Consider the following 115343-nt stretch of genomic DNA (forward strand, 5'->3'; position numbering starts at 1 on the left):
TCGCCAAAGCAATTCATACACCGAATGCGGCTGAATCAAGTACGTAGAGTGCTACAAAGCCCTGAAGATAATCGAACAATTGCAGAAATCGCTTTTGACTTTGGTTTTTTTCATCTAGGGCAGTTCAGTCAAAGCTACAAGCGGCTATTTGGTGAGACGCCAACTGAAACGAGAAAATGGGAGTCCAGCAAATAAAATGACAGGCAGTATATTCTTTCAGATCCTGCGTTGGGGCCATGTTATGCAGTCGCAATGATTTGCTGAAACTTAGCATGAAGCTCTTCAAGTGCCGCTTCAACATCCGGTTCTGCACGGCTCAAATGTGCGATTAGCGTCATGAAGTAGCAGTCAAAAATCAACGGTATTTTGTCTTCAAGAACAGAACTTACGCTCGCAGATTGAAACAAAGCTTGGTTAAACGACTGGTAATAATCCAAATCCCAAATCACCTCTTTCAACAAGGCTCGGCTCAGCTCGACGTTCGCAAAATAGTAGCGATAGTATTTATCCGTCAGCGCCAAACCAATGTCGATAGCTGTCTTACCTTCCACACTGACTAGCGTCTCTTGGCTGATCTGTTGCAGTTGCGTCAGCATCCCTTCGCGCAAAATCGACAGTTTGGTCGGGAAGTGGCTGAATACCGTACCATCGGCGACTCCTGCTTCTCTCGCAATCTGCCTTGTGGTCGTCATGTCATAGCCATTCTGAGCAAAAGATGCCCACGCGGCTTTTAGGATTTTGTCTCTGGTTTGTTGTCGCTTCGTCATTGATGTATCTGCTTAATGAGCCTGAAAGGATCATACATTGAGCGGCTGACATTGACAAATTGAGCGCGCTCAATTATAAAAAATGAGCACGCTCAATTTTATATAAAAACAAAAGGAATCGCTCATGTACGTATTAAACAAACTAGGCCAAGGATTGATTTTCTTGCCGGCCATATTCTGCTTTTCTTATATTTTAAGACCAATATTGATGGTGATTCTCATACCAGGCGGACTCGCACTTTTGGCGTTAATCGGTGGAGCAGAAGTCAGATCAGAACTCAAAGCCATGCTGCTTGAGGAGATTTTTGGGGTCAGTCCATCACACACCACCTCTAAAAAGGCGTGAGTGCGCGAGAAACGTTGGCAAGGTTAAGCAAAAAACAAAACGCGCAGGTATCGAGATCTCAATACCTGCGCGATACAAATGTGGTGAAAAGAGGACTGGCGTTAATCAGTATTCATGTTCTGACCGATTCGCCATAAAACACCACTAGGGTCAAACAAACAACATTCGCGCATGCCCCAAGGTTGCTCGACCAGCTCAGTTAAACGCGAACCAAATTCTTCATGACCCACTTTGGACAAGTGCTGATGCCAGCTTTCTGCGTCTTCTACGAGCAAGTGCATCATGAAGTTGTTGCCGTGTTCTGGCTCATAAAAATTCTGTAAAAGAAACGCGCAGCTGCCTTGAGAGAAGTACGCCACATCACCGAAGTCTGACGCCATATCAAAGCCTATCGCCTCATAAAAACGTTTTGAGAGCGCGTAATCTTTCGCAGGAACAAATGATTTGATTTCAACAATATTGAGGTTTTCCATTTCCAATTTCCTAAGCCTTTTTCCATAAAACTGACTGACGTAATCTCGCTCTACGCCTTCTATTCGCCTTGCGTAATCTGCTGTGATGACAGTGGTACACACTCTACCTTTTGCGTTTGTAACCACGTGATGAATTTATGTTCGAGTTCTGTACGCTTTTTATCTTGGCTCAATAAAACATAATTGCAACCTGATAGCACAAAACCAAATGGCGCGACCAAATTATCGCGCTTAATATCGTCCATGACAAAAGGATACGATCCCATCGCCGCGCCTAAGCCATCCACCGCGGCTTGTATGCAAAAATAAAAATGCGCAAATGATTGCTAAGTGTTGCCGTTGAAGGTTTCACAACGTGTTGATTGCTGCCAATCCGCCCAAGCATGTGGGGCGGGATTGGTCATTTTCGGCGCGATGCTGGGCTTAAAGACTTAATGCGCTTGCGATCAGATTTCGACCATAAAAATGCGGCTACTAGAGCCGCATTACAATCCACAAACCTTCGGTCTGATAAGTGAAACGTTTATTGAGTGATAACGGTTAGCGTATCCCAATCAATCGTGAAGCGAATTTGTGCCTCAGTGTAGTGGCTAGTTGTACCTTGATCGTACCAGTTACACGCATTGCGAGAGAAACCTTCTTCAACTTCTTTCATGCCCGCTCGTGCGATCATCTCCGTTTTTGGCTCTTCTCCGCGCTCAAATTCTGGTGTGAACACGTACTGAAATTTCGGTTTGAAACCGTAGATCAAACGCGGCAAGTTCTCTTCTGGTAATAGGTTCTCGTTTGAACAACCTGTGTAGTGGTAAACGCCCGCCCATTTACCGTAGTACTGGTAATCGTTGGTGTAAATTTGGCTAAGAGAGGTGGTCCACTTAACGCCCATACCGCGTTCCATGGAAGCCTTTGGTTTGGCTGCGGTGACGTAATCCTTACTTGAGTAGCGAGACGTATAAGCCACACCCAGGTCGGTCGTCAACGAGCCAGAAAAACTTGGTGCTGAGCCCGGTGTTGCAGTCGCGGTTAAGCCGATAGACGGAGCAACCGTGGTTGTCGATACGGAAACATCATTGGCTTCGTTTTGCGGTGAGTAATCCTCACTAAATACCGGCGTGCCACCAGCTTGATAGATACTGTAGTCGAACGTGACTGGGTAGTTTTGAGTAAAACGGTCCACAATCGCAGCATCGTAAGTGTGTTTTACACCCGGATTACCTGGTACATAACCATTCCCCAGAGTGATCACGCGAGCCGCTTTTTTGTCGTTCTTTGAATTATGGAATAACTCAACCAGTAACTTCACCTGCACACGGCTACCACGAAACGCGTACGGGAAAAGCTCAGGCTCGCTTTGCATCACGACCTCATAGCTTTTTTTCACGTAACCTTCTAGCGCGATGTCATCAATCAAGACACTTTCTACAACCTTGTTATCAGAAGCAGCGGCAGTAGCGGAAATCCCTAACATTAAGGGAAGCAGTATTTTCTTATTCATTATTTTATTACCTTACTTGGGAACAATCCCAATTTAAGCTAACACATTGAACAAGTAGCAACAATCAAATGAAAACGATTCACATTATCAATAATTTGACCTACACCCAGAAATGAAAAAAAACAGCCAACTTACGTTGGCTGTTTCGATGCAGTTAATGAATGACCCGAGCGTCCCCTTTAAGTAACTGAGACAGATCGATAGTGAATATCGTCACTGTCGGACGTTTAGGCAGAGCATTTTCGATCGAAAACTCTGGCCCAGCTGGAACGAGGGGGAAGTGAATAGCAGTCGGCCACGTTGACGAAGCTTCATTACCGCCCGGCTCAGATATTGAGAAAGAAAACGCAGGTAAACGGGTCATAACACTTACCTCAAATGACTGATTCGCGGGCTCAAGCGAGCCCGCTTAGGTTTTGCAATGTTATTGTTGTTTTAACGCCTACTTAATCACTAACGATTGATAACGTTAGATATCAAGTTCTTTGTCTTCAACGTGGTTGGTGATCATCGCTTCAGTCGTGATCATCAAGCCAGCAACAGACGCCGCGAATTGAAGCGCTGAACGTGTTACTTTCGCAGGGTCCAAGATACCCATTTCGATCATGCTGCCGTATTCACCTGTTGCAGCGTTGTAACCGTAATCGGCATCACCCGCTTTGACAGCATTCGCCACAACTGAAGCTTCGTCACCTGCGTTGGTTGCGATTTGACGAAGAGGCTCTTCCATTGCACGTAGCGCAACTCGGATACCCACGTTTTGGTCATCGTTGTCGCCTTTTAGATCCGCCAATTCTTTCGCGATCTTAGTTAGGGCAACACCACCACCAGCAACAATACCTTCTTCAACCGCTGCGCGAGTAGCGTGTAGCGCATCGTCCACGCGGTCTTTCTTCTCTTTCATCTCAACTTCAGTTGCAGCGCCGATCTTGATCACCGCTACGCCGCCAGAAAGCTTCGCAACACGTTGTTGAAGCTTGTCTTTGTCGTATTGAGAAGTGGTTGTTTCGATTTGTTTTTCAATCGAAGCCACACGATCAGCAATCGCGCTTGCTTCTGCTGCGCCACCCACAATAGTTGTTGTGTCTTTGGTGATGGTCACTTTCTTCGCGCTACCTAGTTGCTCTAGCGTTGCTTTTTCGAGTTCTAGGCCGATTTCTTCAGAGATGACCGTACCTGCGGTTAGTACCGCAATGTCTTCCATCATCGCTTTACGGTTGTCACCAAAACCAGGTGCTTTCACCGCCGTCGCACGCACGATGCCGCGCATGTTGTTCACAACCAATGTCGCTAGCGCTTCACCTTCGATGTCTTCAGCAATAATCAATAGCGAGCGAGAAGATTTCGCCACTTCTTCTAGCACTGGCAATAGCTCGCGGATGCTGCTGACTTTTTTGTCCACCAATAGGATGTAAGGGTTGTCTAGCTCTACGCTGCCATTTTCTTGGTTAGTGATGAAGTATGGCGACAAGTAACCGCGGTCGAATTGCATACCTTCAACCACAGACAATTCGTTGTCTAGACCTTGGCCTTCTTCTACCGTAATCACGCCATTGCGACCCACTTTTTCCATCGCTTCTGCAATGATTTCACCGATCGCGCGATCGCTGTTTGCAGAAATGCTACCCACTTGGGTGATGGATTCTTTGTCGCTGCATGGCTTAGACATTTCACGTAGTTTCTCAACCGCCGCTTCAGTAGCTTTGTCGATACCACGTTTTAGGTCCATTGGGTTCATGCCAGACGCTACCGCTTTAAGACCTTCATTGATGAAAGATTGCGCCAGTACAGTAGCCGTCGTTGTACCGTCACCTGCTTCATCATTCGCTTTGGACGCCACTTGTTTCACCATTTGTGCGCCCATGTTTTCGAACTTGTCTTTCAGTTCGATTTCTTTCGCTACCGACACACCATCTTTGGTAATGGTTGGCGCGCCGTAAGATTTATCAAGCACAACGTTGCGGCCTTTCGGGCCTAGTGTCACTTTTACTGCGTCCGCCAGTAAGTTCACACCTTTCAGCATTTTTTGACGTGCGTCATTAGCAAATAATACGTCTTTTGCAGCCATAATTATCTCCTCAAAAAACTACTACAAAAATAATTACTCAACGATTGCTAACACATCAGATTCGGACAGAATCAAGTATTCTGCGCCGTCAATTTTCTCGGTTTTCACGCCGTAACCGTCATTGAAAATGATTTGGTCACCCACTTTGACTTCCATCGCAGCGCGTTCGCCATTTTCAAGGCGTTTACCTAAACCAACAGCAATGACTTTCCCGCGGTTTGATTTTTTCACCGACTGAGAAGTTAAAACGATTCCCCCTTCAGATTTATTTTCCACCTCTTGTCTTTCAACAATTAGCTTGTCATTTAAAGGACGAATTTTCATTTTTAAGTGCCTCCTACTTGGAACCAAAAATAAAAGACAGAATAAACATCAAGATGGATTTGCGAGTCGACCGCTCGCTTTCGATGAGAATAATAAGGTCGAAAAATTGGAGTTCAAGAGGTGGATTTCATAAAAATTTTTTATTGAATTGAATAAAATCTTCTATCGAAACTTTTGACATTCACGGCCACTTAAAACCTCTTTATGATGGAAAATGTGTTCAATCAAATCTAGAGTGGTTACATACTCTTAAAAAGGATAATCAAACAATGAAAAAGGTCGTATCTCTGTTTCTTGCAACATTGTGCGTTGGCTTGCTTTCTTTCAGCGTTGCGGCTTCTGAGCGTGCTGAGCAAGGGTGGCAACTGATTGAGAAAGGCGCAATGATTGTCGATGTACGCACGCCGCAAGAGTTCTCTGAGGGGCATTTAGACAATGCGGTCAATTTCCCTCTATCTGAGCTTGATAAACATTTCCAAGACGTCGATAAAGATCAAGCGATCGTATTGTACTGCCGCAGTGGTAACCGCTCTGGTAAAGCGTATCAATATTTGCAATCACAAGGGTTCACGAATCTGCACAATGCAGGAGGCTTAGAAGAACTGCAAGACGCCAAATAATCATCTCTGTTCTAATTTCAAAAATAAAAGTGCAGAGGGCGTTGCAGACTTATTGCAACGCCCTCTGTTACTAAATAATTCTCTTCCGCTACTACTCTATTTGGGCCCGGCCTCAAACTGAGTCAGGTTATCCGATATCTCAAGCCACGGCGCTTTGGACGCGACAAAAATATGGAAATCTGGCTTGTGGGATGGAGCATCATCCAAGACACCTAGGCGAATATTGACAATCCCATTGTTCTTTTTCGAATACAGGCTCGATCCACAATGGCGACAAAAACATAACATGGTATTTTCGCTTTTCTGATAAGTTTGAATATCCTCTTTTCCTTGGATAATGAGCAACTTATCTAGAGCAATACCGCCCGCCGATGAATAGTCAGAGCCAGTAAATTTTCGACATTCCGAGCAATGGCAATTTCCCATGTACTTGAATTCATCTGCCACTTCCAATTTCACCTTACCACACAGACATGAGCCTTTGAGTACTTCCATTTGAGTCCCTTTTTGTTATGAATCTAATTGAATTAGACGAATACACCGACACCATGCCACTGCAATGCGAAAAATTAAAGGCAGGTAATACAGGTTTTCAAAAATGAAACGAAAATGTAAAACACTCTACTCAGAGGAAAGATAGGTGTGCTCAGCACGTGAGAGCTCAAGCTATTGTCGATACAAAAACACCAAGCAAGACGCTTGGTGTTTTCTTAATATTTTGTCTAACACAGTCATCGCTCTTAATAAGAGACGCCTTGTTGAGAAAGTGTAGTGCTTAGAAAATGCAGTGCTTAGTAAAGCTGGTGGCTTCGTTTGCACTCCAGTCACCTTTTGGCTTATCTTTCAGGTTCTCACACCATTGCTCGCTGCCCACACCATCTTGAAGAACACAGTGCTTCGCAAAGTCTACTGCGTTGTCTGCTGTCCATTCTGTTTTTGGCTTATCGCGCATGTCGTTACACCAGCCTTCAGTGCCCACTTCATCACTACAAGCGGTTAAAGCAGAAGCCGCCAACATCAGCATGACTAGTTTTTTCATAAATTTAAGGTTCCAGTTGCAAACAATATTAAAATAAAACTCAATCGCTTCAACAAATGCCCATTCAACTGTTGAACTAAGCAGTCACTTGTTGAAGTGACTTTTGTATCAACTATAACGAAATTATCAGTCTACGTGTTAAGACACCGAAAAATTATTGAGCCAAGCTGCGTAAATGACACCATAAACACCTATAAGCAGCGCGCTTGCGTTAATGCACTGATCTTAGAAGAACCCGTGCCAAAACATGCTAAACGTAACTCTAACGCCATTTGCTCAAAGTGCTCGACCACCGCTTGAGTGCTTATGGTAGCCGCTTTCAAGACTGCGCCTGCTTGCCCAACGAGATTGGCGCCCAAATGTATGGCTTTCGCCGCTTCAAGTCCGTTATGCACACCACCTGAGGCGATCAAAGGTAATGTAGGATGCTGTGCTCTTATTTGAGTCAAACATTTTGCCGTTGGGATGCCCCAATCGCGGAAAAGTTCGGCTGCACGCTGCATTTTCGGGTTATCTTGGCAATAGCCTTCAACCGCGCTCCAACTTGTGCCACCCGCGCCCGCTACGTCAATGGCATCCACACCGGCGTCAACCAATCGCTGCGCAACGTGACCACTAATACCAAAACCGACTTCTTTAATAATGATCGGAACATTCACGCGAGATTTAAGCTGCTCGATAGCGTGTAAGACCCCAATCCAATTATGGTCGCCATTTTTCTGAAACGCTTCCTGCATTGGGTTTACGTGTACAAACAACGCATCCGCTTGAATGGATTCAACCGCACGCTGCGCATTATCAAGTTTACCTTTGTCGCGCAATTGAGCGGCTCCAAGGTTGGAATAAAGCGGCACATCTTTGGCTAAATCACGAATGGTTTTGCCTAGACCTGCGTGTTGGCGCTCTTCTAAGCTAATACGCTGCGAACCCACGCCCATCGCAATGCCTAATTCACTGGCAGCTTCAGCCAAACGACAATTGATCACTTCTGCGTCTTTTGCTCCACCTGTCATTGAGCTAATCAAAAACGGCAGCGCCAATCGGTGGCCAAGAAACTCTGTCGACAGGTCGATCGCCTGAAAGTCACATTCTGGCAGCGCGCAGTGTTCAAACTCGACAGACTCAAAGCCCGCCGTTTTATGCTTCATGCTCATGTCATGATGTAAAACAGCGTCTAGATGTAAATCTTTTCGGTTAGTTTGCGGAGCCATAATGTCACCCTAAAGTAAAACAGTCGCGCAGTATTGCGATCCTTATCAGTAACGTCAATGCGAATTTTCTGAATTCACGAGATTACTTTTCCGAAACCAGTAATGAATCACGACTTACTCTGACATTATAGAAAGAGAAACTCGCCTTCTGTTTTAAACAAGCAGGCGAGTGTTTCTCCAAGTTGAAGTAATCAGCGTGCGAGACACCACGATAAAAATGGGCCGCATACTTCTCTAATTTACTTTGCGCTTTCTGACAGAATCAGAGACACAACGGTGCTTGTGGTGGTTGGAGCAAACTGCTCAGGATCATCACAGAATTGAATTTTCCCTTTTTCTTCAACGTGGAACAACGGCACTACCGAGTTCCCTTTGTGATGCGCTAAATAGTCTTGATACGTAAAGTTGTCGCTCAATTTCGTGTGTTTTATCTCTGCACCGCGGCTCAACAAACTGGCCAGCTGGGTATAGCTTACGTTACCGCCCATCAGCAATTTACCGTGGTACTCCTGAGCCACGGAGTGCTTCTCGCTACCATTGCCGTTGGTTTTCACTTTTTGCAAGCAGTGAACTTTATCTTCACCAAACTCGTCGACAAATTGCATGCAAGCCATAATGTTGAAATGCTGGTCAGGTGTTAATGCAACGACTTGTCCCACCCCTATCAGGTTCAAATTGTCATCTGCGTGACTAGAAATCGGATTCCCGTAGTAGTAATCCAGCCCCAACATACGAACTTGACTGATGTACTCCCAGTTAGAATCGGTCATCAATATGCGGCGGTCATAACGTGCCAACGCTTGACCAATTTCTCTGGCTACTCGGTTAGCACCAATCAACAAGAAGCCGCGTGGCGCTGGCTCCGCGACGCCCAACATCAATGCGACAGGACGTGCCGTTGCACTTTGTAAAACAACCGTTCCGATGATCACCATGAAGGTCATAGGAACCAGTAAAATCGCTTCATCAATACCGTATTCGGTCAATTTGATCGCGAAAAGAGACGAAATAGAGGCAGCGACAATACCGCGCGGTGCAACCCAAGACAGAAACAGTTTATCTTTAAGTCTCAAGTTACTGCGGATGGTTGAGAGGAAAATCGACAACGGGCGCGACACCAACTGCATAAATACAAACAGCAATAACGCGCCACTACCCAGCGCAGCAAAATCATCCAAGCTAATGCGTGCAGCAAGGAAAATAAATAGGCCGGTGATCAGCAATATGGTCAAGTGCTCTTTAAAGTGCAGAATTTGTTGAATATTGATGCCCTTTGCGTTGGCAAGCCACATACCCATTACAGTAACCGTGAGTAATCCGGCTTCAGACTCGATATGGTTGGAGACGGAAAATACGCCAAGCACGATCATCAAAACCGCAAATGGCTGCAAGTATTCCGGTAGCCACGCACGGCGCATAATCGTTGCGACTGCTGCGCCAGAGGCTACACCAAGAATGACGCCCACGGCAATGAGCGTCCCGAACACTTCGGCGCTATTTATCGCGCTGTGCGATACGATGAACTCATAAACCATCACAACAAAAAGCGCACCGAGTGGATCAATCAAGATCCCCTCCCAACGCAATATATTAGCAAGCGTACTGTTAGGCCTTACCGTCCGAAGAAGTGGCACGATCACCGTCGGACCTGTTACCACGGTTAAGCTGCCGAACAACATGGCGAGCTCCCAAGTAAAACCGAGGAAATAGTGCGTCGCAATACTGGTTGCTGCCCACGAAATGATGGCCCCGATGGAAACGATACTCCAGACTGAGCCACTCACACCGCGAATTTCTTTAAAGTTTAGGGTCAAGCTGCCTTCGAAAAGAATCACCGCAACCGCCAATGAAACCAAAGGAAAGAGCAAATTCCCTAAAATCTCATCTGGATTTAACCACTGCATAAATGGCCCGACAATCAACCCAGCTAGCAGCAAAAATAAAATCGCTGGTAAGCGCAATCGCCATGCCAACCACTGACAACCTAAACCAATGACCCCAACCGCTGATAGCACCAGCGCTTCATTACCCACTTGCATTAATCATTTACCTGTTTTGTCTTTTTTCGCGTGAATGCGCTATACCCAAATAACCTCGGGCGTGCGGTTCAATAAGCATGACTTGGCATGCAGACTAAACGGCTTACCTTCGACTCTTCGACAGCACGCCTCTGAAATGCACATTTTTGAGGTCACTTGGGTATCGCATCAGAATTATGAATATAGTTGAACCCCAATGACTTAACGACTCATTTCTGTTCATCAGATCTTAAAGTGACACACAAGTATGTCGCTTTGTCGAATTCATCATTACGCATTGAGTTTCATTATGTAGAATGATTCTTAAAGAAAGCGCGGAACCTAGCACTATATGAAGCTAAGGCAAAGCGCTTGGACTAAGCTTTAGCGTACGTGCTCAAAGTTAAGAATCGTGTGTCACGCGACGTACGCAGGGAGAAATGGATTGTACGTAATACTAGCACTGTTCATGGCGTTGCTCGCCATCCTCATCGGAGTGAAAGCCGCCAACCGAGCAGCACTTTTAGAAAAAGAGCTAACCAAACTTCGTGAAGAGGTAACATCACTGCGAGTCAGTCTAAATAAGGACTCGAACCAACCAACGCGCCAACAATCCAGTGTTGAAGAGGTAACAAAAGAGGCAAACTCCTCATCCTATAAGGAGCATGACCCGATTACCGACCGAGCATCTTATCTAAACACAACACATCAAGCTCAATACCAGACAAGCGAAGTGCAACTGGACGTTTTTAGTCAAGAACAAGAGTCTATATTGCCAAGTAGAGTGCAGAGCCTGTTTAGCAACATTCAAGAAAACTGGTTGGTTTGGGTAGGCGCGCTGGCAATGCTAATTGGTGGGGGGTATCTCGTACAGGTTATTGGTAGTCACATTGAGTTTTCGCCACTTATGCGTGTGTCCTTTGCGTTTGTACTCTCGTTACTTATGGTGCTTGTTGGCGAATGGTTCCACCGCAAAGAACAACAAAATCCTCAACGAGCAACACGAGCCCAAGGCTTTACTTATGTGCCTGCCGCCGTTACCGGAACCGGGCTAACTGGCATTTACTGCACGGTTATCTTTGCGTTTGTTGTTTATCAAATGCTGACGCCTAGTGTCTCGCTTATCATCTTAGCCGCTGCTGCATTTTGTAGCTTGGCTCTATCTTTACAGCAAGGACCATTGATGGCGGTGCTTGGTCTGATTGGTGGATATACCGCACCGTTATGGATTGGTGGAAGCGAGCCTAATTACTTCTTATTAGCTGGGTATATCAGCGCGATCTCGGTCGCGGCAACATTGCTAATGCAAAAAGTGCGTAGTGCATGGATTTCTCCAAGCATCGCGCTTCCACATGTTGTTTGGATGCTGTTGCTCATTGAAAGCATGCCGCTTGAGACGCTTTTTTCTTGGCTGGCTATTTATCTCTCAATTACTCTTTATCTTATTTTCGCCGTTCCAAGACTGGGTTGGACACTCAATCCTCGTTCTCATCACTGCCAGAATAAGTGGACAAATCCGCCGACCGCTACCTCTCTCGCGATTGCGTTATTGACCTTTTCGGCTGTCACCAGAATGCCAGAATTGGACACACTGCAAATGGTGTACTGTTATGCGCTGCTCGTTGCGACAGTATGGCTCCCAGCGGTTCGCACAGGTTGGTCATTGCGCGTATTTTTGCCTTCCATATTGGTCTCTGCGACCGCACTTGTTGTCCTCACTGTCGCGTTTGACGCTTTGTATATGCCAGAACATGGTGCCAGTATCTTACTCGCATTGGCCACCAGTATTGCACTGATCTGCTGTCGAACTTATTTCCAGTCACTCAGTGACCGATCGCAACTTAGCGGCGTACTTCTGTTAGTACTGGCTCCAGCAATGAGTTTGATTACGCTGTTTTATGTCGACGAATTTATGCAAGGCTACCTGTGGCACTGGACTGCATTCTGCGCATTGGTGACCGTTTATTACGTTGTACTAGGTCAACGCTTACATTCGCTAGCATTGGAATGTTCTGCCGTCATGCACGCTTTAATCGTAGGCGTCGCCTTTGTTTGGTTAAGCGATACCTGGTTGACGACAACAATCTCGATACAAGTTGCGGTAATGGCGCTACAGACGCAATCAGGGTTATTTCGCCCCGCAAGTTGGGCGATCAAAGTGGCGATGGGGATACTGGTCATCCGCCTCACACTTTTACCCTTCATCCCTGAATGGCAACCCGTAGAAGCAGGACATTGGGCTTGGGTTATTGTGAGTTACCTACCGTCTCTCATCATCCTGCTCTATGCTCGAACAACGCTAAAGCAAGTGGACCTCGAACTGACCAACTGGTTTGAAGGTGCATTTTTGCATGTATTCTTAATGGCACTATTCACCCAAACCAACTACTGGTTAACTGGGCAGTACGGCTATTTAGGACACCTTGATTTCACAAGCGCCATCGTTTTTGCTAACCAAGCGTTGGTTATGGGTTTGGTGTACAGCTACCGTAGCCAATTTACACAACGCTTAAGCCGCATCTATGAAGCCTACAGCTACCTGCTTTGGTGTGCCTTCGCATTGCTGATAATTTTGCTTAATACGGCAGAGTCGCCATTGGTGACTGACAACGTCTCAGCCCAAGCTCTTCCCGTCATTAATATGCTAAGCGTCGGCTGGTTGCTGCCAGCTTGCATTCTACTTATCGCAACCTTTAGAGGCTGGAATACGTTACAGGTTCATCGATTTGCGGTTGCTAGCCTAGGCTTTGCACTTGCTGCTATTTGGTTAGGTATGTCTATCCGTCAATTCTGGCAAACCACATCCATGATGCTGTACCAACCGACCAGCATGGCAGAACTGTTCAGTTATTCAGTAGCAGGTTTGCTCGTGGGTGGATTGCTTACTTGGCGCGGTGTGACACACAGAGGGTTGATGATGCAGCGCGTGGGTCTAGTGGTTTTAGCTTTTGTCGCACTCAAAGTATTCTTATGGGATGTTAGTTCTCTGGATGGGTTCTGGAGAGCAATCAGCTTCTTAGGTTTAGGAGCATCTTTAATCGCGCTTGGGTGGTTATTCCAGAAATTGAATCGCTCGGTGGCAAAAGCACTCGAACCATAAACGAATTAAAGAGAGATTCCCGACAATGCACCGTTCTCGTTATTGGGGGGCGATAGCGATGCAAAGCCGGGAATCATTGGAGTGTTCGTTATTTTAGCAACGCAACAACCGTATGACGACGCACGTTTGCTTGTGCATTCAACGCTTGAAAAGTCGAGGTGAACTCACCAGACTTCTGCACAAAACCATCCAGTTTTGCATTCACATCATCTACAGAAAGCTGCGCGGTTTTATTTTGAATTGAGCGCATTTGAGTATTCAACTCTCCATGAAATGCTTTCGCTTCCTGCAAGCTCGTTTGCACTTGTCTTAGATGCTGGTTCACTTTGGCAATCGTCTGTTTCATGCCATCGCGTGATGCCAAATCAAACCCAAGTTCTGCAATACCATCTGGCTCTGACTTTAGATTTAGAACGTTCGGCTGGCCCGCAGGAAAACGGTGCCCTTCGCCCGTAACCATCACTTTCTGCTGCATTTGCTGATAAGCGTTGTCTCTGGCTTCAAATAAAATGCTGCCATCGTCAGCTAATGAGGCACGCATCCCTAAAGCAATCAAGCTTCGGTCAAGCATTTTGACAGTTCGAGCACCATCGGCTTGTCCATCGAACTGAATCATTACCGCTTGACCCTGAGGGAAATCCAAACGAATTTGCTCAGCTTTGTCACTTAAGCGATGCACGTTCAAGCCAGGAATAGAAAAGCGACGAATGTCTGCTTTATCTAGCTTTAAATGCAGTTCGTTGTTGAGCACTTTCTGGCCGTCGAAACGAGCATGCTCCACAACGTTCTGAATGGTGGCTTTAGAACGAACCAATGTATCCTGCAAGCCAGGTACATTTTGTACGCCTTGATTCACCGCTTGCGTCAAACCACGTTTAATTTGAGTCAGCTCTTTGCCAATCACCTGCAACGATTTCGATGCGATCTGCACTGCCGTCGCTTGCTGTTGACCCTGGGTCAGTTGAATCCCAGAGACAGAGTAGGCTGACGCAGTGTCAGCCTGAACTTGCGCCGGGCGCGGTTTAATTGCAGTACTTGAGTCTGCAGAACGGGTCGGCATGATAGAGGCTTGTTCTTGCCCACCCAAGCGTATGCTATGGGGTCTAACCTCTACTGTACTCATTACCATAAAAGAACTTCCTAACCTTATAGACGGTCAAACAACGATAGATCATTGATCTTTACATAGCTCGCTTGCGTTGCTTGCAAAGCCGCCATGTAATTGCTCAAGCGTACCGATGCTTCACCGTAATCCAGAGCTGAGAGGTCACCTGATACTTTATCGACGAACAGTTTATTCTCACCATGAGCACCGCCAACCAAATCTAGGTTATTGTGTCGGCCACCAATCTCCGTCATCGTGCCAAGTACGCTTGCCAACGTATCATCAATGGCACTCAGGCTTGCGTCCACTTCAGCTTGGAAATTCGGACTCGGGTTCTCAAATTCTGTAATTAGATTATTAATTTGATCCAGTACGTTTTTGCCGCCACCAAGGTCCAAAATGTCCTTTGCCGTCATGTTGGAATCCATCGTTACACCTTTCGCAATCGTCACGACACGTTTATCGCTGTTGCCCTCGATGACATAACTACCGCTTGCACTGTTTATAGCAGGGGTGTCAGTTTTGGTGCCTGAAAATAGGTAGTGCCCTTCTTCATCCTGAGCATTGAAAGACGACTCAATTGAATCACGATAGCTCTTTAGCTCCGTGATCATACCGGTACGGTCTTGATCAGTCAGTGAGCCATTCGCGCCCCATAATGCAATATCACGCATGCTCATTAGGCTCTCTTTCACTGAGTCTAAATGTGTTTCTTGACTCGAAAGCGTGGTTTTGACGTTTGCGATATTGTTTTGATATTGGGCGATGGCGCTGTTTTCACGATCCAAATTAAGCAGCTTAATCGATGCCATTGGATCGTCCGATAGTTTGGTTAGACGCTCACCTGTCGTCATTTGTTGTAGCACGTGCCCCAGACCTGCATTGTTACCTTGCAGGCTTTGCAGCATCATTTGGCTAAATTGATTGTCACTGATTCGCATCTGGGTTTCCTTTAGAATAACTGCAATACAGAATCGAACAGCTGATTCGCTGTGCTGATCACTTTCATGTTGGCATTGTGTGCATTAGCAAACGTCATTAAGTTAGCCGCTTCTTCATCACTGTTAACGGCACTCACATTGTCACGAGCCGCATGTGCTTGCTTGTTCATGGCTAACTTAGCTTGGTAATCGGCGTCTGCTTGGCGTGCTTTAATCGCGGTTTGACCCACCATAGAACTGAATGCGTCATTCAAGCTCACAGAGCCATAGCCAGTCACAGAAACAGGCTTGTTGCTTAAATTAATCAACGACTGCAATACATCCGCATTACCTGGCGTACCATCACTTGAAAACGCAAGCTCACCTGGAGTCAACTCAGTGATATCCAAACTTGCCGCTGGGTTGGCAGGGTCGTAACTGAACAATGGTTTACCTGGGTTACCATTTAAATCTTGTCCAGTAGCGAGCACAGCGTTGTATTCATCCGCTAATGCTTTCGCCATGTCATTCAAAGCCAATTGGTTTGGTTTTAATACATCGGTTTGATAATCGTTAATCGCACCTAATTTGCCACCAAGAGAGTCACCAATCGCAAAACTTTGGCTTGAGAATGTTACGTGTAAGTCTGCTACGTAAGGGTCACTAGGGTCTGGAACGGCTGCGAGTTTGCCATGGTCCGTGCCCATCACAAGTGGCTGACCAGAGGTCAACGTCACCTGAACACTGCCGTCAGGCTGTTCTGTTGTTCTGATTTCGATGGTTTGAGATAACTCGCCGATCAATTTATCTCGTTCATCCATAAGTTGCGATGGGTTGCCACCTGTTCCTTGCATTTCAACCAGTTGCTTGTTTACCTTCGCGATGTTTTCCATGAGGCTATTCGCGTGGTTGAGTGCCGCATTACGCTGATCGCTCATATCTTTATGTTGATTGTGCAAAGACTCGGTCAGCGTATTAAAGCGGCGTGCCAACGCTTCAGATTCGTTGATGATTTGTTGACGGTAAGGGATCGACTCAGGCTTAACCGTGGCATCGTTAAGCGCAGCGTTTAGAGAGTCCAAACCAGCAGAAATACTGAAGCCATCGGCCCCTAGCGTATTTTCCAATTGGCTCATGTTGCTGGTGTAACCAGAAGCGTACGCCGCCATACTGTTAGTTGACCACGTTTGCTTAATCAGAAATTGGTCTGTAACACGGCGAATGCTGGTGACCTCTACCCCTAAACCAGGGCTTAAGCGGTTAGCTTTTCCGTCATCGACTGATGCCATCAACGCTTGTTGACGACTGTAGCCCACAGTATTCACGTTCGCCACGTTTTGTGCCGTTACGTCTAAGGCCACGCGGTTCGCGCCTAAACCTGAAAGGGCAATATTAACTAGGTTCATTTACAGCTCCATTTTCCTGATCAACGGCTGAGAAAACGCGGTAGTCATACCGGCCTCACCGAGCACCTGTTTTACAGAGGCGACGGCTTGAGAGGCGGTATTAAATAAGCTCGAGTTCCCCTCAATCTCGTTAGCATCAAGCTGTGAGATAGATTCAGAATTCGCACCTTTACCATCGTTTGCAGATGAGATGTTACGCGCAGCATCAAAGGCGACTTCGCGCATAGAGGGGCTAAGTTGCTGGATGAGCATATTGGCAATGCCTGAGCTCTGCTTTTTTGCCAGTTCCATTGCCAGTTGCCCATCGTACATATCGCGGAAAACACCTTGCTGCTGGCTTGCAAACGGGCTGTCTTTATCCGCTAGAACATCGCTGCTGCTGCGCATTTGACGCAGCACCATTTGTAAAAACATCGCCTCAAATTGACCCGCTACTACTTCAAGCGCGCCTTCCTGATCTCGACTCTGCTTGATGTTGGCAAGTGCGCTGTTGTCGTGATACAGCATCGAATTCAGTTGAGTTTGTTCATTGGTACTGTCTAGTTTCATCCTTAACTCCTTAAATCACGACCAATTCAGCGTTCAATGCACCCGCTTCGCTCAGTGCTTGCAGGATAGACATTAAGTCAGTAGGTGTGGCACCTAAGCTGTTTATCGCAGTCACAATAGTGTTGAGCTCCGTGCCTGGAGGCCAAATCACCATTTGAGCTAAATCTTCGTTCACATCAAGATCCGTTTGGTTAACGACTTTCGTATCGCCATTTGCAAACGCATTTGGCTGACTGACTTGTTGTGATTCAGAAATTCGCACGGTTAAGTTGCCGTGGCTCACTGCCGCCTCACTCACTTTGACGCTCTTACCGATCACGACCGTTCCCGTACGAGAGTTAAAGACAATTCGAGCAGGCTTGCGGCCTTCCACGACGCTCATTTCTTCAAGCATCGACATCATCACTACGCGCTGTTGGGTATCTTTTGGCGCACGCATATCAATGCGCGCTTTATTGATCGCAACAGCAACGTTAGGCCCAAAAGTGTTGTTGATTTCACGCGCGATATTTTTTGCCGTTGTGAAGCTTGGTTTACGCAGGTTTAAGGTGACTTCATCACGCTGGTTGAAATCAGTTTTGATTTCTCTCTCTAACGTCGCGCCATTCGGGACGCGACCTGCCGTTGGCGTGTTAACTTCGACTTTGGAGCCACTTCGCCCTTCTGCAGATAAACCGCCCACCACGACGTTTCCTTGTGCAATGGCATACACTTCACCATCAATACCGCGTAAAGGCGTCAACAATAGCGTACCGCCACGGAGGCTTTTCGCGTCACCAATTGAAGACACGACCACGTCCAAAGTTTGTCCGGGGCCCGCCATTGGATCAACGGTTGCTGTCACGCTCACAGAAGCCACATTTCGTAGCTTAGGGTTCATACTGTCATCAATTTGAACCCCAAACTGACGAAGCATGTTGGTGATAGATTGAGAAGTAAATTTCACTTGGTTTCGGTCACCCTGGCCAGCTAAGCCAACCACCAAACCATAACCAACCAATTGGTTTTCTCGAATGCCGCGTACATCGACCAAGTCCATGATCGGAATTTCCACTTCAGCATGTGAAGTGGTTGGTAATCCCAAGGTCAACACCAATAGGAAAGACGTAAAGAAAGATTGCATTGTCTTCATTAGAAAGGTACCCATGGGCTGTTGAAGAATTGAGTTAGCCATCCGGCTGCGTTGCTGTCAGCCAGAGCTCCGCGACCTGCGTAGGTAATTCGTGCATCAGCAATTCGTTGAGAAGAAACTTGGTTGCTGCGATTAATATCATCCACACGAACAATGCCAGTGAGACGAATAAACTCATCTCCCTGGTTAAGGCGCAGCCATTTTTCGCCACTGATACGCAATACACCATTAGGTAACACCTCGTGTACCGTTACGGTGATAGCACCTTGTAGCTTGTTACCCTGTGAGCTTGAAGCGCTGCCATCAAAGTTGCGGCTGCCATCGACACTAACCCCTAACTCATCGAACGTTTTCGTTCCTATGGTCGGCGCCGCGAAGTTAACCGCTGAGCTTTTGCCAAACTTAGTACCCGCTTTTTTGCTCGATGAGGTTTCTTCTGATAGTTGAACCGTTAACACATCGCCAACTCGGTAAGCACGACGATCCTGAAACAGGGTCATCGTGTATTGGTGACGATAAAGGCTACCAGACTGGGTTTCCGGCAACGTGTAATCGAGCGTTGGTGGTGCATATTCCTCGGCATTTGGCTCAGGCGGAATAAATTCCTGACGGCCGGCACATCCCACCAGCAACACGGCGGCTACTGCCCAACTCTTAGAAAGCCATTTCATTGCTTTTTCCTTCATCATCACCAATTTCATACTTACATTGATTGCGAAACAAACTTCAGCATGTCATCTGCAGCAGAGACCACTTTCGCATTCATCTCATACGCACGTTGAGTCGTGATCATGTCGACCATCTCTTCCACTACTTGTACGTTTGAACCTTCCAATGCACCTTGCTTGATGAGGCCTGCGCCATCTTCACCAGCAATCAGTTCATCTGCCGGGCCGCTGGCTTCCGTTTCACGGAACAAGTTACCACCCACGGCCTCTAAGCCTGCTGGGTTAATGAATTTTGCGAGAGTGATTTGACCAAGCTGCTGTGGCGTTGGATCGTCCGCCGTCGTTGTTGTTACCGTGCCATCAACACCAACAGAGAATGAAGAGGCATTATCTGGGATCTGAATTTGTGGCTCTAACGGCAAGCCTTGGCTGTTAACCATCAAGCCTTCAGAGTTGACATGGAACTGACCATTACGTGTGTACATGATCTGTCCATCCGAGTTTTCGATTTGAAAGAAACCCTGTCCCATAACGGCAAGGTCCAACTCTTGTGTTGTATTTTGAGTGTTACCTTGCGTAAACACTTTTTGCGTGCCAACTACGCGAACACCGCTACCTAGCTGAATACCACTTGGCAACTCGTTAACTTGGTCTACTTGAGCACCAGGTTGACGCTGAATGCTGTAGAAAAGGTCTTCGAATACAACTCGGTCACGCTTAAAGCCAACTGTATTTACGTTCGCTAGGTTGTTAGAAATGGCAGTCATCTTCGTGTCCTGCGCTGCCATGCCTGTTTTACTTACCCATAATGCTGAATGCATTTTTTATTACTCCTTGCGGGGCGAGATTTATCTCGCCGCCATTAATTTATTACCAGCTTGTGCCAACGTCTCGGCCGTTTTCATCATGCGAACTTGCATCTCGAAGTTACGCGTTAACGACATCACGCTAATCAACTCATCAATGGCAGATACGTTACTGCCCTCAATGTGCTCAGGAGAAAGTTGCACCGTTTCATCGGCAGCGAATGGCACGCCATCTACACTGTGCAGTAGGCTGTCACTCTCTTTTTGAAGTTGGTTCATTTCTGGTTTAACCAACTTCAACGTTCCCGCGACGATTTCTGCGCCACCACCTGGTGGAATCACGGATACTTGACCACGCTCGCTGATTTCAATCTTTTGATAATCAGGCACAACCAAAGGCCCATTTTCACCAAGAACAGGGAAACCATTGATGGTCATGGCACCAAAAGTGTCGACTTGGATATTGCCCGCTCGCGTGTACGCTTCGTTACCCGCAGGGGTTTCAACAGCAAGATAACCCTCACCCATGATGGCGACATCCAACGGGCGTCCCGTTTTCATAATGTCGCCAGAATCAAAACGCGTTGAGGCAGAGTTGGTCACAACCATAGTGCGACCATCAAAACCTGGGCCTTGCATTTCTACACTGCGCACGCGCTCCATATCCGCTCGGAAGCCAGCAGTATCAGCGTTTGATAAGTTGTTTGAACGCACGTGCTGAGCCTTAAGAACTCGACTCGCACCTGACGTTGCAGTAAATAACAAGCTATCCATGCAAAACTCCCATTACACCGCGTTAAACAAAGCTTGAGTTAGCTTGTCGCTGGTAGAGATGGTTTTCGCGTTTGCTTGGTAGTTACGCTGTGCGGTCATTAGCGCCACAAGCTCACTGGTTAAGTCAACGTTAGAACCTTCTAACGCACCTGGGGTTAAATCACCCAACGTACCTGAACCAGGGACACCCATGATTGGCGCACCAGAGCTAAAGCTTTGAGTCCACGCCGTACCACTCACTTTTGCTAAACCTTGTGTGTTGGCGAAGTCTGCAAGTACAACTTGACCTTGCAGCTGTGATTGGCCGTTAGTGTAGGTCGCGTAAACCATGCCATTACCTTCAACGCGTACACCTGCAAGCTCACCGGATGTGTAACCGTTCGGGCTGTTAGTACTTACGCCGAATTTCGCACCAAACTGCGTGCTGCCTTTCAAGTTAATGTCGACACTCATCGCGTTTGCGCCTGCCGCAGGGAATGAAACATTAAACGGAGCCGTTGGTGAAGAAAGCGAACCGTCTTTGTCAAACGTTACTGGTACCGTTGTCACTGGTGTTGCGCCACCATCCACTTGAACATTCACTTCCCAAGAGTTAGAAGCGGTCTTAGTGAAGTACTGGGTTACCGTGTGCGAGTTACCCAGCGAGTCATAGACTTTTGTGGTGTAAGACGAATTGAATGAGTTTGGATCGTCCGGATTAAACGGCGTTACCGTTTTATCAATGGCAGACGCACTTGCATCAAAGTTTGCAACAAAATCAAGACCGTCTGTCGCTTTTGCATTCAGTGATGACGTAGATACTTGGATATTGCCCACAGAGCCTGTCATCAGGTTGTTGTTGCTATCCACACTGTAACCTTGCAGTTTTGCGCCACTGTTAGCGGTAACAAAGTTATCTTTATCTGTCGCGAATACACCTGAACGCGTGTATAGCGTTTGACCCATGTTGTCTTTAGTGACAAAGAAGCCGCCACCGTTGATCGCCAAGTCCATCGCACGGCCAGTTCCTGAGATACTGCCGTCTTTGTCGAAGTTCTGTGAAATTGACGCGACTTCTACACCACCAGGTTGCATGCCGTTGTATACCGCGGAGAATTCTGTGCGGCCACCTTTAAAACCATACGTTGATGCGTTGGCAATGTTGTGACTGATTGTGTTTAGCTCTGTGTTGGTCGCGTCCAGACCACTTAGTGCGATGTTAAAACTCATAAAAAGACCTCTGATTTCCCTATTTGGTTAAGCACCAAACTGAGTGATTTGATAGAAAGGAACGTTGCCAACGCCATGGACATTGACTAATGCTGCGCCGCCAGTATTTGGAATACGCACTTGCTCAACAGTGCCAGCCATGAGCACATTTGGACTTGCTTGCCCTTCTTGCACTTCTACTGCCACTGAGTATTTGCCTGGTTTAAGACCAAGTTCTTCAGGATTAATTGAAAAGTCGACGTCACCTTTGCCGTGAGCACCTAATGGCACTTTAGTAGATTGACCAAACTCATCTTTCACAACTAACGTCACTTGGTTTGAGCTATGAGCGAGTTCGATTTTTCCGTTCTGTACGCCTTCACCAAGCTCAAATTCTTTGGAATTGACGTAAACAGTTTGTCCGACGAGCCCCGCTGTCGATAGCACTTGCATGTTGTCGAGGAGAATCATGCTCTGTTGCATTGTCTTGGACATATTCTCGGTACTTTGAACTTGAGAGAATTGAGCCAACTGACCAACGTATTCCGTGCCATCAAGTGGGTTAAGTGGATCTTGGTTTTGGATCTGAGCCACCATCAAAGAAATGAATTCGTTCTCTAATGAAGAAGCACTGTTCATATCTTTGGGGTTTGGTGCAATGCCATTATTCTCTTTTGCTTTAGTGCTCACAGGAGCATCAGACGATAAAGGTGTATATTGTGCGAGACTCATTAACTGCCCTGCCCTAATCTAAGCAGACCTTGCTGCATACTTTTCACATTTGATAACACTTCAACATTGGTTTCGAAGCTACGTGTCGCTGACATCATGTCTGCCATTTCAGCCACGACATCGATATCTGGGTAATACACATAACCTTCACCATTGGCCAACGGGTTGTTTGGCTCAAAGCGTTTCTCGGCTTCTCCCGCATTTTTCACAACGTCAACAATGCGAACTTCAGCATTGGGATAAACCCCGTTTTCCGTTGTCAGCTGCGCTTTTTGGTACACAGTCGCGAATACGGGCTTCAGCGCTTTATAAGCGTCATCTGGATTTGCAGACACCGCGTCCGCGTTAGCTAAGTTACTGGCGACCGTGTTAAGACGCACAGTTTGTGCTGTCATCGCGGATCCAGTGATCGAGTAAATATCAGTGAATGACATAATTAACGTCCCTCAATCGCTTTCGTTAAGCCATTAAATTTCATGTTGAGAAACGTCAGGCTAGTTTGAAAGTCCATGTTGTTTTGCGTGAATTTCGCTTGTTCAACACCCAGTTCTACAGTGTTGCCATCTTTGCTGTTCTGGTAAGGCACCGAGTATTGGGCCTGAACCTGAAACTTAGGCACTGGTTTGTTCACACCGCCTGCAGCCACCTGGTTCATTACGGTGGTGAAACTTAGGTCTTTCGCCAAATACCCAGGGGTGTCAACATTTGCTAGGTTACTGGCAAGGACTTTGGTACGCTGAACGCGAAAATTAAGTGCCTCTGGATGTACACCTAAAGCATTTTCAAATGTGATCGCCATGCATCTTCCTTACAGTTGGCTCGAATACGCCAACATACAAACAAGATGCGTGCCATAAAAAATAGTTATATATATCAATGATTTACAAACAAGGATGGAAGCCAAACTTCCGGCTCACGGAAAGCATTAAAAGCAAGGGGAAAGTGCTTACTTCCTCAACATTAATGCTAACTCTGCTTGCTCTAATACCAGGACAAACTTTCGCCAACACCTCTGGCAGAACCCTAAGCGTTGAGGAGATAAAATCTGTTGTAGCAGAGCATTTCAAACAAGAAGTGGCCCAAAATGCTCACTCTAACCAGTGGGGAGAATACCAACTGGATTTCGACATGTGGGTACCAGGCTCGGCGAATCACCTACCTGAGTGTGAATCGCCTCTGGTCATCACTGGTCGCGACAATCAAGCGTTGCCAGTTGGAAACCTTAAGCGCTCAGTAAGTTGCGATGACATCGCTTCACCCTGGCGAATTAACGTCACGATAAAATCTTCTCTGACACTGCCTGTCTTGGTTGCCACAACCACGGTCGGTCGAAATGAAGTTGTGACTGCCAAGCACGTTAAACTGGAAACGCGCACCATCTCGCGACAAGACGATTTTTATACTCGCCCAGGACAAGCAATAGGCTTAGAAACCTCTCGCCGTTTACGTGCAGGGCAAGTGGTCAACCCATCCAATTTATCTGCTCCACCTTTAATCGAAAAAGGCAATGAAGTCATAGTGATTGCGAGCAAAAATGGATTTAGCGCCAGCACGAAAGGAGTCGCCTTAGAAGATGGTGCGAAAGGGCAACAAATTGAAGTAGAAAACCTAAGTTCTGGCAAGGTCATTAGAGCTGTCGTAACCGGGTTAAACCAAGTTCATACTCAATTTTGATTTTGGACTCAGAGTAACATTTTTTAATTTTGGCTCTCGTCAGTAACACTGAACTTCGAGTACAAAAAAAATATTTAATGTTTATCACATCCTAACCGCCTACTTAATTTAGAACATGATGATGAGGACCACAGCATGAAAATCGACAAAGTCGCGGGCGGTCATGTCCCACAAACAAAATTACAGCAAGCAAGCAAACAGCCTGTCGACGTCGTCGAACAGAGCAAGGTACACGAGCCTGCATTTCAAGCGAATACCGTAGCGATAGATCGCGCTCAAGCTGAAATGGCATCACTACCTGATGTTGATATGGAAAAAGTAGAACAAGTACGTAACGCATTAGCGCGTGGCGAACTTAGCCTAGATACCAAAGCACTATCAAAGGCGATCATGCAATTCCATACAGGTCACGAGTAATAACACACTAGGAAGAGATCATGGCAAGCGCAGTATCGCAGCGAATTCAACAATTTATTCGCTCAATACCTGAGGATATCAAGCTCTATCAACAACTTATCCCTTTGCTTCAACAGCAAAAAACGTTGTACTTAAAGTTTGATGGTGAGGCACTGAGCAACAATGTTCAGAAACAAATGCCAATACTCAATAAACTTAGTCGCTCAGCCAGTGATAGAAGCCAGTGTATGCGAGAGCTGGGGTTAGCGTGTAATGACGCCAGCGTAAAACGAATTTTCAATGCTTTGCCTGCCCAAATAGGTATGCAAGCTAGAAAACAATGGGCGCTATTGGAAACGTTGGTAAGTCAGTGCCAACAATACAATCAGAGCAATGGCCACAGCTCTGCGGCGTTCCATGAGTTGGTCAGTCAACTCAAACAACCTGTGCAACACACTTATGAAGATAAATCGTTCTAAACGATGTTCGTCTTGCCTACAGATTCAGTCGCCATCTCGGCTGAGTACTGTAGGCCTTTTTATTTTTATCGCCTTACTATCCTGCTTTTCAATCACCAGTCAGGCGAAACCAAGCCCAGCTGATATTCAAACGCAATATCAAGTTTTAGCCCCATACAAGCCACAAATCGCCAAGCGTCTCGATTCATCCAGCCTGGTGATTCATCATATTTTCAAACAACTGCAAAGCCACTCTTTACCAAAGACTCTAGCCTTAGTGCCAATGTTGGAATCCTCTTACAACCCCAAAGCCGTTTCTCATGCCAACGCCGCCGGACTTTGGCAACTGATACCAGCAACAGCTCAACGATTCGGGTTGACTGTAGATACAAAACAAGACGATCGCTTTGATACAGAAGCAAGCACAGCTGCAGCACTCAAGTATCTGACGTTTTTATACAACAAATTCGATCAAAACATGGCGCTGACATTAGCGGCCTACAATACAGGCGAAGGGCGTGTCGCACGCGCTATTCAGCGAGCTGGCAGTAACGACTTTCAGAAGCTCACACTACCTAAAGAGACTCGCCAATACGTTAGTCGATTCTTCGCGCTGGAAAAGTTGATAGATATCGGTCAGTTACAATCCTCATCATTTCAACCTTTACTCTTATTTGCTTCAGATGCTCCGATGGTTTCGCAACCGCTGATCGACTTTAGTCCACTACCTCCGTTGGTCAATTTGTGATAAAAATCACGACAAAATCCAATGTCAGAAAAACGTAAAATTACAAGATCGTGTTCGGCCAATTTGAAAACTCGTGATCTCTATGCAAACGTGTGCAAAAAAGTTGAGGTAAGGTATCTCAAAGATAAGAAAGAGTAGTGGTTTATTAAAAGGTACCCAAATTGCGCTTGCCAATTGGGTAGATATGCGTCACATTGCGTTTGCAAAAAACATGAAAACCAATGGTTGGACCTAATAATTATTTACACACTAAATGTAAAACAGCTATTGTTTTCATAGTTCGAAACAAATTTAAAATATCAAGATGACGCTTCGCTTGCGCGTCTGGAATAAGTCCGGGTTCCGGGGGGGAGTCCGGACTTTTTTTATCGATTTAAAAGCTGACCTATCAACAGAACAATGAGTGGGTAAGTCACTATGAGGCAAGCTAAGTTATTTATAGTAATTCTTTAGAAATCAACTGAAGCAAAAACGTTTCGCGCTCGATGCTCATGCCTTTTTTCGGGCTTTCTGCCATGGTCTTTTCATTGTGCGCTATCGCTTCGTGAATGTTCATCCATACTGGACGCATTCCATTTTTAACTTCATAGTCTTCATAAGCCGTTTCGCCTAACTCACGATCGATTTTACATGTATAGCAATACGACACCATGTGCATTACGTCAGCGTCGTCTTTGTACCAAGGACGAAATTCCTCAAAGATCCCGAAAGGCTTAATACCATGGATATTCTGCGCGCCGGTTTCTTCTTCTAGTTCACGAACTAGTCCAGCAATCACATCTTCACCATCATCAATACCACCACCAGGCAAAGTGTAGTCATGGTAACGCTCTGTATAGAGCAACAACACATCTTCACCATCTAGTACGATGGCGCGTGCCGCATTGCGCTGGAAAATAATTTTGTCGTCCAAGTGCTCAATGTCCGGATGAACGGTCGATTTTAAGTGTCTCATCGAAAATACCACTGTCATGTTTTGCGCGCATATTACCGAACTTCACGCTTTAAATCATCGTTGTCGGTCCAAATGCGTTCAAGACATTGGTTTGAACGCAACGGTTCTAACCTTCGTAACAATCCGCAACAAATAGAAGTGTGACGTGATAACCAGTAAAAGATGAGAATATCTAAATTCTTATACGTCCCTCTTACTTTTAACATCGATAAGACAATAATCTCTGAAAGTTGCCTATAATCAATACAATACTCGCCCACCCCATGCGGAGATAAAGAATGAAAAAGACAAATTTAATGATGGCTATGGCTGCAACGTTGGTACTGGCTGGTTGTTCAACTTACGAAGGTGCCACTCGCTCGACTGAGTATACCTCCGTCGCAAATCCTGCAGCCGTTTACTGTGTTCAGCAAGGTGGTGAGTTGGATACCGTTTCGGAAAATGGCGAACGTGTGACTTACTGCGTGCTGTCTGACGATAATCGTGTCGAGCAATGGGAATACTATCGCGACAATCATAAAGAAAGTGAGAGTGGCGACTACTAAAATTTTTTGTCGACACGCCAGATTCCCTCTATCACTTAGGAGCCTTTAGGCTCCTTTTTTATTTGATTTATCAAAACTTTCTCACTTCATTTTTACATACCTCTGACTTTACCGCATATCGACACTATATCGAACAGTGTTCTATTCTTGACATTCCTCTGACATAACTTTCCACTTGGACAATAAAATCCCAAACACAGATCACACTAATTCACATTTCTTCCACATTTTCTGGAACAGGTGAGCAAGATGAAAACACAAATAGTAAAAGAAGCCGAGTCAGCCCCAAGCAACGTTGTTACTGAAGAGTCAAAGCGCATCATTTATAAATCGAGTTTAAGCGCATTGATGATTGTCGCTATCAGTATTCTCGTTAACCTCAGTCTTCGCCTTGATTATGTCGTGTTGGGTTCAAGCCTTGGTGAGCTTTCCATAACAGAAACACTCCAGCTTGTGATGCTCGCGATTGCATCGTGGTCATTTTTTAGCCTATCTAAACAACAGCCTCAGCTAAAGCATGCGGCCATTTTGATTGCCGGCTTTTTCACGGTGCTCATTATTCGTGAAACAGACTATTGGACAGACATGATTCGTCATGGTTCTTGGGTTTTCCCTGCGCTCGCTGTCACCGCACTGGCTTGCGCCAAAGCTTACCAAGGTGGTAAAGGTACCATGAACGAAATGGCGACCATCTTAACGGTTCCCCACATGAAACTGTTAATTGGTGCCGTGATGCTATTGTTGGTCTTCTCTCGCTTGTATGGCATGGGCAGTTTTTGGCAACAAGTGATGGACGAGAACTACATCCGTGATGTTAAAAATATTTCAGAAGAAGGCATGGAACTCCTTTGCTACTGTTTGATCGCATTGAGCGCAGTCCGCACAAAACGCGAACTTAATGAATAGACTCAGGATCCAAGCGGCGGTTCAATGCAGTTAATATCGGATGAACGATCCTTAACGCTTGTTCCGCAGCTCCTACAGATTCATCCAAGGCCGTCATTTCGATGGCCTTTTTCATGTCTTCAATCTGTTGCAAACTATCTTTATCGAGTGGTAAAGCGAGCAATTGCTGAATGGCATGTCTCGCGATCATAAGCGACTTCTTTCGGACAACCGATAAGTCTCGTAAAAGTGCTCCCTGCTTGACCCCTTCTAAATAAACTCGGTAAGTCGTGAGTTCATCCAGTAATAAAAATGCCGCTGCCATAGGCCCTTTATGTGGGTATGGTACGCTGATATGTTTGTTGATATCCAATGGTAAGTTGAGAGTAACGCCCATGGATGCGCACTCAGATTTTAGTACTCGTAATAATCCCTGCTCATCCATCAAGGTTTGGATTTCTATGATTCGCTCAAGGTGGTAGTCATTCGACAACAAGGTGACCTCAACCGAACGCGCTGACCATAACTGGAACAAACCACTATCACACAAAACGCGAGAAGCGTAACGCATGTTCTGAAACGTATTCAAAGAGCGATTTTCTAAAAGTATTTGATGTTCAGGGAACGGATGCACAGCGGCCGCATTGAGAGATTTAAAATAGCTGTACATTGCATCTGCTTCAGAAATGCGTTGACCTTGCGTTAATCCACCACAAAAAATAATCGCCGTTCGCTCTGTCGGCAATGACGCAATCACATTAGATAACGCTTCGACTCTTGTTACCCCCTCAACGGTCAATCTGCTATTGACGAGGCGTTTACCTAAAACGATGACCACATTGTCTAACTTCATTTCAAAATCTCGCGCTTAGTTGGCAGTGTTACAAAAATCTTCTTTCACTCCCGGCCTACAGGCTTTAACATCTAGTTAACAACACTGTTCTAGAGACCTTTATAAAGGTTCACTGCTAAAGGAAGTCAATTATGCTGTCGATTTTCGATATATTTAAGATTGGTGTCGGGCCTTCTAGCTCCCACACTAATGGTCCTATGCTTGCCGGATTCCATTTCACTCAACTAGTTAGCGACTCTATGGCGAAAGTGCATCGGGTGCAAGTGGACCTTTATGGCTCATTATCGCTCACTGGTAGAGGGCACCACACAGACCGAGCCACTGTCCTTGGTTTGATGGGAAATAAACCCGATACCATCAAAATGAGTAGCGCTAAAAGTGCGCTACAAAATACTATAGACAACAACACGCTGCTACTCGCTGGTACGCACCAGATTGAGTTTAGCTACGACCATGACATCGTCTTTCATAGTGACAACCTTCCCCTGCATGAAAACGGAATGACGATTACCGCACTAGACGCTGCGGGAGACCAAGTGGCGTTTGAAATTTATTATTCCATCGGAGGCGGATTCATCGCCACCGCTGACGAACTAGAAAACGGCACGCAACAAGATGAAGTCGCGGTACCATTTCCTTTCACATCAGCGGATGAGATGCTGGAAAAAGCCGAGACTAACGGTTTTAGTTTGGGAGGCATGATTCTACAAAACGAACTGGCATTCCGCTCAGATGAAGAAATTAGCCAAAGAGCAGAACAAATTTGGAAAGTGATGTCGCTCTGCATGCAACGTGGTTTCGATACGGAAGGGATTTTAGAAGGTGGTCTCAATGTCACTCGTCGTGCACCAAATCTTTTGAAGAAGCTCGAAGCTAACGCTGCAGTTGAGAATGATCCAATGGAGATCATGGATTGGATTAACCTCTTTGCCTTTGCGGTTAGCGAAGAAAATGCAGCTGGAGGACAAGTCGTTACTTCTCCAACTAATGGCGCCGCAGGGGTTATTCCGGCGGTATTGATGTACTACCATCGCTTCATCAAAGAGCTTGATATTAAACAGCTGAAAGACTTTCTTGCAGTCGCTGGCGCTATCGGCATCTTATACAAAACTAACGCGTCAATTTCCGGCGCCGAAGTGGGTTGTCAGGGAGAGGTCGGGGTTTCTTCATCCATGGCAGCCGCTGGTTTAACGGCACTCAGAGGCGGCAGTAACGAGCAAATTTGTATTGCTGCGGAAATTGCGATGGAGCATTCATTAGGAATGACTTGTGACCCGATCGGCGGCTTGGTTCAAGTGCCTTGCATTGAAAGAAATGCCATGGGCGCAATGAAAGCCATTAATGCCTCACGTATGGCATTAAAGCGCACGAGCAAATGCCTTATTTCATTAGATAAAGTTATCGAAACCATGTATCAAACTGGTAAAGATATGAACAAAAAATACCGTGAAACTTCCTTAGGTGGCTTGGCCGTCATTCATATGGCACCGCCATGCGAATAATCAAATAAGCCCGCTATATCATTGCTGGCGATGCACTTCGTCAGCAATTTCCTTTCTCGCAAGACCTCTTTTTATTTGCCAGTAATCCTATACCCCCCTTCAGCCCCAATCAGTAATAAATATAACAAAATTAAACAAAAGCAGAATTAAGCACTGCTTTATTCAAATTGATCTAGAACAACACATTAGCATTTAGCCACCTAAGCATTAGAAAATATAGTGCAGCATTTCCACGTTATGCGACAATTATTTCAATACTCAATCTTTCGTTTCATTACTATTTAATAGAAATAACAATACCTACCTTTCTCCGCTAATGTGAGTACAAAATTATGTGGAATAAACTAAATAAATCCATGATGTTCTGCCAAATGATGTTTGGCTTATCATTTTACGGTGTATTAGTAAGTCTAACTCGATTTTTTCTAGAGGATCTAAATTACAACGAAGCCGATACGATGATGATCGTTGGTGCTTTTTCGGCGATCGGGCCACTTTTCGCGATTGCGGGCGGCTTTATTGCAGATAAGTTTTTAGGCGCTTATCGCTCACTTTCTATCGCATATTTCGCTTTTGCATCCGGTTACGTATTACTCGTGCTGGGGGCTTCTGCTTCTAACGTTCCACTTTCAATGTGTGGTATTGCGCTCGCCAGTTATGGCCGCGGCCTGATGTCACCCTCTTACCCTAGCCTCTATAAACGAACGTTCAAATCACAAGAAGATTTTGAAAAAGGATACCCAATCAATTATTCAGTGAATAATGTTGGCGCCTTTTTAGGTCAATATTTGTTCCCAATGATTGTCCTTGTGATCGGCTTTAATGGCGGTTTTACCATCTCTGCTGTTATGGCAGCAGCGGCATTGATCATGCTATTGGTATTCCGCAAAGATCTTGTTGGCGTAGCCTCTGAGCTTGATCAAAAAACCGTAAGTTTAAAAAACTGGGTACTCTTTGCATTGATTTCATTGGCAATGATCGCGTTGGTATTTTTCATGTTTTCAAACATGGATATTGGCCAAAATATCGTATACGCCATCGGAGGGGCGGCGATCGCATACTTCATATCTCTGATGCTTAAAGCAAGCAAAGCTGAGTCTTTGAAGATGGGGACCATCTTAATTGTGACCTTGCTGACAACCTGTTTCTTTGTTTACTACGGACAAATGATGACCTCGATGAACATGGTTGCTATCAACACATTAAAAGGCTCTCTATTTGGTTTTATTCCGCTCGAACCAGAAGCAGCAATGGCAATGAACCCGCTTTGGTGTATGGTTGGTGGTCCTATCGTAGCTGGCTTTTTTGGGTTGCTGGAAAAGCGTGATATCTACCTCTCTACCGCGACAAAAATCGCCTTGGCATTTGTACTGACCGCAATAGCGTTTGGTATATTGACGTTTGCCGTGACTACCGTGGGTGAAGATGTCGTGATCATGCCAGAAATCTTTCTCGCTATTCACTTCTTCCAGGCGATTGCAGAAGTCATCGTGGGTTCGATGGTCGTAGCGTTTATTCTTTCCGTCGCGCCAAAGCACATCGAAAACTTCTCTGTTAGCCTATTTTCTGTGGCAATCGCATTAAGCGGTATTATTGGTGCTGCATTCTCAACCTCTATCGCGTTAGAGAAAGGACAGACCATCACACAAGACATTGTACAAAACGTATATGGTGATTATTTCCAATTACTCACTGTCCTTGCTGTCGTGATGGTCGCTATCGCAATGGCAGCGTCACTCATTATTCGCAAGATGCTTGATGCGGCGAAAGAAAGCGATACTCAAGCGCAACCAGTCGAGATCGAAGCTGGGGTTGAAGTTCAAAGCTGAGTTTGATGATTTACCTATCTCAAAATATAAAAAATGCCGCGATATTCGCGGCATTTTCTTAACAACAACATGTTCGATTAATCACGTCGACCACGAAGTTCAATTTTTTGTGTAGCAGCATCCGTTTGGATGATTACCCCGCCATAGGCCGTTTCATTTCGACCTTTCAGCGTCAGTTGAGAATCTGCGCGCTCGACGTCGACCTGATTTTTCGTAGCCATCGTCATATCAATCGTGCCCGTGTATGACCCATCGCCAGCTAATGCTATGTTTGTTGAGCAAACCATCAAACCAAGTGCGATTAATTTTTTCATACGTCACCTCTGTTTTTGTTCTTACTTTCTTTCGATGAAAAAACTGTAACAACAGAAACATGTTCATACGAGGAAAGTCATCATTTACCAAATGGAAATCCAAACCACTAAATTGATATGACCAAGCATATTTGCTGTCCACCGTCGCCTTCAATAAACCATAAGATACGACAGCATGCTTAAATTGACCGAACGTTGTCTTTTATTCAGAAATTCAGAGATATGATTTCTCGGCAGAAGATAAATGAGACGATGTATGAGCATTAATCTGGACATTCAAAACGTATTGGTACTAAAACGGATGTATGAGTTACGTAGCGTCCGATTGGTGGCAGATTCACTCGGAAAGACCTCAGGATCAATCAGCAAAAACCTGACAAAAATGAAAGCGCAGCTCGATGATCCTTTGTTCATTCAGACTAAAAATGGCTTTGAACCGACCGCTTTTGTCGAAGCGAACATGCCACATTTTGAACAAATACTCACCAGTATTGATTCCATCAAACCACAGAGTTTTTCACCCGCTCATTTTGACGGCTCGATCACTATTTATGCGAACACATTGTTTTGGGATTACTTTGGTGACAAGTTTTACTTAGAATTACTAAAACACGCCCCAAAAGCAAAGTTCTCTTGTTTACGTTGGGGGAGCGACGCGAAAAAGCGATTAACTGAGGGTGAAAACGCTATTGCGATTCATTATTTTGATGAGGATCTTCCGCAGTCAATTATTCAAAACGAACTAGGTCGAGGAAAAGCCGTATTTTTTGTTCGAGATGAGCATCCCGCTCAACATTTCCAAGAGCTAGAAAACTATCCCTTTTTACTTTTCAAAACGCCGGGATGGAACGACTACCGATACCCGTTGTTGGAAAGGCTCAACCATATGGGGTTCCGAACCACACCTAAGGTAGAAATTGAACACCCTGCGATGATTCAAAAAGTGCTCCTACAAACGGATCATTTTGGTATAACCATGAGTGGACATGTGCCTAAGGGCTGCCGAAGTATCGCGCTTCCTGGCGGGTTAGAGCTTGATGTTCGCTACGTGATGAGCTGTCGTCGATCACAACAGCAAGCCCCGATAAACCAGTGGTTATTCAATGTCATTAAAGATATCACCCAGCCCTAACCTAAAAGTCCTAGGGTGATGACTTGTCTATGTTTTCTTAGGTACTCGATATCGTTGAGGTAAGCGGTATGATGGCAATCTTCTAGGTTCGCTTGAAACCTATCATCACCTTGAGCTGCGACCCCTCTCATAAAATCAACTAACGCGGAGAGTCGATGTGTCATCACCTCCACCAGCTCTTCCCGTTCCAATCTCGAACACCCATAAGCGTCACAGAAGAGTTTTGCACGCTGAATTTGTTGCTCCAAACAGCCCATTTTATCGTGCTCATCGGTTTTAAATGGTGCCCAACCATAGACCGAAAAAGCGACATCCCAAACTCTTGGCGCCGGATGCGCCGTATCAAAATCAAACACACCAACGACAAACTCTCCATGGAGTGCCACGTTATATGGCATGAAATCACCATGACAAATCACCTCTTGTGGTGTTCGTGGTGGCAGCATCCAGTGCAGCGTTTCATTTTGATATTGCTTAAGGAAACCCTCAGATGCATCGTGCATATCGCGTAACATTTTTGCCGCAGATTGGAGCGCGGAAACAGAAGCAATGTTGCCAATCAATGGATAGTTGTAAGTCTCTCCTTCGACATAGCTAACCCACTCTTTTCCTTTCTCAATACCAACCGCTTTAGGGCATGCCGTAAAGCCTCGTGAATGAAGATAGGTAAGTAGCTGATGGATAGTCATCGTCCAATAACTGGCAGGACGAGATATCAAATTCCCTTTTCGATAGATGGCATTTTCTCTACCGCCTTGCATTGTTTCCATAACAGTATCCTGTGTGGATTAAGTGCGCATCAGATAACGTAAAGCTAGATCATCATACACTCAAAGCTTTTAGAGAAGGTTGACTGACCCTATAAGAAACCGCGCATTTTGTTAGGTAAATCGCAAGAATAAGTACCGCTGTAAAAATAGACCGTAAACATCAAAGGCTTTGTATTAACCATTGGGCAAAGGTGTTTACGTGTGACTTTTCTGATGCTCTAACCATCATATAGTGTGCGCCGGAGCTGGGCATACGCCAATCTCCGATTTGTACTAATATCCCTTGTTGCAACTCATCCTCAACAAGAAAGTCTCTCACCAGTAAGACACCAAGTTGATTAGTTGCAGCTTGAATAGCAAGCAATGAATGTTCAAATTCGGCTATCACTTTGCTCACCTTGCCTTGATAACCTTGGTACGCAAACCATACCTGCCAAGATTCATGATAACCCCCGGTGCAAATTTTAGGTGTTTGAGACAACTTCGTGAGGTCATCAATCGGATTTAACTGAATAAAGCCGGGGCTTGCTACAACGATCCAGTTTTCTTTGGTAAGCTGAATAGCTTGTTGTTCTTGCCAATCGCCATCTCCGTTAATAATTTCTATATCTGCTATCGCACTGGCGTTTGGAACCGTATTCGCGGTTGTCGAGATCTTAAAGGAAACATCTGGAAATTGACGCTGAAAATCGGCCAGCCTTGGCATTAGCCATTGCGAGCAAAAACTGTGGGCGACATGTAAGGTAATTTGCTTGTTCTGTGGGCGAGTAAATAAATGATGGGTCGAGGTTGATAAGGTTTGAAGCACATGGTTAACCACAGGCCAGTATTCTTTTGCTGAGCTGGTCAGCGTAAGGTGCGTACCCTTGCACTCGAATAATGTTGTATTTAACTGCAGTTCTAGCGATTTCACCTGCTGACTGACGGCCGCACGGGTCACATTTAGCTCCTCTGCGGCTTTAGTGAAGCTCTGTAATCGCGCCGTGGCTTCAAACGCTCGGAGCAAATTAAGCGGCGGTAAACTTTGCATAACACTCTCCCAAATACTTGGTAGCCATGGTATGAACTGGTGATGACAAATTGATGAAAGTGCTGAGTTTGTTAAGCGGGATCAAAAAAGCCAGCGTGATACACGCTGGCTTTTGGAACTGTCTCTTAAGCAGGAATTATTCTGCTTTCTCAGTGGTTTGGTATTCAAACGCAGGGACAACTACTTCAACACGACGGTTCATTTGACGACCTTGACGTGTTTCGTTGCTTGCTACTGGGTTAGCTTCACCCATGCCTTTCACTGTCATACGCTCAGCCGCAATACCTTTTGCTTGGAACTCGTCAGCAACAGCTTTCGCGCGTTTTTCTGTAAGTTGCTGGTTGTACGCAGCAGAACCCGTCGTATCACTGTAACCCGTGATCTCAACTTGAGCTTGTGGGTAAGTGTTCATCAGATCAACGGTACCAGAAAGGGTCGATGCATCTTTCACTTCTGCACTTTCTAGGTCGAATTGTACTGTCGCTGTTGTTTGAGCAGGGTAAACATGCTCAACAATACGTATTGCAGGGCGTGTTTCTACTACTTCCTCAACCACTTCTTCTTGAACTACTGGCTCAGAGCCGAACTTGTAGTTAAAACCAATACCGAAGAAATCTGAATCCATATCTTCAATCACGTCATCAGACATATCTTGGTAACGTTGGTATTCAGCACGTAGGCTCCAGTTGTAGTTGATTTTGTACTCAGCACCTAGAGAGCCTGTTGGTACGAAATCTTTTTCGTCACCCGCCATCATGTATGCAGCACCAACTTTCGCGAATAGATTCCAAGAATCCGTTAGCGGTAGGTTGAATTTAGGAGCAAGAGTCAACGCCCAAAGATCACCGTCAACGGTGTTTAGGCCCGGCTTTTTGAAGTTTGCAGTGAAGTCACCAAGGTAATCAACACCGTACTCTGCTGCAACGTACTCGTTGAAGCTGTAGCCCAAGTGCATAGATGCAGCAAAACTGTCGTCGTCACAAGGTTCGTTTAGGTAACACGCATCATTTAGAGAGTTGTAACCTACTTTACCGCCCATGTAAGTGTCAGCAAGTGCAACGTTTGAGATCACACCACCAGCAAGTACAGTAGCCACTGCTATAGCGATTTTTTTCATTATTCTTTTCCTTTTTCTTGTACACAAAGCAACACATCGAGGCAGCATACTGCCGTAAAATATGAAGCCGTAACTTTCTCTTTTCTTCGAACAGAAATAGCTAAATAGCGTAGGAAAGAATCAAAAAATGATATTCAAACGCCAATGACGTAAAACGGAGAAAGATAACCTCAAGACCATCTATTCATGAGCTTCATCCGCATACCCAACCGAGAAATAAAGTCTCGTTGCGTTGGTTTAGCCATAGTCAATTCGTTGCGGAGAATATCACAAAATAGCCAGTTTTCTGTGACGCAAATCACCATAAAAACCCATTTTCTCAAATTTAAGAATCGACATTTAAGCCTGTGAATGGCAACAAATTTTTACAGGAGAGAATGGATATCGAAGGCATAAAAAAACAGCTCATTTAAAATGAGCTGTTTTCGAAATAATGAACAGACGTTAAGTTATCGAACTAGATTTTATCCGCCACGGTAAGCGTTGCAGCTAAGACATCTTGCCCAAATAATACACTGCGTTCTGGTGACCAACCATAAAGCGGATCTGGGTGATTGTTGTTGTCTTTAAATGGCATCTCGATCGTGTACGACAGGCATTTGAACTGCTCCGCGACCCAGTTTGAGCCTACCGTCAAATTCGCTTTACCCGGCTCATCTTTATCATAACCAATCTCATCTTGGAACTCAGGTGTAATAGTCAGTAGCGCTTGCTTAAATGATGCCTCTAAAGCGGCAAGATTTTCATCGTAAGAAGGAATACCTTCTGAGCCAGCGACGAAGTTGTAAGGAATTGCTTCATCACCATGGATATCTAAAAACATGTCAACACCCGTTTCCAGCATACGTTGACGAACAAGGTAGACTTCTGGACTTTTCTCCATAGACGGAGTTTGCCATTCACGGTTCAAGTTCACGCCTACCGCGTTCGTACGCAAGTGGCCGCGAATACCACCATCTGGGTTCATGTTTGGTACCACGTAAAGCACTGCTTTTTCCAGTAATGCACGCACAACCGTGTCATTTTCATCCAGTAAACGTTGGATCATGCCTTCCATGAACCATTCAGCCATGGTTTCACCCGGATGTTGGCGTGCAATCATCCAGATTTTCTTTTTGCCTTCTTCCGGTTCACCAAACGTTAGCAAGCTCATGTCATTGCCGTCTAATGTGTGGCCTAATGTTTCTAGTTGGCAGTGGTGCGCGCTTTGTGCCATGTGTAACAAGTCTAAATGACGATCGTATGTGTAAGGCGCAAAGTACGCGAAGTAAATTGAGCTACGCTCAGGGATAACAGTGAAAGTCAGCGTGTCGCCATCGAACTCTGCTGGTACACGGAACCATTCTTCACGGTCGTAAGACGCCACGACATCGTAACCTTGCCAACCTTCTGGATAAGCCGACTTAGCCAAATCAAGCAGTTTGATCGTGTGCGACTGCTCGGCTTCGGTTTCTAGACGGAAATGGAACCACTGGTAGAATTCCGACATATTGTCATTAGGGATTTTAAGTTGGATGTCATTTTTGTCGTCCGCTTTCACTACGTGAATGCTGCCGCTATCGAAGTTGCTGAATACTTTCATTATATTACTCACCTTTTAAATCTGAGCTTGAAAGACAGAGGCTAACACAAGGCTACATCGCCCCCCAATGACTTTCACTGCAAACTGTCTCGTTTGTGGCTAAAGTCTTCAGTTTAGTCGAGCTTATCCGCTTTGCCTGCTGGTCCTGCGAGTTTCGCTAGCCATTTATCCCAAACAAACGGATGTTTCTCATTGTCTTCCGCTTCCTCTTTTCGGCGAACAGCATTTCGTACCATCATTGCTCCCAGCCAACGTATTGGTTCTGGTGGAAAATACCCAAGCGGTCCTTGCGCTAAACCACTTCGCGTCCATTCGTTATCTAGCCCTAACACCAACGACGATAAAATTTTTCCACCCATTCGAGTTTGGGCAACGCCGTTACCTGAATAACCAAATCCGTAAAAGACATTACTTTGCTCATCCAATTGGCCAAAAAAAGGAAACCCAGTTGCGGAGCGATCCGAACCGCCAGTCCAAGAGTACTCAAATTCAGCCCCTTTTAAGCGAGGAAAAAGGTTGTCGAATGATTTTTTTAGTAGCGTTTGATAACGCGTCGGCTTGTTAAACATCGCGTCAACTTGGTTGTTGAAAGAGAACTGATTACCGCCTTTACCTAGCATCAAACGGCTATCTGGCGTATCTCGGTAATAATGTACGAAGATGCGTGAGTCCAACACACTCGAACCTGCTTGCCAACCAGATTGAGACAAAGTATCACCAAGCGGTTTGGTAATAACCATATCCGAAGACACCACAACAATACTGTTTTTGAACTGCTTAAATTGCTCAACCATCCATGCGTTCAATGCCAACACCACCTTATGTGCTTGAATTTTGCCTTCAGGAGTACAAACAGTCGCAGGTTCTCCATAATCTAGACGCGTCATTGGCGTGTTCTCATAAATTTCCACACCCAACTCAATAGCGATACGGCGTAACCCTCGTGCGAGTAAGGCGGGTTGTACGTTAGCAGCAACCGGAGAGTGATAGCCTTCAATATGGCGAGGTGAACCCGCATTGGCACGCAGTTCCTCCACCGAGCAACGACGCCAACTGTTCACATCTAGCCGTTGTAACTCGTCGACAACTGGCTGCATTCCACCTTTCTGAGTCTGATTGGTTGCGGTGTAATAAACCCCTTTTAACGATAATTGCGCATCGATATTGTATTGCTGACAAAAGTCGTCAATCTCCAACACCGCTTGTTCCGACTCTTTTACCAACCAAACAGCATGTTCTTCACCAAATAGTCGTTTCAACGTCGGAAACTTTGTCGACCATGTAAGCATACAGCCGCCATTCGCGCCCGATGCACCACTGCCACACAAGCCCTTTTCGATAACAACCACCTGTTTTTCAGGAGATTGCTGCTTAATCATAATCGCTGTCCAAAGTCCGGTGTAGCCACCACCGACAATAGCAATATCGGTATCAATATTTTGATGTAATGGTTGCGGCGTTTCTGGCTGTTCAGCTTCAATGGCCTGTTTGAACCAGTATGAACTGTGTGTCATCGGATATCCTTGTTAGTGCGTTGCATCGTTTCTGTAAACACTTTACAAACGATGAGCACAATCAACGAGCAAGAATATCTAACGCTGAGCGATAGCAAATGTTGCGCTGAGAGAGTGGAAGTTTCCGCTATCAATGAATACAAAAAAGGGGAGCAGCGCTCCCCAAAACAAACAGCAAGGATATAAATTATCGGAAAATCGAGACCGTCTTACTGGTTAGTATTTACCGGTTTCACGCATGCGGTACTCGTATTGAACATTGAGAATAGGCTGGTATACAACTTGCCCGTCACTTTGCAAGAACTCATTCACCATGACTTTTGAGTCGGTGATAGAAAACGACTGGCGATCAACATACTCTGTAAGGCTTGTAAACTCGTCACGAAGCTGACCTGGTGATTTGCTTTGATAGTTCTGAATCATGTCACGACCCATTTCATAAGCCGCTTGTTTGCTATCCATAACATCACCATGGATCGTTTCGGTATCGTTTGTCCACTGATAGCCACCAGCAAAAACAACAGAAGGTGCAGCAGTCAGAGCAATCATACTTGCTAAAGTCATTAAGCGTTTCATAAACCTCTCCTTACTTACCTTTATATCGGGCCTAAATTGGCTCGATATTTATAAGGTACGTATAAAGACCAGAAACACGTCAAAATAATTTCAAATAACGTTCAATTCTTGTTCAACTCATTTCACTTTAACTTAGCAACACGGCATCATACTCTGCCAACACGAGCATTTTTCTACCTCGTAATCACAACGTTCAAAGTGGCTTCCAAACTGACATTTCCTTACCAACCCATACAATACCTAAGGTCAATTTTCTCTTAGAATCCCAACAAAAGAACAGTGTTCAAAACCTTATATAAACGTCGGGCACAGCAAAACCTCCCCTTTTAGTAGTGCTTTGCATTTCCCCCTTTTTCGGGTTCTTCGCTGCTCGTCCGTCGGTTCTTAATTGTGGCTGTTGAGCACACGTTAATCTGGAGTGAAAATGACCGCGAACAAATCCATTTTTTACCATAGCAAATCAATTTACTCAGATGATTATGCTGATGTCTATAAGCCAATTTGGACCTACAGAGCGAAGTTCATCTTGCGTGCACTTTACTACAAACGAGCGTTTAAGCACCTGTCAGATAATATTGAATCGTCATTGCTAGAGATGCTTTGTGCACGTACGCACCGATTTTTAGAAAAACCGTTTCGTCCCTACATCATCAAAAATAACTCAGCGTTCGATCGTTCAAACCTAGTGGTTGATCACTACAAAACCATTTCAGAGCTGTTTTCTAAACAGACCATTGAAGAGATCTATACCGATTCGACAGGCTTAACATTAACATCATTTGAAATCGACGAGACATTGTACTCTGTGCGATTGGTGTACGAAGCGCGTTACCAAAAAGAAGGCGACATGAGCCTAGTGCTACACAGCGCGGAGGATGGCAACTTCTATACACTCTCATTTACTCTCGGCCACATAGAGTCTGGACGCAGCATTATGATTGGCGGCTTGCAAGGGCCACGCAGCAGTGAAGAGAACAACGCGAAAATTAAAAAATTAACTCGTAAGCTTTACGGGCAAAGACCAAAAAGCTTGATGGTGAGTTTGCTCACTTTACTCGCGCAAATTTGGGAAGTGAATACGATTCTAGCGGTAAAAACACAATCCCATACTTATGCTGCACGACGCTACAGTAAAGGACGAATCAAAACGGATTACGATGCACTCTGGCAAGAGTTGGGCGGCACCGAATACAACCGTCATTTCTACTCACTCGATGTGAATGCCCCGCGTCGTGATATCGAAGGCATGTCGCGTTCTAAGCGTTCGATGTATCGACGTCGTTACGAATGGTTAGACAATACCAAAGCGGAGTTCATGACAAGGCTACGTTAACCCAACGCACCACATGACGTTTTGTTTTTTCATTTTATGATTCGGAGTTTTTATGTCTTACAAGTACGCCGTTGCATGCTTACTGTCCGCACTTTCCTTAACGGCTCATGCACAACCAACCCAACATGTTGTTGGAGCAAATTTAGGCTACGGTAATGTTAGTTACGATGTGAACAATAGCCATGATGAAGGTGACATGTTCCTTGGTGATGTATATTACCGTTACATGTTCGATCACAACTTTGGTATTGAAGCCGGCTATAAGGGCGCATTTAACGGCATTGGCTCCGTACTTATCAGTCCCTTAACAGAAATCACCGATGTCAGTTATGGCGGGCCTCGACTCAGCGGTTACGCAAGTTACCCTCTGGGAGCTGGCTTTGAGCTTTACGGGAAAGGCGGTATCACTTACTACACGTTAAGTTACACGCTTAAAAACAATGGTCAGAATAAAGAATATGACGAGTCTAGTCTTGGCGGAGAAGCCGCTGCTGGTGTCGCTTGGGCCTATAAACACTTTGGTTTGAACTTAGAGTACAACTACGCCAAGAATAGCGATTTTGATTCTGGCGGTGTGATGTTTGGTGCACAATTGCGATTTTAAAAGTTTAGCTGTGCCAAGGCACCGAATCGACATCGGTGCTTTATACCTCAAGCAGGGCTCAATGACAGAATGATTCCGCTCAGGATCAACAGCACCCCGACGCCTCGCATGAAATACCATTTTTCAGCCAACAACCACACGCCCATTAATAAACCAAATACAATGCTGATTTGTCGCAAAGCCACAACAAGGCTGACGTTATCAGTCATGGTCATCGCAAACAGCACCAAGCCGTAGGTTGATGCCATCATGATGCCAGCCATGCTCGCACTTTTGCGTATCATCCAAGCGGTTTGTAGCTCTTGCTGACTCCCCGAAACAATACACCACAATAAAACCGGTACTCCCATAACCCAAAACTGCACGCCTAGATAAAAGATCGCGCTATAGTTGTCGTTAAGAATGGTCGATGTTTGTTGAGTTAGCAGATTCAATGCTTGCTTGTCCACAACGGAATAACCCGTCGTGCCAAACGCTGCAATCAAGGCCCAAAACACACCAACATTCAGGTACTCCCCAAGAGTAATTTGACGAAAGCTGGTCACTGGAACTAGGACACAACCTAAAGTAATAAGCAGGAAACCCAACCACTGCTGAGCATTCAACTCATAACCTAAGGCGACGGTGAGTGCACCCACCATCATTACAGGAAGTGCTCTCGCAATCGGATAAATAACTCCCACATCAGCGTGCTTGTAGGCCACGATCAAACCAATCAAATAGACGATTTGAGATAAACCACTGATAAACAGCATTCCCCAAAACACGTTGGGCAACGTCGTCCAGCCAATGTTAAAGAGATACCAAATAAGATAAGGCGTGAGCAGAAGGCAAGCAGATAAACTTGCCGCCATCGTAAACGCTAGCCCTGAACCAGCATTGCTTTTACCAAGAATATTCCAGCCAGCATGCATAACCGCAGACAATACAACGAGTGCGATTGCCAAGAGATCCATTCCGTTTTCCTGTTTATGATATTTAGATACCCTCAAGGTGCTTGGGTACAACAAAGGCCCCAATATGGAGCCTTTGAATTTGAGATATAAATTGCTCGCTGCCAACTAGACAGATGCCCAGCAAACAGAGATTAATTCAGCTCCGCGACAGACTCGATGCTGATGGCATCATGACGCCAGTATTCGATGTCACAGTCAATCAACTCGCCATGTTGGTTGTAGTTGATACGTTCAACCACCATTGCAGGCGTACCAGACGTCGCGCGCAATGCCTGTGCCACCTCACCCAACAAAGTACTAGTCGAAATTCGGTAACGAATTTTTTGATACGTCACACCGTAGTGTTCACGATAAATGTCGGTTAACGAGTTTGATAAATCATAAGACAATAAGTTGGGAAATATGTCTGGTCGAATGTAGTTCGTGACATAAACCACCGGACGCTCTTCTAGGTAACGAACGCGGTCGACACGAAATACGTCTGAAAACGGCTGAAGGTCCAACAAACGAGCGGCCAATTTATTAGCCAAAGTGCCTTTTGCGGCTATCACTTCTGTTTTTGGCACACGATTTTGCGCTTTCGCCATGTTCGGGAAGTTTAGCGTTTGGGTAGGGTCGTAACGCAATGGCTCAGGTGAGATAAACCAACCTCGGCGATCTTCGCGATAGATTCGACCTTCCGCTTCTAGCAGTGATAAAGCTTCACGCAAAGTGACGCGTGTAGTATCGAACGACTCCGCCAACTTACGCTCTGCTGGCAGTTTTTGACGCGGCGATAGCATACCCGCTTCAATCTGTTCAACAATCGAATCTTTAATTTTTACGTATTGCACGAAGTGTCCTTATCTTTTGCGCCAAGCTTGTGTGCGATTCTCTAACAATTTACCCAAAGTCATCTGAACAATCTTCGCAATTGCGGCAGCCATCATAATCATCACAGCCATTGCCGCTGCAGCGCCAGTTTGACCTGCATCGTCCATATTCAGAATCGAGACCGAAGCCGGAATCGTATCGGTTGAGTAAAGGAATACTACCGCAGAAGTGGTGGTCAATGCATTAACAAACAAGTAAGTCGCAATGTCCAAAATCGCAGGTAAACACACAGGTAATGTCACTTTAAAGAACAACTTGTATTGAGGAAGCTTCACCGATGCCGCCGTGGCTTCAATCTCCGATGGCAACTGCTTTAGCGCTGTCAGTGCAGTCATGTGACCCACGGTGTAGTAATGCACTACCGTATTAATCACCAAGAATGCCATGGTGCCATAAAGCACGTTCAAAGGATTGTTTGCATCGTTGAAGTAAAAGATGTAACCCAAGCCAAGTACCATACCCGGAACTGCCATTGGTACCACGCTAAGCATTTGCATCACCTGACGAATTGGACCAAACGCACGCCCTTTCTCAATGCAGTAAGCACCGACAAAGATGATGGCTGTACCAATAACCGCCGTCCAACCTGCCAGCGTTAGTGAGTTGAAGAATGGACCCCAACCGTAAGTGCTCATTTCAGCAAAGTTGTAATTGTTTAACGTTAGCGCTTTGTTCCAAGGCCAGAACGTCACTAACGAGCCATACACTGCCATACCCAAAACCGCCAACACTGCGATAGAAATGATGCTGCAGTAAACCAAACAAATGCTGTCGCGCGCTTTGTTCGGCTCTGGCTGATATGGCACCGAGCGAGTGTCGAATAAGTTCTTTTGTTTTTTCTGTACCCAACGGTCTGCGCCGAACGCCATTACCGCAGGGAATAACAGCATAATGCTGGTCACCGCACCCATAGCAAAGTTTTGCTGTCCCACAACTTGCTTGAAGATGTCAGTCGCCAGAACGTTATAGCTGCCACCAATCACTTTCGGCACACCAAAGTCCGTGATAACCAGTGTAAAGACCACGATAAGCGTACTGATCAAACCGTATTTCGCTGCAGGTAACGTCACCATGAAGAAGGTTTTGATGGGTGAGGTTTTAAGTGCGCGGGCTGCTTCATACAAACGGGCATCTGAAGTACGCAGCGAAGTAGTCAAAATCATCAATGCATGAGGGAAGGTCCAGAAAATCAAACCCATCGAGATACCAATCACGCCGTAAATCGAGTTTCCTAACAGCATCTCTTTGGCAATGCCTTGATTACCGAAAAGGAAAATCAAACTGATCGCTGGTAACAACGAAGGCGCGAGAATCGGCGCAGTACCTAGGATTTGAAACAAACCTTTAAACGGCATACAGGAACGAGTCAGCGCGTAGGCATAACCAAACGCAAGCACACCCACTACAGAGGTCACAATCACGCCCAAAGTGAAGGTGTTTCCCACCGACACCCACAAGCTTGAAGAGGAAAAGTACGTCGCAAAGTTTGCCAGACCGACAAATTCACCATCGGAATTTTGCACACTCTTGGTCAACATTGCCCAAAGCGGCATCAAGATGAACAGCACCATCATGGTCGACAAACCAGCGAGCAAACCAAACAACACAAGGTTGTCGCGGCTGACACGTCCGAGTAGGGATTTTGCTTTGTCTTGTGTGGTCAGGCTATTCATCGTCATTGTCTTCGCATCCATGTTTACACCTACGCTGCTAGCGCTTTTTCAACCGAGGGCACGGCGTAACCATGCAGCCCTTCTTCAGCAAACTGGATGTAACGTACATCGCCCGCCTTGATATTGAGTTTTTGAACCGTTTCCACAGGCACATCCACTACGATGGTTTTCGTTGAGCTGTCGTTTTGCAATACGCAATCAATACGGAAAAACGCCCCTAGAAACTCGGTTGCCGTAACTCGCACAGGTAAAGAGTTGGTGTAGTTTTCAACGAACTTGATGCTTTCAGGACGCACCGCAAGGTCGAAGCGGTCACCACGTTGGATCTTACGATTGGTCAAGCTTGGCGCAGGCATCAGGGTTTCAGCAATGCGTACCTGAGAATCCGTTGCGACTGAGGTTTCTATAAAGTTCATGCTGCCGACAAACTCAGCGACAAAGCGCGTTGCTGGTTGTTGGTAGATCTCTTGGGGTGTGCCGACTTGCTCAATTACACCATGGTTCATTACCACGATACGATCAGCCATCGACAACGCTTCGTCCTGATCGTGCGTAACCATGATCGTGGTGATGCCCAGCTTGCGTTGCAACTTACAAATCTCGTCACGTAAGTGAACACGCACTTTTGCATCCAGCGCTGACAGCGGCTCATCCAGTAGCAGTAGACCCGGAGATAGCGCCAATGCACGAGCCAAAGCAACACGCTGCTGCTGACCACCAGAAAGTTGGTTAGGGAATTTCTCGCCAGAGGTTGGAAGACCAATGGTTTCTAACCAGTAATCCACCTTCTCTAACGCTTCTTTGGTCGACATGCCTTGGTTCTTCAAACCCACCGCAATATTCTCTTGCACAGTTAGGTTCGGAAACAAAGCATAAGATTGGAATACGATGCCGAAATCACGCTTCTCTGGTGGTAGGAATGTGGTCTCTTGACCGTTTTGAAAAATCGCACCAGATGTTGGCAAGTCTAAACCTGCAATGGCACGTAACAGAGTGGTTTTACCGCAGCCAGAAGGGCCAAGAAAACAAACAAACTCGCCCTTCTCAATCGCTAGCGAGATTTTCTTTAATGCAATGAACTGTCCGAATTGCTTCACTACATTTTCGATATTTAGGTAATGTTGGTTAGTTGACATAACACACGCTCCAAATGGTATATACCAACTTTAGTTTTGGAGTGTTACGTTCCAATGACAAATTTATAGCTAGAAGATGACAAATAGATGAAGGGAGATGGGGTTTGTTCAAGTGGTAATTAGAGATTCCCGACTCACTCCTTCGTCGCTCTCGAGAATGACGTTGTGAGTGCGGATAGAAGCTCCCAACTTTCTTAAGTCCGTCATTCCAGCGAACCTAGGTGAGACTAGGAATCTACTTTCAGCAAACTCTGAAATAACAGAGAAAACAAAAAATCCACCTCAACCGAGGTGGATTTCAGTATTCAACTCAAAGCAAATTCAATTAAGATTTTGGCTCTGATTTCGCGTCAAACTTCTCAGACCAAGCCGCTAGAATCTCTGCACGCTTGCTGCCCATTTGCGCAAAGTCCATCTTCGCCATGTTCTCTTGAACATTAGGGAAGTTAGACACAGTAGCTTTCACTTCTTTATGTGCAACCACTGGGTACATTTCTACGTAAAGCTCGTTTGCCGCTTTAGAGATTGACCAGTCGACAACACGTTTCGCTGCATCCGACTCTTTTACTAGACCAACGGCTTCTGATTCCCAACCGATGCCTTTTGGTGTGATCACCGCTAGTGGCGCGCCTTGTGTTTTCAGCTTCGCGCCGCGGCTCGCCATCGAAATACCGATAGCCACTTCACCCATACCCGCTTGAACACATGGCTTAGAGCCCGAGTGCGTGTAGTGTGCAATGTTCTTGTCTAAGTCACGCATGTAGTTCCATGCCTGATCTTCACCCATGTTTTGTAGCCAAGCAGAAACCTGCATGTAGCCAGTGCCTGAAGAAGCTGGGTTTGGCATTGCAATGTGACCTTTGTAAACCGGCTTTGTTAGGTCTTCCCAAGACGTTGGTTTCGGTAGGTTAAGTTGTTGCGCTACCGCTTCGTTAAAACAAACTGCGTTAAAGAACGCATCGTTACCAAACCAAGCTTGGTTTGATTGAGGGTCGTTTAGATTCGCATGCAGCTCTTCCAAACCTTTTGGTGTGTAAGGCTTAAGAAGACCTTCATCTTTAAGCAGTGCCATTGACGAGCCAGCCAGACCCCAAACCACTTCCGCTTGAGGGTTGTTCTTTTCTGCCAGCAATTTCGCCGTCATGATACCGGTTGAATCGCGAACCCACTTAATCTTGATATCTGGGTTATCTTTCTCAAACGCAGACTTGTATTTAGCAAGAATGTCAGTTTCGAAAGCGGTGTAAACCGTGACTTCCTGTGCTGCCATTGCATTCGTAGCTAGCAGAGAGACAAGTGCAGCCAGCGATCCTTTCATCAAACGGTTTTTCATCATTTTCTCCAGTTAATTTGGCTAAGTTTTAATTTGGTCTGCACCAGTTGACGATAACCACCCTACTGAGCCTTTATGACGAAATTATGACCATTAAATGGCAGTTTTACGAAAATTCGCGCTGAATAATCGTTCAATTGATCCGCCATTTTCTGGATATTAAAGTTTTATGAAATTGGAGATTCGCCTATTTACTGCCCTTTTCTTCCTCGTTAGAGTGAACTCGAAATTTGGTGTAGACCAATTAGCCTATTCTGATGGAAATCGAGATGAAAAACGAATACCTACTACTGACTCCAGGTCCTCTATCTACTTCTGAAACGGTACGTGAAGCCATGCTTAAAGACTGGTGTACTTGGGATGATGAATACAACAAAGACATTGTAGAAGTGATCCGCACTAAGCTTGTAAAACTGGCAACTCAACAAGACGGCTACACCAGCGTACTAATGCAAGGTAGCGGCACCGCATCAGTAGAAGCGACGATTGGCAGCGCCATTGGCAAAGATGGAAAATTGTTGGTTGTCGACAACGGTGCTTACGGTGCGCGTATCGCTCAGATCGCTGATTACCTAAATATTCCATGCCATGTAGTTTCCCCAGGCGAAACATCACAGCCACACTTGAACGAGGTGGAAACTGCATTGGCATCGGATCCTACAATCACACACGTGGCGATTGTTCACTGCGAGACAACCACTGGCATGCTTAACCCAATTGAAGAATTTGCTTCTGCAGCAAAAGCGCACGGCAAAGTGGTGATTCTGGATGCCATGTCGAGCTTTGGTGGCATTCCTATCGATATCGCTGAGCTAGGCATCGATTTTATGATCAGCTCTGCAAACAAATGTATTCAAGGCGTTCCGGGCTTTGGCTTTGTGATTGCGAAACAAACTGAGCTAGAAAAGTGCCAAGGTCAGGCACGTTCTTTGAGCCTTGATCTTTACGACCAATGGCACTGCATGGAAGTGAACCACGGCAAATGGCGTTTTACATCTCCAACGCACACGGTTCGCGCTTTCTACCAAGCATTGTTAGAACTCGAACAAGAAGGCGGCATTGAGGCTCGTCATAACCGTTACCAAACTAACCAGAAAACACTGGTTGCAGGTATGCGCTCTTTGGGTTTCGAACCGCTACTGAGTGATGACCTTCACTCGCCAATCATCACTTCTTTCTACTCTCCGACGCACAGTGATTACCAGTTCAAAGCGTTCTACACGCGTTTGAAAGAGCAAGGTTTTGTGATTTATCCGGGTAAGGTATCGAACGCAGATTGCTTCCGTATCGGCAACATTGGCGAAGTTTACCCAGCAGATATCGAGCGCTTAATCGGTGCGATTGAAAAAGCAATGTACTGGCAAGTTGCGTAAAGCAGCCTTCTGATTGAGAGAGCGTTATGACTCAGAATATCAAACCGACTCATTTCCGCAGCGAAGGTGATGTCAACACGACACCGGCACGCCAAGCTTGGAATGCATCGATGGACGACGAACGCACGCAAGCCTTGTTGAAGCGTGATTCGGAGGTCTTTCTTCATCAAGCCATGTCAACGCCTTGCTTAGATACATTGGAAGCAGCAGAAGGCATCTACATCCAAGATGCCACGGGCAAAAAGTACATGGACTTCCATGGCAATAACGTCCACCAGTTGGGCTACGGTCATCCGCATGTGATTAAACGAGTGCAAGAGCAAATTGCCAAACTGCCGTTTTCACCACGTCGTTTTACCAACGAGACCGCGATTAAATGTGCCGAAAAACTCACTCAAATCTGCGGCGGTGAATTGAACCGCGTGTTGTTTGCTCCGGGTGGCACATCTGCGGTTGGCATGGCACTTAAACTAGCGCGCCACATCACGGGCAACTACAAGGTGGTGTCTCTGTGGGATTCCTTCCACGGCGCATCGCTAGATGCCATCTCAGTGGGTGGTGAAGCGTGTTTCCGCCAAGGTATGGGACCATTAATGGCAGGTGTTGAGCGCATTCCACCAGCGGTGTCTTATCGTGGCGCTTTCCCGGTCCCGGACGGCAGCGACGTGCACTACGCCGACTACCTTGAATACGTGATTGAGAAAGAAGGCGGCGTGGGCGCATTTATCGCAGAAGCGGTTCGTAATACCGACGTACAAGTACCGAGTAAAGCCTACTGGAAACGTATCCGTGAAATCTGTGACAAACACAATGTCATGCTGATCATCGACGACATCCCTAACGGTATGGGTCGTAGCGGTGAATGGTTTACCTACCAAGCTTACGACATCGAGCCAGATATGCTCTGCATCGGTAAAGGTTTGGGTGGTGGCTTAGTGCCTATCGCAGCCATGGTAACCAAAGACAAATACAACACCGCCGAGCAAATCTCCATGGGTCACTACACTCATGAGAAAAGCCCTATCGGTTGTGCTGCGGCACTGGCAACCATGGAAGCCATTGAGCAAGACGGCTTGCTAGATAAAGCCAAAGCCGACAGCCAGTTCATGCGTGAAAAGCTGCTAGAGATGAAAGCCAAGTACCCTGTGATTGGTGATGTTCGTGGCATTGGCATGTTGTGGGGTATTGAGTTGGTCACTGACCACGAAAGCAAAGCACGCGCGTATGACGAAGCGGAAGCTGTGTTGTACCAATGCCTCAACAATGGTGTGAGCTTCAAGGTATCGCAAGGTAACGTGACTCAACTCAGCCCACCGCTGATCATCACCCGCGAACAACTAACAAAAGCGTTGGCGATCTTCGAAGAAGCCATCGCCAAAGTGTGTAAAGACTTTAACTACTTTTAGGGTCAATAGACCTCAACAAAACCAATTTATTCAGAGCGCGGTTCCAACGAGTGGGCAAGCGCTCTGGCAAGCAAGAAAAAGGATTGAACATGAGCAACTCACCAATTCAAGCAGTGATCTTTGACTGGGCTGGCACTATCGTCGATTTCGGCTCTTTCGCGCCAACCAGCATCTTTGTGGAAGCGTTCAAGCAAGGCTTTGATTTCGATATCGACCTTGAAGAGGCGCGTGAACCAATGGGGCTTGGTAAGTGGGACCACATCCAAGCTGTGGGTCGCATTCCTGCGGTTGATAAGCGTTGGAACGAGAAGTTTGGGCGCTCAATGACCAGCGAAGACATCGACGCTATCTATGCGGCATTTATGCCTCTGCAAAAAGCAAAAGTGGCTGACCACGCAGAACCAATCCTCAACGCAGTTGAAGTGGTAAACGGTCTGAAAGACAAAGGCATCAAGATCGGTTCTTGTTCGGGTTACCCTCGCGAAGTAATGGATGTACTGATTCCGGTTGCGGCGGATTACGGCTACCAACCAGATTACGTTGTCGCGACAGACGATCTGCCACAAGGTGGTCGCCCTGCGCCGTTTATGGCACTGAAAAACGTGATTGAGCTTGGTGTAACCGACGTTAAAGCATGCGTCAAAGTGGACGACTCAGCACCGGGCATCTTTGAAGGTCACAATGCGGGCATGTGGACGGTGGGTCTTCTACTTTCTGGTAACGAAGCGGGTCTGACATTTGAAGAATACCAAGCTGCGGACGAAGCAACGCTTAATGCTGCTCGTGAAAAAGCGCGTGCAAAATTGCTCAAGAGCTCGCCGCATTACCTCATCGACACCATTGCTGACTTCCCAGAAGTGGTGGCAGATATCGAACGTCGCCTAGCAGCTGGTGAGCGTCCGTAATCTTCATCTTCCACCAATAAGTGAAAACAAAACGCCCCTCACGTGAGGGGCGTTTTTCATATTGAGGCTATCTTATTGAGACAACAACTTTCTCGTTGGTTCTTGCTCGGTGTATTCAACGGATTCGTTACCAGATAGCTTATCGACGTCAGCTTGTTCGCCGCTCACCACCAGTACCTGTTGCTTCACCAACGCATCAACCACTTTAAGGTTATGTTGACGAAGAAGCGCTCTCACTTCGCTCTCTTTCCCTTTGTGATACTTAACAAAGTAACGCGTAGGTTGTTGCCCAGCTTGTTCAGAACGTTCATCCACGAGCGGAAATCCTTGATTGTTCGCCAAGCTGGCCGAGCTTAGTCCGATTGCCAATAGTGCGGTAGCACTCACCGCAGACAAAGAAAGTAAGGTCAACTTCTTCATAGCCACTCCTTATTGAAAAGTCAGAGTCCAACTGTTGATTGTGCCTGTGTCTCTTCTGGCACTGTCTACCGCTTTTAGTTCCCAAGAACCTTGTGATTCAAAACCAGAGAAATCCGCTTGGAAAGTGGCTTTGATATCGTTAGCGCTGCCGCCAGTATTATCGTGAAGCACGACTTCTCCACCAGTAGGTGAAGTTAGCGTCACTCGTAGGTCACCGATGTAAGTGTGGCTAATATCAACGTCAATACTTACTGTACCTGAATCACCAGAGCGATCGACATCTACTGCGCTGATTGCGCCAGAAGATTTGTTGTCAGGAATCGCAACAGGGCTGGTGTTTGAGAAGCTAGAGTCCGAAGAGCTACCGCCACCGTCAGGACCGTTACAGCCCGCATCCAAGAATAGTTTCGCCGCTTCCGCATTCACTAGGCCGTGACCTGTGCGGTTGTCTCGTCCAGCGACATCAATGTCTGTTGCCGTTTGAACTAGGGCATTACGTACTTGCGCTGCTGTACACGTTGGGTGGTAACTCCACACCAAGCCTGCTACGCCAGTTACATGAGGTGTTGCCATCGATGTACCATTGTAGTACTCGTAATCTTCACCAGAGGTGGTTGAAACCGTAATTTCTTGACCTACATACCCCAGCAACTCTTGACCAAATGCACGGTCAACCGTCACCGAAACCATGCGATAAGCGTTGTTTGTGTCAACCAAGAATGGGTTTTGTAAACCAGGTAGTTCAGAGTTGCTGTATACGATTGCAGCTCGCGCACCCGCATTGTAACAAGCCTGAACTGCATCCACTTCTGGGTAGTTACCTGAAGACTGGTTGCCAATACGCTCAGTCAAACAAATTTTGCCTGACATATCACCACAGTTAAAGTTACCGCCAGATACATCACAGCTATCTAGCGTTGCCGTTACTGAACCAGTGATTGGATCTGGCACATACGAAGAGCCGTTATTAATCAAACGATTGTGAGGTACAATACCGCGATCAAACTGGCTTACGCCATTCAAGGTAATATCAGAAAGTTTACCTTCGCCTACCGTAACCGTTGATAAGATCGCCACACCTGGGCCAGAGATCTCAACTTGATCAGTAGATTGCGAGAACGCCGCATGATCATTTTGGTTATCGACAGCAGCAACAGACATAACTGAATCGTAAGAAGCTGGGTAGCTGTGTGCGGTGTTACCGTCATTACCAGCTGCGGCGATTAGCAGAACGCCTTGATCGTAAATGTTTTGCAGTGCATTTTGCTCAGTTCGGCTTGATTGACTACCACCAAGACTCATGTTCACAACGTTGGCACCATTATCTGCACACGTTTGGATCGCTTTAACAAGTCCAGATGAGTAACCCCAACCTGATTCGTTAAATACTTTCACGATGTGCAAATTCACATTCTGGTTTGGCATCACACCCTTCACACCTTCGGTGTTGGCAATCGCTGCGATAGTACCTGCTACGTGAGTACCGTGGGCGTTATTGTTACCCGGATCGCTCCATGATCCTGTACCACTATCGTTGGTACCTGCAACGCGGTTACCGCTTAGGTCGTTGTGCGAGATGTCGTACCCTGAATCGATAATACATACAGTGCGATTACCAGCATTGAAGTCGTCTAACTGTTGAGCATTAACCGCTTCATAACCCCACGGGGTAGTTTCGCTGAGCAAATAGCGAGGCGGATCGACTTCGACATATTCCACATCACTGCGATTACGAAGTGGTTCTAAGTCATCACCATCCAACTCAACGCTGTAAATGGCGCGATTACCCAGTTTTTCCACCTTACGTGCCTTCACCTGTTCTAAAACAGACTCCTGCGCGATTCGTGGTCCCCAAAAAGAGTTACCACCCATTGAAGATCGGCTGACTGCATCTTCTTTGAATTTGACGATGTACTTCGTCGGTAACTTAGATTCATCAAATCCCATTGGTGGAGCCGCAAACGCTGACATAGAAGTGGTCAGTGCTATCGCTACGGCAGACAACGAAAATAAGCCTTGTTTTTTACTTGTTGTGTAGTGCATTTGCCCTATTCCTTATTTGAGCTAATTTTTATTCACTATATTCTCATGAAAAGTCATCACTATGATGTTCGCATGAGAGCTTCAGCTATAGTTTATAGGCCAAAAATGCCAAACAATTTGTTTCATGAATATACAACTTTGTACAAAAGATCATTCAAAAAACATTTTTAGTTAACATCAAAAAGCATAAACAAAACCTTATAAAGCAATCACTTAATTAACAAAAAATGCATGTTAAATTAATGTTAGTGAGTAATTATTCTAAATAACACGCATTTAATCGATTACTATGCTGAATGGATTTTTTGACTGTGGTGCCAAAACTGAAATATTGAATATTTAGTTGTTGACTGTCTTGAGTATTTACTCAGAATTAGAAGGTTTAGTGAGAAAAATTCTCATCTAAATACTGTTATAGCCGAGCGTATTCACGTATTCGGAACCATAACCATTACAAGAAGAGTGAATGATGAAAAAAACAATCACACTATTAACTGCATTACTTCCGCTTGCCTCTGCCGTTGCAGAGGAGCCAACATTATCAACAGAAATGGTTTCTGCGTCTGAAGTGGTCAGCACGCAAGAAAATCAAACCTATACTTACGTTCGCTGCTGGTATCGTACGAGCCACTCTAAGGATGATGCGGCTACCGACTGGAAATGGGCAAAAAACCAAGATGGTAGTGACTTCACTATCGACGGTTATTGGTGGAGCTCTGTTTCATTTAAAAACATGTTCTACACCAACACTTCACAAAACGTGATTCGCCAGCGCTGTGAAGAAACACTAGATCTGGCGAACGAGAACGCAGACATTACGTTTTTTGCTGCTGACAATCGCTATTCTTATAACCACACGATCTGGAGCAATGATGCTGCAATGCAACCAGATCAAATCAACAAAGTAGTGGCTTTGGGCGACAGCTTATCTGATACAGGCAACATCTTTAACGCTTCCCAATGGCGCTTCCCTAACCCAAACAGCTGGTTCTTAGGTCACTTCTCGAACGGTTTTGTTTGGACGGAATACGTTGCTAAAGCCAAAAACTTACCGCTTTATAACTGGGCAGTTGGCGGCGCAGCAGGTGAGAACCAATACATTGCGCTAACAGGTGTCGGCGAACAAGTTTCTTCTTACTTGACCTACACAAAACTGGCGAAAAACTACAACCCAGCAAACACATTGTTTACGTTGGAGTTTGGTTTAAATGATTTCATGAACTACAACCGTAGCGTGCCGGAAGTAAAAGCGGATTACGCTGAAGCTCTGATTCGTCTAACAGACGCGGGCGCGAAGAACTTCATGTTGATGACTCTGCCAGACGCAACCAAAGCACCACAGTTCAAATACTCAACGCAGGAAGAAATTGAAACGATTCGCGCGAAAGTATTGAAAATGAACGAGTTCATCAAAGCACAAGCGATGTACTATAAAGCTCAAGGTTACAACATTTCATTGTTTGATACGCACGCGCTGTTTGAGACGTTAACCTCGGCACCAGAAGAACACGGGTTTGTGAATGCAAGTGATCCTTGTCTGGACATCAACCGCTCATCTTCTGTGGATTACATGTACACCCATTCATTACGCTCTGAGTGTGCGGCATCTGGCGCAGATAAGTTTGTGTTCTGGGATGTGACTCACCCAACCACAGCCACGCATCGTTATGTTGCTGAAAAAATGTTGGAAAGCAGCAATAACTTAGAAGAGTTTCGCTTTTAATAAGACTTTCTTATAGGTTAAATTCTTAATCATCATAAATACTTTGATGATAAAAATGGCCACGAAATATCGTGGTCATTTTGTTTTCATATACATGAGTCTACTTTTATATTTAAATATAGATGAACAACAATTGAAATACAAAATTTCAAGTTATAAGTATTATAAACAAAACTTTTAAATACCAACAAACCAGTAAAATAAAAATTATTCAATATGCCATCCATTTAAATTTCATTATGGTCATTTTGATTATTGAATTTAAAGAAGAGTTAAGTGACAAGTTAAATAAAAAATACCCACATAACACAGGTAAGACCGAGAGGAGTTTGTCATGTGGGTTTAAACGATAGTTCTCTTGCTGATTCGAACTACCAACGTTGGGATGCAATGGAAATACAAATGACTCAGAGTTTCCATCACGAACACTTTATCGCTGGATTTGCCTCTGTTTGTTAGGGAACAGTCAGCACAATAAAAATAGAGAAGTAATACCGCAAAAATAAAAATAGAGGTTCAGGATTTAATTTACACGTAAAATAACTACTATATTCACGCCATGAAGCATTAATAAATTCAACAATAAATATTTATTAAGTTAAATTTACTTATTGTCAGCACACTGTTAGTTTTGCTCCTAAATACACTGGTCAGATTTGTTTATTTTACTGATTTTCGTTGCAATACAACTTCTAATTAATTCATGAGAAAAACATGCAGCGACAATTAACTCTTTCACCGATTTATTTATTAATCGGGTTAGCCTCCTCGACGGCGTATGCCGGTGGTTTTCAAATTAACGAACATTCTGCGACGGGTCTTGGTCGTGCTTTTGCTGGTGATGCCGCTATTGGTGATAATGCGTCTGTAGTCAGCCGCAACGCCGCAGCAATGACGCTGTTTAAACAAAATGCCTTATCGTTCAGTGTCACTTACGTCAAACCTGACGTTACCGTTAAAAATGCGCAATATCATCGAGCTAACATTAATGCGGATGTCAATGTTGGTATGGGCGGTTTTCCTCCGTCCCCTCAAGTTGACATTACCCCGTAATTCTCTCAAACCGTGACCGACATTGATGACGTCGATGGCGTTGGTCAACCAGCCGTTGTACCCAATTTTTACTTTATTCACCCTATCAACGACGACTGGTATCTAGGCTTATCGGCATACTCCAACTTCGGAACCGACATGGAGTTTAAACCAAACTATGGCGCACCTGTTTTTGGCGGTGTCACCAGCGTAGCGAGTGTCAACCTTGGCGCAAGCTTGGCATACAAGGTGAACGACCGTCTTAGTATCGGTGGTGGTATTGATGTGATTTACGGCTCTGGTGAGCTGTACCGCGATATGGGCGTGGGTGTTTGCGTTGGTGGGAACATCCTTGGAAACGAACTAGAACAACGTTGTGGAACCGTAAAAGGCAACGCACTTGATGTGGAAGCGGGCGGCATTGGGCTTGGCGCGAACATTGGCATGATGTACGAGTTTAACGAACGTCATCGCTTAGGTTTAAGCTACAAGCACAGCCCTAACATTGATGCCAAGGGCGACATCCACTTTGCTGGCGAATCGTACGACTCACTTGCTATGCCACTACCGGATATTGCGGAGTTTTCCGGTTATCACCGCGTCTTACCTAAATTTGCCCTGCACTATTCTGTGCAGTGGATTGGTTGGTCAGCATTTGACAACTTGAAAGCTGATGATCAGTTACTAAAAGATTTTCAGTGGCAAGACTCCGCGCACTACTCCATCGGTGCGACTTGGTACGCCAATGAACGTTGGACACTGCGCACGGGTTACATGTTCGACAAAACACCTGTCGATGAGCTGACTTCGCTTTCTATTCCAGATTCGAACCGTCACTGGTTATCTGCGGGTGCCTCTTACCAATGGTCATCAGATACCACGGTTGACATCGGCATGACGTACTTGATTGGTGAAGATGTCAACGTAGAAGAGTACGCGTATGAAGGTGTTCCTGCACCGATGGTGACAGGCGTGACCCATTCAAATGCGTTCCTAATTGGTGCCCAACTCAGCCACCGTTTCTAATTTATCAGGCAGTGATCAAACCTCTAGGTCATTGCCTTGTAACAACGCTTATCAAAGCGACCGAACAGAGACATTATTATGAACAAAACACTACTTGCTTTTTCACTCTCACTTCTCACTCTAAGCGCTGCTCAGGCTTCGGAGTGGGGCTATGGCAATGACAAACACGGGCCAGAGCACTGGGGAGAAATCGCCAAAGACTGCGCAACCACGAAAAACCAAAGCCCAATCAACATCGACAACCCAGCCGATGCAAAACTGGAAGCACTGAACCTTTCGTACACTGGTCAGGTCATTGGTTTAACCAACAATGGTCATACGCTGCAAGCGCAAGTGAACGGACGTAACAGCTTCACCATCGATGGCGAGACGTTCGAACTACAACAGTTCCATTTCCACACACCTTCAGAAAACCAAATCAAAGGCCGCCAATATCCACTTGAAGCGCACTTTGTGCACGCCAACGCAGATGGCGAGTTGGCGGTAATTTCGGTGATGTTTGATGCTGGCGATCAAAACGCAGCGCTGTCTAAACTGATCAGCGCAATCCCACAAGAGAATCAAACCACGTTCTTTAAAGATACGTTTGAGATTAACGACTTACTGCCAAAAACTGCAAGCTACTATCGATTTAACGGATCTTTAACCACACCGCCATGTTCAGAAGGTGTGCGCTGGTTTGTGCTTAAAGACACTCAAACCTTATCCAAAGATCAAGCCGCGAAACTGATGGAAGTCATGGGACAAAACAATCGTCCGCTGCAACCGTTAAATGCGCGCGTTGTACTTTCTAACTAATCGCCACATCCGATAAGGGGCATCGTATTTGCCCCTTATTTTGATTCGCTCTAACCTCACTTCGTTACAGGAACCCCCAATGAAAACTCCATCTTTTCTGTCACTCTTACTCGCACTCGCCCCGACACTCGCCTTCTCTCATAACCTTTCTGTCGGTCAAACTACCCCTTCCGTCAGCATTGATACCTATGGCGAAATGACGCTGCAAGGAGACGATGTGGCTTATCAACCTTGGGCAACTCAGCAGATGTTAGGCAAAGTCCGTGTGATACAAGCCATTGCAGGTCGTAGTAAAGCTAAAGAGATGAACGCGCCGCTGATGTCAGCAATCACTGCCGCTCACTTTCCTGAAGATCAGTATCAGACCACAACCGTGATCAACCAAGAAGACGCCATTTGGGGAACCGGTACATTTGTAAAATCGTCGGCAGAGGACAGCAAAAAGACATTCTCTTGGTCTTCCATGGTGTTAGACAAAAATGGCTTATTAGCAACAACTTGGGATCTGCAGCAAGAAAGTTCTGCGATTATCGTACAAAATAAACAAGGCGAAATTTTATTCGTGAAAGAAGGGGCTTTAACTCAAGACGAAGTCACACACGTCATCGAACTGATTAAACAGAATATCTAAACCTAAGGTAAGGAAAAGCTATGAAACTGTTCAACACCATCGCACTCTGTCTTTTAGCGGCTGTAGCCTCTTTCCAATCGGTTGCTGGAGACAACGATTGGGACAAGATTGCAGATAAAACCGTCAGTTTTAAATCGGAAACCGACACAGTCAATCCACTGTCACCATTTGCTAACGCTCGTTTCAGCCACATCAAAATCAAATGTACGCAAGGTACGGTCGATCTGAAAAGCGTTAAAGTGATCATGAAAGATGGTCAGGAAAAGACGTTCGACAGTTTAGGTGTTCTGACTAAAGGCATGTCATCAAGAAGCTTAAGCCTACCAACGAAAGATAACGCGAAATTAGACAAGATCGAGTTGAACTATGAATCGGTTGGCAGCACAGCGCTGCAAGTCGCAGGAGTGACCAAGAAAGCGAAAGTAGAAATTTTAGGTAAGAAAATCGACGAGTAAGCGATGGCTCAACGAGCTCTCCCAAACTAAAAACAGCGGCACTAGACCGCTGTTTTTATTAAAAATTGTCATTGCTCACTAAATGAATTCCTTCAGCTTCGCCAAACCATAAGCCGCGATAGTGACACAATCTTTGATCGTGCCGTCGATCATCATTTGTTCGAACTCCTCAACAGAAAAAGCGCGAGTGATCAAATCCTCTTCTTCACTGTCGAGTTGATTGCCCACGTCCGTTAAATCACTGGCGAAGTAGACGTGACATGTCTGATTCAAAAAGCCGTATGCGATAAACTGCGCGCCGACATACGCCATAGTGCTCGCCTGCATGCCCGTTTCTTCACGCAGTTCGCCTTTGGCAAGCTCAAGATGATCCGCATCTGGGTTTGATTCCCACGCCCCTTGTGGGATCTCCCAACAACGTTGACCTACGGTGTAACGGTACTGCTGAACCAAGTGAATCATCCCGTTATCGATAGCCAGAATCGCAGCACAATCAGGTTTGTCGACCACACCATAGATGCCCTCTGCGCCACTCGGACGTAAAATTTTGTCCTCACGCACCGTCATCCACTTATTTTGGTAAACGACTTTGCTGTCTAGCTGTTTGATGTCTGACATGGTTATTCCTTGATTTTTCTGAGGGTTACTGTGGAATAATACCCGATTCAGTTACGCCACCAAAATGTTCTTTAGTTCACTCAAAGACTCAACGGTGTAATTTGGTGCGATACGCTCATCGACACTTGCGCCTGTGGTATTTAACCAGCAAGTTTCAATACCAAAGTTATTGCCACCAAGAATATCGGAATGCAGGTTGTCACCCACCATCAGTACACGCGTTTTGCATGGGTTGCCCATTTGCTGCATCGCGTATTCAAAAATGCCTAAGTCCGGTTTTGCGACGCCCACTTGTTCAGAGATCACCACTTTATCGAAGTACTCAGTCATCCCTGTGCGCTCAAGGCGAATTGCTTGCAACTCTGTAAAACCGTTGGTGATGATGCCCATTTTAGCTTTGCCTTGCAGCGCTTCCATCAGCTCTTTTGCACCTGGCAACAAACTGCAAATATCGGCCATTGCTTCTAAAAATGCGCTATTGAGATCTGCTGTTGTGGTATTCAACTTCTCAGCCCACTCGGTAAAGCGGTTATGTTTTAGCTCATCTGCCGTTACTTTGCCGTCTTGGTAATCCACCCAAAGCGGTTTGTTTACGGTTTGGTAATGAGCAAAATCTTGTTCAGTAAAATCTACGCCTTTGCGAGAAAACATAAGCTGCAAACCTTTGAAAGCATCAAAGTGGAATAAGGTTTCGTCAGCGTCAAACAGGATCCAATCGTACTTCATTTTCTTCTTCCCAAAATCAAGGTCGTAATACTGGTGCATAGTCTAGATTGTTTTCTTCTTGAAGATAATCTCTATAATTGGAAATTAATTGTATCCTTGTGCTCAACAATAAATGCTTCACGATGATAGGAGATTGATGTGAACGCGATTGCCTCCCTGCCCGTTTTTGTTGCTGTTGTCGAATGCGGCAGCTTTTCCCTTGCGGCCAAACAGCTGAATCTGACGAAATCGGCGATCAGCAAACGCATCAACCAACTAGAAGACGATTTGGGCATTCGTCTCCTTAATCGAACTACGCGTAAGCTGAGCCTGACCGAAGCAGGAGAACGCTATTTTGAGTACGCCTCTCAAGCGCTCAACCTAGCCCAGCAAGGCGTGGACGCGGTATCGGAACTGCAAGGCTCTCCACAAGGTCGGCTCAAAATTACCGTGCCGATGTCTTTCGGTGTACTGCATATCGCGCCTTTGATCAGCGAGTTTCTCGCTCGTTACCCGAAAATTGAAGTGGATTTAAACCTCGAAGACAAAATGGTCGATTTGGTTAAAGACGGTTTTGATTTGGGGATCCGTATTGGTGAACTCACCTCTTCCAATCTCATCGCAAAGCGTCTCGCCCCTTGTAAAAGTGTGCTTTGTGCCTCACCAGATTACTTAGCGGAGTTTGGAACACCACAAAAACCAAGTGATTTAGTCGGTCACAACTGCCTGCGCTACTCCTATTTCCGTGGCGGCGTCGAATGGATGTTCATCAACAACGGCAGCGAATACAAGGTACTTCCAAAAGGAAACTTTATCGTCAATAACAGCGAAGCCATTCGCCAGTTGCTGTTAAGAGGTTCGGGCATTGCGCAACTGCCGACGTTTATTGCAGGAAGAGACTTTGCTGCAGGAAATCTAAAACCGGTGATGGAAGAGTATTCTCTACCAGAACACGCCATTTATGCGGTTTTTCCTGAACGCAAGCACATGCCGTTGAAAGTAAGAGCCTTTATCGATTTTATCAGCGAAAAACTCGGCACAGATTTACCTTACTGGGATCGTTACAACAGCCCAGAAAAATAACCATATTGATGATAAGTGAGTGAGATTTCACTACTGACATGTTCTGACATTCCATCCGCGTAACCTTATTTGGAACTCAACAGGCAATCCGCCAAAACCAATAAGGAATCACAATATGGAAACCGTTATCGAAACTGTGCAATTTCGTCTAACCGCAGGCACAACAGAGCAAGACGTGATCGCCGCTGCCAAACAGTCACAAACGTTTGTGAAGAATCTGCCGGGCTTTTTGTACCGATCGCTCAGTCACGAAGCGACGGACGATGTGTGGACAGACATCATTTACTGGCGTTCAATGGACGATGCCAAACAGGCGGGAAAACAGATTAAGCAAGCCGCTGAATTTCAGCCTCTGTTATCGATGATTGACTGCGAAAGTTTCGAGCTTAAACATCACAACTTAAAAATGTGCAGTGAGCTAGAGAAGTAATCAGCCACACTACCACTAACAACCAGTAGGTCTAGATAAGGAACATCATGAGCAAATCAGAACGACTGTTTGAGCTACTGACGCTTTTGCGCGCAAAGCGTTACGCCGTGACAGCGAAAGAGCTCGCAGAAAGAATGGAAGTCAGCGAACGTACGATTTATCGCGATATTCAGTCGTTGCTTAGTTCTGGTGTTCCTATTCAAGGTGAAGCAGGTGTTGGCTACCTATTGCAAGCTGGCTCTCATCTGCCGCCTTTGATGTTCTCAGAAAAAGAGATGATGGCGCTTGAACTGGGTATGCGGATGGTTCGAGCCTGGTCGGATGTTGAACTCGCCGAAGCGTCTCACTCTGCGTCCACCAAAATACTTTCGGTATTGCCAGATAAGCTCAAACAACAAGTGGAAGATTGTCCGCTGATTGTGCCCGATTATCACACCCAATCCGAGACTGCCAAACGTGGGCAGCTTCTGCGCCACGCGATTGATCATCAGTTTAAGGTCAGTTTGGATTACCAAGATGAAAGCGGACAGGTGACCGAGAGAAAAATCCAACCGTTAGGCCAATTCTTTTGGGGCAAAGTCTGGACGCTGGTCGCCTGGTGCGAATTGCGCGATGATTACCGTCAGTTCCGCCTCGACCGTATCCAAGCACTGCGTATGCACGATGAAGAGTTTCAGAGTGCGGAAACCAAATCTCTCAAACATTATATTGCGCAGTATGAATCGAAAGATTGAGTGTTCTTCATCCTTCCATCACAAGGATTCTAAATTGCTCTGCTCAATGCGCGATATTTGGAAAGGCACATTTGGTTAAACTAATGTTTCATTTTTAACAGATGCGCAACCAACCTAAGATCGTTAACTTAAGTAGCACGTCAACCACACCGGAGCGTGAAGCTATGAAAGTACTGATTCAATACACCCAAGCAGGGAAATATCGAGATCAAGCGTGGGAGTCTTTAACTCTTCGATCTAAAGGTGATATGCAGGCCGTTACCCCTTCTTATGCTGCCCAACTTATCGAACAAAGCAAAGCGACACTTGTGATGACAGAAGACGGACAGATCATCTTTCACTCCTAAATTCCATCAGTCCTATGACGAAAAAGGCCTGCATTGCTGCAGGCCTTTGTATGAGTGAATTAAGAGTTATTTACTGGAAACTCACTGCAGTTGGTAGGCGATCAAGCATCTTGTAGTAATCACCAGCCACAGCGCCGATATCACCACGCAAATACGCTTGAATCATATTGAGATCTTTCAGCCAAAGTTCTTTGTCAGCATCTGAAGACGCCATGTACCCTGCGTACACATTGTCGACCGCGAACATCATGTCTTCGGCGTGATCGTTGTAAATCAAAAGCATCGCATCAGTGTAAGCTTCGAACGCTTTCAGCTCATCGTGCGCTTTACCACCTTTGTAGCTCAATGTGCCCGAAGTTGCATCGATGACCAAATCACCCGAAGTCACATTCGCTGTCGTAAAGTTGATGAAAGACTGGCTAAACGACAGCACACCTGCCGCGATATCCGCATCAATGGTTCGCTTCATTGCGTTGACCATTGGCGCATCCAGCAGCAATACAGGATCGTGGAACGCTGGGACAATCGCTGTTCGGAATGGCCCCCAAGCACTATCGATGCTCTCTGCAACCTTGTTTAGTGTTGCAGGCTCATAGCTATCTAGGTACGTTTTTAGATCGTAACCTTTGGACGTCACCAGTTGATTTGCGTAGTCGTAAGCCAGCTTGTTTGCTTTTGTTGCCACAAACTTCTCGCCGTCGATAACAAACTCAACCTTGTCACCCGCGATGATACCGTAACGGTCTTGCTGCTTCGTAAACGTATCAAACTGAGATTGACCACGAGTCTTCACTGTGTAGTCGTAAGACTTCATTTGGTTCACACCCATTCTCAAGATGACATCGCCAACACGTCCGCGACCTTCTGCACCAATATCAAGGAATCTTGCAATACCACGAGGCATTGGTGGTAGGGACTCCATTTGCTCAGTGATGTGTAGGTTCACGGTAACACCTTTTAGATTGGTGTATTCCTTACCGTCTTTACCCACCAATTTAACTGGCGTATTTAACGCATCATTTGCCACGATGTTGCCCATGATGTCTTCGTATTCAGCTTGCACCCCAGGGATATCAAGCAGCGATGCAAAGCTCACCTCGTCGGTAAAACGGTTCGAGAATCGACGTGCTAAGAAGTGGCTCGCCAACGCTTTATCTGGCCAGTTACCCAACACAGACACCGCATTTGACCAAGGGTAATCCGGGTCAAAGCTACCAATTGAGTTTAGGAAGCGTCCATTCGCAGTTTCCGCAACAGCTATATAGCCCTCATCTGAATCTTCGATAAAGCGTGCTGCCAAATCATCAAAACAGCTGGCTGTTGAAAGATCGTAGTCAGCCGGAATTTGGTGTGAGTTGTTGTCTAACAGTTGACCAAAAGAAATCACTTTTTGGTTGCCTGCCGCATTTTCTATCACACATTGATGCTCTGGTGTGCGCAAGATATCAAGGAAGAACGCCGCGGATTTTTTCGCCCCATTCGCATAATCACAGAACCATGAGTTATCGGCTTTGCCTTCGCTACAGTATTGAGGGTTTGAAGCAATGCGCAATAAGAAGTCACCCGGCTTATCCGTTGACGAAGTGTAACCCAGATTGGTGTACAGGTTATCGATGCGCTCAAGATCTTCCATCTTGTCACGGATAGCGCTCATTTCCATGTAACGGCGCACTAAGTAACCAGGATAATCGGACGAGAACAATCCCGTAGTCCCATATAACTCCAAGTTGCGTCGATCATAGCTATCGAGATAGTTCTGCCACTCGTAAGAAACAATTTCTTCTAGGTTTGTACCTTCGTCAAAACGGTTACAGTCGCTGTTTAGAGAAACGTTCCCATCGGTACAGAAATCGTAAGACTTACGCTCAATTTCATTCACTTTATCTAGGTAGTAAAGTGCGCCATAACGAGTTTTCGCATTCAGTTCTGGATCATCAGACAACGCAGCGATATCGAATCGGCTAAAGTCACAGTTGTAGAGTGATTTGCCTTTCTCGTCCCCCGTTAGCGCCTTCACTTCAGAACACACCATCAGCGATGTGTTGTCTGGATTGTTGCCAAACTTGTATGCAAAGCTTTGTTGGTAGGCTTGCTGATCAGCGAGGTAACGAGCATATGCCGCTTTGTCTTCATCGCTCGCACTGTCTGCCGGTTTCGCAACAGGTGCAGGAGCTGAACCTGAAGAATCTTGAATCGTCTCGACTTTACGGCCGTAGCCGAACTTAAACGCCGCAATGTCGTACAGACCCCAAGTTGGCGTTTCATCCAACATGCTTGGTGCGTAGTCCATCGTCGAACTGTAAGCAGGAATGTTGTTCAAACCAAGTTGATGCGCTTGCTCTAGCGTGTAGTAGTTCGCTTTGTCATTTGAGCCTTTAAAGTTATGGCGCAGACCCATGTTATGACCAAGCTCGTGAACAAGCGTATTGCTGTAAGTCGCAACCGTAATCGCATCTGCGGCTTTCACTTGCAACTCTTTTGGTAGGTATTTCCAACGCTTAAGCTGACGCGATACTTCGTTACCTGCGTCATCGAGTTTGATCTCAAAGTAACGCTCGTCATCCAACTTCAAGTTGTCCAACATGGCCTTGTTGGTTGAAGAAACCCACGACGCTTCGATTGGATAGACGTTGTTCTCTGCCCAGAAAGACAAACGGTTCTCTTCAGCTTCAACCACCTTTTCAAACTCCATGTCATCATTGAAGTTTTTCATTAGCTGAGTTGGGCTCTTCGTCGCTGCTTTTCCAGAAACGATGTCTTCTTTTGAAACGAGCGGCGCATGAATGTTTTCATCCGATTTCAGGCTCGCCATCGCCGCCATTGTAGAAAGCGCTTCAATTCTATCCGCAACTTCTGTTTTCACAGATTCGCTGCTGGTTGGCAATGGATCTAAGCCATCTAAGTCCAGTTGATTACGATTATAGAAACGCGCCAGGTTATCCCAATAGAAAGGCACACCCGTTCTTGCAACGCCTGCGTATTGGTTCACGTGGCCTTTGATGATTTCCCCCGTCATCGGGTTAGAAACCGACGGGCCATAGCCAAGCAGACCGTTCGCTAGAGGCTCGTCAATCAGGTTAATCACGTTGTAACGCAGATCACCTGGGTGAATACCAGCCGCTTTGGTTTTGTTCACAATCTCGATTTCAGGCTTGCCTGCATCCGCCCCAAATACATTCAGCGCTTGGTTCATCTTGTCGATCGATTGCAGCGTTGCATCCAAGAACAACTTGTTCTTCTCTTCAAAGAAATTGTCGCTCAAGTAATATTTGATAGAGCCTTGATCTGGGTTGAAACGATTGAGGTAAACCACATCACGGTCGTATTTATTCGTGACTGGGTTAAGCTTTTTCGTCGACGTGGTGAAGAAACCAATGTCGTTCTCATCACCCACAGGGTACAAGATCGGTTGGTAACCTTCGGTTGCCACTTCACTTTCGTGCACTAACGAATAGTAGAACCGAGATTTAAACGCGCCATCCACAAGCGCTTCATCCAAACTCGCTTTCGTTGCAAAGTTGATGTAGTCGGAAATATTATCTAAATCGATACGGAACGTGCGCTCTAGTTCGAAATTGAGAAGACCGTTTTTAGGGTCAAAGTCCCACGAGATCAATCGTGGTGCGCCAATTTCATCAATGCCCTCGGTAATGCCATACAGATCTTCCATATTGAATTCTGCAATTTCGAGATCTTCAGGACGAGGAGTGAAGTGGGTTTTCTTCTTGTAGTTTAGGCTTGCGTCTTCGTTGGTTTCTTCTTTGTTGGTGCAATCACCATGCGCGTCTTCTTGACAGCGATACGCCGCAAAGTCACCCGGAATCGTCAGCACTTGCGCGAAGTTAACGCCGTCGTCGTCTGCGACAAATTTCTCTTCACCGCAGTAGTTATTAGCATCTTTGCTTAGATGCGCGTCTGGGTAGTTTTTATCGTAACTGCGAACTTCCAGACCTTCTTTGGTAAAACAAAGCTCAACGTAACGAGGTGAACCTTGCAAGAATGGGAATTGGTTCAGAGCAAAGCGTGGAGCGGCACCAGTCGTCGGAACGTAAAACCAACGACCGTCTTTAAGGTCTTTTACTGCGACTTCTTTTGCATCTCTTTCGACATAGTCATACGCCTGATCATCTGCGCCACAGCCTGCAAGTGCGGCCGTTATTGCTGACACCAGAGTCAATTTTTTAAACATTATTTGGATATCCTTAATTGTTGTTATTTTCCTAGAAGGAGTAAGTCACTGTCGCGATGTAAGACGCTTTCTCTTGGTCCAACAAATCGATGTTGCCCAAGGTGCCTCGCTCTGCATCTTGATAGAAACCCGTTGATGACGCCGCGAGTAGCAATGACCAGCTTTCATCAAACTCGTATGTGCCGTACAACGCCCCTTCATACTGCCAACTGCTTCTGCGCGTACCTTGATAACTGATGCTGTTACCACCTAACGCCGTGATCCCCACTGCGAACGATTCCCACGACTTTTCCGCAACAGCAAACAATGAGTAAGTCCACTCAGTCAGCGAGCGTCCCCCCATGGTTTTGTATTCGTGGAAATTTTTTCTCAGTCTTGGCGAAACCGAAAAATCGACGCTCCAAGCTGAAAAAGAGATCGGCACATCTAAACGAACCGCGGTGTGCAGTTCATCTTTACGAGATGTTTCTGAAGTTGGAATGGTGAGCTGACCCGCAACGCCGATTTTCCCTGTATCTCCAAAGCGATATAGGTTCGTGTATTGCAAGCCCAACACCGAATCTGTCGCGTAGGTGCCGACTTCATCTTCTAGGGCACGATAGCCACCCGTAGAAAAATAGGCTTTTGTGTCGCTCGAAAAGGAATAAACGAGATCGCCTCCCCACGAGAAATTGCGGACAGAACGGTAGTCGTCTTTATCGTAAATGTTTGTATCGTAAGATAGGTAAACGGCCCCACTAAACTTACAAACAATACAGGACGCATCTCCTTCATTTTGTGTAGATTCAGGCGTGCTAGTGCTATCAATTACACTCGTTTCCACCGCGAATGATGGCGCTGAAAACAGCGTACCCAACAACATTGCAAGCGGCGTCATCATCCACTTTGTTGTGTGCTGCATGTTTTGAAACTTCCATGAGAATTAAGTTTATTAGAATAAACTTAAAGACAAACAGATTATTGGGATGAAATTCCATAAAAATTCAGATAATCAACCCCAATAAACCTATCAACCATAAAATTACTCTTATGGTTAAATCCTTATTTAATTTTTTAATACTATTTATCTGAGTATTGTCGCGTTCTACTTTGCTTAAAAACGTACTTTAAAATGACTTTTTATAAATAAAACCACTCACCACAACATTAAAGAAGCAGCAAAGCAACGCCATTAAAATAAAAGCTAAAAGACAATTATTATCAACAACTTAAAATCAACAAAAACAGTTAAAATGAATGAGTGAAAATGTATAAGTTAAAATACAAAAATATAAGAACATCATTCCGTTTAATTTTAGTCGTTATTGTATTGAGAAAGTTTAATTTTCAATTTCTAAAATTGGTGGGATACACATAAGAGAAATCATCAAAACCATCCGTTGTTAATAATGAGTTTCGCATTTAAAACAAAAGATAGAAACAAGATCAAATTCATGTTTTCTAATATATATATTCAACCCTTGACAAGTTTGAATAGAAAATCAAACTTTCAGTCAATCTAAAATCAACAAAACATTCACCAAGTGAATACTCAAAAGATAAGTCAAAACTAAATAGCACATACGGTCAGCATATTTGTGAATTACTATTCATTAAATATTTTTTTATGAATTAAACAATAACGTGACCGGATTCACACAATTGCACTGCATGCAACATAAAGCAAACGAAATTTAAGTGTTTACGGACCCAAAACGTGTCGATAGAACAGAGATTAAACATCGAGCTGAAACACGTATTTCCCACCGAAATTTATTATACATAGCAGTGAGTTACCTGTACCCAAGCGGTTAAAATGCGTACTGATGTGACTCACTTTTGAGAGAGGAACATGAGAAGAGCAAAAGCACTAAAAGAGGATAATGCGATTTGAATAACCAGTGCTTCAAACCGCACTTATGAACTTATGCAGAGAAAGAAAGACTATCAGTTACTGTTGAATGGTTTTATGACCACAGTTTTCGCAGATCAAGTGACGTTCAAATTCATCCATAGAAGCAAGGAAGGCGCCGAATACTACGCTTTTAAGAAAGCCAGCAATGAACTCTTTCTTGTTGCGATTTTTATCGCCTTCAAAGCCACTTTTCTTTCTGACTAACACCACTACATGATGCGTTTCTACCCCACATGTAGGGCACATGAGGACTTCTGTCTTGTTCGACATCTTAGACTCCTTGGCGAATTATCCCTTTCTGATGGCATGATTCTCTTATGCCTGTAAAGCGAGTCATCATACCATCACTATCGATTCTTACTCTTCTTCGTTGAGACGACGAATCAACTTAGCTGGCGTGCCTCCGTATAGACAATCTGGCGGCACATCATGGTTGACGACCGAGTTCGCCGCAATCACCGAGCGAGCACCTATCGTCACACCTTGGTTAATGACGGAGTTACCGCCAATCCACACATCATCTTCAATCGTGATAGGTTTACAAAACGTCTCCCAACGTCGGCGACTTCGGTAATCAACAGAATGAGAAGCCGTATACAATTGCACGCTTGGACCGATTAGCACGTGGTTCCCGATGGTAATTTTGGCACCATCGAGCATGACCACGTTCATGTTGATAAAGGTCTCTTCGCCGATTTCGATGGTTTTACCGAATTCGCAATGGAAAGGGGCTTGAACAATGCAAAGACCCGCTTTGCCAAACAGCTGTTTTTGTAATTCGTCGCGCTTACTTTCGTCGGTATTGTTATTGAGTGCTCTAAGTGCTTGAAGAGCATGACTTCTAATGGCGTCAATTTCTTTGTCCATGCCATCAAAGATTTGACCAGACATCATTTTTTCGAGTTCTGTCACTGGGAGACTCCTACAACCTACAATTACTACTTTCAGATTAATCACACGGTACGTGAATTGCGGAATAAAAAAAGAGAAAAGCCTGCACTTTTCTCTTTCCTGTTTTTATATTTTGTGGTGCCTGTCGACTTACACGATTTCCCAGCTGTGGGTCATCTCAACACCTTCACCTAGCATTAAGCAAACCGAGCAGTATTTTTCTAGCGAGTCAGCCGCCACTTTTGCTACGACTTCTGGGTCAAGCTCATCACCTGACACTTCAAAGTGGATATTCACTTGCGTAAAGATACGTGGTGCGGTTTCACGACGCTCTGTGGTTAGCTTGGCATTAACAGACAAGACCTTTTGTCCTGCCGTTTTCAAACCGTCGACAACATCGACAGAGCTACAGCCACCAGCGGCCATTAGTACCATTTCCATTGGGCTTGGTGCCGTTGCACCGCCATTGCCATCCATCACTACGGAGTGACCCGACTGAGATTGCCCAAGGAATTTAAAATCTTCTACCCATTTAACTTCTGCTTGCATGATTTACCTCATTTAGCATCGCTCGTTGAAGACATCGTTGCCCTATCAAGCGGTGTATTTCGTGTCGATACTTTAGCTTTCTCGCATAAAAGGGCAACGGAATTTTCAACATTGCTGTAATTTTTTCGCTCGGTTGCCTTTCTCTATACGTAACACTTTTTATTTCAGTCACACTTTCTACGGAAAACAACGTTGAGGTAGCTATGAAGAATATATCTAAGTTATTGGTCGGATTCTCTTTCGCACTTCCTGTCTTGTTTCTACTTTTGAGTAAAACAGGCACCGCCGATACGATGGATAAGATGAAGGCTTCAGAGAATGCAGAAATCGCCACACTAGCTGGCGGCTGTTTCTGGTGTACAGAATCGGATTTGGAACAGTTGACTGGCGTAGTCGATGTCGTATCAGGCTATTCTGGTGGTCATGTTGAAAACCCAACTTATCGCCAAGTTTCATCAGGTAAATCAGGTCACATAGAAGTGATCGAAGTTAAGTACGATCCTAAAGTGGTTAGTTACGAGCAAGTGTTGGACTACTTTTTCCGTCATATCGATCCTACTGACGATAAAGGCTCTTTTGTCGACCGTGGCCCACAGTATCGTCCTGCTATTTTCTATCATAACGCTGAACAAAAGCAGATCGCAGAACAGTTTATAATGGAAATCGACAAGGCGATGATCTATCCAAAACCGTTTAAAACAGAATTGATCGAGTTTGAAAAGTTTTATCCCGCAGAAGAGTATCACCAAGACTACTACAAAAAGAGCAGCTTAAAGTATAAGTATTACCGCTATGCGTCTGGTCGAGATAAATACTTGGATGAAGTATTTGGTGATGATCGTAAAGAGACCCCAAAAACGCTTCGTCAGTTGATCGAAGAAAAAAAGTTGCTATCAAAAGTGAAAGAGTACAGTAAGCCTGCTAAGTCCGAGATCAAATCAAACTTAACGGAGTTGCAATACTACGTAACACAAGAAGAAGGCACCGAACGTCCGTTCGACAACGAATATTGGGACAACAAAGACGCGGGGATTTACGTTGATATCGTAACTGGTGAACCGTTGTTTTCTTCTACCGATAAATACAAATCGGGGACGGGTTGGCCAAGTTTCACTAAGCCAATCAACCCAGGTTACATCGTTGAAAAAACCGATTACAAGCTGATTTATCCAAGAACGGAAGTTCGCAGTAAGTTTGGTGATTCTCACCTTGGTCATGTGTTTAAAGACGGTCCGAAGCCAACAGGATTACGCTACTGCATGAACTCTGCGGCAATGAAGTTTGTCCCTATAAGTGAAATGAAAGAGCAGGGGTATGAAGAGTATCTGTATCTCTTTGATAAATAATTCGTACTCATTCGACTTCAAGGGCATACGATGGCGAATGGGGAGTACCAGATGAAAGGTTTTAAAAAACAATTACCAACCAAAATCTGCTCTGTTTGCCATCGCCCATTTTCATGGAGAAAGAAATGGGCAAGAAATTGGGACGAAGTCGTTTACTGTTCTGAGCGCTGCCGAAGAAACAAATCAGTCAAAAGTTAGAACCACAAAAACTTTATGCCGCACTGCTAGCCTTATTTTCCAAGGTAACGTGGCTCAGACCAAGCTGCGCTTCACCAAGGTAACAAGGCACCATCATAAGCCCAAAATGCCCCGCTATCCTGCGGGGTTGCTTTGTCAATCAATCCCCATAAGTCTTGCGCGACACGCTCTGGGCTAAACAGCTTTCCTTCAGGTACATTCGCTTGAAAAGGTGCCGACAAAGCCGTATCTGTTGTGCCTGGGTGAAGAGCGAGTACAGTCCCGTGTTTGACCATTCTCCGCCATTCAATCGACATGGTTTTGAGGAACATATTTAACGCGGCTTTCGATGCACGATAGCTGTACCAACCGCCTAAGTGATTATCACTAATACTGCCAACTTTGGCCGAAATGGTCGCAAACTTGGGGTTGGTACTGCGTTTTAACTTGGGCGTGAAGTATTTCGCCAACAGTAAACTCGGCAAAGTATTAACCATGATGGTTTGCTGAAAAAAGTCTGCGTCGAGCGAGCTAAGATTTTTCTCAGGACCTTTATCTTGGGTGTGCAACATACCAACGCAGTTCACCAACCAATCAACATGTTCAATTTGCTCACTGAACGCTTTCATCTGCTCGTCCTGCGATACATCCACTTGATGCCAAACTACATTTGGGTGTTGCCAGTCTGGTTGATGCTTACGATAAGTGGCATGCACGCGAGCTTGAGGAAAGCGAACTAGCGCTTGTTGAACCATCGCCAAACCAATTCCACCGTTACCACCAACGATCAGTATTTCCATCACAAGTTCTCCACGTTTTCTATGTAATACTCTGCGGTATCGAGTATCGCCTGGCGTTGCTGTTCTTCCATGTTGTCCCAAGAACGGAAAATCATCCCGATTCGTGGGTTGGTTGCGAGGCGCTTGTCGTGCTTGTTCATAAAGCGCCAATACAAGCTGTTAAACGGACACGATCCTTCCCCGCTCCTCGCCTTATTGTCGTAGTGGCAACCCTTACAGTAGTCACTCATTTTGTTGATGTAAGAGCCACTCGCCGCATACGGTTTGGTACCAACAATCCCACCATCTGCAAACAGTGCCATACCGCGCGTATTGGGCATTTCTACCCATTCAATCGCATCAACGTAGATACCGAGATACCATTCATCCACTTGATCTGGGTCGATCTCGGTTAATAAACAAAAGTTACCGGTTACCATCAAGCGCTGAATGTGGTGCGCGTAAGCGTAATCAAGAGACTGGCCAATCGCGTTTCGCATACAGGCCATTTTGGTTTCGCCGTTCCAGAAGAAGTCTGGCAGCTTTCTACTCGCTTCCAGTTCATTCTTTTTCGGGTAATGAGGCATGTTCGCCCAATAAACGCCTCGGATGTACTCTCGCCACCCCAAGATCTGACGAATAAAACCTTCTACCTGAGAAATATCGATGTCGGCATTGGCATGAAATGCCTTAAGTGAAGCGTCAATCACCTCTCGCGGATTCAGCAGCTTGCTGTTCAGCGAGAACGAAATCCGGCTGTGATACAAGCTCCATTTAGCCTCGTGCTGACCTGTCATGGCGTCTTGAAAACGACCAAACAATGGCAAACAGACCTGACAAAAATGCGCGAGTAAAGACAAGCTTTGAGAGCGACTTACTGGCCAGAGTAAATCACCATTTAATTTACCTATGGTTTGAATGTTGTGCCGACCTAAGCGCTCGACAATATCACTGACGTCATGACTAAACATTAATGGCTTTGGCAGCTGTTCAATGTCTTTTGCTTTAAGTTTATTTCGGTTATTGGCGTCGTAGTTCCACTTTCCACCAATAGGCTTACCGTCTTGCATCAAAATGTTGAAACGCTTACGCATACGGCGATAAAAGTGCTCCATCATGATGTGTTTACCTTGGGGAAACTGCGATTCTATTTCCTCAAACGGTAACAAAAAGTGTTCCGAATCGACGCTGCGCATCACGACCCCATCAAGCTTTAGTTTGGCTAACTGCTCTAGTAAACGGTATTCGTCGGGGCGTTGATATTCAAACTTACTTGCACCAACTTCACTCACGTAGTGTTGTAAGACTTGCGCAAGATCCTCGAAAGATTGTGTGTCATCCAACGTGAGGTGTAAAACTTGATGCCCTTCTTCCTGCAGCTCGTTAGCAAAATTCGCCATCGCAGAGAAAAAAGCACACACCTTTTGAATGTGATGCGTAACGTAAGTATTTTCTTGTTTCAACTCAGCAACAAGGTAAAGCACCGAGTCGTCTACACGTTGAAACCACGAATGCTCGCTATTAAGTTGGTCACCAAGAATGAGCCGAACCGTCTCGTAATGCATTGGTTATCTCCCGCTCTCTTTTTTTGGCGCAATCGGCCAATCCACCATATCGACACTATCAAGATGTACGCCTACGCATCTCCCCTGCCATTTGTCGATAAATGAGAAATCTGGATCATAAGTTTGTGTCTGCTTTTCTAGATTAAACTGACGTGAGCCACGTGGGTCAGCGCCAACACCAGCCAAATACTGCCAGTTGCCCCAATTAGAGCCGACATCGTAATCAATCAACTGAGTTTCAAAATAAGCAGCACCGTAGCGCCAGTCGAGTCCGAGTTCATGAACCAGACAGCTCGCGACCAGTTGGCGCCCTCGGTTAGACATATAACCCGTTTTATTAAGCTGATGCATACATGCGTTAACTATTGGAAAAGGTGTCTCGCCTTTCTTCCACTGCTTAAAGCGTTGCGCATAAAAACTGGTCAGTGGTGGCTGGTTGGCGATACCGCCAAATCGAAACAACTTCTGTTGATACTTTCTCGCGTACCAATAAAAGTATTCCCGCCACAACAACTCGAAATAGATCCAATAGGTTGAATCATTTGCTCCGTTCTTCCGCTCATATTGTTTGAGCATGGCATAAATGATTGTAGGAGAGACGCAACCATGAGCTAACCAAGGTGAAAATTTAGTTGAATACTCCACCCCATCAAGCCCATTGCGCGTCTGTTTATATTCACTCGCTAAACTTGAAGCAAAATAGCGTCGACAATGTTCAAGACCGCTCAGTTCTCCGCCATCAAATGCTGGTTTGGTGTCAAAGTAATATGTCGTGGCGGTAGGAAAATTCATACCTGAAGGTTCTGGCGGTAAAGCATGAACGCTCTCGTAAGGTTGAGAGAGGTCTAAACCTTCGACCTGCTTTCTAAATTTCGTGAAGGTCGCAGGCAGTTGCCTTAATTCAAATGGTAACTGTTCTTCGCACAACAAAGAACGGATCGCTTGCTGTTTTATGTTCACATGGGGAGTGCCTTCAATTGCACGCTCTAGTGCCTGTTGCTCATCCGAACCAGCAAACGCATCAGCATAAATATGAGTGATACCGAAATGACTGATGGCATATTTGATCGCTTGATAGGGCGTCAGTTCAATCGTCCATAATCGTTGCCCCAATTTAGCTAAAGATTGATTAAGTTCATTAAGCGATGCCTCGAGAAACTGCAATTTCGCACGCCCTAAAGAGGTCTCCTGCGCAAAGTGCTGCAAGTAAGGTGTCACCGAGGGGCGACAATACAAACAAATTAACTCATCCATTTCTGCACAAGCGTCTATCAACAGCGGGTTGTCATGCAAACGCAGGTCATTAGTGAACCAATACAGTCCTATTTTCTTATCCAAGTCGCACCCTCTTTTTGTAAACTCGTTTTTTGTAAACTCGGAGTCCCGCGTTCTTGTTGCAAATAGCCTAAGCGCTAAGTCTTTTATTCCACTCGTTGTTGTACGGGCAATAGAGCTTTACGATCATTAGGTTACTGACAATCTCACTAAACCAATTGGCTGGTCATCTTAGAGCCCTTAACACCAAAACATCGTTTGCGCATGTTTCATACTAAGATTTTATAAAATTAAAATTTGGCGATATTGATAACGGTCTTAATCACTCATTTTTTATATAAACCATGCAAAAATGATAAAAATTAAAGCGATATTGGTTAATATCCGTTAATCTAAGTCCAATTCCATTTTGCTAGTACCATCGCAGAAATGACCGACGAGTTTAAAAAATCGACCGCTAATTTGAAAAAAGCGGTCCCCCTAATGATCAAAAATCATGTTGCTGCCACGCCAGCCAACTATGCGCTTTGGTATACCTACGTTGACAAGACCATTCCTGAACTCAACTTTGAGTTGGATACGGTGTTAGAAAACTACGGTATCTGCCCGCCTGCAACCAATAAACAGCTTTATAACAACTATGTTGCCAGTAAAGCAGAAACTAGCCTTGAAGATCTTAGAACCAATGTAGAAGTTCTGCTGCATGAAGTGTCCAGCTCGATGAGCGATACACTTTCAGATACTTCTTCCTTTTCTGAAATGGTAGACAAAAGTTTTAATAAGCTAGAAAAAGTTGAAGACAACAGCTTAAGTATTGAAGAAGTGATGGTGGTGATTCGTCAACTTGTCGCAGAGTCACACGAAATTCGTCACTCGACAAAGTTTTTGAATAGCCAATTAACTAATGCGAGTGAAGAAATTTCTCGCCTCAAAAATCAGCTGGCTGAAGTACAGCAAGACGCATTATTTGATGGTTTATCCAACCTTTACAACCGTCGAGCTTTTGATAAAGATCTGTCTTCGCTTATCGCATCAAATCAAGCAATGACCTTGATCATGCTTGATATCGACCATTTCAAGTCATTTAACGACAATTACGGCCACCTTTTCGGCGATACGGTGCTAAAAGCCATTGCCCGTCGACTACAACAAAGCTGTCGAGATGGAATATGCGCGTATCGTTTTGGTGGTGAAGAGTTCGCCTTAATTGTGCCCAATAAGTCTCTGCGAATTGCTCGCCAATATGCAGACACACTACGCCGCATGATAGAAAAACTGCGCATCAGAGATAAGCGTTCTGGTACACAAGTTCACAGCATTACCGCTTCTTTTGGGGTAGCAGAATATGAGGTGGGTGATACGCCTGAAGCTCTGGTCAATAAAGCCGATAAGCAACTTTATGAGGCAAAACAACTCGGTCGTAACCGCGTGATGCCCATTTAAATCAACTTGTTATATAAGCTTGGTTAATAGGACCGACTTTTTCGAAATAGAATAAAAACCCCGCACTATTGAGTGCGGGGTCTATTTATCTGGCGCTTCACATCTTAATCGACACTGTAGCAATAGCTTAGAATATAGTCGTCACCGTTTTTCGCAGTGTATTCTTTATCTTCACTGCATGCCATCGGCTTACCTTTTTTGTCGCCTTTGATTAGGCTGATCCAGTGGCGCATCGCCGTCGGCGCATTGCCCGTTAGTTCAGGGTTAAACGTAGTACGTGTTTCCAGTTGAATGTCATCAATATCCATCAACTCCACACAACCGGTGCCTTTGTGACAGCCAAATAGCACTTCTACGTGGTTACCCGAATCGTCTTTAAACAAGATCGATTTTGGATCTTCTTTCTCACCCGTGTACGCCACAAAGTGTTTTGGGCTTTTCAGGCCGCTGTGTGTGCCGTCTTTGAAGTAAGCCAATACATGGCGGTAATCAATTACGTAACTTGATACATCTTGGTGCGACCCGTTCTCCAATGGGAACATGCGGTCTAGTAGTTGCTTCGCTTTTACTTGCTTCTCGCTCTGCTGCTCAGCACTTACCGCTTCGACGGCAAATACAGCTTCAGCGATAAATGGGCGTTGTTGTTGTTGCATCTCTTTTTTATCGAAGTTCAGCATATTCATCGTCATATCCTCGCACTTAAAAAAACTCGTCCTAGAGTAAAAACTTAATTCCTTCGTTTAAGTTTCAGGCAATTCTGTGAAGTTGATGGTTAATTTCCTTGCCTGCTTATTATGTAGACTAGCGAAATATTGACTACAATTTCACAACAAAAATTTTACAATGTGAATTTTACAAAATGTCTGTGTCAAAAAGCCTTATTCGTCAGTCCCATTTTCTAGGTACGAAAATTCGCAACCTAAGGAAAAACAACCATTTAACTATGGAGGATTTATCTGCACGCTGTGTAAGGATCAATCCTGAGTACGCACCGTCGGTATCTTACCTTTCGATGATAGAGCGCGGAAAACGCGTTCCGAGTATTGATATGCTCGAAGTGATCGCGGAAGTTTTTCAAAAAGATCCTGCGTGGTTTTTAGATGATGAACCGGAATTAGAGGCCATTACCCCCAACAAAGGGAATCGTGGCGGTATCAACGGTATGGCATTGGAGCCGAGCTTTTTGTTCTCCAATGATATTCTCCAAATCGCGATTCCAGAGATGTTGTCTCAAACGGGTATTACTGGACGTCAATTCGCCCACTTGCTGATCCGTGCGCACCAAGAGAACCATCAAAACCATTTTCCTGATTTAGAACGCGCAGCCGAAGAGGTCGGCTTGAAACGCCTGAATCTATCGGTAGAAGATCTGATAGATATTGCGAAAAGCATGGGGTTGGATATTCGCTGGGTAGACCGAGCACCACAGGATGTGATTGATGAACTGGGCGTCAGCGCCAAACAGTTGATTACGTCTTTCATGGAGCCACCTGGGACTATTTATCTCAATAAACGAATGCGAGACTACCCAACCCGATTGAAATATGACTTGGCGGTATACATCGGCCATCGCGTGCTCCATAGCAGTGATGCAATGAATAACGTTTTGTCTATTGGGCATCAAAACAACTGGGAGCAAATGGACAGCCCAGTTTCCAACTCTGAGCTCAACTCGCAAGATATCCTACAAGCTTGGCGCGATTTTGAGTCCAGCTTTTTTGCTGGTGCCTTGCTTTGCCCCAAAGTACCATTTCGTCAGTTGCTTGACCGTTCCGGTTACGAAATTGATGTTCACAAAAAGGCTGGCGTTTCTCCTTCCGTTGCGATGCGTCGTATGACCGTGGTTTCTCCGTACCCTCATTGGCACTACTTTGATGCCTATGGTCCGGGCAAGTTGAAAGCGGTATATCGTGGAAATGGCATCCCGCTTCCTTGGGGCAATATGCGCAAAGTGAACGATCCTTGCCAACACTGGGCCGTATTTAGACGTCTAGCCCAACCTTTGGATACCAGTTCAGCGCAAATTTCGATTTTGAATGTGGGCGACGAGCCACGTATTTACTGTTGTGAATCAGTCAACGTATTTGACCCTGCGGGGAACAACCGAGTGTTGTGCGCGGGGATAGATTTAAACCCTGCGATTTCTGCACAAGGTGGTGATGCGGTTTCTATTGCGGAAGAGCTGAAGTCACTTTGTGTCGCTTCCGGCGGAAGTAGTGTCATTCCTCCCCACATCAAAAAAGACTTAACAACCATTGCTAAGATATTAAACATCAATTGGATAGAACGAGGTATTCAAACCCAAGCTAGGCTAATCTGCTCAAGAGGGGCCGTTTGTCCAAGGCAGCCTAGTTGTTACAGTAAGTGCGGAGAAGCCGATGAGACAGGTGACGACGTGAATATTATTGGTCTCTAGAAAGAAAAAACGCCAATCACAATAATCGTGATTGGCGGTATATACTTGTGAACAATGTGTATTCACTAACAACGTCAGTTGGCTAGGTGACCCTCGGCTTAATAAGGGTCACTCTAGATAAAGCACGATGCGTGCCAACTTTAAAAAGGCCGTTTTTTAATAGATCCAGATGCATATCGTTGCTTTATTAACCATAAATTTCGCAAACTGCATTTGCAAAATGCAACAACATGCAAATATGCCACTTTATGCACTGCTAATAATGACTCTCTCAGCAAAGAGTCTATTGACATGTAAAGTCATATATTCTTATACCCAAATGATGGTGAGATTTCGGGTTCTTAACCTTACCACTGCTCCAAAGCCCTGATTGAAACTGGGCTCAGGTTCATCCGCCATGTTTTTGTTGATACATTCTTTCATCGGCTATTTTCATCATTTGCTCTGGAGATGACATGTCCGGATCAAATATCGCGTACCCAATGCTGGTTCTCAGGTAGATGAGCGCTTCATCGTAAATCACGGGCGTCGAACATAAAGCTAACCTGAGCTTTTGTAGCAGAGACTGAACATTTTCTTCCGTCCCAGGGTTATGAACGACAACTAAAAACTCATCACCTCCCATTCGGGCCACTATATCTGATTTACGCAGAGAGCTTCTCACTCTTTCAGCCGTAGCGACTAAGACCTTGTCGCCTGCGTCATGACCATAGGTATCGTTAATATGTTTAAACCTATCCAGATCTATATTGATTAAGGCGAAGCTGTAACGCTTTTTGTAACGTTTCGCTATTTCAAACTGCTGCTTGTAAAACTTCATAAAATAGCGACGGTTTGGTAAGTGCGTCAGTTCATCATGCAGTGCTCTATCATCCGCAATGATGTACAAGCGATAAATCGCAATAAGCGCGAGGCTCAGTGCAAAAACAATGGGATAACCGATGAGCCTTGCTAAATAAAGCTGATGCCAAGGAATTTGATGGTCGAGTTTGTCTCCGGAGAAAACCACCATACTCCACCCACCATAAGGAAAATGAACCATTTCTTTCGCGTATGGCGTTTTGGTTTCACTCAGCGCGCCAAAGAAAACGTCACCAAAAGCACCGCCACTGTCGTAACCACGAATCATCAAAGGATAGCGATAAGAGAAATCGATCACGCCAGTTTCTCGCATCAGAGCATCAAAATTAATCACCGCACTGATCACACCCCAATAATCTTGGTTCAACGGTGGATCAAGAAAAACCGGAACCCGCACGATCAAACCTTTGCCGCCTTGAATCAAGTTGACAGGTCCTGCTATGAATATTTCTTGTATATCCTTGGCTTTTTGCACCTGCACCCACTGCTGTGGCACCGTTCGGTAATCGAGGCCGATTAAACGCTCATTACCTTGGCGGGGAAATATATGACTGATAACATCATTCTTCGCAATGCCAATGATCGTAATATGTTTGCTTTTGCTCAGGATGCGGTGAGCCGCAATGTTCAATTCGTCTTCTTGGTTTTTAGGCAGTAAAGTAATAAGTGTCGCCAAGGTACTGGCTTTATAGATATCCGCCATAAGTACCGCTTCCAAATTGGAACGGAGGGTGGAAAGTTGTTCTTTGGCCTCAACTTGAACTCGCTCTTGGTGAAGCTCTTGCTGATTTCGATGCAACAGCTCAATAACCCCAACGCATAAAGCGAAAAAACAGAGGAAGAACAATGCAAAATAGCATCGCTTTCTGGGTAAATAACGCATTTTCTCCCCACAACTCGTATATCGTTACGAGATTTTTATTTATTGTTAAAATTCTTACTATCACAAGAATAACCAATCCCAATCGGAAAGGTAACAGTGATTAAAATTTTTTATGTTTTAGGTATGAGATGATGCATCAACAAGGCGATTTATTTGACGGTACTCAGTGGCAAGAAGTAGAAAGGGGTAAACTCTATTACGATCCTTATTTTCTTAGCCATCTAGAAGCGGATCACTACTTTGACCAACTTCTGAAAACACTGCCATGGCATCAAGAGCGCATTACCATGTTCGGCAAGTCAGTACTTCAACCTCGTTTACAAGCGTGGCATGGTGATGCAGCATATACTTACTCTGGCTTGACCATGCAGCCTCACCCTTGGACTCCTGAGTTAACTCAGCTCAAAGTGCGCTGTGAGACGATTGCGGATGTAGCTTTCAACTCTGTACTTGCCAACCTATACCGACACGGCCAAGATTCGATGGGCTGGCACCAAGACAATGAACCAGAGCTAGGTAGAAACCCGGTTATCGCCTCTTTGAATTTAGGTGAAACACGTCGATTTTTGCTCAGAAATTTACATTGTAAAACTGAGATTGAATATGAGCTTTCTCACGGCTCCTTACTGGTTATGGCTGGCGAGCTCCAACATCACTGGAAACACTGTGTACCAAAAACCGCGAAAACCAAAGGTGAACGTATCAATCTGACTTTTCGACAGATTTTTAACTATTGACTCAGCTTTTACATTCTTAATTAATATTGATGGTAGGTTTAGATTCAGGACTTCATAGGGAATGGATTTATGCGTATCAAACCTCTTAGCTTAGCAGTCTTACTCTCTTGCTCACTTACCTTTGCTGTTCAGGCATCACAGGAAGAGATACCGCTCCTAGATAATGCTCAATCAGCACAGTTGATTCGTAATACCTACGAGCAGGAACTGTTCACTTTACCTGCGTTTAAAGAGGGGCACTTTGGCTTACGCATGTACCGCCAGACATTAGATGAGAAATATCACGCTGCCGTTTGGACCGACATGGCACAAGTAGCTAGCCGATTAAACCGATTTGCTAATGAAGTCGTTGAACCTGAAGATATTATTCTTTATTCATCACAAAGATTGACCGCGTATCAAGAGAAAGAAAGTGAGCGAGGGCAACGACGCTATACCGTCACTAAACACCATCCTGAATATCTTTATCTTGGCGTGGATTTGCTTGGCGCAATGGCAAGAGCAAACGAATATGGTCTGAAACATAAGCAAGACAAAACGCTGAGAAAGATCCTGAGGCGCTACGATTTCTCGCGTTACGTTACGGACAAAGAAATGATAGAGGCGTGGGCAGCTCAGCTCGCAAACCAAGTCTACTGGCTTCGCCAGCTTGGTGAGCAAGATGTGGTCGAGGAATTTACTCAAACCTTCCGTAACACCTACCCCGACAATAAAGATAAGATGCTTTCAGCTCAGCAGTATTGGAATAAACTCTATGGTATGACGCACATCATCTTTGCCGACTCACAGTACTATCAAGAACGAGTAAGCGAAAAGAAACACCAATGGATTTATGATTACTTTCGCAACAACATCGACACTATTCTACTGCGCGCCAAAGAAGATGTGATTGCAGAAGTCGGCATTTCGTTTTTGTTAGCAGGCTTGGACCATGATCCGGTCGTAAAGAAAACCCGCCAAGCCATTCGTCACGCAATCAACGCTGAAAAAGGGATGATTCCATCGGTCGATGGGAGTTTTGATCTCAAGTACGGCGAGCACCGTAACGTGCTAGCCATCATGCTGCTCGATTGGAAAGGGGTACATAAAGCGCCAACTTATCAAGAGCACCCTGACGCTTTTAAATCAATACCCTACGGCTTAATACCTAAGCCTTAGAAATAATAAAACCCGCCATTTGGGCGGGTTTTTAGTGTGCATCTTCAATCTAAATTAGAGCGAGATGAAAATACCCGCTAAACACGCACTCATCAGGTTAGCGAGTGTGCCAGCAGCAACTGCTTTTAGGCCTAGACTTGCAACATCTTTGCGGCGCTCAGGTGCCATCACACCGATAGAACCCAGCTGAATAGCAATTGAACCAATGTTTGCAAAGCCACACAACGCAAAAGTGATGATGACTTGAGTATGCTCAGACAGCGTCGCTTTGTGCTGTACAAAATCGATAAACGCGACAAATTCGTTCATCACAACTTTCTGACCAATGTATGAACCCGCAGCAAGGATTTCGTGGCTTGGCACACCAATCAACCACGCTAGAGGTGCAAACAAGTAACCAAAAATCGCTTGTAGCGTCACACCAGAGAAACCAAGTATGTCACCTAAGTTTTCTAGTCCCGTGTTCACCATCGCGATAACACTAACAAAAGCGATAAGCATGGTACCAACAGCAACGGCCACTTTCATACCGCCCATGGCGCCGCTTGCTAGCGCATCAATAACGTTGCTTTCTTCTGATTTATCTAGCTCAATATCGTTGTAATCGCTTGGCGTTTGGCGTTCAGGAATAATGATTTTTGCCATCATCAAACTACCTGGAGCTGCCATAAAGCTTGCCGCAATCAAGTATTTTAGGTCGACACCCAAACCGGCATAACCACCAAGCACACTGCCCGCCACTGAAGCCATACCACCAGCCATCACAGCAAATAGTTCAGAGCGAGTCATGTTCGAAAGAAATGGACGAATAAGAAGTGGGGACTCGCCTTGAGATAAGAAAATGTTACCTGTTGCAACCAGAGACTCTGCTTTACTCGTACCCAAGAACTTCTGGATAGCGCCGCCAATAAATTGAATCACTTTTTGCATGATGCCCAAGTAGTAAAGGGCGGAGATAAGAGCACTGAAGAAGATGATGATAGGAAGGACACGAATAGCGAAGATAAAGCCAGAAGAAGCGAGGTCACCAAAGAGGAATTTAATCCCCTCATCAGCAAAGCTGAGTAGCCCCGCGACACCATTACTTAAACTCGCCAGCGCCGCCTGACCTAACGGGAAATAAAGCACTAAGGCAGCAAATCCCATTTGTAGCATCAAGGCGCGAGATACGGTTTTCCAATTAATGGAAGAACGGCCCTCAGAAAGTAGGAAAGCACAACCTAGCAGTGCAACAATACCAAATAGACTAAATAGAACACTCATGAGCTGGACCTACTGAACGTTGAAAAAGAAAAAAGAGCCAAAGGAATTGGCAGAAGAAAGGGACAACGCAGCGAGTGATAACTCGCCTTCAGATCCAGAATGTAGACAGAACGAATAGTTCGACATCTTATTTTTACCTTATACAAGCAATTGAACGTAGCTGGTCCGGTCCGTGGGGTCATTCACTGCTGGCGAGCGTATTGCTTGGCCTGCTCCATGTGACGGCTTGTATGGGTAAGGGTCCTGAACAACTAAACCCTAATTCCCGCTTAAACGGGACGCAAGTATAGCCAACAAAAAGAGATATTCATCACATTTATTTACGCAAACGTTCAAGCGTTCAAAATTTAGGCAAAAACGTTCTTTTGTCGTCATACCGTTAATAAAAGTAAGGGCATAAGGACAGACTTTGATGGTAAAAAACGCAAAAGTGACCAATAAATACGCAATCAAACTCGAAAGATCCAAAATTCGTCATTTTGCTCTCGCCAACAGATGGATTTTGGTTATACAATTCGCGGTGCTTCTTTTCGAGGCCTCTGAGTATTCAGAGCATCATGATGCCGAGATGGTGAAATTGGTAGACACGCTAGCATGAGGTGCTAGTGCCTTTGGTGTGAGGGTTCGAGTCCCTCTCTCGGCACCATTATCCTTCTTCCCTAATTTTGTTCGAGTGTAATGCAAAGTTCTAAGCAGGCAAGACAGTCTACAGATGCTAACCAACTTCTGAGTGAGCTTGCGGTTCACGCTTTATTGCACCTGCACTTTAAAATTCACGCGTCCTCGCATGGCCTCTCCCTTAAAGAGCGTAACGACTTACTGCAGAAATGGCTGAAGCCAAAACTGAAGAGTAATCGCTATAAGCTGATTAAAAAGCCGTTAAAGTCTTTGACTCAACAGGCAAAAGGCGAGAACGGAAATCTGGAAGCGTTACTCGAACGTTGCGTGGGTGCAGATAAACCACGTAACCCTCAACCTGATCTAGATAGCTACTTGCTGTTGATTAACGAGATTGAGAAGAAGTTGGGGACTACCGTATTATTATCTCGACCGGAAGACGTCGACTTATCTCACGACCAACACGGCTGTTTGCTGTGTGTGCTTTCTGAGAACTTAAATCAGCATTTCGATGATAATAACGCCCTAATCGCTCCTATTTCGATGCTGTTCCGTGGACCAATGAGTCAACGCTCACTTTTCCTTGGCAGCATTTACGCCAGTGGTACATTCAATTATGAAGTGCAGTACCAGGACGATCAGTTCGTTCGCATTACATTAGAGTTGGCGTAACTGTAACGCTAAGAAACAAATCGAAAAAGGCCGCGAAACTCGCGGCCTTTTGCTTTTCTATATTCAAACCTTAATTAATCGATTTCTTTAAACCGAGCAGTAAAGTGGCGCAGCACTGGTGGTTCATACTCAAAAGTGAGCCCTTTTAACTCATGTGCACGATTTTTCAGCTCGATAATCGCATCCGCAATGTAATCCATATGGTCGTTGGTATAGACGCGGCGTGGAATGGTCAAACGCATTAATTCTAACTCTGACGCTTTTTGTTTACCCGTATCAGGGTCACGACCAAGCAGTAGTGATCCTATCTCTACTGCTCGAATACCCGCCTCCAAGTACAAGGCATTACACAATACCTGCGCAGGGAACTGATCCGTTGGAATATGTGGCAAAATCTTAGCGGCATCCACAAACACTGCGTGACCACCCGTTGGGTATTGAATTGGAATACCGCCTTCACGTAAGCGCTCACCTAAGTATTGAACTTGGCTAATTCGGTAGTGAAGAAAATCTTCATCTGCCGCTTCATACAAACCGCGAGCGAGCGCTTCCATATCACGCCCAGCCATACCACCGTATGTCACAAATCCTTCCATGGGTACACAACGTGTCTGCACTGCTTGGAACAACTCTTTATGATCACGAATACAACACATACCACCAATGTTTACCATCGGGTCTTTCTTAGCCGACATGGTGAGCATGTCACCGTATTGGTACATCTCGCGAATGATTTCCAGAATCGATTTATCTTCGTACCCTTCTTCACGCTGCTTAATAAAGTAGGCGTTCTCACAGTAACGAGCCGAGTCAATCACCACCGGAATATCGTACTTGGTTGCAATCTCGTACACGCTGCGCATGTTTTCCATCGACACAGGCTGGCCACCGGAGCTATTACAAGTAATCGTGGTGATAATCGCACAAATGTTATGTGAACCGTGCGCTTCAATTGTTGCCACCAGCTTATCGATATCAAAGTTGCCCTTCCAATCATAAGGCGTAGTGGTGTCGAATGCTTCTTCCGTTACCACGTTAATTGCTTTACCGCCATTGAGCTCGATGTGACCCGCGGTGGTATCAAAATGGTAGTTCGATATAAATACTGGCGTTTCACCACCACGCACTTGACGCATACGCTCAATCAAAGCTGGGAACAAAATTTGCTCGGCACCACGCCCTTGGTGCGCAGGCACGGTGAGCTTGTAACCAAAGAAGTGCTCTACTGCATCACACAGGTTGTAGTAATTTCGGCTACCCGCATAGGATTCATCCCCCATCATGATGCCAGCCCACTGATTATCACTCATGGCACCAGTGCCAGAGTCAGTCAGCAAATCGATATAAACATCATCACTACGAAGAAGAAATGGGTTATAACCCGCTTCTTTTAACGCGACTTCACGGTCTGCCAAAGTGGTCATTTTGATTGGCTCAACCATTTTGATACGGAAAGGTTCTGGAATACGTTTCATTGTTAATTTCCTTATACGCATTGCCCTACGCGCTATCACGTAAGACTAAAAAAACAAATAGATAAAATGCTTTTCAATGCGGTTGCATTGAGGAAATCAACGAGAAGAGATTTTACTAAGAAGAGACAAGCAGTAGTCTAGGTTGTACCAGAACGACAGCACCAAACGGCTATCGAGAATATCCTTTATTCTCATCGTCTTCGTCCTCCTGATAAAAATAAAAAGCCAGAAACCCCATGTTTCTGACCTTTTCAATATAGTGCAGTTTTCAATCAACTTTCAGTGAAGTCACCCTCATTTTAAGAAGGTCTCGCCCTTTTCATTCTGCGTTTGATATTAGTTTCTTTGACTAAATAATCGAAAAGTGGCGCGAATAAGTTAGCAAATAGAATCGCTAACATGATGCCTTCTGGATAAGCTGGGTTCAGCACTCGGATAAAAATCGTCATCACACCGATTAATAGTCCGTATGCCCATTTACCGCCATTGGTAAAAGCCGCCGAGACAGGATCTGTCGCCATAAAGAAGGTACCAAACGCGACCCCACCAATCACGAAGTGCCAGTAAAACGGCATGGAGAACATTGGGTTAGAGTCCGAACCGATCGCATTCAATAATAATGAAGCCGCCACTAAACCAACCAACACGCCTGCAACGATTCGCCACGACGCTATCTTCATAAAGATAAGAATAAAGCCTGTTAATGCAATCAACAGCGTGGAGACTTCACCCATCGAGCCTGGCAAATTACCAACAAGAGCATCTCCCCATGAAATTGGCTGTCCCGTCATACTATTTATCAAGGCACTTTGTCCACCTTCATACCATTGGCTCAGCGGTGTAGCGCCAGAGTAACCATCTGCCGCAACCCAAACAGCCCCGCCAGACATGTTAGCGGGATAAGCGAAGTACAAGAAGGCTCGCCCTGCTAGTGCCGGGTTTAAGAAGTTTCGCCCCGTACCACCGAAAATCTCCTTCGCCACAACAATACCGAAAGTGATACCTAAAGCCGCTTGCCACAGTGGAATTGTCGGAGGAAGGATCAGCGCGAATAGTATAGAGCTGACAAAAAAGCCTTCGTTCACCTCATGCTTTCGAACAATAGCAAACAGAACTTCCCAGAAACCACCAACGATAAACACCGTCGCATAAACCGGAATAAAGTAAGTGGCGCCAAGCCACATTTTACTTGCCCACCCCGCCTGTGAAACCGCATCTAACGAGCCCCATACCCAACTCAGTTGCCACGAAGAGGCCAGCGCTTGCTGAGCTGAGGCTTGATCCATTCCATACAACAAAGCATCGCTGGACTGCTGACCTATGTTGTACATACCCCAGAACATGGCAGGGAAGACCGCCAGCCACACCATGATCATAATACGTTTTAAATCGATGCTATCTCGAACGTGAGTCATGCCCTGGTTAACCTTACCAGGCGTGTAAAAAATGGTTTCGACAGCTTCGAACAATGGATAGAACTTGTGATACTTCCCACCTGGGCCAAACTTAGGTGTCGCTTTCTCAAAGTAGTGTTTAAGGCTCATAACAACTCCTCCTTTATCTAAAAGATGGTACGCACTGCCGTAAAAAGCGATCGTTTTTTAATCTCTTAGCCTTCCTTCTTCGTATTCCATTTTGTTCGTCGCTCTTCCCTCATCTCTTCTAATTCGGCGAACTGTTAATTCGAAACTTAAAAGGGAATGCCCATGGATACACTCGCCATCGATTTAGCCAGATTCCAATTTGCCTTTACTGTCTCTTTCCACATCATTTTTCCAGCGTTTACGATTGGTTTGGCAAGTTACCTCGCCGTGTTAGAGGGCTTGTACTTAAAAACGGGCAACAAACAGTACATGCAGATATATAAATACTGGCTCAAAATCTTTGCCATCAGTTTTGGTATGGGTGTGGTAAGTGGCATCGTGTTGAGCTATCAATTCGGGACCAACTGGAGCGTATTTGCCGACAAAACAGGCCCAGTCTTAGGCCCGTTAATGGGATATGAAGTTTTCACTGCGTTTTTCCTCGAAGCGGGGTTTTTAGGCGTGATGCTCTTCGGTATGGATAAGGTAGGCAAGAAGCTTCACTTCACAGCGACTTGTATTGTTGCATTCGGGACGTTTTTGTCTGCGTTTTGGATACTTTCGGTCAATAGCTGGATGCAAACACCAACGGGCTACAGTATCAACGAAGCCGGACAGTTTATCCCAGAAGATTGGTGGGCGATTGTCTTCAACCCTTCCTTCCCTTATCGGCTCGTTCATATGTTGCTCGCCGCTTACCTCACTACCGCCTTTGTTGTAGCGGGCGTTGCCGCTTATCACTTACTAAAAGCAAACCATAATCCACTAGCCAGAATTATGTTCTCGATGGCAATGTGGATGGCAGCCATCGTGACACCAATTCAAATCGTTGCTGGAGACATGCATGGATTGAACACCCTTGAACATCAACCCGCCAAAGTTGCCGCGATGGAAGGGCACTATGAGTCTCACCAAGGCGCGCCATTGATCCTCTTCGGTATCCCTAACGATGAAGAAAAACGTATGGAATACGCACTGGAAATCCCCAAACTCGGTAGTTTGATTTTAACTCATGACCTCAACGGTGAAGTGAAGGGATTAGATGCTTTTCCAGAGGAGGAACACCCTCCTGTGTCCATCGTTTTCTGGTCTTTCCGAATAATGGTCGCGCTTGGTTTTGCCATGCTTGCCATTGGGGTATGGAGTCTATGGCTCAGAAAGCGTCGCAAACTTTTTGATTCTAGGGCACTTCAACGTATCTGCGTACTGTTTGCCCCAGCGGGATTCATTGCGGTTCTAGCAGGTTGGATAACCACTGAAGTCGGTCGCCAGCCTTACACCGTGTACGGTCTTTTAACCACAACCAATTCGGCATCGCCTATTGATGCCGCCGCGGTGAGCGTCTCCCTGACGGCGTTCATCGTGGTTTACTTTGTGGTTTTTGGAGCAGGCTTCTTCTATCTCCTACGTTTGATGCGCAAATCTCCAACTCGTTATGAAGAAGGCTTAGACAGCCGACTTCCTGATGGCACGAAAACCGATGCTATCACACACTCTAACCATCTAACCTAGGAGGCTAGCTCATGGATTACGCATTAATTTGGTACGCTTTGATCGGGCTCGCCGTTCTGATTTATGTCGTGTTAGATGGCTTTGATCTCGGTATTGGTATCCTCTTCCTCAGCGCGAATGACGATGAAGAGCGCGACATGATGATGAACAGTATCGCTCCTGTTTGGGATGGGAATGAAACTTGGCTAGTTCTTGGCGGTGGTGGGCTTTTTGCCGTGTTCCCCCTCGCCTACGCGGTCATTATGCCAGCACTCTATGCTCCCCTGATTTTAATGCTGCTCGGGCTAATTCTGCGCGGGGTTTCTTTTGAGTATCGCTTCCGAACACAACGCGGAAAGTTTTTATGGGATAGCGCTTTTTTCATTGGTTCACTCACCGCGGCATTGATGCAAGGCATTATGCTTGGAACCCTGCTCCAGGGTATAGAAGTTAGTGAACGAGCATACGCAGGTGGATGGTTTGATTGGCTTTCGCCATTTAGCGTATTTTGTGGCTTGGCGCTTGTTTGTGCTTATATTCTGCTTGGTTCATGCTGGTTATTAATCAAGCTTCCAGAAGAGCTGATGGGGCGTTACTATGTGGTCGCGCGACGATGGGGGCTAGCAATGGTAGCCTGTATATTCATCGCTAGTTTGTGGTTGCCATTGAGCCAACATATCGTCTTTGAACGTTGGTTCTCATTACCAAACTCGCTGCTGTTTTTCATCTTACCAATTATTGCAGCGGCACTCATTTGGCAGCTATTCAAAGCCTTGCTCGACCACAAAGCTGTTCGTGCCTATGTACTTGCCATCGGCCTGTTTCTTGTTTCCGCGATGGGTTTCGGTGTCAGTACATTTCCTTACTTGGTCCCATTCGCACTCACTTATCAAGACGTCGCCGCGCCAGATAAAAGTTTGGCATTTTTACTTGCCGGTGCGGTGGTATTACTTCCTCTGATCATAGCCTACACGGCGTATTCGTATTGGGTTTTCCGCGGTAAGATGAAACGTGGAGAGGGATATCACTAATGAAACTAAAACCCATTTTGTGGTTCATTGGCATTTGGCTGGCAAGCGTGGTCGCCTTGTTTATCGTCAGTTCGCTGATACGAGCTGCGATATTGTAGGCCAAGAGTCTACTGCACCACATCTGAAGTCATTGAGGTCTATACTCAAGCAAGAGTAAAACAACGGAGTGTTTTTATGACCTTAAAGCGGTTTCTGGTAACTTTGATTCCTTTGACGGTTCCACTGTTTTCACCAAATGCATTGGCCGTAGACAAGCAGATGTCATCCGCCATGAAAAGTAAAATGCGGTCTATTTGCTCCGCAACAGACGAGCAGGGCCACTGGCAACTTGCTGAAGCAACTCCTGACGCCAGACGCTCACTCAACATGGTGCTTTATCAAATGAATGCCGATGATAAATTGAAAGCAATTCATGAGGTGAGAACGAAAATGGTCGGCGGCACCCATTATGCGTTTGAGTTCGAGTTGCAAGATGGCCAAGTCTGGAACGCGATAGTCCTGCACAGTGCTCGCGGCGATTACATGATCGAGAGACACGCCAAGAAAGGTGAACTCTGCCCTAAAAAAGAAGGCGAGTCATAAAACCTCGCTTCAAATATAGCAAAGGCGACAGTTACGTCGCCTTTGTTTTATACCGTTTTCGCCTCTATCTTCTCATTCACCTTATCGCAAATGTACTCTCCAATAGGCATTGCAGATGTCGCTGCGGGAGAGGGGGCGTTGCAAACATGCAAGCTTCTTGCGCTCTCTGCAAACAAGAAGTCATGAACCAAAGTGCCATCGGATAACACTGCTTGCGCACGAATACCCGCAGGATATGGTTTGAGATCGTCTACCTTGATGCTAGGGCAGTATTTGTTGACCAACTTGAGATAGCCCGGCTTCCACCAAGAGTTCTTAAACTCATCCAATCCGGTTTTGAGATGCTTTTGTGTCACCTTCCAGAAACCGGAGAAGCTGAGCATCTGCATGGTATCTTGCAGGCTAAAGTTAACCTTGTCGTACCCTTCTCGCTTCCAACCTTGCACCGCATTTGGACCTACGGTCACACTGCCATCAATCATGCGAGTCAGGTGGACACCCAAGAATGGCAAATCAGGGTCGGGAATTGGATAAATAAGATGATTCACCACTTGGTCGTGTTTGCTATCTAAGCGGTAGTATTCACCGCGATAAGGGATGATCTGAAAGTCAGTTGGAATACCCATCATCTTAGTCATACGATCCGCCATCAAGCCGCTGCAAGTAACCAAGAACTTGGTATTAAGCTGCATCGTTTGACCGTCTGAAATGCAGGTCAGTTGGACTTCCTCATCCTTCTCTTCGGCAGCCACCACTTTAGTTCTCAGGCTAATTTGCCCGCCGAGCTTTTGGAACTCTTCCGCCATCTGCTCAGTGACCAAACGATAATCGACAATACTGGTGGTTTTGACATAAATCGCGCCCAAGCCTGTGATGTTTGGTTCAGCCAGTTTGAGTTGAACTTCATCGAGTAGCTTTACGTCGATACCGTTGACATGGCAGCGCTCATAAAGGGCATTCATACGTTCGACTTCTTGCTCATTGGTCGCAACCAACAACTTGCCACAGTTCTCCACCGGAATATCGTGCTCAGCACAGAACGAAATGGTTCGCTCTACCCCACGCTTACAAAAATCGGCTTTTAAGCTGCCCGGTGCGTAGTACACCCCAGCATGAATCACGCCGCTATTGTGTCCGGTTTGGTGCCTGGCAAAACCGGACTCTTTCTCAACCAATAAAATGGATTTGTCTGGGTGACGTTGCTGCAGTTGCCATGCTGTCGACACGCCAACGATACCGCCACCAACAATGATGTAGTCATAGACTGATTTCATACGACCTCTTATAAAACCGATAGTTGAGATTGTTGCAATTTGAACTTGCGACCACTGTAAATGAACACCGCGACAAATACCGCGCAGCTTGCCACACGAACCAACATTGGGATGTCGTGCCAAACCAGCAATGTACCCACCACTACCAACAAGAGACGCGTCAGAATGTTTAGAGGGCCTTCCAAGTAACCTTCAATCGCACCAATCAATGCATAGGTACCGATGATGGCAAAGAAGCCCACGGTAATCACTGACGTCACATCCCAACTTACTAAGCCTGTGTAGGCAATAAGTAGCGGCACAAGGTACAAACCTTTGGCGATTTTCCACGCCATCAAACCAGTGCGCATTGGCGGTGTTTTCGCGATGGTTGCCGCAGCAAATGCGGTCAAACACACTGGAGGAGTAACGTTACTGTCTTGCGATAGCCAGAAGATGATGAGGTGAGCAGCCAGCAATGCCAAGCCTACCGCTTCCATACCCAAACTTTGCTCTAGTAGGGTTTCCATAAAGTCAGCAGGTACTAACGCCACCATTTCTTTCGCCGTTTCCAACGCCATTGGTGCATTAAGCAGCTCCAGCTTTTCTGGCGCCGCCAACATAAAGATCGCTTTTGCTTGTTCAGGCAATTGACCTGACACCATCAATTCAAGCAATTGGTTTTCCGCAATCAACTTGTAAAGCGCAGGGGCAGACAGTGTGCCCAATACAATATACGCCGCTGTCACAGGTAAACCCATACCCAAAACAAGAGAAGCGAGCGCAATCAGAACGATCATGATGAACAAGTCACCATTCGCCCAACCGTCGATCATCAATGAGAAGGTGTTGCCGATGCCCGTTGTGCTGATCACGTTGATCACCAGACCAATACCCACCAGCAATACGGCAGTTGTCGCCATGTTTTTCGCGCCTTGCGAAAGTGCTTCGATAATCGCTTTTGGTCCCATCTTGTGATCTTTCGAGAACCAAGAAGCCACCACCACTGAAATGATCGACAAGCCCGCAGCGTAAGTCGGTGTAAAGCCTTGAACCAATAAAGTGACCAATACCGCCAGTGGGATAAGGTTGTGCCAACCGCTGATCAACACTTTCAGTAGAGATTCATCGCTGGTCGTGATTTTTTGAACGCCGCTGCGTTTGGCTTCGATACGCACAAAGAATGCAACAGACAAGAAATAGATAAGAGCAGGAATAAAAGAAACCGCGATGATATCAACATAAGGAATTTGTGTGTAAGACGCCATAATGAAAGCACCCGCGCCCATCACTGGTGGCATCAACTGACCACCTGTTGACGCTGCAGCTTCCACACCCGCCGCGAAGCGCGAAGGGAAACCTGCTTTTTGCATTAAAGGAATACTGATAACACCGGTTGAAACCGTATTTGCCACGCTAGAGCCCGATACTGAGCCCATCAAACCGGAGCCTATCACCGCAATAAAACCCGGACCACCGATGATTTTGCCAGCCGCAGCACGTGCCACATTGATGATGTAATCACCAACACCAGAGCGGACGAGAAATGCACCAAACAGAATGAACATAAATACGAAAGTCCAACTGATTCGCGAGATAGAGCCAAACATACCCTCAGAAGAATAGAAGCTGCGGTAGAGCAAAGTTTCCATGCTCAAACCCGGGAAGTGGAAAATACCTGTCGCCCACTTACCCCAAAGCACAACGTAGCTTAAACACACCACAATCAGCACTGGAATAAACCAACCCATGGTGCGTCGAATCAATTCAATAACAATCAGAATTGCCATGATGGCGAAGACCCAATCGCTGGTCACGAACTTAACACCGCGTTCATATAGCGCATCTTCGGCATAGGGAATGTAGAGCAAACACGCGACCGCGCCCATAGCAATTAACACATCGATACCGAGTGCAATCTTACTCTGCTTGAGAGAGATATGAGCCGGATACCAAAGCGCACAAATCACCGCAAAGCCAGCAAAGTGGGTCGCGGAAATCCATAACTCTGGTAACGTCGATAAGGTATTAAACCAAATGTGCAAAGCAGACAACACCACGCCAAACACAGTGATTGTAGTGGTTACCCACGGAAAATCAGTGCGCGTGGGCAGCTCAAACTTCTGCAATTCCTTTTCTATTGAGTCGCTCATCTCATACTCCAAGCTCTGGCGGCTTTTTCCATCTTAGAAATCGATAGGGATAAAATGCCCCGAGCCGAAACTCGAGGCGAAGTTGGCGTTATTTCGCCATTAGGTCTGATGGGATTTCGATGCCCATTTCTTTGTAGTAACGCGCTGCGCCTGGATGAAGAGGCACTGGCAAACCAGCAATCGCTTTCTCAATCGCCATTGCTTTTGTTGCTTTGTGGATGCCTTGTAGGAAAGGCAGGTTCTCGTAGATCGCTTTGGTTAGCTGGTAAACGTCTTCTTCCGAGATATCTTCACGAACTGCCAAGAAGTTTGGCTGTGCAATGGTGGTGATCGGCTTATCTAGACCCGGATAAGTGTTCGCTGGGATCTCGTACTTCGTCCATAGGTTATAACTGCCATTCGCCTCTTTGATTTGCTCGTCAGTAAACGAAAGAATCGAAATGTCTTTACCCAACGCAGCAAAAGCTTGAGTAACCGCACCAACAGGTACACCTGCAGGCGTGTTCATGCCGTCAATGGTACCGTTTTGAAGTGCGCTCGCGCTGCCGCCGTAGCCCATGTAAGCAAGATTGAATTTATCAGGGTCTACCTTCAGACCTTTCATGATTTGGCGACCCGAGTTCTCAGTACCAGAGTTCTTCTTACCGATAGAGAACTTCTTGCCATCTAGGTTGTTCAGGTCAGTCACTGTGCCCGTTTTTGCTAAGTCAGAGCGAACAATAAAGTGCTCAACGTTTTGCCACAGCATAGAGACTGAACGCAGTTGTTCTTGACGACCGCTCTTCTCATAAGGACCTTCACCAGACCAAGCCCACGCACCATAAAGACCTTGTAGAATCGCGAACTGCGCTTCGTTTTCGTTCAGCAGTTTGACGTTTTCACCAGAGCCCGCAGAGCTGATTGCAGAAAGGGAGAAGTGGTGCTTTGGTGCCAATTTCACTTTGCTTAACGTCGCCAACGCTACGCCCACAGGGTAGTAAGTACCACCTGTCGATGCCGTTGCAAGAATGTAACTACGATCTTCTGCCGCAGCGTTAGCAGCAATACCAAAAGAAGTCACAGCGACAGCCAAAGCTTTTACCAGCTTATTCATTTTCATTATTACTCTCCGTGTAGTCGTTTCACGATTGGGGATTTACATCATGTTAAATCTTTATTAACAACAAATTCCCTAGAGCAATTGAAATGCCAACTTTTAAGTCATTGTATTTATTGACATAAGTACAGAAAGACATCAAAAATGAGCAAAATTATGCTGATTTGATAGCAAAGCGATGAGCAAGATCTTGCTTATTCAAGAGGAGAAGGTTGCACGCCTAGATCGCAAAAGGTTAATAAAATGTGATCAAGACAAAATAAATGCACGATTGGCTGATAAGCAATATTTTGCCGACGTGATTTTGGATTGGACTACAACTAATGAGCGTCTTAACAATAAGAATAAAAAGCGCATCATTCTAAACTGCTCACTTTACCAGCGGAGGTTTATAGCCTAAACGACTACAAATAGCACAAAAATACAGCAAAACAATCCATGTTAATGAAATGAAAAGTCATTTACTCTAATTTTGAGTTTAAAAACCAGTTCGATCCACCAGTTCAGAAACAAACATTGACCGTATCAACTTATTTTCTACTTCGGGGTTGTGCCAATAGCCTCATGTTCGTTAGGGTAACTACACACCAAGGCAAACGTATTCCTTGGTGCTTTTTTGTCACTAAGGATCATTCATGTCAGCAACTGCGCAATCACAATTCGCTTTAAAACGCCCATCTGGCGTTGCTGCTGCGATCCTCCTGCTCTCTCTGGAACTGATTCAGAGCTGACAGGCTATATCTTAACTTTCTGTCAGCTTGAGAAGAAGCTGACGGGAACACCACATACTCCTCCCATTCCTTTCAGTTTCTTCCAAGCGAAACATAAGAGGAATAACAATGTTAAGCGCACGCAATATCGCCGCTTTGGGCTTCATGACTTTCGCCATGTACTTAGGCGCGGGTAACCTGATCTTCCCTCCATTTTTGGGTTATCAAGCAGGTGAAAACTTTCTGAGCGGGATGTCTGGCTTCCTCTTAACAGGCGTAGGTCTGCCTGCAATGGCGCTGGTGATGGTCGCTATCGTAAACGGTTCAGACAAATTAACCGCCGCCCTACCTAAACCTTTGGCGACCAGTTTTTGGGTGATGGTATTTATCGTGATTGGCCCTGCATTCGTGATTCCGCGCGCAATTACCGTGGCTTACCAATTCAGCTTTGCGCCAATGTTTGGTGATGCAGCTTTGGTGCCTTTCACTATTGCCTTCTGTGCTATCACCATTCTATTTGCCCTATATCCGGGTAAGTTGGTCGACAACCTAGGCAAGATCTTAACGCCTGCATTGATGGCTATCTTAATCATCATGTCTGTGACTGCTTTGGTTTCTCCTGCAGGCGAGCTAACTGCCGCAACGGGACCATACGTATCTGGTGCATTTGCTGAAGGCTTGACTCAAGGCTACATGACAATGGACGCGCTAGGCTCTATCGGTTTTGGTTGGATTATTTTCCGTGCGATTCGCAGCATGGGTGTGGATTGCCCGAAAGCCACCGCAAAATACACGCTAATCGCAGCTTTGATGTACGCGGTTGCCATGGCATTTGTTTACATCTCATTGGCTTACATTGGTTCGACGAGCTCGTACTTGGGTTCTGAGTTCAGCAATGGTGGCGACATCTTAACAGCGTTCACCTTCAGCCACTTCGGTGCATTTGGCTCACTATTACTAGGTGCCGTGATGGTATTGGCGTGTTTGACTACTGCTATCGGCGTAACCACCGCAGGCAGTGAGTTTTACGACAACACTTTCAGCAAAGTGAACTACAAAGGCTGCGTTATCACGACCATGGTATTGGCAGGTTTGATCGCTAACGTAGGTCTAGAACAACTATTGGCTATCACATTGCCAGCGGTTGTTGCGCTTCACCCAGTCGCGATTGCGTTGATGATCATGGCACCAGTGCGCAACAAGATGTCGCAAATCATGGTGGTTACGACCGCATTCACTGCTCTAACGTTTGGTTGTGTTGATGCGCTGCACATCCTGGGTTACATGCCAGATTCCACCAATGAGTGGATGGGTAATTACATGCCTCTGTACAATGACTTTGCTAGCTGGATTATGCCTAGCGTATTTATGATGATTGTTGGTCTGCTGTTTACGACGAAAACCAACCAAACCGAACAATTCGAGCTGGTAAATGAATAGCCGTTTAACATAAGACATCACTCAATAAGTAAGTTAATATGTAGTTCGCTTATTGATATCAGGCAAAGGAGTTGCCTGAACTATGGATTGATGTGGAGCGCTTATGGACAATCAGTATTTAGACATCAGAACGCTCAACTTTATCGTTATTCTGTTCTCTTGCATTTACTCAATCAGTCTACTTTGTTACCAATACACACAGAAAAAAATCAAAGGCTTAAAGACTTTTTCTCTCTCGCTGTTATTTATTGGCTTTGGGCCTTTTTTACTGGGATTTAGAGGCTCCGCACCAGATTGGCTTACCATCGTCATAGCGAATACGCTCATATTAATCGGCTTCTTGCTTACGCTTTACAGCGTGAGCATTTTTCGTCAATTCCCTCTAAAACTGGCCCACTCACTCGCTTTTTTAACGCCCATTTTCAGCGGTTCGTTTTATTATTTCACCTTCCATGACCATTCAATTAAAAGCCGCATCATTTACTTAAGTGTTTATATCTGCATCGTTACGTTTTTTAGTGGGATCGCCATGCTGAAAGGCACCAAGCAAGACCAAAAACTCCCAACCATAGTGATGGCGTGCTCCTTCTTTTGCTTCAGTATTTTTATGGGCTTCAGAGCACTTTGGAGCGCTTTCGCCAATGAAGTGCCAAATTTTATGACCGCAGGTTTTATCCACCAGATGACGTTTTTACTTAGCATCTGTCTGATTGTCGCTATGAGCTTTAGCATGTTGTGGCTAATTAATGGCCGCTTGATACAGTCAATCAATGATCTCTCACATTTAGACGCTCTCACAGGGCTTCATAATCGTCGCGCGATGGAAGAAATTGTTCCAAACCTTGTTAATCAAGCTCACAAACGGAACCAATCAATAAGCATCATCATGACCGACATGGACGAGTTCAAAGTAATTAATGATCACTACGGCCATACGGTAGGCGATTCCGTCATGGCTACGATTGCCGCTATCTTTAAGAAACACCTCCCAGAGTCAGCTTGCACAGTACGATTTGGTGGTGATGAGTTCATGATTGTTTTACTTGAAAAAGCACAACGCGCCAAAATTGTTGCCGAGCAAATTCGCCTGGCGGTGGAAACTGAAGCCTCATTGCAGTCATTCGAAAATGAGATCACCATGAGCTTTGGAATCAGTGAGTTATCAGAGGGACAATCACTCCACGAGGTCGTTGCTGAAGCTGACGAAGCGCTGTATAGCTCTAAACATACGGGCAGAAACCAAGTCACCTTGTTTGGAGAAGGGAAAGGCCTAACTTATAAGTTTGTCCCGACTCCCTCGAAGAGCGCTTAATCATATTTGTGACGCCCATAGCGGTAAATCAGCTTAAAAATTGCGTTAAGTATAATCAGAGCGATTTAAACCAAACTTTTGCATCTTTTGATTCAAAGTTCGACGAGGTAAATCCAACTCCTGCATCACCTCGTTAATGCGTCCGTGATGCCTGACCAATGAATCATGCAGCACCTTGCGCTCAAAATTGTGTAATTGAATAACCAGTGGAACACCCACTTGCGTCTCCTCCGTGGTTGACGAAGGACGACTAGAGAGAATTTCCATCACAGATACCATTTCATCCAAGGCAAAACGCATAGCCACGTTTCGCAGCTCTCGAACATTTCCAGGCCAAGCGTAGGAAAGCACAGCGTTTCTGTCGGCGTCACTCAATGGTCGGGTTTCAGGGTTAGTTTGCAAGGTGAAGTGCTCAAACAAAATCAGTGAATCTTCTTCTCTCTCCCTTAGTGGCGGCAAATAAATTTGCGCGACGTTGAGCCGATAGTATAAATCTTGCCGAAACTCTTCATGATCATTGAGATCTTCTTTCGCGGCGGCGATCACTCTCAAATCAACCGAGATCTGTTGATTGCCTCCAACGCGCTCAACTGTATGTTCCTGTAATGAACGCAGCACTTTCACCTGCATCGACAACGGCATGCTTTCTATCTCGTCAAAAAACAACGTGCCTTTATCGGCGTATTCCAACTTGCCGATGCGTCGTTTGTTTGCACCAGTGAACGCCCCAGCTTCGTGACCAAACAACTCACTCTCGAAAAGGTGTTCTGGAATCGCACCACAGTTTATCGGCACAAAGTGATGAGGTTTTCTTTGGCTTTCATTATGTAAACTGGTCGCCACCAGCTCTTTACCACAACCTGTTTCGCCGTAAATGATCACGTTAGTATCGATTTTCGCCAATTTCGCAACTTGCTCGCGTAATTGCTGCATCACTCGACTTTGACCAATGAGCACCTCTTCTAAACCACTCACGCTAGCTAGATACTCTTGGCGGTGAAGCGTCGATGTTTGCGCGCGATGGCTCTCGACCGCATCTGTGACACGTTGAGACAAACGCTCCGGCTGGAAAGGTTTTTCAATAAAATCAAACGCGCCGTTTTGTAGCGCATTCACCGCCATATCCACATCACCATGACCAGTAATTAGTATCATTGGTGTTGGAATGTGATTCGCAATAAGGCTCTCTAAAATCGAAATTCCATCAGTATCTGGCAAACGAACATCACTAACTATCGCATCAAACTCTTGGTTCAGAATGGCGGTTTTGCCTTCCTCCCCCGAGCTAAAAGCTATGACGTCAAACCCCGCCAATTGCAGCCATTGGCTTGTTGCTTGACGAACGATGTCATCATCTTCAATTAGGGCGATACGCGGAATGTCGTCAAAAGTCATGAGTTACTGCCTGATCGGTGATAGAAGTCTTTGCTAAAGTTAGCAAAAACCATGCTATAGAAAAGGAGCTAGATCCCACTTCTTAATCACAATTCTTTAACATCCAATCAGTTAAGCGCACTCTTTCACTACCAACTACGATAACTATATTCAGCCAAACGGAGTCCGAATGCAGCGCACTAAGAATGGGAAAATGTGGCTAACCGCCGTATTGATCAGTGCGCTGGTGATCTTTTTCTACGGTGCTAGCCGAGAGGTGGCCCATCAATGGCTGAGCGTCCAAACTCAACAAGAAGCACAACAGAAACTCCTCGACTACATTGGTGAAGTCCGCCGAGCATTAAAACGTTTCTATCACCTTCCCTATCTCGTCACGAATAACCCAGAAACAATTGCGTTTGTGAAAGGCAATTTAAACTACTACGAGCCACTTCAAGCACAACTGACACAGCTCGATAAAGCCGCGAATACAGAGGGTTGGTTGATACTTTCAACCTCGGGAGAAGTGTTGGTATCGAGTCTGATCGATGAACGGTTCAGCCGCTCTGACCGCCGTGCGATTGTCGAACAAATACAACGTCAGGGAGAAGGCGTCTCACTGGTGAATAAAACAAAAGGCTCTAGTCCGCTTTACTACCTCTCTGCACCAATTTTTGATGGTTTGGAGATAGCGGGCATCGTTGTTGTTCAAATCAACCTGAGTTTGCTAACAGAGCAGACCATCACTAGCCAAGACATCATCACGCTACAAAATCGCCATCAACGCTTCTTCCTCTCCAGCAGTACAAACTATAACGCCGACTGGTTTAATGAACCGAATAACCAAGTCAAAGTCGAAACTCAAACGCTGTATGACAATACGGTGATTCATTTCTGGACTCTCAATCAGCAGCGCTACTTTGCACACACAGTAAAGCTGGACGATTTAAACTGGTTTGTCAGTTACCTTATTCCGACCAAACCTGTTCAGCAAACGATTAGTGTCATTGGATGGAGCATCGCAGCACTCCTCCTGCTCCTTATCCTGTTGGTCATCATTGGTTTACAGCGTCGACAAAAACATCTCAATCAGCAGCGTATTCAAGCCTTACTAGAAGAATCGCAACGCCGACTTAAACAGATGATCAATAAAACACATGTCGGTTTGTTGTTGATTGACGAACAAGGTTTATTGTTCGACCTCAACCCAATGGCAAAACGCCTTTTTTGTCTTCCTGAAAGTGTGAATCGTCATACCTTCGCCTGGGAGTTATTTGATGCGGGTAATTCAAATTCGACCACACTCACTTTGCTTAGAGATCTGCCAAAGCATAAGGAACTAGCAGAGATTAGCGCTGTAGAAACCATGGCGCGACGCAGTGATGGCAGCGTATTTCCTGTACTCTTTTCACTCACTAGCTTCCCATGGCACGGTGAGCAGTATTTCCTTGCTACCATAATCGACATTAGCAAACGTAAAAAAGCAGAACAATCGCTTCAGCTGATTAACCAAGAGCTCGCTCAAAGGGTGGAAGAGCGAACTCAAGCTTTAAAACAAGCCCAAGAGCAATTGATTGAATCAAGCAAAATGGCAGCATTGGGCAGAATGTCGAGCGCGATTACCCACGAGTTAAACCAACCATTGACTGGCCTGCGTACCCTGTTAACCACCAACGAGTTGCTAGCAGAACGTGGACAAACAGACATGATGAAAGCCAATAACAAGTTGATTCAAAAGTTGATTGACCGCATGGCAAGCATGACCAGTCAGCTAAAAACGTTTGCCTACAATAAACCAGAGACACTGCACGAGATATCGCTGACAAACGCTTTAGAAGAGACGCTACGCGTCTATCAATCTCAACTCGCAAAGGTAGACGTTCGGGTACGCATTCCCAACGACTTACCCAATATCATTGGCGAAGAGCAACGCCTACAACAAGTGCTCGGCAACCTAATTTCTAACGCATTAGATGCGATGAAAGAGACCCAAGATCCACAGTTAATGATTGCCGTTGCACCCACTACCGATAATGTTGAGGTCGTGGTAAGTGATAATGGGTGTGGGGTACCTTCAGACCAACTCGATACCATGTTCGAACCTTTCCAAACCAGTAAAAAAATTGGTGAAGGACTGGGGTTAGGACTTTCCATCACCGCCAACAATATGCGAGATATGCAAGGGAAAGTCAGTGCGCAGCTCAACGCTGATAAAGGCATGTCCTTCACCTTAATGTTTGAGCTCGCTCCTCATCGTAGCTAACCCAATACCATCCACCTCTTCAGCTTTTCTCCACGCAATTAAAGAGCAATAAACCCTGATCAACTTTATAAAGCGAGTTGCCTAACCTACGCTTAACTTGATGAATCGCCACATGCTATTCATCAGCACAATTTTTGGTGGTTGACACCAAGTTTTAGCTCCCACCATCTAATTTATTGATAAGTAATTATTTAAAGTAAGAATGGATGCGTTATGAGAAAACTAACTTTAGCAGCAACAGGGGCGCTTTTTATTTTATCACCTCACGCTTTTGCAGCGCCTTACGCAGCAGACGCTCGAAGTCACGGAATGGGAAATACAGGCGTCGTTTCCGCTGACTATTTAACCGCTCCTCTACACAACCCAGCCCTAGGCGCTCTCTATCGAGAAAATGACGATATCGGCCTACTCATTCCTGCTCTCGGCGTCAATATTCACGATGAGGATGAAGCTTTATCAGCCGTTGATGATGTTCAAGACCTTTACGATAGTATTCAGGGCATTCCCACACCTGCGAACGAAGCCGAACTTAATCGACTACTCGATCAATTAGATAAGAGTGCTCCAGTCGTCATTAATGGAGGTCTGAGCCTCGCGATTGCGATTCCGACACGCTACATGTCGGTAAACCTTTTTAGCGCTGGTTATGTGGAGATACTTGCGGCACCCGATATCTCAGATTCAACAAACACCGCAGATCGATACCTCAATTCTGCCGTCGACCTAGCGGCTTTCGGTAGTGCGGAATATGGCGTTGCCTTGGCTCGCGCTTACACGATAGGTGGGCAGCAATTCGCATTTGGTATTACGCCCAAATACCAACAACTTAAAACCTATACGCAGCGTACAACACTAGATGACTTTGATATCGAGGATTACGACAAAAGTGAAGTATCAAAGAACACGTTCAATATGGATCTTGGGGTCGCTTGGTATCACAACGCATTTAGAGCTGGTCTCTCGTTAAAAGACGTCTTCGAGCAAGATATAGAAACAAAACTAGGCAACTATACCTACGAACTCACGCCACAAGCCACCCTTGGAATCGGCTATGTCGGGGATTATGTAGCTCTGAGCCTAGACGCCGATCTCACCAAACAAAAGCGCTTTAAAGAGCTCGACGATGACACCCAGTTTATTCGCGTTGGTATCGAGGGGAATGCTTGGGGATGGGCGCAACTCCGCGCTGGTTATGAAGTTGACCTAGAAAATAATCTCGATAACTCGGTGACAGGTGGCATTGGCATCAGTCCTTTTGATGTGATCAGTGTAGACCTAGCAGGGTCTTACGCTGGCGATAACCAATTTGGCGCGGCGGCGAATTTAGCATTTACGTTTTGAATACGAATGCCAACCTAAATTCACTTAGGTTGGCATTGTTAACAACCATCATATATCTCAAGGTTTATCATTACTGACGTTTGGTGATGAACTGATAAAAACACGATCTCGCTACAAGTATCGAGATGTCTCCTACACTATTCTCAAGCAATAAATCCACAAACATTTCCTAAATATTAAAGAGTGAGAAACATGATTAAGTTTCCAGATAATTTCCTTTGGGGTGGTGCCATTGCGGCAAACCAGGTAGAGGGGGCATACAACCTTGGGGGGAAAGGTTTATCAACATCAGATATGTTGCCAAACGGCATTCTAAGCCCGCATCAAACGCGTGAAGAACGAACGCCTGGTATCAAAGATCTTGCGATCGATTTCTACAATCGCTATCCAGAAGATATTGCCCTGTTTAAAGAGATGGGATTCACCTGCCTGCGCTTGTCCATCGCTTGGAGTCGTATTTTTCCTAATGGTGATGAACTGGAGCCAAACGAAGAAGGACTGGCGTTTTACGACAAAATTTTTGATGAGCTAGCCAAACACAATATGCAACCATTTGTGACGCTTTCTCATTACGAGATGCCTTACGCCTTGGTTGAGAATTATGGTGGTTGGGGCGATCGTCGAGTGATAGAGTTTTTCGAGCGTTACGCTCGCACCGTGCTTGAACGCTACAAAGACAAAGTGAAGCTGTGGCTTACCTTTAACGAAATCAACATGTCACTTCATGCGCCATTTACGGGAGTGGGCTTGCAAGAAGACGCCAGTGAACAAGACATTTATCAAGCGATTCACCACCAGCTTGTAGCAAACGCGAAAGCGGTAAAACTGTGTCAGCAAATCGTACCAAACGGCAAGATTGGTAATATGCTGCTTGGCGCAATCAACTACCCATACACCTGCAACCCTGATGATGTGCTTGCTGCTATGCATGAAAACAATAAGTGGTTGTTCTTCGGTGATGTGCAGACTCGTGGTCAGTACCCAGGCTACATGAAACGTTACTTCCGTGAAAACGGCATTGAAATACAAATGGAAGCTGGCGACTTAGAAGAAATTGCATCGGCCAGTGTCGATTTTATTTCCTTCAGCTACTACGCAAGTGGCTGTGCGAGTGCCGATCCGAAACAGAAAGAAGTGGGTAACATCGTCGATAGCGTACCAAACCCATACCTTGAAAAGAGCCAATGGGGCTGGTTGATCGATCCAAAAGGCCTGCGCGTTTTGCTTAACTTCCTTCACGATCGTTACCAAAAACCGCTATTTATCGTCGAGAATGGCTTAGGCGCTCGTGATGAATTCGATGAAAACGGGGAAATCCAAGACGATTATCGAATCTCATACCTTAATGATCATTTGGTTCAAGCACACGAAGCGATTCTTGATGGCGTTGAGTTGATGGGCTTCACCAGCTGGGGGCCTATCGACTTGGTGGCTAACTCAACAGCCGAAATGAGCAAGCGTTACGGTTATATTTATGTCGATCGTCATGATGATGGGCAAGGAACGCTAGAACGTAAACGCAAGAAGAGCTTCTACTGGTATCAAGACGTGATTCGTACTTCAGGCGGTTCATTGAAAAGCTAAGCCTGTTGTCTGGATATAAAGTGCGACTAGGCATTCGCCTAAACAATCAAGCCCTGCATTTGCAGGGCTTGAATTTTAAGGTGTTAATGCATTTAGAGATTAAACTGCAATCTCTCCACCGTCTTCACGTCGAATAACCACCGTCGCCGCTCGTGGGCGCACAGAAACACCAGCAGGCGTTTCTTCGGCGGCATCTTCACTGTATGGCCAGTTGCCTGGGTGCTGAATATTCACAAACAATGATTTGTAATCAGGGCTGATAGTAAAACCTGTCACTTCACAACCATTTGGCCCGACAAAGAAGCGTTTAAGCTCCGCTTGGTTATCCGCACCAATCACTGCTTGGTCACCATTCTCATCTGTTAGCTTAGATGGCACAACGGCCAACATTTGATCATTAGTGTAAGACGTAACTTCATCTGCGCCGTTATCGGTCTGAATCCACAAAATACCACGGCCATCAAACGCTAATCCGTCAGGGCTAGCAAACTGGTTTAGCTCATTCAGGCCAGAACGGTTGGTATCTGCATCACCATTTGCTGGCGAACCAAAGACAAAAATATCCCAAGTAAAGTCTGTAGCTGAAGCCCCTTCATCCCAACGAATAACGTGACCAAACTTATTATTCAAACGTGGGTTCGCAGGATTGGTTTCATCTGTACGGCGCGTATTGTTCGTCAATGTTAAGTAAACCGAACCTGTAAATGGATCAACCGTACACCACTCTGGGCGATCCATTGGGGTTGCCCCAACGAGGTCAGCCGCGCCTGCCGTATTAATGATAATTTCAGCCAATGAGTTAAAGTGATCCGCTAACGTACCACCAGATTTTGTTACGCTATCAAGCGTCAACGGCAACCAAGTACCTGTACTGTCTTCATTGAAACGCGCAACATACAGTGTGCCTTTGTCCATGTACTTATCGCCTGCCGCTAGGCGGTTTTCCGAGTTTGCATCTGCTGGATCCCACGCTGCCGCAGATTCAAATTTGTATAGGTACTCAAAGCGAGAGTCGTGACCAGAGTAGAATACCACTGGTTTGCCTTCTTCAAGCTTACCAAAAGTACAGCCTTCGTGACGGAAACGACCTAGTGCAGTACGCTTCTTCGCACGCGAGTTTTGCGTGTAAGGGTCAATTTCGACGATGTAACCGTGACCATTGGCTTCATTACGGTAATCATCCATCGCACTTGCTCCTGTTGGAGCCACATTAAAGCGAGAGAACTCATCAAGACGCTCTTCTGCATTTCCTGCAAGTGTTTCCCACAAGTAGCGTGTGCTTTGGTCATCAACACCAATGCGATCTTGTTCTTCTGTACGAGTCCCGGCGTTAACAAAGTAACCTGGCCAGTTCTCTTCACAAGTTAAGTAAGTGCCCCATGGCGTGTAGCCGTTGCCACAGTTGTTTAACGTACCACGTGCTTGGCTGCCATCTGGCGAGAAACGAGTGACGGTTAGTGACGTGTGCGCGACCGGGCCAGATAAGTCCATTGCTGTCGCACCAGTGTAACGGCGGTTTAGTGGATCGGTATCGACTAGCTTCCACATGTTGTCTTCAAGCTGAATACGAACCACTGATACACCGTGCGCGTTAATCTCTTTACGCACTTCATCTACAATGGTACGTACGCCATTTTCAACCGTCGGACCGTTTGGATGCAGTGCTGATGTATCAATGTACTCGTGGTTGATGCAAAGCAGACCGTCGGTCGTACTGTCATTTAATGGGAAAAAGTGCATGCCATCATGGTGCATGCCCAACGCGTTAAGTTGGTCTGAGCTGGTATTGCTGCCATCATTTTTCCACGCGCTGCCTTGTGCATTAAGTGGTGTTCCCCAAGGTACCAATACTTGTGCGGTGTAGCCTTGTGGAATTGAAACGGCGTCAGTGAGTGAGCCAGGGATAGATTCAAAGTTAAGAACGGCTTTAGATACGCCCGAGCCACTGCTTACTGTACTTCCTGAGTCAGACGAATTACAACCAGCCAATCCGAAAGCACCAAACGCTGTCATCGCACTGATACCTAAACCACCTTTTAGAATGCTGCGTCGAGATAGGCTCGCTTCTAATACTTCTTCAAATGGTTTGTTTTCACTTTGGTTATAACGCGTCGCGTCAAAGGTTTCCTTGCTCATTTTTACTTTCCCGATCTTATAGTTTAATTAATAAATAAGTGATTAGTTGAACGGCAAGAAGTTTGGAGAAGAAAAATGACAAAAGTGCTTAAAACATATGAAACTTGTGTTTCAGCAGTGCAGCAAACTCAGCAGCGTTACCAATTGAGCAATTAAGTTTTGGTCATATAATCACCAACTGTATCGCTTCATTCTGATTTTACTTGGGCTAAAGTGTGATAGAAGGTATAAGGTGTACGAATTCAAATCATCTACGAGAGATAATCATGAAATTAGACAAGATCGATAACAAGAGCCGTCGTATCCGTAAAAAGCTGTTCTTAGGTGAGTTCGCAATCCTAGGTTTCGAGATCAGCTGTGAAACAGACATCAACGACTTCGACCGTTACGATGCATTCGTTGATGACTTTATCGACTACATTGATGGGCTTGGCCTTTGCTTCGGCGGCGGTGGTCTAGAACTGTTTGAAGGCTTCCTATGCTCTACTGACCGTTACGGCAGTGCTACTGAAGAGCAAAAAGCACAAGTTATTGCATGGTTAGAAGCGCGTCCAGAAGTGAAAAGCGCAAAAGCTGGCGACTTGGTTGACGCAAACTACCTGTAAGTAACAGAGTCATACTGACAATAATAAAAAGCTGGTCTCCGGACTGGCTTTTTTACTTTTGGAAATGTGTGATAGTAAAAGTAGAGTGCTGGGAGGTTGTGCGGAGTGAATGTGGCGTTTTCTGAGCTGGCAATCAGCGGGAAACGGCGTTCCCCTGCCAGCTCGTGCCTTTAGGTATCATTAACTATGATTTTTTAGCTGGTGCGTCTTTCGTGTCTTTCCAGTATTGAATGCGCACACGATGTAGCTGAGCTCTTCTAGTCTTTTTCATAGTAAAATCCCTCATCTTATATAAGTAACGCTCCTTATGGAGCTTATTGTCTAAGGTCGAATCCCCTTCAATCTATAAGGGAACCAATTATTTAACCGTGACCAATTTCACAACATAATGATAATTACCGATTTCTTGCAGTCATCTTTGACTAGTAAACGGCGTATTATCTCTCTGACACGGTTAACTTACTCACCGGATATGACAGAAAAATGGCAATCAAGTTCCCTATATTATCTGTCACTGAATCTTAATAATGATTCCTGAAAAATTTTGCAAGTAAGATATCAATTGCCCATCACTTTCAGCCGAGTAACTCTTTTCGCGTTCGTGATCGCAGTTGTGTGCGACCCAATTAAGGCTGGATTCGCTGCTGATATTGCTGACGGTACTCGCGTGGCGTAAGCCCTTTATACGTTTTGAAGTGACGATTAAACAGGGCTTGGTTTCGATACCCTACTCTCTCAAACACAATTCCAATCGGCAAAGGCGTTGATTGCAGCAAATCTGCGGCATGATTGATCCGCAATTTCATTAGGCGTTGGCTAAACGGCTCTTTAAAGTGCTTTTGAAACAATCTTGTGACCGCACTGTCACTCAGTGATAAATGGTTCGCCAAGTTCGCGAGCGTCACTTTGCTAGCAAAGTGCTGTTCGAGATACGCGTTGACACTTGCCACTCGTTCTCTTTCCTGTAATTCGTGTTCACTCATCGATAAGTAAGAGTGAGTCATCAGTGTTTTCGCCCCTTCATCGTGAGCAATCAAAGACAAAACATGAAGAAATCTCGAGAGTTGCTCCATTGCAGGAAACGCCATGAGCTCATGTAGAAGATCCACAACGTGCTGAGCTGTCCGCTCAGAAAACACCACACCTTTGTTGGCCGCCTTTAAAAGCGGATCAAGCTTTCTAAGCTCTGCGCAATAGAACATCAAATTGGCAATCCACTCACGCTTAAACCAGATCACATGAGTCTCGCACTTGCTCTCGACCAATGTGGAATGAATAGAGTGAGGCACACCTGGCGCGATCAATAGCATTTGGTTGTGAGTCACTTCTAATTCGTGATGACCAATATGCAAACTGCCAGTGAAGTAGCGATGGATGACTAATTCAAACACATCATCGTGAAAATGGAGATCGTACTCTTTTTCTGGCTCATCAATGCGACGATAGCGCCAAGAAAAACCTGGTCTTTGCGGTACTTTTTCGATGTGTGCCATTGGCTACTCCACAAAATAGTATTGTTTCACGCTCAAATAATATCAGTATTGCCAGCTTAATCTTCATCACGCTGAAATAGTATTGATATTAAGCGGCATACTATCAACTTTGTGTCGTCACGCTCCTTATTGTTGCCTTGAAAGACAAGATAACTAAGGAGGCTTTCATGAGTCACTTCACTGTCAAGCTACGCCAAGTCCTGCACAAAACACGTGATGAATGGGCAACATTCGCCATCAAAGAAATGGAAATTCCACCTGACACTATCGCCAAATTTTATGGCTACAAATCGAGTTGTGATCTTGAGCAAATTCTTAAACAGGATGAAAACGACGCCAATTCGGATATTTGCTCGACACCTTGTGCGAGATCTCTCACAAGCAATGTAAGCAAAACGACCATCATTGACTAAGACAAAATCGAAAAATTAATATAAGCAATTGAAAATTATCACTTATACTATTTCAAACAATATTCGCTGCCAAAGTTTTTTTACCTAGCTAATTGAGAGTAATCAGCAAAACATCAATACTGATTGTGTCGACAGGATGTTGGCGGGAACAGGAAAAAAGCCTAATGGACTAGGTATCTTCAGGATGAAGATTTGGTAGCTTAGGATGAGTTATCAGCAAGGATGTAGTTAAGCTCTAGGATAGAGTTCGCCCGTCAGGATGATAGGCAAGAATGGACACCGCTAGGAAGGCGATGAACAAGGAACTCGGTTAAAGGACTTAACCACAATCAAGGATAGATGCAGGGAGCACCTATAGTAGCCGGATTGCTGCGAAAGAGAATAAGCCCCGTCTGGGAAACCAGGCGGGGTTTTATTTTGTCTGCTATTTATTTTATTATTCGCGAGGCACCCGATTCTCTTGCGTCGATTTATTTCGTGCCGTGCTATCATTTTCTCTACGTCTTTCAGCAAGCTCACTGCAAATCTCACATTATGCTTAATCCTGTTTGGTTACATACATTTAAGACATTGATTGAAGTCGGTCATTTCACACAAACGGCAGAAAAACTTTTTATGACCCAACCTGGTGTCAGCCAACACATCAAAAAGTTAGAGCAAAGTTGTCAGCATGTGCTGATCAAACGTGAAAACAAAAGCTTCGAATTAACAGAGCAAGGTCGGATTGTTTACGCCTACGCGCTGGAGTTAGAAGAAAGAGAGAAAGCGTTGCTCGAAGAACTCAGTTTTGATGATGCATTTTCAGGTCACTGTAAACTGGCCTGTTCTGGCGCAATGGCATTGATGCTGTATGGCCCTCTTTTAGAAAAGCAAAAACAGCACCCAGGCTTATCGCTGCATTTAGAAGCCGCACCCAATCACTCGATTCTCAATGCAATAACGGAAGGAAGCATTGATATTGGTATCGTAACTGATGTTCCTCACAAAGGTTTATTTCACAGTGAAAGAATTGGTAAGGAGCAGTTGTGCTTAGTCCTACCTAATCAATACCGCGAAAAGCAGATAACACCACAACTCTTGCACGACTGTGGTGTCATTGCCCATCCTGATGCCAAGCACTACATGACGCTGTTTTTTGACCAATGCGCGGAACAAGATCTCCAAGAAATTAAGATGAGCGATTTACCATTATCCGGCTACGTGAATCAATTAAGCCAAATTTTACTGCCTGTGAGTAAAGGACTCGGCTTCACCGTGCTGCCTCAAAGTGCTGTCGACAATTTCCCACAAAAAGATACCTTGCACATCGCACAACTGAAAAACACCGTGTGTGAAGAGTTATTTTTAGTTCGCAAACGCAGCCGTGTTCTGCCACTGCGCTATCAAACAATTAAAGATGTGTTATTGGACGTCATCACAAACTCAAAACAAACTACAGAATAGCCTAACGTTTTAAACTCGTCGTAATCCGTTTGCTTAAAAAAGTCCACAGACAACTTCCGGCTTACGACGCTGAGAATGCCCGATGATTCAACAAATTATTTTTGTCGTAACGACGAGTTTTTTTCGTTTTCTTCTCGCGAGAAAAAAACCTAAGGTGCGCACCTCTAACGAAGTGGTTGTCCAACCACACATCTAAATCGTTGAAGTCAGTAGGTAATATCACCTAAATATCACATACCTGCTGCATTCTATACTCTATACTTATATTTTTAATTTGGTACTGACTTACTAAGGAATTGCCATGCGTATTGCTATTCTCTCTCGTAATGAGAATTTATATTCAACCATGCGCCTAAAACAGGCAGGTGAAGAGCGTGGACATCAAGTAGACGTCATCGATACTCTGCACTGTTATATGGACATTACGAGCAACAACCCTAAGATCCGCTATAAGGGTGAAGAATTGCCACAATACGACGCTGTGATTCCACGTATCGGTGCATCCATCACATTCTACGGTACCGCGGTTGTACGTCAGTTTGAAATGATGGGCACATTTTGTGTCAACGAATCGGTCGCGATCAGCCGCTCTCGTGACAAATTACGCTCGTTGCAACTGTTATCGCGTAAAGGCATCGGTTTGCCGCGCACTGGCTTTGCTCACCACCCTGACAACATTCAGGACGTGATCAAAAATGTTGGTGGCGCACCTCTAGTGATTAAATTACTAGAAGGTACTCAAGGCATCGGTGTTGTGCTTGCTGAAACCAACAAAGCAGCAGAAAGCGTGATCGAAGCTTTTATGGGGTTGAAAGCAAACATCATGGTGCAAGAGTTCATCGAAGAAGCTAAAGGCGCAGACATACGTTGCTTTGTTGTCGGTAATAAAGTGATTGCAGCGATGAAGCGCCAAGCGAAAGAAGGCGAGTTCCGCTCTAACTTACATCGCGGCGGCTCTGCACAGTTAGTGCGACTAAGCAAAGAAGAGCGCGCTACTGCGATTAACGCGGCAAAAGTCATGGGGTTAAACCTATGCGGTGTCGATATCCTTCAATCTAAAAATGGCCCAGTGGTAATGGAAGTGAATTCTTCACCAGGTCTTGAAGGTATTGAGCTCGCAACAGAAAAAGACGTTGCTGGTATGATTTTCGACTTTATCGAGAAAAACGCAAAACCACACGCAAACCGTACTCGTGGTAAAGGTTGATAATTGTTTGAGTGAGAGCCTGCTCAGTAGGCTCTCGTATTACTCATCGCTAGGATGACACTATGAATCAGAAAATGATCATTGGGAACGCCGAAGCTATTTGCTTACCTGAGTTAGGGATTACTCACCTTGAAGCGCGCATTGATACGGGCGCACAAACCTCTTCATTGCATGTAGATAACATTGATTGCTTTGAAAAAGATGGTCAGTCTTACGTTGCATTCGATCTACACCCGGATGTTTATCATTTAGAACAAGTGGTTCGCTGCACAGCGAAGCTAAAGGCAAACCGTAAAGTTAAATCTTCAAACGGTACCTTTGAGCATCGCTGCGTTATCACCACCATGCTGCGCATGGGTGACAAACAATGGCCAATCGACATTA

105 protein-coding genes, 1 tRNA gene and 2 pseudogenes (2 of these 108 cut by a window edge) are annotated in these 115343 nt (G+C 45.4%); 48 read left to right on the forward strand and 60 right to left on the reverse strand.

All coding sequences use genetic code 11. The annotated features are described in order from the left end of the window. A protein-coding gene (locus FKN08_RS11775) for a helix-turn-helix domain-containing protein (protein WP_170892190.1) crosses the window boundary here: on the forward strand, positions 1–195 show its end. 756 nt of this gene lie to the left of the window's left edge; 195 of the gene's 951 nt are visible here — the last part of the coding sequence; its start codon lies off the left edge, out of view; the stop codon is at positions 193–195. Positions 196–239: 44 nt separating this feature from the next. Here FKN08_RS11775 and FKN08_RS11780 read toward each other — a convergent pair whose 3' ends face one another. Beyond that, positions 240–767 (reverse strand): TetR/AcrR family transcriptional regulator, encoded by a 528-nt coding sequence (locus FKN08_RS11780; RefSeq protein WP_170892191.1) that lies wholly within the window; start codon positions 765–767, stop codon positions 240–242. A 124-nt stretch (positions 768–891) separates the two neighbouring features. Between FKN08_RS11780 and FKN08_RS11785 the strand changes: the two genes are divergently transcribed. Beyond that, positions 892–1113, forward strand: a complete 222-nt coding sequence (locus FKN08_RS11785; RefSeq protein WP_170892192.1) for a hypothetical protein — start codon at positions 892–894, stop codon at positions 1111–1113. A gap of 101 nt (positions 1114–1214) precedes the next feature. On the opposite strand, the gene FKN08_RS11790 is transcribed toward FKN08_RS11785, so the two are convergent. From FKN08_RS11790 to FKN08_RS11815, 6 genes and pseudogenes are all read right to left on the reverse strand, one after another. Further along, positions 1215–1586, reverse strand: a complete 372-nt coding sequence (locus FKN08_RS11790; RefSeq protein ID WP_005395273.1) for a VOC family protein — start codon at positions 1584–1586, stop codon at positions 1215–1217. A gap of 59 nt (positions 1587–1645) precedes the next feature. Next, positions 1646–1912, reverse strand: a pseudogene (locus FKN08_RS11795) (LysR family transcriptional regulator); the annotation flags it as partial. A 197-nt stretch (positions 1913–2109) separates the two neighbouring features. Beyond that, entirely contained in the window at positions 2110–3081 is a 972-nt protein-coding gene (locus tag FKN08_RS11800) for a leukocidin family pore-forming toxin (RefSeq protein ID WP_170892194.1), read from the reverse strand. A gap of 154 nt (positions 3082–3235) precedes the next feature. Continuing rightward, on the reverse strand, positions 3236–3445 hold the full coding sequence (locus FKN08_RS11805) for a hypothetical protein (protein ID WP_005464025.1): 210 nt from the start codon (positions 3443–3445) through the stop codon (positions 3236–3238). A gap of 105 nt (positions 3446–3550) precedes the next feature. Then, positions 3551–5149 (reverse strand): chaperonin GroEL, encoded by a 1599-nt coding sequence (gene groL / locus FKN08_RS11810; RefSeq protein ID WP_005395280.1) that lies wholly within the window; start codon positions 5147–5149, stop codon positions 3551–3553. A gap of 33 nt (positions 5150–5182) precedes the next feature. Continuing rightward, the gene (locus FKN08_RS11815; RefSeq protein WP_005373989.1) at positions 5183–5473 is read right to left on the reverse strand and encodes a co-chaperone GroES; all 291 of its coding nucleotides are present in this window, start codon (positions 5471–5473) and stop codon (positions 5183–5185) included. Positions 5474–5742: 269 nt separating this feature from the next. On the opposite strand from FKN08_RS11815, the gene FKN08_RS11820 reads away from it, so the two are divergent. Then, positions 5743–6093 (forward strand): rhodanese-like domain-containing protein, encoded by a 351-nt coding sequence (locus tag FKN08_RS11820; protein ID WP_065645657.1) that lies wholly within the window; start codon positions 5743–5745, stop codon positions 6091–6093. A gap of 96 nt (positions 6094–6189) precedes the next feature. Here FKN08_RS11820 and FKN08_RS11825 read toward each other — a convergent pair whose 3' ends face one another. The 4 genes from FKN08_RS11825 to FKN08_RS11840 all read right to left on the reverse strand — a co-directional run bounded on the left by FKN08_RS11825 (position 6190) and on the right by FKN08_RS11840 (position 10382). Next, complete coding sequence (locus FKN08_RS11825; protein WP_170892195.1) at positions 6190–6588, reverse strand: GFA family protein; 399 nt, start codon at positions 6586–6588, stop codon at positions 6190–6192. Between the two features lie 280 nt (positions 6589–6868). Then, entirely contained in the window at positions 6869–7132 is a 264-nt protein-coding gene (locus FKN08_RS11830; RefSeq protein WP_005395285.1) for a DUF3012 domain-containing protein, read from the reverse strand. A 191-nt stretch (positions 7133–7323) separates the two neighbouring features. Next, a complete protein-coding gene (fni, locus tag FKN08_RS11835) occupies positions 7324–8343 on the reverse strand; it encodes a type 2 isopentenyl-diphosphate Delta-isomerase (protein ID WP_074189797.1) in 1020 nt (339 codons plus the stop codon). Between the two features lie 239 nt (positions 8344–8582). Then, positions 8583–10382 carry a sodium:proton antiporter gene (locus FKN08_RS11840; RefSeq protein WP_170892196.1) on the reverse strand — a complete coding sequence of 600 codons (1800 nt, stop codon included), beginning with the start codon at positions 10380–10382 and terminating at the stop codon, positions 8583–8585. Positions 10383–10806: 424 nt separating this feature from the next. On the opposite strand from FKN08_RS11840, the gene FKN08_RS11845 reads away from it, so the two are divergent. Further along, the gene (locus tag FKN08_RS11845) at positions 10807–13461 is read left to right on the forward strand and encodes a DUF2339 domain-containing protein (protein ID WP_170892197.1); all 2655 of its coding nucleotides are present in this window, start codon (positions 10807–10809) and stop codon (positions 13459–13461) included. Positions 13462–13549: 88 nt separating this feature from the next. Here the strand turns inward: FKN08_RS11845 and FKN08_RS11850 are convergent, their stop codons facing one another. Genes FKN08_RS11850 through flgB form a run of 12 tightly spaced genes read right to left on the reverse strand, consistent with a single transcriptional unit; the run spans position 13550 to position 23540 of the window. After that, positions 13550–14590 carry a hypothetical protein gene (locus FKN08_RS11850; protein ID WP_012842382.1) on the reverse strand — a complete coding sequence of 347 codons (1041 nt, stop codon included), beginning with the start codon at positions 14588–14590 and terminating at the stop codon, positions 13550–13552. 17 nt (positions 14591–14607) lie between these two features. After that, the gene (gene flgL / locus FKN08_RS11855) at positions 14608–15507 is read right to left on the reverse strand and encodes a flagellar hook-associated protein FlgL (RefSeq protein ID WP_005395290.1); all 900 of its coding nucleotides are present in this window, start codon (positions 15505–15507) and stop codon (positions 14608–14610) included. Positions 15508–15518: 11 nt separating this feature from the next. Then, positions 15519–16892, reverse strand: a complete 1374-nt coding sequence (gene flgK, locus FKN08_RS11860; protein ID WP_005395291.1) for a flagellar hook-associated protein FlgK — start codon at positions 16890–16892, stop codon at positions 15519–15521. After that, positions 16893–17441, reverse strand: coding sequence for a rod-binding protein (locus tag FKN08_RS11865; protein ID WP_005395292.1), 549 nt, complete (start codon positions 17439–17441; stop codon positions 16893–16895). A 10-nt stretch (positions 17442–17451) separates the two neighbouring features. Further along, positions 17452–18573: a flagellar basal body P-ring protein FlgI gene (locus tag FKN08_RS11870; protein ID WP_053808116.1), complete on the reverse strand. Its 1122-nt coding sequence runs from the start codon at positions 18571–18573 to the stop codon at positions 17452–17454. Continuing rightward, positions 18573–19244: a flagellar basal body L-ring protein FlgH gene (gene flgH / locus FKN08_RS11875; protein ID WP_005395295.1), complete on the reverse strand. Its 672-nt coding sequence runs from the start codon at positions 19242–19244 to the stop codon at positions 18573–18575. Before flgH ends, FKN08_RS11870 begins: the two co-directional genes overlap by 1 nt. 32 nt (positions 19245–19276) lie before the next feature. Further along, positions 19277–20062 carry a flagellar basal-body rod protein FlgG gene (gene flgG, locus FKN08_RS11880; RefSeq protein WP_005395297.1) on the reverse strand — a complete coding sequence of 262 codons (786 nt, stop codon included), beginning with the start codon at positions 20060–20062 and terminating at the stop codon, positions 19277–19279. Positions 20063–20089: 27 nt separating this feature from the next. Beyond that, positions 20090–20821: a flagellar basal-body rod protein FlgF gene (gene flgF, locus FKN08_RS11885; protein WP_006741308.1), complete on the reverse strand. Its 732-nt coding sequence runs from the start codon at positions 20819–20821 to the stop codon at positions 20090–20092. Between the two features lie 12 nt (positions 20822–20833). Next, on the reverse strand, positions 20834–22030 hold the full coding sequence (gene flgE / locus FKN08_RS11890) for a flagellar hook protein FlgE (protein WP_046873843.1): 1197 nt from the start codon (positions 22028–22030) through the stop codon (positions 20834–20836). A 27-nt stretch (positions 22031–22057) separates the two neighbouring features. Continuing rightward, positions 22058–22741: a flagellar hook assembly protein FlgD gene (flgD, locus tag FKN08_RS11895; protein WP_005395303.1), complete on the reverse strand. Its 684-nt coding sequence runs from the start codon at positions 22739–22741 to the stop codon at positions 22058–22060. After that, on the reverse strand, positions 22741–23175 hold the full coding sequence (gene flgC, locus FKN08_RS11900; RefSeq protein ID WP_005395305.1) for a flagellar basal body rod protein FlgC: 435 nt from the start codon (positions 23173–23175) through the stop codon (positions 22741–22743). Before flgC ends, flgD begins: the two co-directional genes overlap by 1 nt. Before the next feature lie 2 nt (positions 23176–23177). Further along, the gene (gene flgB / locus FKN08_RS11905; protein WP_005395306.1) at positions 23178–23540 is read right to left on the reverse strand and encodes a flagellar basal body rod protein FlgB; all 363 of its coding nucleotides are present in this window, start codon (positions 23538–23540) and stop codon (positions 23178–23180) included. 77 nt (positions 23541–23617) lie between these two features. On the opposite strand from flgB, the gene flgA reads away from it, so the two are divergent. From flgA to FKN08_RS11925, 4 genes are all read left to right on the forward strand, one after another. After that, on the forward strand, positions 23618–24415 hold the full coding sequence (flgA, locus tag FKN08_RS11910; protein ID WP_006741306.1) for a flagellar basal body P-ring formation chaperone FlgA: 798 nt from the start codon (positions 23618–23620) through the stop codon (positions 24413–24415). A gap of 135 nt (positions 24416–24550) precedes the next feature. Further along, positions 24551–24832 carry a flagellar biosynthesis anti-sigma factor FlgM gene (gene flgM, locus FKN08_RS11915; RefSeq protein WP_006741305.1) on the forward strand — a complete coding sequence of 94 codons (282 nt, stop codon included), beginning with the start codon at positions 24551–24553 and terminating at the stop codon, positions 24830–24832. A gap of 20 nt (positions 24833–24852) precedes the next feature. Continuing rightward, entirely contained in the window at positions 24853–25290 is a 438-nt protein-coding gene (gene flgN / locus FKN08_RS11920) for a flagellar export chaperone FlgN (protein ID WP_006741304.1), read from the forward strand. Continuing rightward, positions 25271–26017, forward strand: a complete 747-nt coding sequence (locus tag FKN08_RS11925; protein WP_170892198.1) for a lytic transglycosylase domain-containing protein — start codon at positions 25271–25273, stop codon at positions 26015–26017. Before flgN ends, FKN08_RS11925 begins: the two co-directional genes overlap by 20 nt. A gap of 436 nt (positions 26018–26453) precedes the next feature. On the opposite strand, the gene FKN08_RS11930 is transcribed toward FKN08_RS11925, so the two are convergent. Further along, entirely contained in the window at positions 26454–26972 is a 519-nt protein-coding gene (locus tag FKN08_RS11930) for an NUDIX hydrolase (protein WP_005395311.1), read from the reverse strand. A 278-nt stretch (positions 26973–27250) separates the two neighbouring features. Here FKN08_RS11930 and FKN08_RS11935 point away from each other — a divergent pair, with 278 nt between their 5' ends. Then, positions 27251–27517, forward strand: coding sequence for a DUF333 domain-containing protein (locus tag FKN08_RS11935; protein ID WP_005395313.1), 267 nt, complete (start codon positions 27251–27253; stop codon positions 27515–27517). Between the two features lie 249 nt (positions 27518–27766). Beyond that, positions 27767–28423, forward strand: coding sequence for a hypothetical protein (locus FKN08_RS11940; protein WP_124007490.1), 657 nt, complete (start codon positions 27767–27769; stop codon positions 28421–28423). Here FKN08_RS11940 and FKN08_RS11945 read toward each other — a convergent pair. Then, complete coding sequence (locus FKN08_RS11945; protein WP_170892199.1) at positions 28413–29255, reverse strand: YdcF family protein; 843 nt, start codon at positions 29253–29255, stop codon at positions 28413–28415. The genes FKN08_RS11940 and FKN08_RS11945 overlap by 11 nt on opposite strands. Positions 29256–29386: 131 nt before the next feature. Between FKN08_RS11945 and FKN08_RS11950 the strand changes: the two genes are divergently transcribed. Both FKN08_RS11950 and FKN08_RS11955 read left to right on the forward strand, forming a co-directional pair. After that, positions 29387–30757 (forward strand): L-serine ammonia-lyase, encoded by a 1371-nt coding sequence (locus FKN08_RS11950; RefSeq protein WP_005395319.1) that lies wholly within the window; start codon positions 29387–29389, stop codon positions 30755–30757. Between the two features lie 332 nt (positions 30758–31089). Further along, entirely contained in the window at positions 31090–32586 is a 1497-nt protein-coding gene (locus tag FKN08_RS11955) for an MFS transporter (RefSeq protein WP_005395321.1), read from the forward strand. 77 nt (positions 32587–32663) lie between these two features. Here FKN08_RS11955 and FKN08_RS11960 read toward each other — a convergent pair whose 3' ends face one another. Continuing rightward, entirely contained in the window at positions 32664–32900 is a 237-nt protein-coding gene (locus tag FKN08_RS11960; RefSeq protein WP_005395322.1) for a hypothetical protein, read from the reverse strand. Between the two features lie 256 nt (positions 32901–33156). Here FKN08_RS11960 and FKN08_RS11965 point away from each other — a divergent pair, with 256 nt between their 5' ends. Beyond that, entirely contained in the window at positions 33157–34032 is an 876-nt protein-coding gene (locus tag FKN08_RS11965; protein ID WP_047008005.1) for a LysR family transcriptional regulator, read from the forward strand. Here FKN08_RS11965 and FKN08_RS11970 read toward each other — a convergent pair. The 6 genes from FKN08_RS11970 to FKN08_RS11995 all read right to left on the reverse strand — a co-directional run bounded on the left by FKN08_RS11970 (position 34029) and on the right by FKN08_RS11995 (position 40621). Further along, a complete protein-coding gene (locus tag FKN08_RS11970; RefSeq protein ID WP_170892200.1) occupies positions 34029–34802 on the reverse strand; it encodes an aminoglycoside phosphotransferase family protein in 774 nt (257 codons plus the stop codon). The genes FKN08_RS11965 and FKN08_RS11970 overlap by 4 nt on opposite strands. A 160-nt stretch (positions 34803–34962) precedes the next feature. Next, positions 34963–35832: a LysR substrate-binding domain-containing protein gene (locus tag FKN08_RS11975; protein ID WP_170892201.1), complete on the reverse strand. Its 870-nt coding sequence runs from the start codon at positions 35830–35832 to the stop codon at positions 34963–34965. Between the two features lie 136 nt (positions 35833–35968). Further along, the gene (locus tag FKN08_RS11980) at positions 35969–36949 is read right to left on the reverse strand and encodes an OmpA family protein (protein ID WP_170892202.1); all 981 of its coding nucleotides are present in this window, start codon (positions 36947–36949) and stop codon (positions 35969–35971) included. 457 nt (positions 36950–37406) lie between these two features. Further along, positions 37407–38531 (reverse strand): carboxypeptidase family protein, encoded by a 1125-nt coding sequence (locus tag FKN08_RS11985; RefSeq protein ID WP_170892203.1) that lies wholly within the window; start codon positions 38529–38531, stop codon positions 37407–37409. Positions 38532–38644: 113 nt separating this feature from the next. Beyond that, positions 38645–40045, reverse strand: a complete 1401-nt coding sequence (locus tag FKN08_RS11990; RefSeq protein WP_170892204.1) for an FAD-dependent oxidoreductase — start codon at positions 40043–40045, stop codon at positions 38645–38647. 216 nt (positions 40046–40261) lie between these two features. Next, positions 40262–40621, reverse strand: a complete 360-nt coding sequence (locus tag FKN08_RS11995; protein ID WP_005395335.1) for a DUF3316 domain-containing protein — start codon at positions 40619–40621, stop codon at positions 40262–40264. Positions 40622–41045: 424 nt separating this feature from the next. Here FKN08_RS11995 and FKN08_RS12000 point away from each other — a divergent pair, with 424 nt between their 5' ends. After that, a complete protein-coding gene (locus FKN08_RS12000; RefSeq protein ID WP_046873855.1) occupies positions 41046–41954 on the forward strand; it encodes a VirK/YbjX family protein in 909 nt (302 codons plus the stop codon). Positions 41955–42006: 52 nt separating this feature from the next. Beyond that, a complete protein-coding gene (locus FKN08_RS12005; RefSeq protein WP_047008000.1) occupies positions 42007–42558 on the forward strand; it encodes a porin family protein in 552 nt (183 codons plus the stop codon). Between the two features lie 47 nt (positions 42559–42605). On the opposite strand, the gene FKN08_RS12010 is transcribed toward FKN08_RS12005, so the two are convergent. The 5 genes from FKN08_RS12010 to FKN08_RS12030 form a co-directional block, all read right to left on the reverse strand. Continuing rightward, positions 42606–43514 carry an EamA family transporter gene (locus FKN08_RS12010; RefSeq protein WP_170892205.1) on the reverse strand — a complete coding sequence of 303 codons (909 nt, stop codon included), beginning with the start codon at positions 43512–43514 and terminating at the stop codon, positions 42606–42608. Between the two features lie 131 nt (positions 43515–43645). After that, positions 43646–44347 (reverse strand): phosphonate utilization transcriptional regulator PhnR, encoded by a 702-nt coding sequence (gene phnR / locus FKN08_RS12015; protein ID WP_053808131.1) that lies wholly within the window; start codon positions 44345–44347, stop codon positions 43646–43648. A gap of 9 nt (positions 44348–44356) precedes the next feature. After that, the gene (locus tag FKN08_RS12020; protein ID WP_170892206.1) at positions 44357–46081 is read right to left on the reverse strand and encodes a putative 2-aminoethylphosphonate ABC transporter permease subunit; all 1725 of its coding nucleotides are present in this window, start codon (positions 46079–46081) and stop codon (positions 44357–44359) included. A gap of 8 nt (positions 46082–46089) precedes the next feature. Next, positions 46090–47196, reverse strand: a complete 1107-nt coding sequence (locus FKN08_RS12025) for a putative 2-aminoethylphosphonate ABC transporter ATP-binding protein (protein WP_170892207.1) — start codon at positions 47194–47196, stop codon at positions 46090–46092. A gap of 325 nt (positions 47197–47521) precedes the next feature. Beyond that, entirely contained in the window at positions 47522–48532 is a 1011-nt protein-coding gene (locus FKN08_RS12030) for a putative 2-aminoethylphosphonate ABC transporter substrate-binding protein (RefSeq protein ID WP_170892208.1), read from the reverse strand. Positions 48533–48798: 266 nt separating this feature from the next. On the opposite strand from FKN08_RS12030, the gene phnW reads away from it, so the two are divergent. The 3 genes from phnW (at position 48799) to phnX (ending at position 52213) form a co-directional block, all read left to right on the forward strand. Then, complete coding sequence (gene phnW, locus FKN08_RS12035; protein WP_170892209.1) at positions 48799–49902, forward strand: 2-aminoethylphosphonate--pyruvate transaminase; 1104 nt, start codon at positions 48799–48801, stop codon at positions 49900–49902. Positions 49903–49928: 26 nt separating this feature from the next. After that, positions 49929–51308 (forward strand): aspartate aminotransferase family protein, encoded by a 1380-nt coding sequence (locus tag FKN08_RS12040; RefSeq protein ID WP_170892210.1) that lies wholly within the window; start codon positions 49929–49931, stop codon positions 51306–51308. Positions 51309–51397: 89 nt separating this feature from the next. After that, the gene (gene phnX / locus FKN08_RS12045) at positions 51398–52213 is read left to right on the forward strand and encodes a phosphonoacetaldehyde hydrolase (RefSeq protein ID WP_170892211.1); all 816 of its coding nucleotides are present in this window, start codon (positions 51398–51400) and stop codon (positions 52211–52213) included. A gap of 72 nt (positions 52214–52285) precedes the next feature. Here phnX and FKN08_RS12050 read toward each other — a convergent pair whose 3' ends face one another. Then, a complete protein-coding gene (locus FKN08_RS12050; protein ID WP_170892212.1) occupies positions 52286–52633 on the reverse strand; it encodes an ATPase in 348 nt (115 codons plus the stop codon). 9 nt (positions 52634–52642) lie between these two features. Continuing rightward, positions 52643–54676, reverse strand: coding sequence for a S8 family serine peptidase (locus tag FKN08_RS12055; RefSeq protein WP_170892213.1), 2034 nt, complete (start codon positions 54674–54676; stop codon positions 52643–52645). 466 nt (positions 54677–55142) lie between these two features. Between FKN08_RS12055 and FKN08_RS12060 the strand changes: the two genes are divergently transcribed. The 5 genes and pseudogenes from FKN08_RS12060 to FKN08_RS12080 all read left to right on the forward strand — a co-directional run bounded on the left by FKN08_RS12060 (position 55143) and on the right by FKN08_RS12080 (position 60341). Next, the gene (locus FKN08_RS12060) at positions 55143–56399 is read left to right on the forward strand and encodes a type 2 secretion system lipase (protein ID WP_212762680.1); all 1257 of its coding nucleotides are present in this window, start codon (positions 55143–55145) and stop codon (positions 56397–56399) included. 714 nt (positions 56400–57113) lie between these two features. Beyond that, positions 57114–58457, forward strand: a pseudogene (locus FKN08_RS12065) (porin). Between the two features lie 78 nt (positions 58458–58535). After that, on the forward strand, positions 58536–59255 hold the full coding sequence (locus FKN08_RS12070; RefSeq protein WP_170892214.1) for a carbonic anhydrase family protein: 720 nt from the start codon (positions 58536–58538) through the stop codon (positions 59253–59255). A gap of 79 nt (positions 59256–59334) precedes the next feature. After that, positions 59335–59886 (forward strand): YtfJ family protein, encoded by a 552-nt coding sequence (locus FKN08_RS12075; protein ID WP_170892215.1) that lies wholly within the window; start codon positions 59335–59337, stop codon positions 59884–59886. A gap of 20 nt (positions 59887–59906) precedes the next feature. Further along, positions 59907–60341 carry a hypothetical protein gene (locus FKN08_RS12080; RefSeq protein ID WP_005393700.1) on the forward strand — a complete coding sequence of 145 codons (435 nt, stop codon included), beginning with the start codon at positions 59907–59909 and terminating at the stop codon, positions 60339–60341. 78 nt (positions 60342–60419) lie between these two features. On the opposite strand, the gene FKN08_RS12085 is transcribed toward FKN08_RS12080, so the two are convergent. Further along, positions 60420–60959, reverse strand: coding sequence for an NUDIX hydrolase (locus FKN08_RS12085; protein WP_170892216.1), 540 nt, complete (start codon positions 60957–60959; stop codon positions 60420–60422). A gap of 51 nt (positions 60960–61010) precedes the next feature. Further along, positions 61011–61685, reverse strand: coding sequence for a pyrimidine 5'-nucleotidase (gene yjjG, locus FKN08_RS12090; protein ID WP_029800868.1), 675 nt, complete (start codon positions 61683–61685; stop codon positions 61011–61013). Positions 61686–61823: 138 nt separating this feature from the next. On the opposite strand from yjjG, the gene FKN08_RS12095 reads away from it, so the two are divergent. The 4 genes from FKN08_RS12095 to FKN08_RS12110 all read left to right on the forward strand — a co-directional run bounded on the left by FKN08_RS12095 (position 61824) and on the right by FKN08_RS12110 (position 64258). Continuing rightward, complete coding sequence (locus FKN08_RS12095) at positions 61824–62747, forward strand: LysR family transcriptional regulator (RefSeq protein WP_053307145.1); 924 nt, start codon at positions 61824–61826, stop codon at positions 62745–62747. Positions 62748–62862: 115 nt separating this feature from the next. Beyond that, positions 62863–63177, forward strand: a complete 315-nt coding sequence (locus FKN08_RS12100) for a hypothetical protein (RefSeq protein ID WP_021452372.1) — start codon at positions 62863–62865, stop codon at positions 63175–63177. A 47-nt stretch (positions 63178–63224) separates the two neighbouring features. After that, positions 63225–63911 carry a YafY family protein gene (locus FKN08_RS12105; RefSeq protein WP_005374113.1) on the forward strand — a complete coding sequence of 229 codons (687 nt, stop codon included), beginning with the start codon at positions 63225–63227 and terminating at the stop codon, positions 63909–63911. A gap of 164 nt (positions 63912–64075) precedes the next feature. After that, positions 64076–64258, forward strand: a complete 183-nt coding sequence (locus tag FKN08_RS12110) for a hypothetical protein (protein WP_005393690.1) — start codon at positions 64076–64078, stop codon at positions 64256–64258. Between the two features lie 70 nt (positions 64259–64328). On the opposite strand, the gene FKN08_RS12115 is transcribed toward FKN08_RS12110, so the two are convergent. The 5 genes from FKN08_RS12115 to FKN08_RS12135 form a co-directional block, all read right to left on the reverse strand. Then, positions 64329–68447, reverse strand: a complete 4119-nt coding sequence (locus tag FKN08_RS12115) for a M66 family metalloprotease (protein ID WP_170892217.1) — start codon at positions 68445–68447, stop codon at positions 64329–64331. Positions 68448–68478: 31 nt separating this feature from the next. Next, the gene (locus tag FKN08_RS12120; RefSeq protein WP_005393683.1) at positions 68479–69348 is read right to left on the reverse strand and encodes a hypothetical protein; all 870 of its coding nucleotides are present in this window, start codon (positions 69346–69348) and stop codon (positions 68479–68481) included. A 1029-nt stretch (positions 69349–70377) separates the two neighbouring features. Next, positions 70378–70611 carry a hypothetical protein gene (locus tag FKN08_RS12125; protein WP_005393681.1) on the reverse strand — a complete coding sequence of 78 codons (234 nt, stop codon included), beginning with the start codon at positions 70609–70611 and terminating at the stop codon, positions 70378–70380. An 87-nt stretch (positions 70612–70698) separates the two neighbouring features. Then, positions 70699–71253 (reverse strand): sugar O-acetyltransferase, encoded by a 555-nt coding sequence (locus tag FKN08_RS12130; protein WP_074189776.1) that lies wholly within the window; start codon positions 71251–71253, stop codon positions 70699–70701. Between the two features lie 129 nt (positions 71254–71382). Then, positions 71383–71781: an OsmC family protein gene (locus tag FKN08_RS12135; protein WP_005393675.1), complete on the reverse strand. Its 399-nt coding sequence runs from the start codon at positions 71779–71781 to the stop codon at positions 71383–71385. 203 nt (positions 71782–71984) lie between these two features. On the opposite strand from FKN08_RS12135, the gene msrB reads away from it, so the two are divergent. Together msrB and FKN08_RS12145 are read left to right on the forward strand one after the other, a co-directional pair. After that, on the forward strand, positions 71985–73127 hold the full coding sequence (gene msrB, locus FKN08_RS12140) for a peptide-methionine (R)-S-oxide reductase MsrB (protein WP_170892218.1): 1143 nt from the start codon (positions 71985–71987) through the stop codon (positions 73125–73127). Positions 73128–73178: 51 nt separating this feature from the next. After that, positions 73179–73325, forward strand: coding sequence for a DUF2256 domain-containing protein (locus FKN08_RS12145; protein ID WP_170892219.1), 147 nt, complete (start codon positions 73179–73181; stop codon positions 73323–73325). A gap of 71 nt (positions 73326–73396) precedes the next feature. Here the strand turns inward: FKN08_RS12145 and FKN08_RS12150 are convergent, their stop codons facing one another. Genes FKN08_RS12150 through FKN08_RS12160 form a run of 3 tightly spaced genes read right to left on the reverse strand, consistent with a single transcriptional unit; the run spans position 73397 to position 76986 of the window. Further along, positions 73397–74104, reverse strand: a complete 708-nt coding sequence (locus FKN08_RS12150) for an SDR family oxidoreductase (RefSeq protein WP_170892220.1) — start codon at positions 74102–74104, stop codon at positions 73397–73399. Next, the gene (locus FKN08_RS12155; protein ID WP_170892221.1) at positions 74104–75648 is read right to left on the reverse strand and encodes a cryptochrome/photolyase family protein; all 1545 of its coding nucleotides are present in this window, start codon (positions 75646–75648) and stop codon (positions 74104–74106) included. Before FKN08_RS12155 ends, FKN08_RS12150 begins: the two co-directional genes overlap by 1 nt. 3 nt (positions 75649–75651) lie before the next feature. Next, on the reverse strand, positions 75652–76986 hold the full coding sequence (locus FKN08_RS12160; RefSeq protein ID WP_170892222.1) for a DASH family cryptochrome: 1335 nt from the start codon (positions 76984–76986) through the stop codon (positions 75652–75654). A 366-nt stretch (positions 76987–77352) separates the two neighbouring features. Between FKN08_RS12160 and FKN08_RS12165 the strand changes: the two genes are divergently transcribed. Next, on the forward strand, positions 77353–78366 hold the full coding sequence (locus FKN08_RS12165) for a GGDEF domain-containing protein (protein ID WP_005393654.1): 1014 nt from the start codon (positions 77353–77355) through the stop codon (positions 78364–78366). 104 nt (positions 78367–78470) lie between these two features. On the opposite strand, the gene FKN08_RS12170 is transcribed toward FKN08_RS12165, so the two are convergent. Beyond that, positions 78471–79049 carry a malate synthase gene (locus FKN08_RS12170; protein WP_005393653.1) on the reverse strand — a complete coding sequence of 193 codons (579 nt, stop codon included), beginning with the start codon at positions 79047–79049 and terminating at the stop codon, positions 78471–78473. A 176-nt stretch (positions 79050–79225) separates the two neighbouring features. Here FKN08_RS12170 and FKN08_RS12175 point away from each other — a divergent pair, with 176 nt between their 5' ends. Next, on the forward strand, positions 79226–80782 hold the full coding sequence (locus tag FKN08_RS12175) for a DUF3612 domain-containing protein (protein WP_080955914.1): 1557 nt from the start codon (positions 79226–79228) through the stop codon (positions 80780–80782). A 388-nt stretch (positions 80783–81170) separates the two neighbouring features. Here FKN08_RS12175 and FKN08_RS12180 read toward each other — a convergent pair whose 3' ends face one another. Continuing rightward, positions 81171–82526 (reverse strand): diguanylate cyclase, encoded by a 1356-nt coding sequence (locus FKN08_RS12180; protein WP_170892223.1) that lies wholly within the window; start codon positions 82524–82526, stop codon positions 81171–81173. 131 nt (positions 82527–82657) lie between these two features. On the opposite strand from FKN08_RS12180, the gene FKN08_RS12185 reads away from it, so the two are divergent. Then, positions 82658–83263: an alpha-ketoglutarate-dependent dioxygenase AlkB gene (locus tag FKN08_RS12185; RefSeq protein ID WP_104973364.1), complete on the forward strand. Its 606-nt coding sequence runs from the start codon at positions 82658–82660 to the stop codon at positions 83261–83263. A gap of 69 nt (positions 83264–83332) precedes the next feature. Further along, positions 83333–84421, forward strand: coding sequence for a DUF3541 domain-containing protein (locus tag FKN08_RS12190; RefSeq protein ID WP_170892224.1), 1089 nt, complete (start codon positions 83333–83335; stop codon positions 84419–84421). Between the two features lie 54 nt (positions 84422–84475). Here the strand turns inward: FKN08_RS12190 and FKN08_RS12195 are convergent, their stop codons facing one another. After that, positions 84476–85684, reverse strand: a complete 1209-nt coding sequence (locus tag FKN08_RS12195) for a NupC/NupG family nucleoside CNT transporter (protein WP_170892225.1) — start codon at positions 85682–85684, stop codon at positions 84476–84478. A 562-nt stretch (positions 85685–86246) separates the two neighbouring features. Between FKN08_RS12195 and FKN08_RS12200 the strand changes: the two genes are divergently transcribed. Together FKN08_RS12200 and FKN08_RS12205 are read left to right on the forward strand one after the other, a co-directional pair. Continuing rightward, a tRNA-Leu gene (locus FKN08_RS12200) sits at positions 86247–86330 on the forward strand. Between the two features lie 32 nt (positions 86331–86362). Beyond that, complete coding sequence (locus FKN08_RS12205; protein ID WP_047102823.1) at positions 86363–86974, forward strand: DUF2913 family protein; 612 nt, start codon at positions 86363–86365, stop codon at positions 86972–86974. A gap of 74 nt (positions 86975–87048) precedes the next feature. Here FKN08_RS12205 and FKN08_RS12210 read toward each other — a convergent pair whose 3' ends face one another. After that, the gene (locus tag FKN08_RS12210) at positions 87049–88449 is read right to left on the reverse strand and encodes a tryptophanase (RefSeq protein ID WP_048624681.1); all 1401 of its coding nucleotides are present in this window, start codon (positions 88447–88449) and stop codon (positions 87049–87051) included. Between the two features lie 299 nt (positions 88450–88748). Further along, positions 88749–89993, reverse strand: a complete 1245-nt coding sequence (locus FKN08_RS12215; RefSeq protein ID WP_170892226.1) for an NADH:ubiquinone reductase (Na(+)-transporting) subunit B — start codon at positions 89991–89993, stop codon at positions 88749–88751. A 162-nt stretch (positions 89994–90155) separates the two neighbouring features. On the opposite strand from FKN08_RS12215, the gene FKN08_RS12220 reads away from it, so the two are divergent. The 3 genes from FKN08_RS12220 to FKN08_RS12235 all read left to right on the forward strand — a co-directional run bounded on the left by FKN08_RS12220 (position 90156) and on the right by FKN08_RS12235 (position 93136). Then, entirely contained in the window at positions 90156–91544 is a 1389-nt protein-coding gene (locus tag FKN08_RS12220; protein WP_170892227.1) for a cytochrome ubiquinol oxidase subunit I, read from the forward strand. An 11-nt stretch (positions 91545–91555) separates the two neighbouring features. Then, entirely contained in the window at positions 91556–92554 is a 999-nt protein-coding gene (cydB, locus tag FKN08_RS12225) for a cytochrome d ubiquinol oxidase subunit II (RefSeq protein WP_005393631.1), read from the forward strand. A 174-nt stretch (positions 92555–92728) separates the two neighbouring features. Then, positions 92729–93136 (forward strand): hypothetical protein, encoded by a 408-nt coding sequence (locus tag FKN08_RS12235; protein WP_047007974.1) that lies wholly within the window; start codon positions 92729–92731, stop codon positions 93134–93136. A gap of 47 nt (positions 93137–93183) precedes the next feature. Here the strand turns inward: FKN08_RS12235 and lhgO are convergent, their stop codons facing one another. The 3 genes from lhgO to FKN08_RS12250 all read right to left on the reverse strand — a co-directional run bounded on the left by lhgO (position 93184) and on the right by FKN08_RS12250 (position 97641). Continuing rightward, positions 93184–94410, reverse strand: coding sequence for an L-2-hydroxyglutarate oxidase (lhgO, locus tag FKN08_RS12240; protein WP_047007973.1), 1227 nt, complete (start codon positions 94408–94410; stop codon positions 93184–93186). Between the two features lie 8 nt (positions 94411–94418). Further along, on the reverse strand, positions 94419–96542 hold the full coding sequence (locus FKN08_RS12245) for a TRAP transporter permease (protein WP_009705104.1): 2124 nt from the start codon (positions 96540–96542) through the stop codon (positions 94419–94421). Positions 96543–96630: 88 nt separating this feature from the next. Then, positions 96631–97641 carry a TAXI family TRAP transporter solute-binding subunit gene (locus FKN08_RS12250; RefSeq protein WP_010453237.1) on the reverse strand — a complete coding sequence of 337 codons (1011 nt, stop codon included), beginning with the start codon at positions 97639–97641 and terminating at the stop codon, positions 96631–96633. Positions 97642–98477: 836 nt separating this feature from the next. Here FKN08_RS12250 and brnQ point away from each other — a divergent pair. Together brnQ and FKN08_RS12260 are read left to right on the forward strand one after the other, a co-directional pair. Next, the gene (brnQ, locus tag FKN08_RS12255) at positions 98478–99788 is read left to right on the forward strand and encodes a branched-chain amino acid transport system II carrier protein (RefSeq protein ID WP_170892228.1); all 1311 of its coding nucleotides are present in this window, start codon (positions 98478–98480) and stop codon (positions 99786–99788) included. Between the two features lie 103 nt (positions 99789–99891). Beyond that, the gene (locus tag FKN08_RS12260; RefSeq protein ID WP_046873888.1) at positions 99892–101100 is read left to right on the forward strand and encodes a diguanylate cyclase; all 1209 of its coding nucleotides are present in this window, start codon (positions 99892–99894) and stop codon (positions 101098–101100) included. A 45-nt stretch (positions 101101–101145) separates the two neighbouring features. Here FKN08_RS12260 and FKN08_RS12265 read toward each other — a convergent pair whose 3' ends face one another. Further along, the gene (locus FKN08_RS12265) at positions 101146–102495 is read right to left on the reverse strand and encodes a sigma-54 dependent transcriptional regulator (RefSeq protein ID WP_170892229.1); all 1350 of its coding nucleotides are present in this window, start codon (positions 102493–102495) and stop codon (positions 101146–101148) included. Between the two features lie 169 nt (positions 102496–102664). Here FKN08_RS12265 and FKN08_RS12270 point away from each other — a divergent pair, with 169 nt between their 5' ends. The 3 genes from FKN08_RS12270 (at position 102665) to ascB (ending at position 107662) form a co-directional block, all read left to right on the forward strand. Further along, on the forward strand, positions 102665–104737 hold the full coding sequence (locus FKN08_RS12270; RefSeq protein WP_065645594.1) for an ATP-binding protein: 2073 nt from the start codon (positions 102665–102667) through the stop codon (positions 104735–104737). 213 nt (positions 104738–104950) lie between these two features. Further along, positions 104951–106078, forward strand: a complete 1128-nt coding sequence (locus FKN08_RS12275; RefSeq protein ID WP_006741246.1) for a conjugal transfer protein TraF — start codon at positions 104951–104953, stop codon at positions 106076–106078. A 192-nt stretch (positions 106079–106270) separates the two neighbouring features. Beyond that, on the forward strand, positions 106271–107662 hold the full coding sequence (ascB, locus tag FKN08_RS12280; protein ID WP_065645592.1) for a 6-phospho-beta-glucosidase: 1392 nt from the start codon (positions 106271–106273) through the stop codon (positions 107660–107662). Between the two features lie 99 nt (positions 107663–107761). Here ascB and FKN08_RS12285 read toward each other — a convergent pair whose 3' ends face one another. Then, a complete protein-coding gene (locus tag FKN08_RS12285) occupies positions 107762–109798 on the reverse strand; it encodes a PhoX family phosphatase (RefSeq protein WP_065645591.1) in 2037 nt (678 codons plus the stop codon). A 266-nt stretch (positions 109799–110064) separates the two neighbouring features. On the opposite strand from FKN08_RS12285, the gene FKN08_RS12290 reads away from it, so the two are divergent. After that, on the forward strand, positions 110065–110403 hold the full coding sequence (locus tag FKN08_RS12290) for a 50S ribosome-binding protein YggL (protein ID WP_005393599.1): 339 nt from the start codon (positions 110065–110067) through the stop codon (positions 110401–110403). Between the two features lie 626 nt (positions 110404–111029). Here the strand turns inward: FKN08_RS12290 and FKN08_RS12295 are convergent. Next, positions 111030–111896 (reverse strand): AraC family transcriptional regulator, encoded by an 867-nt coding sequence (locus FKN08_RS12295; RefSeq protein ID WP_170892230.1) that lies wholly within the window; start codon positions 111894–111896, stop codon positions 111030–111032. A 167-nt stretch (positions 111897–112063) separates the two neighbouring features. On the opposite strand from FKN08_RS12295, the gene FKN08_RS12300 reads away from it, so the two are divergent. From FKN08_RS12300 to FKN08_RS12315, 4 genes are all read left to right on the forward strand, one after another. Beyond that, complete coding sequence (locus FKN08_RS12300; protein ID WP_170892231.1) at positions 112064–112309, forward strand: hypothetical protein; 246 nt, start codon at positions 112064–112066, stop codon at positions 112307–112309. Positions 112310–112843: 534 nt separating this feature from the next. Beyond that, a complete protein-coding gene (locus tag FKN08_RS12305) occupies positions 112844–113752 on the forward strand; it encodes a LysR family transcriptional regulator (protein WP_170892232.1) in 909 nt (302 codons plus the stop codon). Between the two features lie 301 nt (positions 113753–114053). Beyond that, positions 114054–114959 carry a 30S ribosomal protein S6--L-glutamate ligase gene (gene rimK, locus FKN08_RS12310; RefSeq protein WP_005393586.1) on the forward strand — a complete coding sequence of 302 codons (906 nt, stop codon included), beginning with the start codon at positions 114054–114056 and terminating at the stop codon, positions 114957–114959. Positions 114960–115021: 62 nt separating this feature from the next. Continuing rightward, positions 115022–115343 carry the 5' portion of a RimK/LysX family protein gene (locus FKN08_RS12315; protein ID WP_005393584.1) on the forward strand. Its footprint extends 107 nt past the window's final position, so the window shows 322 of its 429 coding nt (coding positions 1–322); the start codon lies at positions 115022–115024; its stop codon lies off the right edge, out of view.

The sequence above is a fragment of the Vibrio sp. 1-2 (7-a) genome (assembly GCF_013048515.1).
GTDB classification, from domain to species: Bacteria; Pseudomonadota; Gammaproteobacteria; order Enterobacterales; family Vibrionaceae; genus Vibrio; species Vibrio diabolicus.

Excerpts from the sequence above, each read along its gene's own strand:
- FKN08_RS11955 (WP_005395321.1), top strand. The coding sequence starts at position 31,090 with ATGTGGAATAAACTAAATAAATCCATGATGTTCTGCCAAATGATGTTT.
- FKN08_RS12220 (WP_170892227.1), top strand. The coding sequence starts at position 90,156 with ATGGATACACTCGCCATCGATTTAGCCAGATTCCAATTTGCCTTTACT.
- FKN08_RS12275 (WP_006741246.1), top strand. The coding sequence starts at position 104,951 with ATGAGAAAACTAACTTTAGCAGCAACAGGGGCGCTTTTTATTTTATCA.
- FKN08_RS12180 (WP_170892223.1), bottom strand. The coding sequence starts at position 82,526 with ATGCGTTATTTACCCAGAAAGCGATGCTATTTTGCATTGTTCTTCCTC.
- FKN08_RS12115 (WP_170892217.1), bottom strand. The coding sequence starts at position 68,447 with ATGTTTAAAAAATTGACTCTGGTGTCAGCAATAACGGCCGCACTTGCA.
- FKN08_RS12215 (WP_170892226.1), bottom strand. The coding sequence starts at position 89,993 with ATGAGCCTTAAACACTACTTTGAGAAAGCGACACCTAAGTTTGGCCCA.
- flgA (WP_006741306.1), top strand. The coding sequence starts at position 23,618 with ATGATTTACAAACAAGGATGGAAGCCAAACTTCCGGCTCACGGAAAGC.
- FKN08_RS11930 (WP_005395311.1), bottom strand. The coding sequence starts at position 26,972 with ATGAGACACTTAAAATCGACCGTTCATCCGGACATTGAGCACTTGGAC.
- FKN08_RS12070 (WP_170892214.1), top strand. The coding sequence starts at position 58,536 with ATGAACAAAACACTACTTGCTTTTTCACTCTCACTTCTCACTCTAAGC.
- FKN08_RS12005 (WP_047008000.1), top strand. The coding sequence starts at position 42,007 with ATGTCTTACAAGTACGCCGTTGCATGCTTACTGTCCGCACTTTCCTTA.
- phnW (WP_170892209.1), top strand. The coding sequence starts at position 48,799 with ATGAAAAACGAATACCTACTACTGACTCCAGGTCCTCTATCTACTTCT.
- flgK (WP_005395291.1), bottom strand. The coding sequence starts at position 16,892 with ATGAACCTAGTTAATATTGCCCTTTCAGGTTTAGGCGCGAACCGCGTG.
- FKN08_RS11865 (WP_005395292.1), bottom strand. The coding sequence starts at position 17,441 with ATGAAACTAGACAGTACCAATGAACAAACTCAACTGAATTCGATGCTG.
- FKN08_RS12205 (WP_047102823.1), top strand. The coding sequence starts at position 86,363 with ATGCAAAGTTCTAAGCAGGCAAGACAGTCTACAGATGCTAACCAACTT.
- FKN08_RS12235 (WP_047007974.1), top strand. The coding sequence starts at position 92,729 with ATGACCTTAAAGCGGTTTCTGGTAACTTTGATTCCTTTGACGGTTCCA.
- flgM (WP_006741305.1), top strand. The coding sequence starts at position 24,551 with ATGAAAATCGACAAAGTCGCGGGCGGTCATGTCCCACAAACAAAATTA.
- FKN08_RS12020 (WP_170892206.1), bottom strand. The coding sequence starts at position 46,081 with ATGGATGCGAAGACAATGACGATGAATAGCCTGACCACACAAGACAAA.
- FKN08_RS11790 (WP_005395273.1), bottom strand. The coding sequence starts at position 1,586 with ATGGAAAACCTCAATATTGTTGAAATCAAATCATTTGTTCCTGCGAAA.
- phnX (WP_170892211.1), top strand. The coding sequence starts at position 51,398 with ATGAGCAACTCACCAATTCAAGCAGTGATCTTTGACTGGGCTGGCACT.
- FKN08_RS12055 (WP_170892213.1), bottom strand. The coding sequence starts at position 54,676 with ATGCACTACACAACAAGTAAAAAACAAGGCTTATTTTCGTTGTCTGCC.
- flgN (WP_006741304.1), top strand. The coding sequence starts at position 24,853 with ATGGCAAGCGCAGTATCGCAGCGAATTCAACAATTTATTCGCTCAATA.
- FKN08_RS12125 (WP_005393681.1), bottom strand. The coding sequence starts at position 70,611 with ATGTCGAACAAGACAGAAGTCCTCATGTGCCCTACATGTGGGGTAGAA.
- FKN08_RS11965 (WP_047008005.1), top strand. The coding sequence starts at position 33,157 with ATGAGCATTAATCTGGACATTCAAAACGTATTGGTACTAAAACGGATG.
- FKN08_RS12170 (WP_005393653.1), bottom strand. The coding sequence starts at position 79,049 with ATGAATATGCTGAACTTCGATAAAAAAGAGATGCAACAACAACAACGC.
- flgG (WP_005395297.1), bottom strand. The coding sequence starts at position 20,062 with ATGCATTCAGCATTATGGGTAAGTAAAACAGGCATGGCAGCGCAGGAC.
- flgH (WP_005395295.1), bottom strand. The coding sequence starts at position 19,244 with ATGAAATGGCTTTCTAAGAGTTGGGCAGTAGCCGCCGTGTTGCTGGTG.
- FKN08_RS12265 (WP_170892229.1), bottom strand. The coding sequence starts at position 102,495 with ATGACTTTTGACGACATTCCGCGTATCGCCCTAATTGAAGATGATGAC.
- brnQ (WP_170892228.1), top strand. The coding sequence starts at position 98,478 with ATGTTAAGCGCACGCAATATCGCCGCTTTGGGCTTCATGACTTTCGCC.
- FKN08_RS11815 (WP_005373989.1), bottom strand. The coding sequence starts at position 5,473 with ATGAAAATTCGTCCTTTAAATGACAAGCTAATTGTTGAAAGACAAGAG.
- FKN08_RS11990 (WP_170892204.1), bottom strand. The coding sequence starts at position 40,045 with ATGACACACAGTTCATACTGGTTCAAACAGGCCATTGAAGCTGAACAG.
- FKN08_RS11975 (WP_170892201.1), bottom strand. The coding sequence starts at position 35,832 with ATGCAAAGTTTACCGCCGCTTAATTTGCTCCGAGCGTTTGAAGCCACG.
- FKN08_RS11820 (WP_065645657.1), top strand. The coding sequence starts at position 5,743 with ATGAAAAAGGTCGTATCTCTGTTTCTTGCAACATTGTGCGTTGGCTTG.
- FKN08_RS11870 (WP_053808116.1), bottom strand. The coding sequence starts at position 18,573 with ATGAAGACAATGCAATCTTTCTTTACGTCTTTCCTATTGGTGTTGACC.
- FKN08_RS12175 (WP_080955914.1), top strand. The coding sequence starts at position 79,226 with ATGTCTGTGTCAAAAAGCCTTATTCGTCAGTCCCATTTTCTAGGTACG.
- FKN08_RS11970 (WP_170892200.1), bottom strand. The coding sequence starts at position 34,802 with ATGGAAACAATGCAAGGCGGTAGAGAAAATGCCATCTATCGAAAAGGG.
- FKN08_RS12245 (WP_009705104.1), bottom strand. The coding sequence starts at position 96,542 with ATGAGCGACTCAATAGAAAAGGAATTGCAGAAGTTTGAGCTGCCCACG.
- FKN08_RS12105 (WP_005374113.1), top strand. The coding sequence starts at position 63,225 with ATGAGCAAATCAGAACGACTGTTTGAGCTACTGACGCTTTTGCGCGCA.
- FKN08_RS12145 (WP_170892219.1), top strand. The coding sequence starts at position 73,179 with ATGAAAGGTTTTAAAAAACAATTACCAACCAAAATCTGCTCTGTTTGC.
- FKN08_RS12260 (WP_046873888.1), top strand. The coding sequence starts at position 99,892 with ATGGACAATCAGTATTTAGACATCAGAACGCTCAACTTTATCGTTATT.
- FKN08_RS12270 (WP_065645594.1), top strand. The coding sequence starts at position 102,665 with ATGCAGCGCACTAAGAATGGGAAAATGTGGCTAACCGCCGTATTGATC.
- FKN08_RS11925 (WP_170892198.1), top strand. The coding sequence starts at position 25,271 with ATGAAGATAAATCGTTCTAAACGATGTTCGTCTTGCCTACAGATTCAG.
- FKN08_RS12305 (WP_170892232.1), top strand. The coding sequence starts at position 112,844 with ATGCTTAATCCTGTTTGGTTACATACATTTAAGACATTGATTGAAGTC.
- FKN08_RS12290 (WP_005393599.1), top strand. The coding sequence starts at position 110,065 with ATGAAATTAGACAAGATCGATAACAAGAGCCGTCGTATCCGTAAAAAG.
- FKN08_RS11960 (WP_005395322.1), bottom strand. The coding sequence starts at position 32,900 with ATGAAAAAATTAATCGCACTTGGTTTGATGGTTTGCTCAACAAACATA.
- lhgO (WP_047007973.1), bottom strand. The coding sequence starts at position 94,410 with ATGAAATCAGTCTATGACTACATCATTGTTGGTGGCGGTATCGTTGGC.
- FKN08_RS11805 (WP_005464025.1), bottom strand. The coding sequence starts at position 3,445 with ATGACCCGTTTACCTGCGTTTTCTTTCTCAATATCTGAGCCGGGCGGT.
- FKN08_RS11785 (WP_170892192.1), top strand. The coding sequence starts at position 892 with ATGTACGTATTAAACAAACTAGGCCAAGGATTGATTTTCTTGCCGGCC.
- FKN08_RS12040 (WP_170892210.1), top strand. The coding sequence starts at position 49,929 with ATGACTCAGAATATCAAACCGACTCATTTCCGCAGCGAAGGTGATGTC.
- FKN08_RS11825 (WP_170892195.1), bottom strand. The coding sequence starts at position 6,588 with ATGGAAGTACTCAAAGGCTCATGTCTGTGTGGTAAGGTGAAATTGGAA.
- FKN08_RS12250 (WP_010453237.1), bottom strand. The coding sequence starts at position 97,641 with ATGAAAATGAATAAGCTGGTAAAAGCTTTGGCTGTCGCTGTGACTTCT.
- FKN08_RS12190 (WP_170892224.1), top strand. The coding sequence starts at position 83,333 with ATGCGTATCAAACCTCTTAGCTTAGCAGTCTTACTCTCTTGCTCACTT.
- FKN08_RS11850 (WP_012842382.1), bottom strand. The coding sequence starts at position 14,590 with ATGGTAATGAGTACAGTAGAGGTTAGACCCCATAGCATACGCTTGGGT.
- FKN08_RS12000 (WP_046873855.1), top strand. The coding sequence starts at position 41,046 with ATGACCGCGAACAAATCCATTTTTTACCATAGCAAATCAATTTACTCA.
- ascB (WP_065645592.1), top strand. The coding sequence starts at position 106,271 with ATGATTAAGTTTCCAGATAATTTCCTTTGGGGTGGTGCCATTGCGGCA.
- FKN08_RS12165 (WP_005393654.1), top strand. The coding sequence starts at position 77,353 with ATGACCGACGAGTTTAAAAAATCGACCGCTAATTTGAAAAAAGCGGTC.
- cydB (WP_005393631.1), top strand. The coding sequence starts at position 91,556 with ATGGATTACGCATTAATTTGGTACGCTTTGATCGGGCTCGCCGTTCTG.
- FKN08_RS11945 (WP_170892199.1), bottom strand. The coding sequence starts at position 29,255 with ATGAAGTTAGACAATGTGGTCATCGTTTTAGGTAAACGCCTCGTCAAT.
- FKN08_RS11935 (WP_005395313.1), top strand. The coding sequence starts at position 27,251 with ATGAAAAAGACAAATTTAATGATGGCTATGGCTGCAACGTTGGTACTG.
- flgE (WP_046873843.1), bottom strand. The coding sequence starts at position 22,030 with ATGAGTTTTAACATCGCACTAAGTGGTCTGGACGCGACCAACACAGAG.
- FKN08_RS11985 (WP_170892203.1), bottom strand. The coding sequence starts at position 38,531 with ATGAAAGTATTCAGCAACTTCGATAGCGGCAGCATTCACGTAGTGAAA.
- flgC (WP_005395305.1), bottom strand. The coding sequence starts at position 23,175 with ATGTCATTCACTGATATTTACTCGATCACTGGATCCGCGATGACAGCA.
- FKN08_RS12060 (WP_212762680.1), top strand. The coding sequence starts at position 55,143 with ATGATGAAAAAAACAATCACACTATTAACTGCATTACTTCCGCTTGCC.
- FKN08_RS11940 (WP_124007490.1), top strand. The coding sequence starts at position 27,767 with ATGAAAACACAAATAGTAAAAGAAGCCGAGTCAGCCCCAAGCAACGTT.
- FKN08_RS12285 (WP_065645591.1), bottom strand. The coding sequence starts at position 109,798 with ATGAGCAAGGAAACCTTTGACGCGACGCGTTATAACCAAAGTGAAAAC.
- FKN08_RS12050 (WP_170892212.1), bottom strand. The coding sequence starts at position 52,633 with ATGAAGAAGTTGACCTTACTTTCTTTGTCTGCGGTGAGTGCTACCGCA.
- FKN08_RS11980 (WP_170892202.1), bottom strand. The coding sequence starts at position 36,949 with ATGAAAAAAATCGCTATAGCAGTGGCTACTGTACTTGCTGGTGGTGTG.
- FKN08_RS11780 (WP_170892191.1), bottom strand. The coding sequence starts at position 767 with ATGACGAAGCGACAACAAACCAGAGACAAAATCCTAAAAGCCGCGTGG.
- FKN08_RS11830 (WP_005395285.1), bottom strand. The coding sequence starts at position 7,132 with ATGAAAAAACTAGTCATGCTGATGTTGGCGGCTTCTGCTTTAACCGCT.
- FKN08_RS11995 (WP_005395335.1), bottom strand. The coding sequence starts at position 40,621 with ATGAAACGCTTAATGACTTTAGCAAGTATGATTGCTCTGACTGCTGCA.
- FKN08_RS12025 (WP_170892207.1), bottom strand. The coding sequence starts at position 47,196 with ATGTCAACTAACCAACATTACCTAAATATCGAAAATGTAGTGAAGCAA.
- fni (WP_074189797.1), bottom strand. The coding sequence starts at position 8,343 with ATGGCTCCGCAAACTAACCGAAAAGATTTACATCTAGACGCTGTTTTA.
- FKN08_RS12075 (WP_170892215.1), top strand. The coding sequence starts at position 59,335 with ATGAAAACTCCATCTTTTCTGTCACTCTTACTCGCACTCGCCCCGACA.
- FKN08_RS12195 (WP_170892225.1), bottom strand. The coding sequence starts at position 85,684 with ATGAGTGTTCTATTTAGTCTATTTGGTATTGTTGCACTGCTAGGTTGT.
- msrB (WP_170892218.1), top strand. The coding sequence starts at position 71,985 with ATGAAGAATATATCTAAGTTATTGGTCGGATTCTCTTTCGCACTTCCT.
- FKN08_RS12010 (WP_170892205.1), bottom strand. The coding sequence starts at position 43,514 with ATGGATCTCTTGGCAATCGCACTCGTTGTATTGTCTGCGGTTATGCAT.
- FKN08_RS12155 (WP_170892221.1), bottom strand. The coding sequence starts at position 75,648 with ATGCATTACGAGACGGTTCGGCTCATTCTTGGTGACCAACTTAATAGC.
- FKN08_RS12150 (WP_170892220.1), bottom strand. The coding sequence starts at position 74,104 with ATGGAAATACTGATCGTTGGTGGTAACGGTGGAATTGGTTTGGCGATG.
- FKN08_RS12210 (WP_048624681.1), bottom strand. The coding sequence starts at position 88,449 with ATGAAACGTATTCCAGAACCTTTCCGTATCAAAATGGTTGAGCCAATC.
- FKN08_RS12110 (WP_005393690.1), top strand. The coding sequence starts at position 64,076 with ATGAAAGTACTGATTCAATACACCCAAGCAGGGAAATATCGAGATCAA.
- flgL (WP_005395290.1), bottom strand. The coding sequence starts at position 15,507 with ATGCGAATCAGTGACAATCAATTTAGCCAAATGATGCTGCAAAGCCTG.
- flgB (WP_005395306.1), bottom strand. The coding sequence starts at position 23,540 with ATGGCGATCACATTTGAAAATGCTTTAGGTGTACATCCAGAGGCACTT.
- FKN08_RS12120 (WP_005393683.1), bottom strand. The coding sequence starts at position 69,348 with ATGCAGCACACAACAAAGTGGATGATGACGCCGCTTGCAATGTTGTTG.
- FKN08_RS12185 (WP_104973364.1), top strand. The coding sequence starts at position 82,658 with ATGCATCAACAAGGCGATTTATTTGACGGTACTCAGTGGCAAGAAGTA.
- FKN08_RS11950 (WP_005395319.1), top strand. The coding sequence starts at position 29,387 with ATGCTGTCGATTTTCGATATATTTAAGATTGGTGTCGGGCCTTCTAGC.
- FKN08_RS12100 (WP_021452372.1), top strand. The coding sequence starts at position 62,863 with ATGGAAACCGTTATCGAAACTGTGCAATTTCGTCTAACCGCAGGCACA.
- FKN08_RS12030 (WP_170892208.1), bottom strand. The coding sequence starts at position 48,532 with ATGATGAAAAACCGTTTGATGAAAGGATCGCTGGCTGCACTTGTCTCT.
- FKN08_RS11840 (WP_170892196.1), bottom strand. The coding sequence starts at position 10,382 with ATGCAAGTGGGTAATGAAGCGCTGGTGCTATCAGCGGTTGGGGTCATT.
- flgF (WP_006741308.1), bottom strand. The coding sequence starts at position 20,821 with ATGGATAGCTTGTTATTTACTGCAACGTCAGGTGCGAGTCGAGTTCTT.
- FKN08_RS12300 (WP_170892231.1), top strand. The coding sequence starts at position 112,064 with ATGAGTCACTTCACTGTCAAGCTACGCCAAGTCCTGCACAAAACACGT.
- FKN08_RS12295 (WP_170892230.1), bottom strand. The coding sequence starts at position 111,896 with ATGGCACACATCGAAAAAGTACCGCAAAGACCAGGTTTTTCTTGGCGC.
- FKN08_RS12135 (WP_005393675.1), bottom strand. The coding sequence starts at position 71,781 with ATGCAAGCAGAAGTTAAATGGGTAGAAGATTTTAAATTCCTTGGGCAA.
- FKN08_RS11800 (WP_170892194.1), bottom strand. The coding sequence starts at position 3,081 with ATGAATAAGAAAATACTGCTTCCCTTAATGTTAGGGATTTCCGCTACT.
- groL (WP_005395280.1), bottom strand. The coding sequence starts at position 5,149 with ATGGCTGCAAAAGACGTATTATTTGCTAATGACGCACGTCAAAAAATG.
- FKN08_RS12085 (WP_170892216.1), bottom strand. The coding sequence starts at position 60,959 with ATGTCAGACATCAAACAGCTAGACAGCAAAGTCGTTTACCAAAATAAG.
- yjjG (WP_029800868.1), bottom strand. The coding sequence starts at position 61,685 with ATGAAGTACGATTGGATCCTGTTTGACGCTGACGAAACCTTATTCCAC.
- rimK (WP_005393586.1), top strand. The coding sequence starts at position 114,054 with ATGCGTATTGCTATTCTCTCTCGTAATGAGAATTTATATTCAACCATG.
- flgD (WP_005395303.1), bottom strand. The coding sequence starts at position 22,741 with ATGAGTCTCGCACAATATACACCTTTATCGTCTGATGCTCCTGTGAGC.
- FKN08_RS12080 (WP_005393700.1), top strand. The coding sequence starts at position 59,907 with ATGAAACTGTTCAACACCATCGCACTCTGTCTTTTAGCGGCTGTAGCC.